Annotated in this window: 85 protein-coding genes and 16 pseudogenes; 49 read left to right on the forward strand and 52 right to left on the reverse strand. The window is 60.6% G+C overall.

Features of this window, described 5'->3' with window-relative positions:
* The 7 genes and pseudogenes from QOL82_RS23315 to QOL82_RS23345 all read left to right on the forward strand — a co-directional run.
* Positions 1-356, forward strand: a 356-nt coding sequence (locus QOL82_RS23315; RefSeq protein WP_283444719.1) for a CoA transferase, incomplete at its 5' end; no start/stop codon positions are given.
* Between the two features lie 10 nt (positions 357-366).
* Positions 367-1,149 (forward strand): enoyl-CoA hydratase/isomerase family protein, encoded by a 783-nt coding sequence (locus QOL82_RS23320; protein ID WP_283444720.1) that lies wholly within the window; start codon positions 367-369, stop codon positions 1,147-1,149.
* Between the two features lie 256 nt (positions 1,150-1,405).
* Complete coding sequence (locus QOL82_RS23325; protein ID WP_283444721.1) at positions 1,406-2,200, forward strand: enoyl-CoA hydratase/isomerase family protein; 795 nt, start codon at positions 1,406-1,408, stop codon at positions 2,198-2,200.
* A gap of 23 nt (positions 2,201-2,223) precedes the next feature.
* On the forward strand, positions 2,224-2,643 hold the full coding sequence (locus tag QOL82_RS23330; RefSeq protein ID WP_283444722.1) for a Zn-ribbon domain-containing OB-fold protein: 420 nt from the start codon (positions 2,224-2,226) through the stop codon (positions 2,641-2,643).
* A 1-nt stretch (position 2,644) separates the two neighbouring features.
* A complete protein-coding gene (locus QOL82_RS23335; RefSeq protein ID WP_283444723.1) occupies positions 2,645-3,826 on the forward strand; it encodes a thiolase C-terminal domain-containing protein in 1,182 nt (393 codons plus the stop codon).
* A 633-nt stretch (positions 3,827-4,459) separates the two neighbouring features.
* Positions 4,460-4,942 (forward strand): MaoC/PaaZ C-terminal domain-containing protein, encoded by a 483-nt coding sequence (locus tag QOL82_RS23340; protein WP_283444724.1) that lies wholly within the window; start codon positions 4,460-4,462, stop codon positions 4,940-4,942.
* Between the two features lie 325 nt (positions 4,943-5,267).
* Positions 5,268-6,107, forward strand: a pseudogene (locus QOL82_RS23345) (Bug family tripartite tricarboxylate transporter substrate binding protein).
* An 89-nt stretch (positions 6,108-6,196) separates the two neighbouring features.
* On the opposite strand, the gene QOL82_RS23350 reads toward QOL82_RS23345, so the two are convergent.
* From QOL82_RS23350 to QOL82_RS23395, 10 genes are read right to left on the reverse strand one after another with little or no spacing between them, the layout of a single operon-like run.
* Complete coding sequence (locus QOL82_RS23350) at positions 6,197-7,186, reverse strand: NADPH:quinone oxidoreductase family protein (RefSeq protein WP_283444725.1); 990 nt, start codon at positions 7,184-7,186, stop codon at positions 6,197-6,199.
* On the reverse strand, positions 7,183-8,301 hold the full coding sequence (locus QOL82_RS23355) for a CaiB/BaiF CoA transferase family protein (protein WP_283444726.1): 1,119 nt from the start codon (positions 8,299-8,301) through the stop codon (positions 7,183-7,185). Before QOL82_RS23355 ends, QOL82_RS23350 begins: the two co-directional genes overlap by 4 nt.
* The gene (locus QOL82_RS23360; protein ID WP_283444727.1) at positions 8,301-8,954 is read right to left on the reverse strand and encodes a 3-hydroxyacyl-CoA dehydrogenase family protein; all 654 of its coding nucleotides are present in this window, start codon (positions 8,952-8,954) and stop codon (positions 8,301-8,303) included. Before QOL82_RS23360 ends, QOL82_RS23355 begins: the two co-directional genes overlap by 1 nt.
* A gap of 1 nt (position 8,955) precedes the next feature.
* On the reverse strand, positions 8,956-9,831 hold the full coding sequence (locus QOL82_RS23365) for a 3-hydroxyacyl-CoA dehydrogenase family protein (protein WP_283444728.1): 876 nt from the start codon (positions 9,829-9,831) through the stop codon (positions 8,956-8,958).
* 9 nt (positions 9,832-9,840) lie between these two features.
* Complete coding sequence (locus QOL82_RS23370) at positions 9,841-11,007, reverse strand: acyl-CoA dehydrogenase family protein (protein ID WP_283444729.1); 1,167 nt, start codon at positions 11,005-11,007, stop codon at positions 9,841-9,843.
* 13 nt (positions 11,008-11,020) lie between these two features.
* On the reverse strand, positions 11,021-11,764 hold the full coding sequence (locus QOL82_RS23375) for an SDR family NAD(P)-dependent oxidoreductase (RefSeq protein WP_283444730.1): 744 nt from the start codon (positions 11,762-11,764) through the stop codon (positions 11,021-11,023).
* Between the two features lie 3 nt (positions 11,765-11,767).
* On the reverse strand, positions 11,768-12,538 hold the full coding sequence (locus QOL82_RS23380; protein ID WP_283444731.1) for an enoyl-CoA hydratase/isomerase family protein: 771 nt from the start codon (positions 12,536-12,538) through the stop codon (positions 11,768-11,770).
* Positions 12,535-14,226, reverse strand: a complete 1,692-nt coding sequence (locus QOL82_RS23385; RefSeq protein WP_283444732.1) for a class I adenylate-forming enzyme family protein — start codon at positions 14,224-14,226, stop codon at positions 12,535-12,537. The genes QOL82_RS23380 and QOL82_RS23385 overlap by 4 nt, the downstream gene beginning before the upstream one ends.
* Before the next feature lie 21 nt (positions 14,227-14,247).
* Positions 14,248-15,027, reverse strand: a complete 780-nt coding sequence (locus tag QOL82_RS23390) for an enoyl-CoA hydratase-related protein (protein WP_283444733.1) — start codon at positions 15,025-15,027, stop codon at positions 14,248-14,250.
* A gap of 15 nt (positions 15,028-15,042) precedes the next feature.
* The gene (locus tag QOL82_RS23395) at positions 15,043-16,272 is read right to left on the reverse strand and encodes a CaiB/BaiF CoA transferase family protein (protein ID WP_283444734.1); all 1,230 of its coding nucleotides are present in this window, start codon (positions 16,270-16,272) and stop codon (positions 15,043-15,045) included.
* A gap of 180 nt (positions 16,273-16,452) precedes the next feature.
* Between QOL82_RS23395 and QOL82_RS23400 the strand changes: the two genes are divergently transcribed.
* The 6 genes from QOL82_RS23400 (at position 16,453) to QOL82_RS23425 (ending at position 24,800) form a co-directional block, all read left to right on the forward strand.
* A complete protein-coding gene (locus QOL82_RS23400) occupies positions 16,453-18,132 on the forward strand; it encodes a sigma-54 interaction domain-containing protein (RefSeq protein WP_283444735.1) in 1,680 nt (559 codons plus the stop codon).
* Between the two features lie 273 nt (positions 18,133-18,405).
* A complete protein-coding gene (locus QOL82_RS23405) occupies positions 18,406-19,614 on the forward strand; it encodes an ABC transporter substrate-binding protein (RefSeq protein ID WP_283444736.1) in 1,209 nt (402 codons plus the stop codon).
* Positions 19,615-19,896: 282 nt separating this feature from the next.
* Entirely contained in the window at positions 19,897-20,343 is a 447-nt protein-coding gene (locus QOL82_RS23410) for a PaaI family thioesterase (protein ID WP_283444737.1), read from the forward strand.
* Between the two features lie 615 nt (positions 20,344-20,958).
* Entirely contained in the window at positions 20,959-22,113 is a 1,155-nt protein-coding gene (locus tag QOL82_RS23415) for an acyl-CoA dehydrogenase family protein (protein ID WP_283444738.1), read from the forward strand.
* Between the two features lie 92 nt (positions 22,114-22,205).
* Positions 22,206-23,183 carry a Bug family tripartite tricarboxylate transporter substrate binding protein gene (locus tag QOL82_RS23420; RefSeq protein ID WP_283444739.1) on the forward strand — a complete coding sequence of 326 codons (978 nt, stop codon included), beginning with the start codon at positions 22,206-22,208 and terminating at the stop codon, positions 23,181-23,183.
* Positions 23,184-23,483: 300 nt separating this feature from the next.
* Positions 23,484-24,800, forward strand: a complete 1,317-nt coding sequence (locus tag QOL82_RS23425; RefSeq protein ID WP_283444740.1) for a CaiB/BaiF CoA transferase family protein — start codon at positions 23,484-23,486, stop codon at positions 24,798-24,800.
* Between the two features lie 29 nt (positions 24,801-24,829).
* On the opposite strand, the gene QOL82_RS23430 is transcribed toward QOL82_RS23425, so the two are convergent.
* The 11 genes from QOL82_RS23430 to QOL82_RS23480 all read right to left on the reverse strand — a co-directional run bounded on the left by QOL82_RS23430 (position 24,830) and on the right by QOL82_RS23480 (position 34,977).
* Entirely contained in the window at positions 24,830-25,570 is a 741-nt protein-coding gene (locus QOL82_RS23430; protein WP_283444741.1) for an IS1595 family transposase, read from the reverse strand.
* Positions 25,571-25,708 carry a hypothetical protein gene (locus QOL82_RS29310; RefSeq protein WP_430438531.1) on the reverse strand — a complete coding sequence of 46 codons (138 nt, stop codon included), beginning with the start codon at positions 25,706-25,708 and terminating at the stop codon, positions 25,571-25,573.
* A gap of 415 nt (positions 25,709-26,123) precedes the next feature.
* Positions 26,124-27,236, reverse strand: a complete 1,113-nt coding sequence (locus tag QOL82_RS23435) for a C4-dicarboxylate TRAP transporter substrate-binding protein (protein WP_283444742.1) — start codon at positions 27,234-27,236, stop codon at positions 26,124-26,126.
* Positions 27,237-27,294: 58 nt separating this feature from the next.
* On the reverse strand, positions 27,295-28,614 hold the full coding sequence (locus tag QOL82_RS23440) for a TRAP transporter large permease (protein WP_283444743.1): 1,320 nt from the start codon (positions 28,612-28,614) through the stop codon (positions 27,295-27,297).
* A complete protein-coding gene (locus tag QOL82_RS23445) occupies positions 28,607-29,113 on the reverse strand; it encodes a TRAP transporter small permease (RefSeq protein ID WP_283444744.1) in 507 nt (168 codons plus the stop codon). Before QOL82_RS23445 ends, QOL82_RS23440 begins: the two co-directional genes overlap by 8 nt.
* Positions 29,110-31,365 carry a nitronate monooxygenase gene (locus tag QOL82_RS23450; RefSeq protein WP_283444745.1) on the reverse strand — a complete coding sequence of 752 codons (2,256 nt, stop codon included), beginning with the start codon at positions 31,363-31,365 and terminating at the stop codon, positions 29,110-29,112. The genes QOL82_RS23445 and QOL82_RS23450 overlap by 4 nt, the downstream gene beginning before the upstream one ends.
* On the reverse strand, positions 31,359-31,823 hold the full coding sequence (locus QOL82_RS23455) for a hypothetical protein (RefSeq protein WP_283444746.1): 465 nt from the start codon (positions 31,821-31,823) through the stop codon (positions 31,359-31,361). The genes QOL82_RS23450 and QOL82_RS23455 overlap by 7 nt, the downstream gene beginning before the upstream one ends.
* Entirely contained in the window at positions 31,781-32,242 is a 462-nt protein-coding gene (locus QOL82_RS23460; protein WP_283444747.1) for a CoA-binding protein, read from the reverse strand. Before QOL82_RS23460 ends, QOL82_RS23455 begins: the two co-directional genes overlap by 43 nt.
* Positions 32,239-33,381: an acyl-CoA dehydrogenase family protein gene (locus QOL82_RS23465; protein WP_283444748.1), complete on the reverse strand. Its 1,143-nt coding sequence runs from the start codon at positions 33,379-33,381 to the stop codon at positions 32,239-32,241. The genes QOL82_RS23460 and QOL82_RS23465 overlap by 4 nt, the downstream gene beginning before the upstream one ends.
* A 4-nt stretch (positions 33,382-33,385) precedes the next feature.
* Entirely contained in the window at positions 33,386-34,195 is an 810-nt protein-coding gene (locus QOL82_RS23475; protein ID WP_430438532.1) for an SDR family NAD(P)-dependent oxidoreductase, read from the reverse strand.
* The gene (locus tag QOL82_RS23480) at positions 34,195-34,977 is read right to left on the reverse strand and encodes an enoyl-CoA hydratase/isomerase family protein (RefSeq protein ID WP_283444749.1); all 783 of its coding nucleotides are present in this window, start codon (positions 34,975-34,977) and stop codon (positions 34,195-34,197) included. The genes QOL82_RS23475 and QOL82_RS23480 overlap by 1 nt, the downstream gene beginning before the upstream one ends.
* Before the next feature lie 525 nt (positions 34,978-35,502).
* On the opposite strand from QOL82_RS23480, the pseudogene QOL82_RS23485 reads away from it, so the two are divergent.
* Both QOL82_RS23485 and QOL82_RS23490 read left to right on the forward strand, forming a co-directional pair.
* A pseudogene (locus tag QOL82_RS23485) lies at positions 35,503-35,850 on the forward strand (ISL3 family transposase); the annotation flags it as partial.
* 37 nt (positions 35,851-35,887) lie between these two features.
* Positions 35,888-36,373 (forward strand): transposase, encoded by a 486-nt coding sequence (locus tag QOL82_RS23490; protein WP_283444750.1) that lies wholly within the window; start codon positions 35,888-35,890, stop codon positions 36,371-36,373.
* Between the two features lie 387 nt (positions 36,374-36,760).
* On the opposite strand, the pseudogene QOL82_RS23495 reads toward QOL82_RS23490, so the two are convergent.
* Positions 36,761-37,741 (reverse strand): annotated as a pseudogene (locus tag QOL82_RS23495) (IS110 family RNA-guided transposase); the annotation flags it as partial.
* Between the two features lie 55 nt (positions 37,742-37,796).
* Here QOL82_RS23495 and QOL82_RS23500 point away from each other — a divergent pair.
* The 4 genes from QOL82_RS23500 to QOL82_RS23515 all read left to right on the forward strand — a co-directional run bounded on the left by QOL82_RS23500 (position 37,797) and on the right by QOL82_RS23515 (position 42,487).
* Positions 37,797-38,873 (forward strand): branched-chain amino acid ABC transporter permease, encoded by a 1,077-nt coding sequence (locus QOL82_RS23500; RefSeq protein WP_283444751.1) that lies wholly within the window; start codon positions 37,797-37,799, stop codon positions 38,871-38,873.
* 60 nt (positions 38,874-38,933) lie between these two features.
* Positions 38,934-40,265, forward strand: a complete 1,332-nt coding sequence (locus tag QOL82_RS23505; protein WP_283444752.1) for an ABC transporter substrate-binding protein — start codon at positions 38,934-38,936, stop codon at positions 40,263-40,265.
* A gap of 78 nt (positions 40,266-40,343) precedes the next feature.
* On the forward strand, positions 40,344-41,153 hold the full coding sequence (locus QOL82_RS23510; RefSeq protein ID WP_283444753.1) for an ABC transporter ATP-binding protein: 810 nt from the start codon (positions 40,344-40,346) through the stop codon (positions 41,151-41,153).
* Positions 41,154-41,215: 62 nt separating this feature from the next.
* Positions 41,216-42,487: a phenylacetate--CoA ligase family protein gene (locus QOL82_RS23515; RefSeq protein WP_430438533.1), complete on the forward strand. Its 1,272-nt coding sequence runs from the start codon at positions 41,216-41,218 to the stop codon at positions 42,485-42,487.
* Between the two features lie 77 nt (positions 42,488-42,564).
* On the opposite strand, the pseudogene QOL82_RS23520 reads toward QOL82_RS23515, so the two are convergent.
* The 3 genes and pseudogenes from QOL82_RS23520 to QOL82_RS23530 all read right to left on the reverse strand — a co-directional run.
* Positions 42,565-43,443 (reverse strand): annotated as a pseudogene (locus QOL82_RS23520) (ISL3 family transposase); the annotation flags it as partial.
* The gene (locus QOL82_RS23525; RefSeq protein ID WP_430438534.1) at positions 43,362-43,976 is read right to left on the reverse strand and encodes a hypothetical protein; all 615 of its coding nucleotides are present in this window, start codon (positions 43,974-43,976) and stop codon (positions 43,362-43,364) included. The gene QOL82_RS23525 and the pseudogene QOL82_RS23520, both read right to left, overlap by 82 nt.
* 123 nt (positions 43,977-44,099) lie before the next feature.
* On the reverse strand, positions 44,100-44,438 hold the full coding sequence (locus tag QOL82_RS23530) for a hypothetical protein (protein ID WP_283444754.1): 339 nt from the start codon (positions 44,436-44,438) through the stop codon (positions 44,100-44,102).
* A 29-nt stretch (positions 44,439-44,467) separates the two neighbouring features.
* Here QOL82_RS23530 and QOL82_RS23535 point away from each other — a divergent pair.
* A pseudogene (locus tag QOL82_RS23535) lies at positions 44,468-44,860 on the forward strand (SDR family NAD(P)-dependent oxidoreductase); the annotation flags it as partial.
* Between the two features lie 154 nt (positions 44,861-45,014).
* On the opposite strand, the gene QOL82_RS23540 reads toward QOL82_RS23535, so the two are convergent.
* From QOL82_RS23540 to QOL82_RS23550, 3 genes and pseudogenes are all read right to left on the reverse strand, one after another.
* Positions 45,015-45,470, reverse strand: a complete 456-nt coding sequence (locus QOL82_RS23540; protein ID WP_283444755.1) for a hypothetical protein — start codon at positions 45,468-45,470, stop codon at positions 45,015-45,017.
* Positions 45,467-47,863, reverse strand: a complete 2,397-nt coding sequence (locus QOL82_RS23545; protein WP_283444756.1) for a heavy metal translocating P-type ATPase — start codon at positions 47,861-47,863, stop codon at positions 45,467-45,469. The genes QOL82_RS23540 and QOL82_RS23545 overlap by 4 nt, the downstream gene beginning before the upstream one ends.
* 497 nt (positions 47,864-48,360) lie before the next feature.
* Positions 48,361-49,089, reverse strand: a pseudogene (locus QOL82_RS23550) (YoaK family protein); the annotation flags it as partial.
* 300 nt (positions 49,090-49,389) lie between these two features.
* On the opposite strand from QOL82_RS23550, the gene QOL82_RS23555 reads away from it, so the two are divergent.
* The 3 genes from QOL82_RS23555 to QOL82_RS23565 all read left to right on the forward strand — a co-directional run bounded on the left by QOL82_RS23555 (position 49,390) and on the right by QOL82_RS23565 (position 52,213).
* Positions 49,390-49,815, forward strand: coding sequence for a universal stress protein (locus QOL82_RS23555; RefSeq protein ID WP_283444757.1), 426 nt, complete (start codon positions 49,390-49,392; stop codon positions 49,813-49,815).
* 225 nt (positions 49,816-50,040) lie between these two features.
* Positions 50,041-50,580, forward strand: a complete 540-nt coding sequence (locus tag QOL82_RS23560; protein ID WP_283444758.1) for a cation-transporting P-type ATPase — start codon at positions 50,041-50,043, stop codon at positions 50,578-50,580.
* A gap of 10 nt (positions 50,581-50,590) precedes the next feature.
* On the forward strand, positions 50,591-52,213 hold the full coding sequence (locus QOL82_RS23565) for a cation-translocating P-type ATPase (protein WP_283444759.1): 1,623 nt from the start codon (positions 50,591-50,593) through the stop codon (positions 52,211-52,213).
* Here the strand turns inward: QOL82_RS23565 and QOL82_RS23570 are convergent.
* Positions 52,189-52,701, reverse strand: a pseudogene (locus QOL82_RS23570) (IS4/Tn5 family transposase DNA-binding protein); the annotation flags it as partial. The gene QOL82_RS23565 and the pseudogene QOL82_RS23570 overlap by 25 nt on opposite strands.
* A 123-nt stretch (positions 52,702-52,824) precedes the next feature.
* On the opposite strand from QOL82_RS23570, the pseudogene QOL82_RS23575 reads away from it, so the two are divergent.
* Positions 52,825-53,511 (forward strand): annotated as a pseudogene (locus QOL82_RS23575) (IS3 family transposase); the annotation flags it as partial.
* 365 nt (positions 53,512-53,876) lie between these two features.
* Here the strand turns inward: QOL82_RS23575 and QOL82_RS23580 are convergent.
* Positions 53,877-54,014 (reverse strand): annotated as a pseudogene (locus QOL82_RS23580) (IS6 family transposase); the annotation flags it as partial.
* Positions 54,015-54,109: 95 nt separating this feature from the next.
* Positions 54,110-56,077: an AMP-binding protein gene (locus QOL82_RS23585; RefSeq protein ID WP_283444760.1), complete on the reverse strand. Its 1,968-nt coding sequence runs from the start codon at positions 56,075-56,077 to the stop codon at positions 54,110-54,112.
* On the opposite strand from QOL82_RS23585, the gene QOL82_RS23590 reads away from it, so the two are divergent.
* The 8 genes from QOL82_RS23590 (at position 56,076) to QOL82_RS23620 (ending at position 64,094) form a co-directional block, all read left to right on the forward strand.
* Positions 56,076-56,855, forward strand: a complete 780-nt coding sequence (locus QOL82_RS23590) for a nitroreductase (RefSeq protein ID WP_283444761.1) — start codon at positions 56,076-56,078, stop codon at positions 56,853-56,855. The genes QOL82_RS23585 and QOL82_RS23590 overlap by 2 nt on opposite strands.
* Before the next feature lie 76 nt (positions 56,856-56,931).
* Entirely contained in the window at positions 56,932-58,554 is a 1,623-nt protein-coding gene (locus QOL82_RS23595; RefSeq protein WP_283444762.1) for a class I adenylate-forming enzyme family protein, read from the forward strand.
* Between the two features lie 26 nt (positions 58,555-58,580).
* Positions 58,581-59,783 (forward strand): thiolase C-terminal domain-containing protein, encoded by a 1,203-nt coding sequence (locus QOL82_RS23600; RefSeq protein ID WP_283444763.1) that lies wholly within the window; start codon positions 58,581-58,583, stop codon positions 59,781-59,783.
* Positions 59,780-60,211: a Zn-ribbon domain-containing OB-fold protein gene (locus QOL82_RS23605; protein WP_283444764.1), complete on the forward strand. Its 432-nt coding sequence runs from the start codon at positions 59,780-59,782 to the stop codon at positions 60,209-60,211. Before QOL82_RS23600 ends, QOL82_RS23605 begins: the two co-directional genes overlap by 4 nt.
* Positions 60,212-61,003: 792 nt before the next feature.
* Positions 61,004-62,212 (forward strand): ABC transporter substrate-binding protein, encoded by a 1,209-nt coding sequence (locus QOL82_RS23610; protein WP_283444765.1) that lies wholly within the window; start codon positions 61,004-61,006, stop codon positions 62,210-62,212.
* Between the two features lie 107 nt (positions 62,213-62,319).
* On the forward strand, positions 62,320-62,529 hold the full coding sequence (locus QOL82_RS29315) for a transposase (protein WP_430438535.1): 210 nt from the start codon (positions 62,320-62,322) through the stop codon (positions 62,527-62,529).
* 43 nt (positions 62,530-62,572) lie between these two features.
* Entirely contained in the window at positions 62,573-63,769 is a 1,197-nt protein-coding gene (locus tag QOL82_RS23615; RefSeq protein ID WP_430438536.1) for an IS701 family transposase, read from the forward strand.
* Between the two features lie 34 nt (positions 63,770-63,803).
* Positions 63,804-64,094, forward strand: a complete 291-nt coding sequence (locus QOL82_RS23620; protein ID WP_283444766.1) for a hypothetical protein — start codon at positions 63,804-63,806, stop codon at positions 64,092-64,094.
* Positions 64,095-64,641: 547 nt separating this feature from the next.
* Here QOL82_RS23620 and QOL82_RS23625 read toward each other — a convergent pair.
* Positions 64,642-64,926 (reverse strand): MaoC family dehydratase, encoded by a 285-nt coding sequence (locus QOL82_RS23625; protein ID WP_283444767.1) that lies wholly within the window; start codon positions 64,924-64,926, stop codon positions 64,642-64,644.
* Positions 64,927-65,097: 171 nt separating this feature from the next.
* On the opposite strand from QOL82_RS23625, the gene QOL82_RS23630 reads away from it, so the two are divergent.
* Positions 65,098-66,363, forward strand: a complete 1,266-nt coding sequence (locus QOL82_RS23630; RefSeq protein ID WP_283444768.1) for an IS256 family transposase — start codon at positions 65,098-65,100, stop codon at positions 66,361-66,363.
* Positions 66,364-66,510: 147 nt separating this feature from the next.
* Here the strand turns inward: QOL82_RS23630 and QOL82_RS23635 are convergent, their stop codons facing one another.
* From QOL82_RS23635 to QOL82_RS29320, 10 genes and pseudogenes are all read right to left on the reverse strand, one after another.
* A complete protein-coding gene (locus QOL82_RS23635) occupies positions 66,511-67,173 on the reverse strand; it encodes a TetR/AcrR family transcriptional regulator (protein WP_283444769.1) in 663 nt (220 codons plus the stop codon).
* A gap of 82 nt (positions 67,174-67,255) precedes the next feature.
* Complete coding sequence (locus QOL82_RS23640) at positions 67,256-68,047, reverse strand: enoyl-CoA hydratase-related protein (protein ID WP_283444770.1); 792 nt, start codon at positions 68,045-68,047, stop codon at positions 67,256-67,258.
* 56 nt (positions 68,048-68,103) lie between these two features.
* Positions 68,104-68,901: an SDR family NAD(P)-dependent oxidoreductase gene (locus tag QOL82_RS23645; protein ID WP_283444771.1), complete on the reverse strand. Its 798-nt coding sequence runs from the start codon at positions 68,899-68,901 to the stop codon at positions 68,104-68,106.
* Between the two features lie 246 nt (positions 68,902-69,147).
* Positions 69,148-70,398 (reverse strand): ABC transporter substrate-binding protein, encoded by a 1,251-nt coding sequence (locus QOL82_RS23650; RefSeq protein ID WP_283444772.1) that lies wholly within the window; start codon positions 70,396-70,398, stop codon positions 69,148-69,150.
* A gap of 115 nt (positions 70,399-70,513) precedes the next feature.
* Complete coding sequence (locus tag QOL82_RS23655; protein WP_283444800.1) at positions 70,514-71,329, reverse strand: ABC transporter ATP-binding protein; 816 nt, start codon at positions 71,327-71,329, stop codon at positions 70,514-70,516.
* Positions 71,330-71,378: 49 nt separating this feature from the next.
* Positions 71,379-72,452 carry a branched-chain amino acid ABC transporter permease gene (locus tag QOL82_RS23660; protein WP_283444773.1) on the reverse strand — a complete coding sequence of 358 codons (1,074 nt, stop codon included), beginning with the start codon at positions 72,450-72,452 and terminating at the stop codon, positions 71,379-71,381.
* A gap of 5 nt (positions 72,453-72,457) precedes the next feature.
* Entirely contained in the window at positions 72,458-73,345 is an 888-nt protein-coding gene (locus QOL82_RS23665) for a branched-chain amino acid ABC transporter permease (RefSeq protein WP_283444774.1), read from the reverse strand.
* A 3-nt stretch (positions 73,346-73,348) separates the two neighbouring features.
* Positions 73,349-75,301, reverse strand: coding sequence for an AMP-dependent synthetase/ligase (locus QOL82_RS23670; protein ID WP_283444775.1), 1,953 nt, complete (start codon positions 75,299-75,301; stop codon positions 73,349-73,351).
* The gene (locus QOL82_RS23675) at positions 75,288-76,085 is read right to left on the reverse strand and encodes an ABC transporter ATP-binding protein (protein WP_283444776.1); all 798 of its coding nucleotides are present in this window, start codon (positions 76,083-76,085) and stop codon (positions 75,288-75,290) included. The genes QOL82_RS23670 and QOL82_RS23675 overlap by 14 nt, the downstream gene beginning before the upstream one ends.
* A gap of 152 nt (positions 76,086-76,237) precedes the next feature.
* Positions 76,238-76,845, reverse strand: a pseudogene (locus QOL82_RS29320) (CoA transferase).
* Between QOL82_RS29320 and QOL82_RS23690 the strand changes: the two are divergent.
* Positions 76,828-77,118, forward strand: a pseudogene (locus QOL82_RS23690) (IS481 family transposase); the annotation flags it as partial. The pseudogenes QOL82_RS29320 and QOL82_RS23690 overlap by 18 nt on opposite strands.
* Positions 77,119-77,175: 57 nt before the next feature.
* Here QOL82_RS23690 and QOL82_RS23695 read toward each other — a convergent pair.
* The 9 genes and pseudogenes from QOL82_RS23695 to QOL82_RS23735 all read right to left on the reverse strand — a co-directional run bounded on the left by QOL82_RS23695 (position 77,176) and on the right by QOL82_RS23735 (position 86,332).
* The gene (locus tag QOL82_RS23695; protein ID WP_283444779.1) at positions 77,176-78,342 is read right to left on the reverse strand and encodes an acyl-CoA dehydrogenase family protein; all 1,167 of its coding nucleotides are present in this window, start codon (positions 78,340-78,342) and stop codon (positions 77,176-77,178) included.
* Between the two features lie 20 nt (positions 78,343-78,362).
* Entirely contained in the window at positions 78,363-79,160 is a 798-nt protein-coding gene (locus QOL82_RS23700; RefSeq protein ID WP_283444780.1) for an enoyl-CoA hydratase/isomerase family protein, read from the reverse strand.
* 72 nt (positions 79,161-79,232) lie between these two features.
* Positions 79,233-80,088, reverse strand: a pseudogene (locus QOL82_RS23705) (MaoC/PaaZ C-terminal domain-containing protein).
* Positions 80,089-80,114: 26 nt separating this feature from the next.
* Positions 80,115-80,522: pseudogene (locus QOL82_RS23710) on the reverse strand (SDR family oxidoreductase); the annotation flags it as partial.
* A 28-nt stretch (positions 80,523-80,550) separates the two neighbouring features.
* Positions 80,551-80,703, reverse strand: a pseudogene (locus tag QOL82_RS23715) (zinc ribbon domain-containing protein); the annotation flags it as partial.
* Entirely contained in the window at positions 80,700-81,872 is a 1,173-nt protein-coding gene (locus QOL82_RS23720) for an acyl-CoA dehydrogenase family protein (protein WP_283444781.1), read from the reverse strand. The pseudogene QOL82_RS23715 and the gene QOL82_RS23720, both read right to left, overlap by 4 nt.
* Positions 81,869-83,035, reverse strand: a complete 1,167-nt coding sequence (locus tag QOL82_RS23725; protein WP_346772311.1) for an acyl-CoA dehydrogenase family protein — start codon at positions 83,033-83,035, stop codon at positions 81,869-81,871. The genes QOL82_RS23720 and QOL82_RS23725 overlap by 4 nt, the downstream gene beginning before the upstream one ends.
* 96 nt (positions 83,036-83,131) lie before the next feature.
* Positions 83,132-84,265, reverse strand: a pseudogene (locus QOL82_RS23730) (acyl-CoA dehydrogenase family protein); the annotation flags it as partial.
* Positions 84,266-84,283: 18 nt separating this feature from the next.
* On the reverse strand, positions 84,284-86,332 hold the full coding sequence (locus QOL82_RS23735; RefSeq protein ID WP_283444782.1) for an NADPH-dependent 2,4-dienoyl-CoA reductase: 2,049 nt from the start codon (positions 86,330-86,332) through the stop codon (positions 84,284-84,286).
* 159 nt (positions 86,333-86,491) lie between these two features.
* On the opposite strand from QOL82_RS23735, the gene QOL82_RS23740 reads away from it, so the two are divergent.
* From QOL82_RS23740 to QOL82_RS23810, 15 genes are all read left to right on the forward strand, one after another.
* Positions 86,492-87,658, forward strand: coding sequence for an acyl-CoA dehydrogenase family protein (locus tag QOL82_RS23740; protein ID WP_283444802.1), 1,167 nt, complete (start codon positions 86,492-86,494; stop codon positions 87,656-87,658).
* Positions 87,655-88,443, forward strand: a complete 789-nt coding sequence (locus QOL82_RS23745) for an enoyl-CoA hydratase/isomerase family protein (protein WP_283444783.1) — start codon at positions 87,655-87,657, stop codon at positions 88,441-88,443. The genes QOL82_RS23740 and QOL82_RS23745 overlap by 4 nt, the downstream gene beginning before the upstream one ends.
* A gap of 34 nt (positions 88,444-88,477) precedes the next feature.
* Positions 88,478-90,085: a carboxyl transferase domain-containing protein gene (locus QOL82_RS23750; protein WP_283444784.1), complete on the forward strand. Its 1,608-nt coding sequence runs from the start codon at positions 88,478-88,480 to the stop codon at positions 90,083-90,085.
* A gap of 66 nt (positions 90,086-90,151) precedes the next feature.
* On the forward strand, positions 90,152-92,149 hold the full coding sequence (locus QOL82_RS23755; RefSeq protein ID WP_283444785.1) for an acetyl/propionyl/methylcrotonyl-CoA carboxylase subunit alpha: 1,998 nt from the start codon (positions 90,152-90,154) through the stop codon (positions 92,147-92,149).
* Between the two features lie 217 nt (positions 92,150-92,366).
* Positions 92,367-93,962, forward strand: a complete 1,596-nt coding sequence (locus QOL82_RS23760) for an acyl-CoA carboxylase subunit beta (protein WP_283444786.1) — start codon at positions 92,367-92,369, stop codon at positions 93,960-93,962.
* Positions 93,963-93,981: 19 nt separating this feature from the next.
* Complete coding sequence (locus tag QOL82_RS23765) at positions 93,982-94,791, forward strand: crotonase/enoyl-CoA hydratase family protein (protein WP_283444787.1); 810 nt, start codon at positions 93,982-93,984, stop codon at positions 94,789-94,791.
* Positions 94,792-94,804: 13 nt separating this feature from the next.
* Positions 94,805-96,817, forward strand: coding sequence for an acetyl/propionyl/methylcrotonyl-CoA carboxylase subunit alpha (locus QOL82_RS23770; protein ID WP_283444788.1), 2,013 nt, complete (start codon positions 94,805-94,807; stop codon positions 96,815-96,817).
* Positions 96,814-97,959, forward strand: a complete 1,146-nt coding sequence (locus QOL82_RS23775) for an acyl-CoA dehydrogenase family protein (protein ID WP_283444789.1) — start codon at positions 96,814-96,816, stop codon at positions 97,957-97,959. Before QOL82_RS23770 ends, QOL82_RS23775 begins: the two co-directional genes overlap by 4 nt.
* Before the next feature lie 193 nt (positions 97,960-98,152).
* A complete protein-coding gene (locus QOL82_RS23780) occupies positions 98,153-98,614 on the forward strand; it encodes a PaaI family thioesterase (protein WP_283444790.1) in 462 nt (153 codons plus the stop codon).
* Positions 98,611-99,045: a PaaI family thioesterase gene (locus QOL82_RS23785; protein WP_283444791.1), complete on the forward strand. Its 435-nt coding sequence runs from the start codon at positions 98,611-98,613 to the stop codon at positions 99,043-99,045. Before QOL82_RS23780 ends, QOL82_RS23785 begins: the two co-directional genes overlap by 4 nt.
* A 24-nt stretch (positions 99,046-99,069) precedes the next feature.
* Entirely contained in the window at positions 99,070-99,951 is an 882-nt protein-coding gene (locus tag QOL82_RS23790) for an SDR family oxidoreductase (protein ID WP_283444803.1), read from the forward strand.
* Position 99,952: 1 nt separating this feature from the next.
* On the forward strand, positions 99,953-100,654 hold the full coding sequence (locus QOL82_RS23795) for a transglutaminase-like domain-containing protein (protein WP_283444792.1): 702 nt from the start codon (positions 99,953-99,955) through the stop codon (positions 100,652-100,654).
* Positions 100,654-103,032, forward strand: coding sequence for an alpha/beta fold hydrolase (locus QOL82_RS23800; protein ID WP_283444793.1), 2,379 nt, complete (start codon positions 100,654-100,656; stop codon positions 103,030-103,032). Before QOL82_RS23795 ends, QOL82_RS23800 begins: the two co-directional genes overlap by 1 nt.
* A 55-nt stretch (positions 103,033-103,087) precedes the next feature.
* Positions 103,088-103,393: a hotdog family protein gene (locus QOL82_RS23805; RefSeq protein ID WP_283444794.1), complete on the forward strand. Its 306-nt coding sequence runs from the start codon at positions 103,088-103,090 to the stop codon at positions 103,391-103,393.
* A gap of 263 nt (positions 103,394-103,656) precedes the next feature.
* A complete protein-coding gene (locus QOL82_RS23810; protein ID WP_283444795.1) occupies positions 103,657-104,019 on the forward strand; it encodes an AMP-binding protein in 363 nt (120 codons plus the stop codon).
* Between the two features lie 78 nt (positions 104,020-104,097).
* Here the strand turns inward: QOL82_RS23810 and QOL82_RS23815 are convergent.
* A pseudogene (locus QOL82_RS23815) lies at positions 104,098-104,907 on the reverse strand (transposase); the annotation flags it as partial.
* Positions 104,908-105,002: the final 95 nt, after the last annotated feature.

Here is a 105,002-nt window from a genome sequence, read left to right on the forward strand (position 1 = left end):
AAGTGTTCCTGTCCAAGTCCTACGAGGAGTGGGAGGCGATCCTGGTGCCTTGCGGCATTCCTGTCGGCGCCATCAACAACATGGAAGAACTGGTCAATCATCCGCAGGTCAAGGCGCGCGGCTCGCTGGTCGAAGTGGAGCATCCGAGAGCCGGCAAGATCCGCATGGTGGGCGTTCCAGTGCGTCTGTCTGCCACGCCGGGAACGATCCGCACCGCAGCCCCCCTGCTGGGCGAGCACAACCGGGAAGTGCTGCGCGACATGCTCGGCTTGTCCGACAGCGAGCAGGAAGCAGTGCGCGCGGCCGGAGCCTTTGGTGCCGCGGCCGACTCCGGTACATCTTCATCACATCAATAAGGTCATCGTCATGAAGCCATCAGTATTGCTTGAGCGCCACGGCGCTACGTTGGTAATTACCCTTAACAAACCTGAACGGCGCAATGCCTTCGACCTTGACATGCGCCGCGCAATCGCCGATGCGGTGGAGACCGCCCGCGATGCGGACGATGTGAAGGCGGTAGTGTTGACCGGTGTGGGGGATACCTTCTGCGCCGGCGGCGATCTCAAGTCGCTGACTGAAAAGACGCTTCCGGCACTGGACTGCAGGGACCGCGTACGGCGTTTACATCCGTGGTTCCGCGAACTGGTGAACCTTGAAAAACCCGTCATTGCCGCAGTGGAAGGCGCGGCGTTCGGCGCAGGATTTAATCTGGCGCTGGCATCGGATTTCGTGGTCGTCGCCGCTGATGCCCGTTTCTGCGCAGCGTTTGCCCGCATCGGCCTGATTCCGGACCTCGGCGGCCTTTACCTTCTTCCGCGCATCGTCGGATTGCAGCGCGCGAAGGAAATCGTGTTCACGGCACGCGAAGTCGACGCCAAGGAAGCCCTGGCGCTGGGCATCGCGTTCTCGGTGCACGCGAAGGGCAACACGCTGAATGAAGCGCTGAGCCTGGCCGCGCGTTTTGCGGATGCGCCGACCCAGGCGCTGGGGATGGCCAAGAACATACTCAACCGGTCCTTTAATCTCGACCAGGATACGTTGGCGGAACTCGAATCCTATGCCCAAGCGCTGGCCATGCATACCGACTACCACCAGGACGCCGTCGGCCGCTTCCTCGACAAGAAGCCGCTGGCCTTCAGGTGGAAATAGCAGAACGCCAGATGCGCCGCCGGGCAGGCCTGTGCGCAGTGTATCTGCTGTGTATTTCTGATTGCGAGTCTTCCGGCTACTGTATCTGATGCAGACACTCCGGGCTGCACGGCAACCGCGTGGCGGCGTCATCGATATACATCACCTGCGCTGGGGAATGCGGCATGCCGGCATGCTGTACCGGCCGATTGGCACAACGCTTGCTATTGAAGGCATTACAAGGCGTATAGCCACATGTGGAAAAAGGAGAACGACAATGAGCAATAAGCTTGTGATTACGGAAAGAGAAGGTCCTGTCATGATCATCCGGCTTTCGAGTCCGGAGAATCGCAATTCGCTGACAATAGAACTGCGTGAGCAGCTCGGCGCGGCAGTGGAGGAAGCAGGCCGCGACCGCTTGGTGCGTTCGGTGCTGCTGGCCGCCGATGGCCCGTCATTCTGCTCGGGCGGCGATTTTCAAATGCTCAAGGCCGGAACCGATCCGTGGACGACGCATCGCCGCTTCCGCGACCTGAGCCGGTGGCTCGCGCCGCTGATCAACCTCGACAAGCCGGTGGTGGTCGCGGTCAATGGCCATGCCGTCGGCGGCGGGATGGGGCTCGCGCTTACCGGCGACGTCGTGATCGCGGGTGAAAGCGCGAAGTTCATGTCGGGGTTTTTCCGGATCGGCGCCGTGCCCGACATCGGCATCATGTATCACCTCCCGCGCCTGATAGGCATGGCGCAGACCAAGAACTTCCTGTTCGGCGGCGGGACGTTCACCGCACAGCGCGCGGCCGAACTCGGTCTGGTCGCCAGGGTGGTGCCGGATGCCGAACTCCAAGCCGCCGGCTTGGCCGAGGCGAGGCGCCTGGCAGAGGGCCCGGCCCCGGTAATGGGCCTTGCCAAGAACCTGCTGGCCCGTAGTTTCGAGACCACCCTGACCGACATGCTGGCATTCGAAGGCCTGGGCCAGGCGCTTGCCATGTCGGGCCGCGAATTTGCAGAGGGCCTGGATGCTGCGATTGCACGACGGCCTGCGGATTTCATTGGCGCTACCAGGCCGGATTAATACTTTTTCAAGCGAGAGATAGAATGAGCCAACTACCCATACCGATTGTAAACCCGGACTCCCAGGCCTACTGGGACGGCGCGCGCGAAGAGCGCCTGATGATCCGGCAATGCAAGTCCTGCGGCGTGAAACATTTTCTGCCGCGCTACCTTTGCCCGGCCTGCTGGTCGACCGATCTGGAGTGGATCGCGGCCAGCGGACGCGGCACGGTGCACAGCTACACCGTGATCCGGCGTGCGCCATTGCCCGAATTCAATGACCTGGTGCCCTACGTGGTTGCCCTGGTCGACCTGGAAGAAGGGCCGCGGATGATGGCCAACATCCTTGGCGAGGGGGCGCTCGATACCCGGATCGGCGATGCGGTCGACGTCTGCTACCAGGCCCGCGGCGAAACCGCCAAGGTGCCTCAATTCACGCGCCGCGGCGCCCAAGGAAACAACTGACATGACGACACAGGCAGATACATTGCGAAACAAGGTGGCTATCGTGGGTGTCGGGGAATCCGACATCGGCAAGGTGCCGGGCATGAGCGGCCTGGGGCTCAATGCCCAGGCGGCGCGGCGCGCGCTGGATGATGCGGGCCTCAAGGTATCCGACATCGATGGCGTATTGACCGCCTACTCGTTCACCGAGCCCTACTTCATGCTGGGCACGGTACTGTGCGAATACCTGGGCCTCAAGCCGCGCTACAACGCATCGCTGGTGGTCGGCGGCGCCACGCCCGCGGTCATGCTCAAGCATGCGGCCGAAGCGATCGCATCCGGGCAGTGCCACACGGTGCTGGTGTGTGCCGGCGAGAACCGCGCCAGCGGACAAAGCCGCGACCAGGCGGTGGCGGCCCTGATGGCGGTCGGGCATCCGTATTTCGAACGCCCGTACGGGCCATCGATCCCGGGCTTTTACGCCATGATCGCACGCCGCCACATGGAAGAGTTCGGCACGACCGAGGAGCAGATGGCGATGGTCGCAGTCACGAGCCGGGACCACGCCCTGCTCCACCCGAACGCCCATATGAAAAAGCCCTTGACCCTGGACCAGGTGATGAGCTCCAAGCCGATCGCCGATCCACTAAAAATGCTGGACTGCTGCCTGCTCTCCGATGCCGGCGGCGCCTTCATCGTGACCTCGGCCGAGCGCGCCAGGGACCTGCGCAGCCGTCCGGCCTACCTGGCCGGTATAGGCGAATTCCACACGCATGAGCACATCATGTGCGCGCCCAGCCTGACGCATTTCGGCGCGCGCGAGTCGGGTGAGGCGGCGTACCGGATGGCCGGCGTCGGCCCGTCGGATATCGATGTGGCCCAACTGTACGACTGCTTTTCTATCGTGCCCATCATCGAGCTCGAAGAACTCGGGTTTTGCGGGCGCGGCGAAGGCGGCGCCTATTACCAGGAAGGCCATGCGCGCATCGGCGGGAAGATGCCGGTCAACACCCATGGCGGCATGCTCTCGCATGCGCATGCCGGCGCGGCGGGCGGCTTGTTCGGTATCGTCGAAGCGGTGCGGCAGCTGCGCGGCGGCCTGGGGTCGCGCCAGGTGGAAGGGGCGGAAGTGGCGCTGGTGCATAACGAAGGCGGCATCCTGTCGTCGCACTGCACCCTGATCCTGACCAAGGACACGATTTAAGCCGGTCGCCCCTGCGCGGCAATGGGTCCTAAGCAGGTACGCAAAAGTCTTTTGAAACAAACCACGCCCCTTGGCTAACTAATTTGACTAAAAAATTTTGTTAAATGAAATATTAACCCCGGATGTCAAGAGCCAGCGTGCTGAGGAAGACATCCTGCCCATCATATATTCAGCATGTTTTTCTAACGTGGTTTGGACTAACGAGTTATACCAAATCGCTATTAGGGACGAATGAACGCAAGGGAAACTTTTATGGACATCAACATACCTACACTATTACCTGGCGAAAAAGAAGCCTTACTAGAAGCGCTGCGCAGGGATTTGCGGTCTCAGAGGTGCTTAGCCATGCACGACACTGGCCGGGCAATTTGGCATCAACGTAACGTGCAATTGAACGTGCGTCTTCTCGAAGCGTTTAATCCTAAGCGTAGAGAGTTCACTAAACCAGTCTGCGAGGATTACCTGACAAGGTGCGCGGTATCTAAACGTAGGCAGATAGGACCCCCAACGTCTGAGAAGCTTCTATGCGTAGAGTCTAATTCAAAAGACTTTTGCTCACCTGCTTAGGGATCGCGGCGCCTCAGCGACGCAAGCAACATCATTCAGAGAACCGAGATAATGGAAGAAACGAACATGACCAAGCCATCTGCACGCGGAAAATATTTTGAAGACTTCGAGATCGGCGCCGAGTTCATCAGCCCGGCCCGGACCATTACGCAAACCGACATCATCAACTTTGCCTGCCTGTCCGGCGACTTCAATGAAGTCCACACCAACTTCGAGTATTGCAAGACCACCGACTTTGGCGAGCCTATTGCCCACGGTCCGCTGGTGTATGCGGTCGCGGCTGGCCTGCAATACGCGAGCGGCATCAACGACGGGACGCTGCTGGCGCTGCTCCAGAACGATGCCTGGCGCATGCTCTCGGCTGTGAAGCATGGCGACACGATCAGGATGTTTTCCAAGGTCCTGTCGAAGAAGGAAACGAGCAAGCCCGACCGCGGCGTCGTCACCTTCCAGCGCCGGGTCATCAAGCAGGACGGCACGGCCGCGCAGGAGATGACGACGACCTTCCTCTATCGACGCCGCCCGGCGGACGCAGCGAACACGAAATAACAACGCTGCACGCCCAGGCCCGGTGCGGCGACAGCGGACACGCCGCCAGAGCACGGGGTCCCGCCTTTATATACGCTGCCGCACGCCCGGGGCTGCGGCGGCGCGGCGCTTCTGGAGCGGGACAGATGGGCCTATAGTGGCGGGTGGATGAGGATTTGAACCAGGACAGAGTCGCAGGAGACAGGAAATGAATAGAACAGTTTTAAAGGCGCTGGGTGCCGGCGCGCTAACGTTTGTCGTTCGTATGTCCGCTGCCTGAGCCAGCCACTATCCGTCACGGCCCATACGCCTCGTTGTCCCTTTTGCGGCCGGCGGGGTTACGGACATCCTTGCGCGTTCCTACGCAAAGGCGCTGTCCGAGATTTTCAAGCAGGCGGCCGTGGTTGATAACAGGCCGGGAGCCGACGGCAACCTGGGCGTGAACATCGTGGCAAAGTCCCCGGCCGACGGCTACACGCTGGGTTTTGCAACGAATGGCCCGCTGGCGGTCAATGTAACGCTGTTCTCCAAGATGCCCTATGATCCGGCAACAGACCTCACGCCGATTTCTCACCTCGCCTTTGGACCGAACATACTCGCCGTGAATCCCAGCCTCGGGGTCAAGGATCTGGACGGGCTGATCCGCCTGTTCAAGGCCAACCCCGGTAAATACGTTATCTCCTCCGGCGGCAACGGAACCACCCAGCATCTTGCCGTGGAGATGTTGAAGAAGGCGGCGCATGTCGAGATCACGCACGTGCCCTACGAGGGCGGGGGCCCCGCGCTGATCGATATTGTAGGCAACCAGGTGCCCATCACGTTTTGCAGCGTGCCGGCCTGCATGCCGCATATTTGTGCCGCCAGCCTTATACCGCTCGCAGTGACATCCCCGCAGCGCAGTCCGGCGCTGCGGGACGTACCCACGATTGCAGAGAAGGGATTTCCCGGATAGGAGGTAACGGCATGGTATGGCGTTTTCGCGCCGCCGGGCATGGCGCCCGATCTGCTTCACAAGGTCAGCGAGGCGAACATGAAAGCCATGAACTCGCCGGAACTCAGGGAAAGGATCAAGGAAAACGGTGGAACCCTTGCCACAACCACGCCCCAGGAGTTTGGAAATTTTATCCGCTCGGAAATTGCCCGCTGGGCGCCGATCATCAAAGCCTCGGGAGCGCGGGTCGATTGACAGCGCTGGCGAACGAGCCTGCAGCGATGCCGCTTGCTTGCATGTCAGCCGGGGCGGATCGCTGCCGGCGGCCTGCCCGGTGGCAGCGATCAGTCCGGCAGCAGCACCTGCTTGCCAACCGACTTGCCCTGTTGCAGCACGGCCAGCGCATCGGCGAACTGCGCCAGCGGACGTTCCTGCGCAACATGGGGTTTGAGCGCGCCCATCGAGTAGAGGCGAAACAGTTCCTGCTGCACCTGCCCGACGCGTTCCGGCGTGCGCTCGCGGTAGTCGCTCCATTGCAGGCCACTCACCGCGATGTTCTTGACCAGCAGGTAGTTGGCCTTGATCTCGGAAATGCGGCCAGCCGCAAATCCGATGACCACTGCGCGGCCGCACCAGGCCAGAGCGCGCAGCGATGCGTCGAACACATCGCCTCCCAGCGGGTCGAGCACGATGTCGACGCCCTTGCCGCCGTTCATCCGGTACACTTGGTCGCGCAGGCTGTCGCGCAGGTTGGCTGCCTCGAGGTCGACGACATGGTCGGCGCCGTAACGCTGCGCCAGTTGCGCATGTGCCGGGTCGTTGACGCCGGCAAATACGGTGGCGCCCAAGCCCCTGGCCACCTGCACCGCGGCCAGTCCGATGCCGCCCGCCGCGGCATTGACGAGGACCGATTCGCCGGGCCTGAAGCCGCCTCGGTCGACCAGCGCGAAATAGGCAGTCTGGTACGCCAGGCCCATGGCCGCCGCATCGGTAAAGGACATGGCGTCCGGCAGCACGTGGAAGGACTGCTGCGCCGCGCACGCCCGGCTGGCATAGCCGCCGTATTCAAGCTGCGCCATCACGCGATCGCTCGGCCTGATCCGGCTGACCCTGGCGCCGACGGCGCGCACGACGCCCGCGACATCCTTGCCCGGACTGAAGGGCCGCGGCGGCAGGATCTGGTATTTGCCCTCTATGACCAACAGGTCGGGGAAGTTCACGCCGGCGGCCTTGACGTCGATGAGCACGTCGTCCTCCCCGCAGACCGGGTCGGGCACCTCTTCCACCTGCAGGCTGGCCGGCTCGCCGAATTCACGGATCAGTACGGCCTTCATGATTTTTCTCCGTTTGCAAGCATGTTATTGGCTGCCCCCAGCGCCGGCGCCGCCGCCGGCGCGGACTGGCGGAATGCCGCGCAGACAGGCACAGGCAGCGCCGGTATGCTGCGTCCGTCGCCATCCCTGAGTATTTCTCTGAACAGGCCGCGCTCGATGAAGTGCGGATGCCCGACGGCTTCTTCCAGGTCCGCGACCAGCACGGTGCAGACGTCGCGGTCCTTGAAGCGCGCCGTCCAGTAGCTGGCCGGCTGCTGCGCAATCACCGCGGCAACCTGGCGTATCGTCTCCGCATCGTCCTGCGACAGCGCGTCCTGGCGCAGGCCTATCAGTTCCAGGAAGGTGTTCCAGAACTTGTCTTCCAGCGGTGCGGCGGCAAGGTAGCGGTGGTCGCTGGTCCGGTAGATCTGGTAGCGCGGCGTGCCGCCGGTGACCAGTTCAGCGCCGGGCGACGGCCACTGCCCGGCGCTCCAGCCATTGCCCAGCCCCCAGTACATGAACGGAAACAGGTTGTCCGCCATCGAGATGTCGAGATGGCAGCCCTGGCCGGTTTGCGCGCGGTTCTGCAACGCAAGCAGTATGTTCATCACCGCCGGATAGGCGCCGCCGCCGATGTCGGCAATCAGCGCCGGCGGCAGCACCGGCGCGCCGTCCGCGCCCCGGCTCAGTCCCAGCATGCCGCTCTCGGCCAGGTAATTCAGGTCGTGCGCGGCCACCTGCGCCAGCGGGCCGGTCTGGCCATAGCCGGTGATGGAGCAGTAGATCAGGCGCGGATTCATGCGTGACAGGGTTGCATAGTCCAGCCCCAGCCGCTGCATGACGCCGGGGCGGAACTGCTCGACCAGCACGTCCGCCTCGCGCAGCAGCGCGTCCAGGCGCGCGCGCTGCGGCGCCGACTTCAGGTCGATCGCAATCGATTGCTTGCCGCGGTTGAGCAGTGAAAAATTCACGCTGTCGGCGCCGAACTTCGGCGTGTAGCCGCGCATGTCGTCGCCGCCGCCAGGCCGTTCTATCTTGAGGACTTCGGCGCCGGCCTCGGCCAGCAGCAGCGTCGCCATCGGCCCGGGCAGCAGGGTGCTCAAGTCCAGCACCCTGATTCCCTTCAAGGGCTGCATCAGGCGTCCTTTCCGGGCTTGCGCGCATGGGCGACCTGGGCGGCGCGCGCCGGCGCGTACGGTTCCTGGCCCAGGGCCTGGTACAGCGCGTTGCTGACCTCGTAATGGTGCGCCAGGCCGGTGCGGCGCAACAGCGCGATCGGACCTTCCGGATAGCCCAGGCCGAGGCGCAGCGTCATGTCCATGTCGTCGGCGGTGGCCAGCCCTTCGTCCAGCCTTCGCAGCGCGGCATTGTAGTAGGGGCGCACCAGGCGGTTGACGATGCGGCCCGGGGAGTCATTGCAGACCGCCACCACCAGGCCGGCGGCTTCGAACGCCGCCCTGGCTGCGGCCAGCGCCTGTTCGGAGGTTGAGGATTGCCTGACCAGTTCGACCAGCGCGCTGGGTTCGGCGTCGCCGAGCCGGAAGCGCGCAAAGCCGACCACATTGGTCGCTGCGCCGTCCTGCGCTTCTCCGGCATGCACGCCCAGGCATTCGTTGCCTAGCTCGATGGCGACAAAGGGCGCACCGGGCGCGGCCTCGAAGACGGCGCCGCTGCCTGCGCCCAGGTAGACCACGGCTGCCGCCTGCGCGTCGGCCTGGCTGAGAAAGGGATGATCGGCCGGAAAGGAAGGGCTGTCGCCGTTCTGGATGATGCGGTAGGAAGTGTTCATGTCAGGCTCCAAACATCTTTGCATTGGCATAGGCATGGAAGCCCTTGCCGGTTTTCTTGCCGAGGTGGCCGGCGGCAATCATGCGCCGAACCAGCGGCGGGCAGGCGGCGCGCGGCTCATTGGTCAGCCCGTGCATGGCTTCGCACAGCAGCCGCTGGGTATCCAGTCCGACCAGGTCCAGCAGCTCCAGCGGTCCCATCGGGTAGCCCAGGGCGGTCTTGATCGCCTTGTCGATTTCGGCCGCTTCCGCGACCCCCTGTTCGACCAGGCGGATGGCGTCGTTATTGAATGGAATCAGGAAGTAGTTGAGGATGAAGCCGGGCGTGTCCTGCGTCTTCACCGGCTTTTGCCCGAGCGCGGCGCAGAATTCCCAGGCCTGCCTGAAGCTGTCCTGGCTGGTGTTCATGCCGGGCGACATTTCCACCAGCTTCATCAGTTGCGCCGGCAGGCAGAAGTGCATGCCGACAAAGCGGTCGTCGCGTCCGCTGCCGCCCGCAATCTCGGTGATGGAAATGGTCGAGGTGTTCGATGCGAACAGGGTGTGCGGCGGACATACCTCATTGAGCTTGGCAAATAGTTCATGCTTGACCGCCAGGTCCTCGAACACGGCTTCGATGACGATATCGCATTCGGCCATGTCCGCCAGGTTCGTCGTGCCTGACCAGTTCGCCATGATCTGTTCCAGCTGTTCCTGCTCGAGCTTCTTGCGCTGCACCGATTTTTCCAGGAAGGCCCGGGTCTGTTCCCTGGCCTTATCCAGCGCCGCCTGGCGGGTGTCGTACACCAGGGTGCGAAAGCCTGCGCGCGCCGCCACGATGGCAATGCCCGCGCCCATGGTGCCGCTGCCGGCAACGCCTACGGTCTTGATGTTGGTCATGTTGAATTCCTATTTTGAAAGAAAGCTGCGGCCTATCAGTTGCCGGTGGACCTGGTTGGTGCCTTCCCAGATCTGCGTGATCTTGGCGTCCCGCATCAGGCGCTCGACCCGGTAATCCTTGCAGTAGCCATAGCCGCCGAACAGTTGTACCGCGTCGGTGCTGATGCGCATGGCCGCGTCGCTGGCCCGCATTTTCAGGATCGACGCTTCAGTGCCGAAGTCGGATTCTCCCCCTTCCACCATGCCTGCCACCTGCCACAGGTAGGACTCGCACAGCGCCAGTTCGGCCGCCAGGTCGGCGAGCATGAATTGCACGCCCTGGAACTCCAGGATCTTTTTGCCCGATTGCTTGCGCTCGTTGATATAGGCCACCGCGTCCTCGAAGGCAGCGCGGGCGATACCCAGCGCATGCGCGGCCACGCTGGGACGCGAGCGGTTAAGCGAGCCGAACAGGATGTTGAGGCCATCGCCCGGCTGCTTGAGCAGGTTCGCGCGCGGCACGCGGCAGTTGTCGAAGGCCAGCGTCGCGGTGCTGGACGCCCGGGTGCCCATCTTGTCCTCGGTGCCGAGCACCTTCAGCCCAGGCGTGCCTTTCTCCAGCACCAGGGTGGAGATCGCCGCCTTCGGATTGTCGATCTCGCTCCATTTGCCAAACAGCAGGTACTGGTCGGCGACATCGCCGTTGGTGATGAAGGTCTTGCCGCCATTGATGACGATATGGTCACCGTCCGGGCGAAACGAGGTTTTCATTCCGGTCGCATCCGAGCCGGCCGAAGGTTCGGTGATGGCGAGCGCGGCCAGCCCCCCTTCGGCTATTTTCGGCAGCAGGCGCGCCTTCTGCTCTTCGTTGCCGTACTCGATGACTGGCTTGATCGCGTGATAATTGGTCGCCCAGATAATGCCGGTGGACGCGCAGGCCTTGGATATCTCCCTGACGCAGGCCAGGTAACAGGTAAAGGACAATGGCGCGCCGCCGTATTGCTCAGGGATGAACATTGCGTTGAGGCCGAGCCGGTTAATCGCGTTTATGTTCTCCCGAGGGAATTCACCTGTTTCGTCCGCTTGCTTCGCATGCGGGGCGATTTGTTCACGCGCCAGTATTTGCACACTGTCGAGCAGCATGCGTTCTTCCTGTGTCAGGGGCAGGCGGCTGTCCAATCGTTCCAGAAGCTTCATGGTCGTCCTTTCATCAGTGCGCAATGCCTTGCGCACCATCGATATAAATGGTTTCTCCGGAGAGGAAGTGGCAAGGCATCGCAAACAGCTGTGTCACTAGCGTGCCGACCTCTTCGGCCGTGCCTGGCTCGCCGCGCGGGATGCGCTTTTCGAGGAAGGCGCGCAAAGGACCACTGGCCATGGAGTCGCGGTTAAGGTCGGTGGCAATGTAGCCCGGCGCCACATCGATTACGCGTATGCCGGCCGACGCCCATTCCACCGCCAGGCAGCGAGTGATCGCGCCGACCGCTGCCTTGGACGCGCAATAGGCCAAGTTACGCTTGACGCCCATCTTGTCAAAAAACGAGCCGATGTTGACGATCAGGCCGCCCTGCTCGCGCAGCAGTGGAAATACGCTCTGGCTGCCGATGAGCACCGAGGTTGCGTTGGTGCGCATGACCTGTTCGTACTGATCGAGCGGAAAGGTGTCCGACTTGCCTTCGAGGTGTATGCCGGCGTTGTTGACCAGCCCGGCGACGGGCACGCCGCAGCGTGCGTCAATGTCTTGCATGGCTGCGCGCACGGCTTCGGCGTCGGTGACGTCGCAGGCGGCGGCAAGCCATCGCTGCCGCACTTCTTCGCTGGCGTCCGGCCGATGCGGCAGGTCGCCCGAGCGGGACAGGCAGCCGACCATGAAGCCGGCCTGGGCCAGGCTTTCGGCAATAGCCGCGCCGATGCCGCGGCTAGCGCCGGTGACGATAATGCAGGACTGTTTCATCGCTCAGTGATCCTTGAAAATAGGCGGGCGCTTTTCGACGAAGGCCTGCATGCCTTCGCGTGCGTCCGCCGTCTGGTAGGCCAGGGTGGAAAGGTCGGACTCGATGCGCAGGCCGTCGGCAAGCGGCACCGCCAGCGCCCGCTGCACCGCCTCGCGCGCAAACAGCGACGCGCACAGGCTGTATCCGGTGAACTGCCGCGCGTAGTCTCGGCCGATGGCGGCCGGGTCGGCGCCGTCGACGATGCGGTTGACCAGGCCTATCCGTTCCGCTTCAGCGGCGTCGACGGTGCGGCCGGACAGGATGATGTCCAGCGCGCGCGCCTCGCCGACCAGCCGCGGCAGCCGCTGGGTGCCCCCGTAGCCCGGTATCAGGCCCAGCTTGATTTCCGGCAGGCCCATCTTCGCCCTGGGCGTTGCCAGCCTGAAGGTGCAGGCCAGCGCCAGTTCCAGGCCGCCGCCGAACGCATAGCCATGGATCACCGCGATTGACGGGATCGGCAGCCGGTCCAGGCTGGCCATGACCGCCTGGCCGAGTTCGGCGCCGCGTTTCTGCTCGAGCAGGCTGCGGTCCTGCAATTCCGTGATGTCGGCGCCGGCGCAGAAGGCCTTGTCGCCGCTGCCCACCACGACCAGCGCGCGCGCCGCCGAATTGCCTACCTCGGCGATGGCCTCGCCTATCTTCTCCAGCAGCGCGAAGCTCAGCGCATTCAGCGCCTGCGGCCGGTCTATCTGCAGCACGGCGATCTGGCCTTCATATCTCAGATTGATGCTCATGCGGTTTTTCCTTCCTTTACCAATGGGCCTGCTTCGCGCACCGGGCGCGGCACGATCTTGCCGGCCCGGGTCATTTCAACCAGGTCGCGTTTGAGTATCTTGCCGCTTGCGGTCATCGGAAACGCATCCATGCGGATGTAGTGTTCCGGCATATCGTACTTTGACAGGCCGGCGTCGCGCAGGTGCTGGAGCATGTCGCCGGCCTCGAGCCGGGCGCCGGCGCGGGCAATGACGGCCAGGCAGACTTGTTCCCCCAGGCGCTCATGCGGCACCGGGTAGGCCGCGACCTTCAGCACGGCGGGATGGCGCAGCGCGAGGTCTTCTATCCTGGCGGGGTAGATGTTGTGGCCGCCACGTATGATCAGGTCTTTCTTGCGGCCGACGATGCGCAGCGCGCCCTGGCTGTCGAACTGGCCCAGGTCGCCGCTCATGAACCAGCCATCGGCATTGAAGGAATTCTCGGTGGCTTCCTGGTTATCGAAATAGCCCAGCATCAGCAGGCCGCCGCGCCCGCCGATCTCGCCGATCTCGCCTGGCTGCACTTCGATGTCGGGGTTCTCCTGATTGAACAGGCGCACCTCGTAGCCGCGGCAAGCGCGCCCGCAGGTGGACACGATGGTGTCGACGTCGTCGGTCGGCAGCGGGTACTGGTGCGAACCGTTTTCCGTCATGCCGTAGATGTTCTGCGGCGTCACGCCCAGCTTCATGAACTGCTCGGCGATTTCACGCGGGATGAGCGTGCCGGCCATGTAGAAGGTTTTTACCTGGCCCAGCGATGGAAGCCCGCGCTGGCGCAGCGCCGCAAGCAGGTCGATCGCATGGGTAGGCACGCCCAGCACATAGCTGGCATTGGTTTCCAGCACCCAGTCTAGCGCGGACTTGCCTGCCGCGGGATTGTGCAGCACCAGCTCGCAGCCGATCACCAGCATCTGTTCGAACGCCACCGTGCCGATATGGTGGCTCATCGGGCTGAGCGACAGGATGACCGCGTCGCTGCAATGGTGCCAGTCGCTGGCCAGCGCGCGCCCGTTGGCCAGCAGGGTGTTATCGCTATGCATCACGCCCTTGGGCATGCCGGTGGTGCCGGAAGTGAAGGCAAGGTAGGTGATCTTGTCCGGGTTCAGGTCAGGCGGGGACAGAACGGACGGGGCGGCGCGTCCTGGAAACGGGCTGCTGCCGGCAGGCGCCGCCGGCGCGCCGGCGCCCGGCGGCGCGACGGCGAACAACTTCCTGACGGACGCAATGGTCGCGGCGGTCTCGAAGATGGAATGACGGTCGGCATCCGCGCCATAGCCCGGCATGGCAAACAGCGCCTTGCACTGCACCCGCCGCAGCAGCACCGTGATTTCCTCGGTAGTGTGATTCTGGTGCAGCGAAGGCGTGCATATATAGCCATTGCGGGAGCAGGCCAGGAACACGACCAGCGCTTCGACGCAACTGGGTAGCCAGGTCGCCACCCGGTCGCCGCTGCGCAGCCCGGCGTCAGACAAGACCTGGGACACGCTGTCGGCCCAGTCGACCAGCTCGCGCCAGGTTAGGCGGGCATGGACATCTCGCAACGCGCAGGCTGTCGGCCGCTGCCGCGCGTGCACGCGGGCCAGCGAGTACAGCGTGTCCTGCTGCCACACGCCGGAAAGATAATGGTCGCGGGCCAATTGCGGATTGTGCAGGGTAAGAAGGTTCTGCATGGTGTCGATGTCCGTCGCGGTCTACTTGCCGAATTTCGACGTGTCCGGGCTACGGCGCTGGGCAAAGGCTTCCGCCAGCTCCGTATGCTCGTCGGTTTCAAGATAGCCGCGCAGCAGCAGGTCATGAGCCATGCGCGAGAGCCCGCCAACGCCGCCGTGGCGCGCATTGAACGCCGACTTGATCGAGGCCAGCGCGAACGCGCCGCGGTCCGCGATTTCAAGCGCCATCTTGCGGGTCTCCTTTTTCAGGTCCGCATCCGGCACAACCTTGTTGACCAAGCCGATCGACATGGCTTCCTGCGCTGTCATTTTCGGGTTGCGGTACCAGATTTCCTTGGCGCGCTTCTTGCCGACCAGGTCTTCCAGATACCAGGTGCCATAGCCAGCGTCAAAGCTGCCCATCATCGGACCCACCTGGCGGAAAATGGCGCTTTCCTTGGCAATGGTTATGTCGCAGACCACCTGCAGCACATTGCCGCCCCCTACCGCGAAACCATTGACCGAGGCGATCACGGGCTTTTGCAGCCGGTCTATGCTCTCGTACATGTCCAGCGTCGGCAGCACGCCGGCATACAGCTGGGTATCCTCCATGCCTTCCTTGCGCCCGCCGATGCAGAAGAACTTGTCGCCGGCGCCGGTGATCACGATGACGCGAGTGCGGGTTTCGCGTCGGATCGCATTGATGCAGTCGCGGATATCATGGCACATCTGCGGCGTAAACATATTGCCGTCGTCGGGCCGGTTAAGGGTGATGGTGCCGATCGGGCCGTCTTCTTCGTAAATGATTTCCTGGAATTCCATGTCGTTCTCCTTGAGTCAGATAATGCCGTCGTTGCGCAATGCCCTTACTGCTTCAGCGGACATGCCTAGACGGCCCTGTAATACCGTTGCCGTATGTTCCCCAAGCGCGGGCGGCGGGCTGCGGTGCACCTGGGTCTTGCCATCGAATCCTATACCCAGGCCAAGCTGGGGCACCATGCCGCCGGCGGTCCGGGCCGCGTAAAAAAGTCCTTCTTCCAGCAGCTCCGGATCCTGCACGACTTCATCGACCCGGTTGATGGGGCCCGCCGGTATGCGCTGCGCCCCGAGCAGTTCCAGCCACTCCCTGCGGCTTCTGCGCGCAATGATCGCGGCTATCCTTTCCACGATTTCGGCCCGGTGCTCGCGCCGCTGCTGATTGCTGGCGAAGCGCGGATCATTGCCATAGTCCGGCTCGCCCACTGCGCTCCAGAAGCGCCGCCAGATCACGTCGTTGCCCAGTCCCAGTGTCAGCGGCAGGTCTGCCGCCTGAAATACCTGGTAAATCGCGATGACCGAGTCGCGCCCGCCCGAACGGGTGACCGCCTCGCCGGCGCCGAGATAAGGCACGATGCGCGGCGCCATGAAGCGCGTCATGCTGCGCACCATCGAGATATCGATCCGCTTGCCGCGCCCGGTGCGCTGGCGCTCGATCAGCGCGGCCAGCACGGCCATCGCAGCGTCCTGTCCGGCCAGCAGGTCGGCGGCCGGCGTGCCTATCTTCTGCGGCGCATTCTCGGGCTCGCCGGTCAGGTCCATGACGCCGGAATAGCCTTCGGCGATCAGGTCGTAGCAGGGCAGGTCGCGGCGCGCGCCGAGCAGGCCGAAGCCGGTCAGCGACGCATGGATCAGCGCCGGGTTCAGGGCCGCAAGGCGGGCGTAGCCGATGCCCAGCCTCTCCTGCGCACTGGCGCCCAGGTTGACCACCAGCACGTCGGCGCCGGCGATCAACTGGTCGAGCACCGCGCGCCCGCGTTCGCAGCTTATGTCCAGCGTGACGCTTTGCTTGTTGCGATTGACGCTCAGGAACCACAGCGATTCGCCATGCAGGAAGGGCGGTCCCCAGGCACGCGCATCGTCGCCGCCATGCTGTTTCTCCACCTTGATCACGGTTGCGCCCAGGTCTGCCAGCAGTTGCGTGGCATAGGGGCCGGCGATGGAGGTAGTGAGGTCGATGACGGTTATGCCTTCGAGCATGCGCATGCCGTCGCTTGAGTCGGAGATGGGAAGGAAGTCGAATGGGGTCATGGAATGGTCTCGGTCGAATATCCGTACCATTGCAAATCCTGTGCCCACGTGAACAGCAGGGCGTGGCAGACAAATTCGGCGCGTTTGTGCATTGCTAACCGACAGATTTTGAATTCAGTGTATTTTTAAACTACAGTGTTTATATTGGGAGACAGCAGTACATACGTAGAGAGAGAACGCATGATGCAGCGTGAAACGATGGGCATACTCGTCATAGACGACAGCAACACAGTGGTGGTCAGTTCCGGCCTGGCCCGCAACAGCCTGGTATCAAGACCCCTCGTGGCGCAGTGGGCAAAGCGCATCAGCGTTCCGATTCCACGTCTGTTCATGCTGGACGGCGCCACGCGCGCGCTGACCTGTTTTCTTGCGGAGACGCCGGGGGTCGGCTGTTTTCTGATCTTCAATGACGAGCCGGATGCGGCGCTGCTCGAATTCTTTGGCAGCATCGATTTCGCCACGGACATCATGCGCCACCTGATCACGAACCCGTTCGAGGCAATGACGGTGGTCGACGCCAAGGGCCTGGTCCGCTATCTCAGCCCGGTCCACGAAAAGTTCTTCAACATCAGGCATATGGAAGCCATAGGCAAGCATGTGACCGCCGTCATCGAAAATACCAACCTGCATGGGGTCGCGGCAAGCGGCAAGCCGGAAATCGGCCAGCTTCAGGAAATGCACGGCACCAGCCGCGTGGTCAGGCGCACGCCGATTTTCGACCGCCAGGGACGCTGCGTCGGCGCGATCGGCCAGGTCATGTTCAAGGGGCCGGACGCGATCCACGCATTAAGCGAAGAGATCGGCCGCCTGCGCAAGCAGGTCAGCTTTTATGAACGCGAGCTGTCCGGGATACGCAACCGCAGCTATGGTCTGGACCAGATTGTCGGCTCCAGTGAAGCGGTCAGGAAGCTCAAGGCAGATATCCTGAAGGTCGCGCCGCTTGATGTCCCGATACTGCTGGTCGGTGAAAGCGGAACCGGCAAGGAACTGGTTGCCCATGCACTTCATCTGCTGAGCCCGCGCAGCGGGAACACGCTGGTGCCGGTCAATGCCGCTGCAATGCCGGCCAACCTGGTCGAGAGTGAACTGTTCGGCTACGAGGCCGGCGCGTTCACCGGCGCGGACCGCAAGGGCCGCCAGGGCAAGTTCGAGGCGGCTGACCGTGGCACGCTGTTTCTGGACGAGATCGGCGATATGCCGCCCGACATCCAGGTCAAGCTGCTGCGGGTACTGCAGGACGGCAGCTTCGAGCGTGTCGGCGGCGACCGGCCCAAACGGTCGGATTTCCGCTTAATTTCGGCCAGCAACCGCGACTTCAGGGCCATGATCGCCAACGGCGGCTTCCGGCTTGACCTGTTCTATCGCATCAGCGCCATTACATTGCGCCTGCCGCCGCTGCGCGACCGGCTGGAAGATATCCCGGAGCTTGCCGAAACCTTCCTCGCCCATTTCGCCGAGCGCCATGGAAGCCGGCCCAGGGAGCTGGACCCGGACGCGGTGGCCCTGCTGCAAAGCCTGCCCTGGCCGGGCAACATCCGGCAGTTGCAGCACGCGGTCGAGCGTGCCGCGGTGTTTTGCGACACCGACGTGATCGGACCCAGGGATTTCGAGAGCATCCATGACGACACCGGCGCCATGTCCGGCCATGCGCTGCACGCCGAGCTTGCCGAACCTGCCGGGAAACAGCCGCAGGCGAGCAGCATGCAGCATGCCATGGACAAGGTGGAGGCGGAAATCATCCGAAGCGCGATGCAGAAGTTTGACGGTAACAAGAAGAAGGTCGCAGAGAACCTGAATATTTCCCGATCCTACCTGTACAAGAAACTGGCCAAAATGAATTCGGCGGCGACGGACGTCTGATCCGGGCTCGCGCCGCATGCGCACGTGAACGAATGTAGTTTTCGAAGACACATGTTCTTCAGTAAAGCATAAACGACGACACTTTCCCGCCGGTTCGCATCCCCCGATTTCTCCACAGCACGCGTGCGCCCCCTTGCCGGCGAGCATGGCACATCGTTTGCTGTATCCCGTTTCGGGAGCAGTCATGCGACGGAATCCGCCTGACATGAACTTGTCCATTTCGGACTTTGCTTTCTTCAGCCTGGTTGCTGATTCCAATAAACAGGAGACATGATGCGTGCAAGTAAACTAGCTGTCGGTGCGATCGCCATGGGGTTGGTCGCGGGCGCTGCCCAGGCCCAGGTATCGGCCGATGTCGTCAAGATCGGCGTCATGGTCGACAAGAGCGGCGTGTACTCCGCAAATGGCGGTTCCGGCGGCGTGGTGGCGGTGCAGATGGCCGTCAAGGATTTCGGCGGCAAGGTGCTGGGCAAGCCGGTCGAGGTTATCTCGGCCGACTACCAGAACAAGGTGGACATCGCCCTGACCCGGGCGCGCGAGTGGATAGACCGCGATAATGTCGACATGATCATCGAATCAACCGATTCGGCCGCGGCAATCGCCTTGCAGAAGTTGGGCGTGCAGAAGAAGAAGGTCATGATCTTCGCCGGTTCAGCCACCACCGCGCTGACCAATAGCGAATGCTCGCCGTATGGCATCCATTACGTGTATGACACTTATGCGCTGGCCACCGGCACCGGCCGGGCCGTGATGGACTCCGGCGGTGGCTCATGGTTCTTCATTACCGCGGACTATGCGTTCGGCTCTTCGCTTGAACGCGACACCACCAAGGTCATCGAGGAAAAAGGCGGCAAGGTGCTGGGCACCGTCAAGCACCCGCTTAACGCCAGTGACTTCTCTTCCTTCCTGCTGCAGGCCCAGGCCTCGAAAGCGAAAGTGGTCGGCTTCGCCAATGCCGGCAAAGATACGCAGAACGCGATCCGCCAGGCCGCCGAGTTCGGCCTGGCCAAGTCCGGGCAAAAGCTTGCGACGCTTTTGATCTTCGACACCGACCTCAAGGGCATGGGCTTGCCGGTCGCGCAGGGACTGCTGTTTACCACCGGCTATTACTGGGACATGAATGACGAGACGCGCGCCTGGTCCAAGCGCTTCTATGACATACACAAGGCCATGCCAACGATGATCCAGGCTGGCATGTACTCGGCGACCATGCATTACCTCAAAGCCGTGCAAGCTGCCAGCACTGACGACGCGGACAAGGTCATGCCGAAAATGAAAGCGGCGGACATCAACGACTTTTTCGCCAAGGGCGGCAAGATACGCGCCGATGGCCGCATGGTGCATGACATGTACCTGGCCGAAGCGAAGAAGCCCGCCGAGTCCAAAAGTGAATGGGATCTGCTGAAAATCGTCAAGACCATACCCGGCGACCAGGCCTATATGCCGCTCGCCAGCAGCGCCTGCCCGCTGCTGAAGAAGTAAGGCGCCATCGTCAGCCTGCCGTTCAGGCAGGCCAGGCGCCGTCCCCAGCGGTCGGCACGGCGGCCGCTCTGCGCGAGGCGGCTGTTTATCTATTCTCCAGCACTGCCGGCGTTCCTGTCCGGCCGCGGCCGGACTGGTTGTTTCTGCCGCAGGCAGCCGTCGAGCCCTCCGTCTCAAGAGCGCGTCTCGGCAAGGTGCCTGGGGCGGGGCAAAGCGCGCAAATCCAGGCTGCGTGCCCGGCCTCCGGTCGCGCAGCGCATTATTCACTTACCGGGAGATCGCATGACACAGAAGGAACCGCACTATCAGGGCAGCGTGGATGCTGGCGCAGTGAGGCCGCATTTTGGCGCGGTGCTCGGTTTCGAGCACATTGAGTCGGAAGAAAACAGCGCCGTCATCGTACTCAATCTAAGGCAGGAGCATTGCAATCTGCATGGCACGGTGCACGGCGGCGTGATCATGTCGCTGGTCGATGCGGCGGGCCTTTGGTCGGGTGCGCCGAGGGACGGCTCGGTCCCGGCGGCCTCCACGGCGTCGCTCAACTGCAACTTCCTGCGGGCTGCTAGGTTCGGGCCGGTTACGTCGCTGCGCGCCGAAGGCCAGATCACCAAGCGCGGCAGATCCATGTACTTTTCGTCCATCCGGTTGTACGCCTGTCCGAGCGGCGACCTGATCGCTTCAGGGCAGGGGGTCTTCAGCGTAGCGCCGCATCGCTCAAGTGCCGCATAAGACTTGCGCGGGTCCCTGACGGCCGATGACGCTGCCACCCGCATGCAATCAACGCGCCGGCCGTCCCGTTAATGGGTCGCGCCGGCATTAATACTTCTTCGTTAAGGTGGCGGTCGCCACAATTGGCGATGACTGCACCGATTTCTCTCCCGTCACCCGTCGGCCAGGATGTGCATGCGGCCAGTGCATTTCTCCTTCCCATGTGATCGAAAGTGTATTTTTCGTAGATGGGCAAGCGCGAGCGGGACCCTCATGCGCGCTGAAGACATGTGGCTCCGCGCGCTGCGCTAAACCGCGCTGCCTTGCTGGAACGCGGAATACCCGCCAGATCAAGGAATTGGGCAGCCGGCTGTCAGCCTTGCATAGTGTGGCCGGCGCGTTCGCCGCGCATTGGCACATCGCTTGCTAATACATTCCCAGCAAGCGCAGTTTCACACCGGCCGTTACGCACTCGCATGCTGGGCGAGCGGCTTCGATGAGGCGCAGGCCAATGTCAAATAACGTAGCGAGCAGCCGGTCCGGCGCACCCTTTGTGCCAGGTGCAGTGGCCCATGTGGCAGCAGCGGGCATGGACAAATTTCGTAATAACAAATTTCTTGATGGAGTGATTAATTAATGAAACGATCTACCGCCGACTTCGGGCTGACCGAGGAACAGAAAATGATCCGCGAAAGCGTGCTTTGCCTTTTGGAAAAAGTAATGCCGCACGAAAAAATCCAGGAACTGGATGAAGCGCGCCAGTTCCCGTTTGAAGCATATGACGGGCTCGCCAAAGCGGGATGGCTGGGCCTTCCGCATGAGCAGGTGTACGGCGGGTCGGATGGGTCATACAAGGACCTGGCGATCTTCGTCGAAACGGCCGCGTACCACAATGCGCAGCTTGCGTCGGCTTACCTGACGACGGTGATCTATGGGGGCATGCAGATAAAGTATGGCGCCAGCGCACAGCTGAAGTCGGAAATCATGCCTGGATTGATTGCCGGCGACATCCGTCTCGCACTGTGCATCACCGAACCGGAAACTGGTTCCGATGTGGCATCCATCCGCACCAAGGCGGTCCGCGACGGAGACGAGTACCTGATTAGCGGGCAGAAGGTGTACATCACCTGTGCTCACGTCGCGCACCATTTAGTGGTTGCAACCAAGACCGAGCGCGATGCCGCCCACAAGGGCATCACGCTGTTCCTTGTCGATGTCCGTACTCCGGGGATCACGATACGTCCGCTCAAGGGTCTGGGACGGCGCATGATCCATACCAATGAAGTCTATTTCGACGAGGTACGCGTACCGGCTAGCCGCATGCTGGGAGAACTGAACGGCGGCTGGAAGGCGCTAATGCGCGGCCTGAACCTTGAGCGGCTGTGTTTATCCGCGGCGGCGTGCGGCAACATGATGAAAATCATCGACTATTCACGTGACTTTGCAATAGAGCGCAAGCAATTCGGCAATCGTATTTCGAGTTACCAGGCTATTGCCCACAAGTTCGCCGACATGCAGATCATGTCGGAAAGCGCCAAGGTCATGACGCACCGGGTCGCCGACATGCTGGACGCCGGCGAGTCGCCCACCATGGAAACCGCGATGGCCAAGGTGCTCGCCACCGAAAACAATTCGCGTTGCGCCGACATGGGCATTCAGATCATGGGTGGTGCCGGCTACATGATGGAGCACGAAATGCAAATGTATTTCCGCGATGCGCGAGTTGGCTCGATCGGCGGCGGCACAAGCGAGATCATGCGTTCGATCATCGCGAAGCAGATGAAATTGTAAGAAATCTTATTTCGAATATCTATGATAAACGCGTGTAATCCATGCGCGGCGCTGAGTCTGTGACGTTCTACCACCACATCAAGGAGACAAAGATGAACATTAATCTAACGAAAAAACTGCTGGTCGCATGCGTCGCGGCACTGGGCGTCGCAACGTCCGCCGTGGCGGACGAGTATCCATCCAGGCTAATCCGCCTGGTCGTGCCGTTTGCTGCAGGAGGGCCGACCGATATCCTGTCGCGCGCTTATGCCAAGGGCTTGTCCGACGTTTTGAAGCAGCCGGTGGTGGTCGATAACAGGCCAGGGGCAGGGGGAAATATCGGAATCGACGTCGTGGCCAAAGCAGCGCCGGACGGGTACACAATCGGCTTCGGAACCAATGGACCACTTGCAGTAAATGTCAGCCTGTTCAGCAAGATGCCATATGATCCAGCGAAGGATCTTGCGCCAATCACATTTTTTGCATTTGTTCCGAATGTGATAGCAGTGCATCCTAGCCTCGGCGTGAAGGATCTGAAGGGACTGATCCGCCTGATCAAGGCCAATCCAAACAAATACAGTTTTGCTTCCGGCGGCAATGGCACGACCCAGCATCTCGGTGGAGAACTGCTTAAAACCATGGCCGATATCAAGCTGCTTCATATCCCTTACAAGGGAGAAGGCCCGGCCATGATTGATGCACTCGGCGGCCAAGTGCCGATTATTTTCTCCAGCATTGCCGCGGGTGTGCCTTATGTGAAATCAGGTAAGCTGATCCCGCTGGCCGTCACCTCGGCGAAAAGAAATCCTGCCTTACCGGATGTGCCGACGGTGGCTGAAGCCGGATTGCCCGGATATGAGGCAACTGCCTGGTATGGCGTTGTCGCTCCGGCTGGCACTCCCAAGGAAATCATTCAGAAACTGAACGCGGCAAGCCTCAAGGCCATCAATTCGCACGAAGTCTCGGAGCGCCTCGCTGCCAGTGGTGCTTCTGCAGCGCCGGGCACTCCCGAGGAGTTCATGGCGTTTATCCGGTCCGAGATACCACGCTGGGAACAAGTGGTCAAGCAGGCCGGCGCCAAAGTTGACTAATCTTTATTGGCACCCAAAAGACGACCGAAGGTATTGGTTCTATCGCATTCAGTGAGTCCCAGCCGGCATCGAACGCATGGACATGATTCGCAAGCGCCCGTTGCAGATGGACAGTGTCAACGGACAGTGTCAACGAGATGGCGTTTGCCGACCAGCTCTAGGAACTGGCAGCACAGCCCGTTCAGCTTGAGCCCGGCTTGCATTATGCTTGGTTTCGCACTTTAAAATTTAACGCGACAGAACCCTTGCGCGAATCCGGGGCCACCATCTCCCCTAATTTTTCCCTTTCGGATATGAATTATGACCATCAAGAATATTGCGAATGCATCCCGTCAGAATACCGTGTTTACTCAACTTGAAGCAGACTTTCCCGCGCATCGACCGCGCCGCAAAGATGCCGATCTTGCGCTGCAGGGAGTCAAGATTGTTGATTTCACGCACTTTATTGCGGGGCCTTTCGCCACCACAATCCTGGCCGACATGGGCGCCGAGGTCATCAAGATTGAGGCACCCGGCAAGGGCGATGATTTCCGCCAGTACCCGCCGATGGAGCCCGCATTTGATGGCGGGGCACCGTTCGTATGGACCAACCGCAACAAGCGCAGCATTGCATTGGACCTGAAGTCGCCAGAGGGCTTGGCGGTGGTGCGCGAACTGATCACCAAGGCTGATGTCGTCGTGGAGAATTTTTCGACCGGCGTGATGGAACGCCTGGGTCTCGGTTACGACTCCCTCCGCGAGAAGCACCCGAAACTGATCTTCTGCTCGGTCTCGGCATACGGGCGCAAGGGAGCGTTTGCAGACCGTGGGGGCTTCGACCCCATCGCCCAAGCGGAAAGCGGATTTATCTCGATGAACGGATATCCCGACCGGGAGGGAGTGCGGGCTTTGTCACCAGTGATGGATATCAGCACGGCCCTAATGACCAGCAACGCCATCCTAGGCGCTTTGATGGCACGCGTGCGAACCGGAAGGGGCCAGTCGGTCGAAGTCGCCCTGTTCGACAATGCCGTCATGATGACGGGGTATGCTCCGCTACAGGAGATCTTCTCGGGGAAACCACTCCGGCGGCCAGCCAACACTAGTCCGGATTCCTGCCCCTCGGGAGCATTCAGGGCGAAAGACCGGGCTTTCCTCATCAACAGTGGAAGCACTCCGATCTTTAAGCGGTTGATGAGCCAGGTAGTCGGCCTTCCGCACCTGGCGGAAGACCCAGCCTACGCGACCAACAAGGATCGCCTGGCACGGCGCGAGGAACTGTTCGCCGTGTTGCAGGATGTCTTTTCGCAGCAGCCCTGGGAATACTGGCAACCGCGCATGCGTGCGGCCGGGGTACCCTGCGGCGAGTTGCGCACTGTGGCCGAAGCCATCCGCTCGCCCGAAGCCCGTGAGCGCGAGATCGTCACACGCATTCCTCATCCAGAGTTGGGATGGGTGCCAAACGTGGCGTTACCCATCCGCTATTCCGACACGCCGCTGGCCGATCCCCGATATGCCCCGAAAGTCGGAGAACACACGAAGGAAGTGCTGGCCGATTGGCTGGGTTTTGACGGCGAGCACATACAGAACTTGAAACGGGCGGGGGCCTTCGGTTCTTCGCCGCAGGAGAGCCGATAATTTTTCGCTCAGTTCGCAATAATAGTTGATTATGGCGATTCTGGGGCGCGATGAAATAGCCCTCTACCCTTTTGAGGCTTAAGAGCTGCTACGGGGAAGTTTCCGGACACGGCGCAAGAACTGACCAGCATTTGGTGAATCACCTCCGCGCGGTCAAGTTGACCGTGCTTGTCCATGAAACGGAACCATGACAGGTAGTTGTCCGCCCAGCGGGTCGCCATACCATGAAATTGCCGTATCCAAAGCTTCAGACGACTATGGTGGGCGTTGACATATTGGATATGGAATATCCCTCGCTTGACCCGCACGCCAGCCCTGGCACTGATTTCCTGGTGGTCGACGCCTGCTTCTTTAGCGAACTTGCGGTATTTCGCTTCTGCATCCGTGCAAAGGGTCGTCATGCCACTGGCGTAGCTGCCAAGGATTGCCCCAATTGCTGAGAAATCGATTCTTCCCATTCCACCCACCTGGAACAGTACATGTCCCTGGCGGTCCTGCGCAACAAGCACACAGACCTGCTCTTTGCTGATGCCGCGCTTCATCGCCTTTCCGCCGCTTCGGCGCGGCTTCCGGCCGAACACCGCCTCGATGTTCCGGTGGCCCTTGTGGGATTCGAGGATATAGGTCTCATCCGACTCCATAATACCCGCGAGGCTATCGAAGCCCTTCGCGCGAATCGCGCAGAGCACCTTGTGACGCCAGTAGAACGCCGTCGTCAAGTGGATGCCGAGCTTCTTGGCGTTGAACCGCAGCGGCTTGCCGCAGACCATTTACTGAAGGGACTGCAGCCACTTGTCGCTGTAGTGAGTCCCAGCCAAGGGGCTCAGCGTCGTGTCATTGAAGGTCTTGTCACACTCAGGTGCTTTGCAGCAATAGCGCTGGCGGTCACGGTACTTCCCGAAGCGCACGACCTGCTCCCCCTGGCATGAGGGCAGCAGAGGTTTGACGTGTTACGCGCCTCCCAGATGTCCTTTATTCCGCCATGGATGTCGGGCTTCTTGTCGGGGAAGAGGTGGTCTTTCAGCGCAAAGAACAACTGATGCTGCTCGGCTAATGCAAGGCGAATGATGGCCTTGGTGAGCTTGGCTGCTGGCGACGATTTCCGAGCGCTTGACATGTCGCCAATCTACATCCAGATGTGTTGGCGCCGACCTGATATTGACCCACTGGCCAATCGAAATGTGACCCAGGGCGAGGCGCTGCGTTTTTGGCTGAGGTCGAGAACTTTTAGCCCTTTATATAGCGATGCGTTTGTCTCTTCCATTGCTACTTCTCCGGATTGAGTTCCCGACGTGATCCGTCGGGATCGAAGTGATGCGATGGTCAGAATTTCACTTTGCTGTAGATCTCGTCGCGCAATGCCTGCTCGAATTTGACGGGGTCGTTTCCGGTGCGAGCAACGATTGCTTCCCATTTCGACAGGTTTTTCACGAAGGCGTTGACGGCAACCTCCGGATTGCGGACGCCACGTTTTTTGGCAGCCTCGATCGCATTGCGTATTTCATCCTGGCGATAGCTCGCCAGCAGGTTGGTCAGTGCCTGGTCGGGCTTTCTGATGGTTACGCCCTTGGCCTTGGCTTGCGCTTCGACGTCATGGTCGTCCTTGACATAGCCAACTGCCAGCCTGGCCATGGCGCCGGGCAGGTTCTTGACGAAAGTAGCACGATCGGATTCCTTTACGCTCTTCCAGCTCGACTCGTTGAAGGCAACCAACGCACCACCTAGGTAGGCACCCATTGGCAGGTCGATCACGTTGCGCGTCAGGTCCCACAGCGACAGGGTCTGCAGCCATGACAGTGCTCCGATCATGCAGTCGAGTTGACCGCGTTCGATTGCTTCATAAGCTTCGGCGTTGGTTATGTTGACCGGAACACCGCCCAGGCGTGAGGCCCAGCGCCCGTATACGGTGCCCGCAGCACGCATTTTCAGACCCTTGAGGTCTGCCAGCGTCTGCACAGGCTTCTTGCACATCATCAGGTAGGGCGTAGTTGCATAGGTGCCCATGTAGATCGTCTTGTACTTGCGATACTCCTGCAGGCACTCGGGGCAACCCAAAAGTACCGTCTCGTTTACAGCCCCCATCGCCACCAGTGGATTTTCTACCAGGAATGCGAGGTCGGAAAGCGCTGTGTTCAGCGGGATTTCGTTCTGATGATATAGCGATACGATGAAGCCACCGTCCACCAGGCCGTCTCGGATGGCGGAGATTGTTCCTTTGCCGCCAACCATGGCGCCACCTGGATACAGATTGATCTTCAGGCTGCCTTTGGTTTCCTGTTCCACCGTCTTGAATAGAGGCTCCAATGCGTACCGGTTGCTGGCGTGAGTGGGCGGAAGGTAGTTGGAGTAGCTCAATGGCTTGCTCTGCTGTGCCACGGTCGGGAGTGCAATTGCCGCGAGTGCGAGCAATGCAGCCATCCTAAAGTACTTTTTCATGATCGTCTCCTTGTCGACCTTCTCGGTCTTGTTGAACGCCGCGACTGCGGAAATTGGACTAGTTACTCATCAAATTCGGGAGGTACAGGCTGATCTGCGGGAACCCTATAAGTAGAGCCATGATCAATCCCTCTGCTGCCAGGAACCAGATAAGGCCGTGAAAGATGCGCGATAGTGGCACCGCGGACCCGACCACGCCGCTGACCACGTAGGCATTGAGTCCCACCGGCGGCGTCAGCAAGCCGATCTCCAGGTACTTGACCACCAGCACGCCGATCCAGATCAGGTCAAGGTTGAGGGCCCGGAACATCGGCATCAGTACCGGCAGCGTGATCAGCATCAGTCCGACCGGATCGAGGAACATGCCCAGGAACAGGTAGATCAGCGATGCGCCCAGCACCACCAGAATGGGATCAAGCGCCCAGGCACCCATCAGCGTGGCCAGGTAGTTCGGCACGCCGCTAAGGGCCAGGAAGCGTGTCAGCAGAATGGCGCCTATGGCGACGAAGAATATCGATGCCGTGCTGGCCAGTGATTCCTGCACGCTGTCGATAAAGGCACGCCAGGTCAGTCGGCCCTGCAGCGCTCCCACCACGAAGGCCATGAAGGCGCCGACGGCCGCTGCTTCAGTGGTCGTCGCCAGCCCGCTGTACAGACTGCCGGCCACCGCTAGGATCAGGGCCGGTACCGGCCACACCTTGCGCAGTTCGGCCAAGCGTTCGGTCATGGTGACCTTCTCGTCGAGAGCCGGCGCCAGATTCGGATTGAGGTGACATCGTCCGATGATCATGGCGGCGTAGACAAACGCGGTTAACAGGCCCGGAAGAATGCCCGCGATCAGCAGCTTGCCGATGGGCTGGTCGGTGAAGATGCCGTACAGCACGAAAAGGATGCTAGGCGGAATCAGCGAGCCCAGTGTCCCGCTGGCCGCAACGACTGCGGTAGCCAGGCCGGGATCGTAGCGGGCTTTGAGCATTTCCGGAATCGCGATGCGTCCCATGGCGGCAGCAGTGGCCAGGCTGGAACCGGAGACGGCCGCGAAGCCTGCGCTTGCGAAGTTGGTCGCTACTGCCAGGCCGCCAGGCAGAAAACTGAGCCAATTCCGGGCTGCCGAGAACAGGCTGCGGGTGAGTCCAGTGTGGAAGGCGATCGCGCCCATCAGCAGGAACATCGGCACTGCCGAGAGGGACCAGCTTGCGGCAAACTCGAATGGCAGCCCGGCCAGTGCGGCCATCGCAGCGGACGGGCCGCGCAGGACAAACATGCCGCTCAGCGATACCGTACCCAGTGCGATTCCGATCGGGAAGCGCAGTGCCATCAGGACGACCAGAAGACCAAGTCCGATGAAGCCGACTGCAACGGGGGAAAATTCAGTCATCAGTCTTCTCCGTGAATGAAAGCAGGGTCTGCATCAGCATCCAGCAGCCCATCAGGAAGGTCGATACCGGAACGCACCAACGTGCCGGCCAGATCAGAATGTCGAAATGGATCGCGCTGGTGGATTCGCCAACGGTGCTCATATGGATCGCTTCAACGCCGGACGCCCAGGCGAACAGAAACAGATAGGCGGCGCTAACCATGTGTACCACCGCCAGCAGGATGCGAAGCGACTTGGGACGCATGCGCTCGGTGGCGAGCGTCATTACGATGTGGTGGTTGGTCTTCTGTACGTAGGCGAACGGCAGGAATGCGCAGGTTGCCATGGCGTAGAAGGACACCATCTCTAGCGTGCCGGGGACCGGCGCGTTGAACAGATATTTGAGTGATACGTCCAGTATTACCAGCACCATCATCAGCAGCAAGCCGACTCCGGCGATGCAAAGCGTCACGAGCGTGGCCAACTCGAGAAAACCCCGAACCATGTTCAGCTTCATCATATTCCCCTCCCCCTTTGTGCTGGCCAGTTGACCAGGTCTGGCGATTTCTCGCGATTTTTTATCGTTCCACTACTTGCATCTGATGGGCCAAGCGAGCGGCTGCGGTTGCCGCCTCGGCCACCGTCCGTTGCACGACTTCGGCTGCGCCCGGGATGTCGTCGACCAGAGCAGCCGACTGACCCAGCCAAGCGACGCTTCCACGCATGTCGCCATCGATGATCGCGCGCTCGTTGACGTCGGCGCGAACCATGCCGAGTATGGTCTCGCGAGCCGCCCGCTTTCTCTACGTCGAGAATCTTGCTGGCCCATTCGTTGGCCAAGGCCCGCCCGGGGGTGCCCACCGATCGCTTGATGACTACCGTGTCATCGGCGCCAGCCCGGATCACGGCATCCTTGTAGTTCTGGTGCGCGGAGGCTTCGCGTACTGCGATGAAGCGGGTGCCGACCTCCACGCCGGCGGCGCCTAGCGCCAGTGCTGCCGCCATTCCAAAGCCGTCGGCGATGCCACCGCCTGCCAGCACGGGAATGTTTACGGCGCGCTTGACCAGCGGTATCGCCACCATATTGGTCACGTCTGTGCGGCCGATATGCCCGCCGCCCTCGTAGCCGACGGTCGCCAGCACATGTGCGCCAGCCTGTTCTGCCTTCTTTGCCTGCTCGGGACCGGAGACAAGCACCAGGATGCTGATCCCGGTGTCGGCCAGACGATCGATATAGGGCTTGGGATTGCCGCCGGTGAAGGACACCGCCGCCACGCCTTCTTCTGCAACCAGATCGAGCAGGTGGTCGATCTTGATATGCCCGACAGGAAAATTGACGCCGAAGGGTGCGCTCGTAAGCTGCTTGGTCTTGCGTATTTCTGCGCGCAACAGGTCTGCCTCCGCCATCCCGGCGACCGCGATTTGTCCCATTCCGCCAGCGGCAGATACTGCTGCTGCTGCCAGCTCTGCGCGGGAGATACGCGCCAGGCCGCTTTGTACAATTGGATAGCGGATTCCCAGCGCTTTGCTGGCCGGGGTGTCGATGCTCATCGGGTGCGCTGTGGAAGGTGCATTCATGGCTGGTCTTCCCCGGTTGCCGATGACCAGTGCCTCCACGGGAACGCCACCCTTCCTGCCAAGGATTAACGGATTGACGTCGATTTCGCTGACAGCGTCGCGCAGGTCGGCTGCCAGCGCCGATACCCGGCATACGGCTTCGGCAAGGGCATCGACATCCAGTGCCGGCACGTTCCGGAAACCGTTCAGCAGCGGCGCCTTGCGCAGCGACAGGATCATGTCCCGCGCCTGGGAATGGTTGACCGGGGCCAGGGCGACGGCGACGTCGCGGGTAAGTTCGACGTCGACGCCGCCAAACCCGCATACAACCAGCGGCCCGAATTGCGCGTCGCGGCGGGCACCGATCATCATCTCGACACCCCGTTCGGCCATCTGTTGCACCAGTATGCCATTGAGGATGGGGGTGTCCGGTAGCGCTGCGGCCGTATTCCGCAGCTCGCTTGCGGCGCGCTCGACCGCGGCCTTGACCGCGCTTGCCGGATTGGCCACCAGTATTTCGCGCGTCACCCGAACCCCGTATGCGGCAAGTACTCGCTTGGACTGGCTCTCGCTCAGAGCCGGGCCGTGGCCACTAGCGGCTGCGCCGGCGAATACCTCGCGTGCGGTTTTGGCGTCGCCCTCGGCCGCCAGCGCAGGCTCCTGCAACAGCCGGTCCCGGTTGTGGTAATGGTCTGTCGACAACTTAAGCGCTTTGATGCAGCGAGTCATGGAGTGGAACATGGAGATTCGCGGTGAAGCGTCATACACTTCGCTGCCTGGACCGTTGATCCATTCATTGATCCACACCAAGCAGACCGGCTTGTCCAGTTCGTCAGCCAAGCCGGACAGGAATTGTGCCAGTTCGATCGTGGTCGGACGGTATGCCGACATCATGGGCACAACCACTGCGGCAAAACCTGGATCCTCTGCGAATGCGCGTATGCAGTCGCCATACATCTGCATGCTCTTGAGCGATTCGGCAGTCAGGTCGCAGGGGTTGGCGGTGGAGCCGAAGTCCGGTACCACGTTTGCCAGCCTGGCCGAGGTGGCGGCGGCGGGAGGCGGTAGCGCCAGCCCGATTTCCTCGGCTTTGTCGGCCGCCATCACGGCTGCGCCGCCGGAACTCGCCATCACGCCCTCGACTTTGGGCGGGCCTGACTTGGAGAACAGGACTGCCGTTTCCACGATTGCCTCCCAGTTGTCGATGATTACCATCCAGTGGCGCGGAATGCGGCCTCATATGCAGCTGTGGACCCTGCCATGGTGCCGGTGTGCGACATGGCAGTTCGCTGACTGATGACACTGTTTGCCAGTTTGTAGATCAGGAGGGGTTTGTCGGCAGCCAATGCCATGCGTGCCGCTTCCAGCAGGCGCTCCCCGTCGCGAACGCCTTCGAACATGCAGCAGATCACCTTGGCGGCATTGTCCTCGACCAGATAGTTGATCATGTCGCAGACGTCGACGTCGCAGGAGTTTCCCGGCGAGAGGTAGTGCGTGAAGCCGATGCCGCGCTCCATCGATTGCATCATGCAGTATCCCAGCGCAACGCTTTGGGAAATTATCCCGATGTCGCCCTTGACCATGCGCATCTCGTTAAACTTCGGCATGAAGTTCAGGCCCACCATGCTGTTCAGGTTGGCAATACCGACGCAGTTCGGTCCCAGCAGGCGCATGCCGGACTCCTGGGCGATATACGCCTGCGGTACTGTGTCTGAATGGACTCGGGTTTGCCGACTTCGGCGAAACCGGCCGAATACAGGATCATGCCGCCCACCCCCACTGCGGATGCGCGCTGCACCAGACCTTCAACTTGCGCCATCGGTACGATTACGATCACGCGATCAGGTACTTCGGGCAGGTCCTCCAGCCTTGAGTGGCACTTCAGTCCGGAGACCAATTCATAGCGAGGATTGATAGGGTAAATATTGCCGGCGTATCCTATACGAATGTTGTCCAGCGTTCGTGCTCCGAACGAGCCCAGTGTGTCAGAGGCGCCGATGACGGCAATGCTGGCCGGATCAATAAGCCGCCGCATCTCTTTGCGCCCGAAAAGTCGCGTGCGGTTCGGTACATAACCCGTTGTCGTTCTCATAGTCCCAATTCCCTTGAAATCAGTTGTCGTTGTATCTGCGAGGTGCCGCCGCCCACGGTAGCGTTGCGGGCATCGCGCCAGTGGCGCTGCATGTTGTAATCGGTGGTGTAGGCATGGCCACCGAGGATTTGCATGCCGGCCGCGGTAACGCGCTGCAACATTTCTGAAACGAAGAGCTTGGCCATGCTCGCCTCCTTGCGGCAAGGTAGGCCCTGGTCATAGCGCCATGCGGCCATTGCAGTGAGCCAGCGCCCCGCCTCCAGTTCTGTTGCCATGTCAGCCAGACTGTGAGCGATTACCTGGAACTGCCCGATCGGACGGCCGAATTGCTGCCTTTCCCGAGCGTAGGCCGTGGCTTCCTCCAGGGCACTGCGGGCGGTACCGATGTAATTGGCCGCCAAGGTAATTCGTTCGCGTTCCAGGTGGCGCCCGATGTAGGTCCAGCCCTCGCCGGCTTCGCCGATGAGGTACCTTGATGGCAGACGGACGTCGTCGAAGAATATTTCCGTCAGTCCCAGTATTCGGCGCCCGATAACGTCCAGGCGATTGATCGTCAAACCTGGCAGGTTATTGGGGACCAGGAACAGCGAGATACCTTCCTGACGGGTGGCGCCTTTTGCCGTGCGTGCGGCGACGATCATCATGTTGTCCGGCGCATCGGCGCCGCTGGAAAATACCTTTTGTCCTCGCAGCAGCCAGTCGTCGCCATCACGACGGGCGGCAGTGGTCAGAGATGCCGCGTCCGAACCGGACTGCGGTTCTGTCAGGCTGAAGGAAAGCTTGACGTGCCCGGTCGCTACTTTCGGCAGGATTTCCTGTCGCAGATCTTCCGAAGCAAAGTCCGCGAGGATCATTGACCCCCAGGCCTGCAGGGCGATGCGGGTTGCGAAGTCAACACTGGGCCGGGCAACTTCCTCGTACAAAATGGTGCAATCTGCCATCGAGCTGCCGAGGCCACCGTAGGCAACCGGGACCACCATAGCGACGAAACCAGCCTGCACCATGGCTTGATAGACCGGCTCGGGGAAAATGCCATCGTGGTCCCAAATCCGTACTTTCTCGTGCGAGCACTCGGTTCGCACCAAGCGTTCGATCGCGGCACGAAGAAGATTCTGCTCTTCAGTTGGTTCGAAATTCAAGGGACTACCTCGTCAAGAAGTGGATGGTTGGCTTCAGGAGGCCACGTACTTGAGCCAGCGGCCACCGTCGACAAGCATGTTTTCGCCGGTCATGTAAGAGCCAAGGTCGGACGCCAGATAGGTCGCGGCTTTGGCGATATCGATCTTGGCGCCGAAGCGGCCTAGCTCGGTCTTTCTTGCGTTCCAGTTCACCGCGACCAGTGTCGAGGTACATGCGTGTGAAGCCTTCGGTATCCCCGATCGGCCCGGGCGAGATGGTGTTGACGCGAATCCCGTCCGGTCCCCACTCGACGGCCAACGTGCGCGAGAGTGAAAGTATGCCGGCTTTTGCTGCTGCCGCGTGCGCCGCGCCCGGCCAGCCTGTTACGCCAAGCATGGTGATGATGCTGATGATCGAGCCGGCGAACTGTGACCGCTTCAGGTGTTCATAAGAAGTCAGGCAGCAGTAGAAGGTGCCGTTCAGGTTGATGTCGATCACCGTGCGCCAGCCTTTGGGCGTAAGACCTGCGGTCGGGCACTGGAAGTTGCCGGCGGCGTTGTTGACGAGGACATCAAGCGAGCCGAAGCGCTCGACCGCATTGTCGATCGTACGCTTCACTTCATCAAAGTCGCGCACATCGGTACGGAATGCGGCAGCTGTGATCCCCTCGGCCGCGAGTTGCCCGCAGTCCCTGTCCAGGCGCTCCTGGTTGCGGCTGGCTAGCACCACCGTCGCGCCCAGCCGTCCATAGGTGGCGGCGATTTCCAGGCCAATGTCGCCGGCACCGCCTGTGATTAGTGCGACCCGTCGCTTCAATGTATCGGCAGTGAACACTATGATTTTCCCTTTTGGTTGAGTTTCAAGAGCATCGCGGCAATCGCGGACTGGTGCCCTGCGGTAGATGAGGCCAGTGCGAACGCCTCGGCCTCGTGGGCGAGCACGGGCTCAAGTCCCGCTGCCCAGTGTTGCGCACACAATGCCTTGGTTAGCATCAGCGCTTCCCATGGGAGATTTAAAAGATCTGAAGCGAGAGCCCGGCTGGCGGCATCGAGTTGCTCGGCCGGGACGACCCGCCGCGTGAGACCGAGGTGCTGAGCATCGACTGCGGTAATTGAGCCGCCCGTGAGCAGCAAGTCGAGTGCGGTAGCGGCATTCGTCTTGGCCTGCAGCAGGGCCGAGGCGCCGCCGTCAGGAACGAGCCCCAGGCGCACGAAGGGGAAGGACAGTTTCGCGTCGTCGGCCATTACCAGTATGTCGGCCGCTAATGCAAGCGATGCGCCCCCCCCGGTCGCTGCGCCCTGTACCGCTGCGATCACCGGCTTGTTCATGCGGACGATCGCGATGTGATGGGCTTGCGCCATTCGGATTCGCTCTCGCCAGGCAAGCGGCGATTGCGGCGCGTCGACGATATCCGCACCTGCACAAAATGCCGGACCATCACCGCGCAACAGGAGCACTTTGACCGCTTCGTCCTTCCCGACATCGGCCAAGCATTCGCCCAGGCTAGCCCGCATCGTCGGCGAGAGTGCGTTGCGCTTGTTCGGTCGGGACAAGGTAATCACCGCGAGCCCGTTTGCCTTGTCCAGTAAAACCTCTCCGGATTCTTTCATGGTCATTGATCGTCTTTGTGATTGGTGAGTGTCAATTAGCAATGTATGTGCCACGCAGCCAAAAGCGATGGCAATTCGTCGATGTGACAGAATTATTGGCGCAAGCCATTGTTCCGTATAGAGTTTTTAAATTGTAGTCAGTGGATAACCGGCGCGTCGGAGTTGTCGTCGGCGCGCTGCCCGCAAAGTCGGGCAGGCTAGTCGGTGTATTTGGCACAGGCAAAAGGCTGCTCATGGCGAAGACAGGCAATTTGTCATGTCTGCGCTTTTGGGCCTTTCAGCTTGGTCCACCATCGGCGATCTGCTTGGTCAATTCGCTCCGGACGAGTGCGTGCAATATATCCGCCATGCCGGCTATAGCATGTCAGACTAAAAATGCCTCTATTGAAATTTGAGTGGGTTCAATTCCCGGGTCAAGGGCGGGCGTAGCCCGGCGCAGCACACCCTTGATGCGGCAATTGAACCCGTTATGCTTGGGCTGGCTAAGTCCGGCAGAATGACGGACTCAGCCATGCCAACCCAATAGCAATCATGACCAATCAACTGTTTGAAGCCGCCTTGGGGATCAAGGCTCCCTGGTTCGTCCAGAGCGTGAATTTTGATGAAGCCAGCCGCCAATTGACGATTGGCGTGGATTTTGTGGCGGGCAGCCGCTTCGCGCACGCGGATGCGCCCGGCGAACATCCGGTGCACGATACCCAGATCAAGCGGCTGCGCCACCTCAATTTCTTTCAGCATGAATACTACCTGGAAGTGCGGTTGCCGCGCGTGCGCCTTGCCAACGGCAAGGTACGCCAGGTCGAGCCGGAATGGGTCGGCCGGCTCGACGGGTTCACGCTGTTGTTCGAGGCGCTGGTTCTGGCGATGTGCCAGCAAATGCTTTTACGGATTGCATGGCCGGGGCTGCCATTTCATCGTGCGTGAACACGCCTCAACACCGCACCCGCAGGCGCTGGAGCAAACGCGGCATCGGGGAAGGATAGAAACAGGCACGGTGTATGAACAGACAGTTGAAATCGAGGATGACGCGGGGCAACGATTGCGCCTGCGGCGCGTGGAATTGCAACTCGATCACGCCACCGAAGAAGGCGACACCACAATCTGGATTCTGACCAATCTGTCCGCATCGCAGTTCACGCTGCGCAGGATTGCCCGCGTGTACCGCCAGCGCTGGCAAATTGAATCGCTATTCCAGCGCCTCAAATCGGTCCTGCACAGCGAGGTCACTTCGCTGGGGCATCCGCGTGTGGCGCTATTGGCTTTCGGCATGGCCGTGCTCTCGTATAACATCCTGTCCTTGCTGCGGTCTGCCGTGTGGAGCGCGCATGAACTGCACACCAGTGACATCGAGCTATCTTCGTATTTCTTCGCCTGCGAATCCGCACGAACTATGCCGGCATGATGGCCGTAGCGCCTGCTGCCTGGGAACGATATGACAGACTCAAGCCTGCTCAGTTGGCACAGACGCTATTGCGCATGGCGGCCCATGCCAACCCAAGAGCATTGCGAAAGCATCTTGGAAGCACCATAAAAAAATGTATGGTCCGTCCCTGATTTGCAAGGCGCATTTTCTTTGACGTGAACAGTTTGCCTTAATGTATCCGGCCTCTCGCAAGTGAACTACTGTTGTAGTCAGGCCGTGATGAAATACGCGCACCCGGTTTCTAAAAAACCTGTCGGGCTTTTGCACCCATTTTTTTTTAAAGATTTACCGTGTGCCGATTGGCTGTTTCGTCATCAAATCTGTGTCTCGCAAACTCGGAAGTAACTAGCTAAGAAACATTCACTACTACACTACGGCTTCATCTCGGTCGCCTCGATATAAGCTTCCCGGCCGCGTCAACACCACCCATGCAACCCTGGCCAACTTGTTGGCCAGGGCAACTGCGACTTTATTGGTATGCATGCGTGTCGCTAGCTTTGTAATCCAACTTCCTAGCCTATCCCTCTGACGGTTCAGGTGCAGTACGCAAGAGCGCGCCCCATGGAGTAAAAGTCGTCGGACATAGGAATTGCCTCTCTTGCTCATGCCAAGAAGCGTAGTCTTGCCTCCGGTGGAATACTGACGCGGGACCAGCCCGAGCCATGCCGCCATATCCCTTGCCTTGGCGAACTGCTTGCCGTCACCCACTGCGGCGATCAGTGCTGTGGCACTAAGCGGTCCAATGCCGGGAATGCTCATGAGACGATGGGCGACTTCGGAACGTGCCGCCAGCACTTCAATTTCTTTGTTGAGTTCAGCGAGCCTGGTCTCCAGTGCCCCGAATTCCGTCCACAGTCCTTCAAGCAGGATACGCATGCGTGGTGTGAGGTCATTGGAATCGTCAGCTAGTGCTGCTGGAAAGTCAGTCTTGAACATACCTACGCCTTGCCGGATTGCAATGCCAAATTCTAGGCAAAATGCCCGGATCTGATTGATTAGCTGGGTCTTGCTGCCGACAATACGATCGCGGATGCGGGGCAGCGCTTGGATCTCAAGCTGCTCAGTCGACTTCGGTGTCACAAAGCGCATGCTGGGCCGCGTCACGGCCTCGGCAATCGCCGCAGCGTCTACCAGTTCGTTTTTGTTGGATTTGACATAGGGCTTCACAAACTGAGCGGGAATGATTCTGACTGTATGCCCCATCGTTGCCAGCTTCCTTGCTACCCATTGAGACCCGGGGCAAGCTTCCATGCCAATCAAAGCGACGCTGGCGTTGGAAAAAAAGTGAAAAAGGGTTTGACGCGTCAGCGTCACGCGTTGAACAACGCGCCCGCTGGAGTCGGTGCCGACGACGTGAAATAGATTTTAAAAAATCATCGACCGCGTTTAAGGAGGCAACAGGATGTTTTATCAAGAAAATGGTCAACTCAAGACCTCGTACCGGACCGACCAGCAGATTTTTCCCATCCTTCAAAACCGCTGGGCGATGATTGCTATTCTCGGCTTTGCATTTCTCGGGATTCCTCTACTGGCCGACGAATATCTGTTTCGCGCAATTCTCATTCCTTTTCTGATTCTGGCGCTGGCCGCGCTTGGCGTGAATATCCTGGTCGGCTATTGTGGGCAGATCTCGATGGGCTCGGGCGCCTTCATGGCGGTGGGTGCCTACATGGCCTACAACACCTACATTCGCATTGACGGCATACCACTGATTGTGGCGTTGCTCGCGGGGGGCTTCTTCGCAACACTAGTCGGTATATTCTTCGGTATTCCAAGCTTACGTGTCAAGGGTTTGTATCTTGCAGTCGCTACGCTGGCAGCGCAGTTTTTTTGCGACTGGGCATTTCTGCGTATTGGCTGGTTCACCAACAACAGTTCCTCGGGCTCGGTGTCGGTCTCGAAGCTGGAAGTATTTGGCTGGGCGGTCGAATCACCACTGGCAAAATATCTCTTCTGCCTGATTTTCTTGGTAGCGTTTGCTCTGCTGGCGAAGAACCTCGTGCGCTCAGCCATTGGACGTGAGTGGATGGCCATCCGCGATATGGACGTCGCGGCGGCCGTCATCGGCATCCGCCCCATGTACGCTAAGCTCAGCGCCTTCGCTGTAAGTTCCTTCATCATCGGCGTGGCCGGTGCCTTGTGGGGCTTCGTGCATCTAGGGGCGTGGGAACCGGCGGCATTCTCCATCGACCGCTCCTTCCAGCTTCTGTTTATGGTCATCATAGGCGGCATGGGCTCCGTCATGGGCGCCTTCTTTGGTGCGGCCTTTATCGTCGTGCTGCCCATTTTTCTTAGCCAGTTCCTGCCTTTAGTAGGCGCGTTCGTCGGCATACCGATCTCCACGGCTGCGATCTCCCACGTGGAAGCCATGGTCTTTGGCGCCCTTATTGTCTGGTTCCTCATCGTCGAGCCGCATGGTTTAGCGAAACTGTGGAGCACAGGCAAACAGAAGTTGCGGTTGTGGCCGTTCCCGCACTAAGAGCAATGAAGCAGTTTAGTTCCCGTAGCTTTTCTTCACCTTCCAACGAGGAGACATAAAATGAAAATTCGATCATTTATCCGCTCAGCCGCTCTTGCTACAGTGATGTCCACTGTACTGACCACCCCTTCGGCATTCGCACAGGCGAAGGAACAATTTTTCCCATTACTGACGTTCCGGACCGGCGCATATAGCCCGAGCGGCACACCATGGGCCAACGGGTTCGTAGATTACTTCAAGCTCGTCAATGAAAAAGGTGGCATTAACGGCGTCAAAGTGATTTGGGAAGAATGCGAGACCGGTTATGCCACGGACCGCGGCGTTGAATGCTATGAGCGCCTCAAGGGCAAACACGGCGGCGCGACCGTCTTTCAAACCATGTCAACCGGTATCACCTTCGCACTGACCGATAAGGGGCCGTTGGATGGCATCCCTATTCTTACCCCCGGCTACGGGCTGAGTGAAAGCGCCGATGGCACAGTATTCAAATGGAGCTTCCCGATCGCAGGTTCCCACTGGGCATCAGCGGATACGCAATTGCAGTATGTCGCAAAGAGAGCAGGCGGCCTTGACAAGCTAAAAGGCAAAAAAATTACCCTGCTTTATCACGACAGCCCGTATGGCAAGGAAGCGATTGCAGTTCTGGCCAAGCGCGCTGAGATGCACGGCTTCGAGTTGACAATGATTCCAATACCTCATCCGGGCGTTGAACAAAAGTCGGCGTGGCTGCGTATTCGTCAAACACGCCCTGACTTTGTACTGCTGTGGGGCTGGGGCATTATGAACAGCACCGCCCTCAAGGAAGCACAGGCGACGGGATATCCGGCTACCAAGATGATCGGCGTATGGCCCTCTGGCTCTGAGTCGGATGTCAAAGGCATTGATGGCGCAACGGGCTACAGCGCAGTACTGATTCAACCGGGTCCCGGTGCCAACTCCAAAATCGCGAAGGAAGTGTTGAGCACATTGCATGCGAATGGAAAGGGCAGCGGGCCTAAGGAGGAAGTGGGTGAAGCACTTTACATGCGTGGACTGATGAACGCCATGTTTGCTGTAGAGGGAGTGCGCAAGGCGCAGGAACGTTTCGGCACGGGAAAAGTCATGACCGCCGCACAGGCTCGTTGGGGTTACGAAAATCTGGATTTCGACCAAAAGAAAATCGAGGCAGCCGGACTTAAGGACGTCATGAGGCCGTTCGCGACTACCTGCACCGACCACATGGGGCCGTCATTTGCACGGGCTTACAAGTGGGACGGCAAGGAATGGAAACTCGACTCCGACTGGCTTGAAGCAGACAGGTCGATTCTCCAGCCCATGGTCATGGCTGCGGCCAGCAAGTACGCTGCAGATAAGAAAGTCGAAATCCGCGGCGCTGACGACTGCAAGTCCTGATTGTGCCAGGCTGCCGTGCAAAAACATCATCGCACTGCAGTCTGGACTCGCACAAAGATAGAAAACGAGGCACTTCATATGAGCACTCCCAGTACAGTTTTATCCGTCAATGGCATCGAAGTCATCTACAACCACGTCATCTTGGTGCTCAAGGGCGTTTCGCTCACCGTACCGGAAGGCAAAATCGCCGCCATTTTAGGTGGGAATGGCGCAGGCAAGACTACAACCCTGCGCGCGATTTCTAATCTACTGAAGGGGGAACGCGGAGAGGTCACTAAAGGTAGTATCGAACTGCGCGGCGAGCGCATTGAGAACCTGTCTCCGGCAGACCTGGTGCAGCGCGGCGTGGTGCAAGTCATGGAAGGACGTCACTGCTTTGCCCATCTTACGATAGAAGAAAATCTGCTGACCGGTTCCTACACGCGCCGCAATAAGGCTGAAATTGCGCGCAACCTAGAGAAGGTCTATAACTACTTTCCGCGTCTGAAAACCCGACGTACCTCGCAGGCCGCTTACACCTCCGGTGGTGAGCAGCAGATGTGCGCGATTGGCCGCGCGCTTATGACAAACCCGAGCGTGGTGCTGCTGGACGAACCCTCCATGGGCTTGGCACCACAGATTGTCGAAGAAGTATTCGAGATCGTCAAGGACCTTAACACGCGCGAAAAGGTGACCTTCCTGCTGGCCGAGCAAAACACCAACATGGCACTCAAATACGCCGACTACGGCTACATCATGGAATCCGGTCGTGTTGTCATGGACGGCCCTGCGTTTGGGTTACGCAACAACGAAGATGTCAAGGAGTTTTATCTTGGCGTCGGCGGCGGGGAGCGTAAGTCTTTCAAGGACATCAAGAGCTACAAACGTCGCAAGCGCTGGCTCGCCTGAGCCCGTAGCTTGCTCACCCTGCACGCTATCCCTTAACCGATCTCACCGAACCCGCACCCGCCATGAATGCATCGATCCTTGCCAGTTACGACAGCCTCGAAACACGCGATCCTGCGCATCGCGAGGCCGAGCAGAATACTGCGCTGCCAGCACTGATCACGCACGCCCAGCGCCACAGTGTAGCGTTTGCCAAAATACTGGAGGGCGTCGATGCGACGGCCATTACCAGTCGTGAAGCACTGGCACGCCTACCTGTGACACGCAAGTATGAACTGCTCGAACGTCAGCAGGCGGGGCGTGCTAAAGACCCCTTTGGTGGCTTTTCCACCGTCTGTTTCGGAAGCAGGATGCCGCGCGTATTCGCCAGCCCCGGCACGCTCTACGAACCCGAAGGTACGGGGCCTGACTATTGGCGCATGGCGCGTGCCATGTTCGCTGCGGGATTCCGCCCGGGCGAACTGATCCATAACTGTTTTTCATATCACTTCGTTCCCGCCGGGGCCATGATGGAAGCCGGCGCACATGCGCTGGGCTGTACTGTATTCCCCGGTGGTACAGGCAATACCGCACAGCAGGTAATCGCCATGGCCGATCTGAAGCAGTCTGCTTATATTGGCACCCCAAGTTTCCTGAAACTCATCTTAGTCAAGGCGTCCGAAATGGGGATTACTCTGCCGAGCATCACAAAGGCGGTGTTTGGCGGGGAAGCTTATCCGCCCAGTCTGCACCGGTGGTACATCGAGCGCGGCATCATCGGCTACCAATTCTACGGCACGGCGGACCTGGGCTTGGTCGCCTATGAAACCGACGCGCGCGAGGGCATGGTGCTCGACGAAGGTGTAATCGTCGAAATTGTGCGGCCCGGAACGGGCGATCCAGTCCCAGCGGGCGAAGTCGGCGAACCGGTAGTGACCCCCCTGAATCTGACCTATCCGCTGATACGCTTTGGCACCGGCGATCTGTCCGCCTTTGTCCCTGGCACCTGCCCGACCGGACGCACCGGCCAACGGATCAAGGGCTGGATGGGTCGTGCCGACCAGAGCGCCAAGGTGCGCGGTATGTTCGTACACCCTTCGCAGGTGTCCGACATCATGCGGCGTTTCCCTCAGGCTCAAAAAGCCCGGTTGGTGGTCAGCGGCGAAATGGCCAACGACCAGATTTGCCTGAAAGTCGAAGCAGACGACGCTCACGGCAATCTGCGTGTGCTGATGCAGACGGCGCTGCGCGATGTCACCAAACTACGTGGCGAAGTCGAGGTCGTGCCACTGAACAGTCTTCCTAACGACGGCAAAGTGATCGACGATACCCGCATGTTGGCGCCGACCGAAAACTGACTCACAGGGGATGCGGACGTTTTCTTGGACTGGTTTATGTCGTTAATCCCAGACCGCTCTATTGAGTTTCGAGTGGGTTATGCGGCATGTGGGTTGATTTTTGTGAAGTCGAGTTTTCCGGCGATCAAGAAGAGCACGGTGCGCATGGTTGTAAATCGCACGAAGCCGCGGGCCTTGCGTTTGGCCGCCTGGAACAGGCCATTGATGGCTTCGATAAAGCCATTGGTTTGGCGCGTTTGCGTCCATACGACGATGCCGTCAAAGTGATTGCGAATCATTTTTGCCACGTCCTTCATCGGCTCGACTTTGGAGCGCATCACATTGGTACACCATTGGGCCAGCATGGCAGAGACGACATGAATCTGCTTGCGGTCGAGGATGTCGCGCAACTGCTCGCGATACAGCCAGGCGCGCGCAGTACGCTTGCTGGTGAACCGGGCCACCAGCGCATCCAGATCGCGTCGCTGCTCGACGTGCAGCTGGTTGCAGTCCTTGAGCAGCGCCCAGCGCAATCCCTTCAGATCAGGATCGGTCTTTTGTTCAAGACGGCGCATCTTGTCGAGGGCGGCCGAGGCATGCGCAATCACATGAAACTTGTCGAACGTCACGCGGGCTGCGGGCAAGTGGGTGGCCACACCCTTGATGAAGGCGGGCGACATGTCGATGCTGACCGAGGCGATCTGCTCCGGATCGGCCCCGTGCTCGCGCAAGTGCTGCGCAAACTCGGCGACGGTTTTGCTATTGCGCTCCGGAGTAACAAAAATCACGCGCCGCGCAGCCATGTCGGCCACCAGCGTCAGATAGTTGTGGCCACGCCGGGACGAGGTTTCATCAATGGCGACCGCTGATACCTGCGACAGGTCGGCTGCATCGGTCACCAGTTCCACGTAGCGCGCGCAAATCGCATGGACCCGATGCCAGGACAGCCCAACCAGGCGCGCCACCGCGGCAAAGGGCGCCGCGTGCTGAAATTGCGGTCAGCAGTCCACAGATCCCCGGGCTGTGCCTGGCTTTGCGCCGCTTCCATTAACGAGCGTTCCTGTGCATGAGCATCCTCGCACGGCACCAGATCGACCCCCATGTCCGGGTCGAGGTCATACACCACCAGCGAATGACCTGGCAAAGCCGCTCCCCGAAAGCCGCGCAGGGGCTTCAGACGTTTTTCGCTGGCCGGCAAATGGTTGCCATCGACAATCCTCAAGCGGTAGCCGGGTACGATTGGTGCCGTGTCTTTCAACATGGGCGTCAATACGCCGCCCAGGCGCACCGCGCTTTGCTGCACCAATGCGCGTACCAGATGGGGCGAGGTGCGCCTGATCTTGTCATACAGCGCCTGCACCGATACCGGCAAGTCCGTGCATGCCTTGGCGGCCGCATGAACAGACGGACGCAACCCGACTGCCACCACAGACATCAGTTCCACGGTCGTGGAGAACAGCAGTTCACGCGTGTACTGCGCGCCACATTCCCGTTCGAATAGCTCATCCACCTACGCCGGCTCCAGTGCCCGCTGTAGCGCCAGTCTGGCCATCACCGTCACCGGGCTTTGTTTGACACAACGTTCCACCACTGCATCCATGATCATCGCAAACCTCCTCGGCTCGTCGGCTCATTAAATGCTTTTGCCCCTGCCAAGTGCCGAAATGTTGCAGACACGCTGCAAAAAAGTACCTTTAAAGCGGTGCCTCTCAAGGCCCAGAACTAGCAGGAGTTGGCCACGCTGCCCGCGCAGGCCTTCTGGCGTCAGTTTCAGCACCAGATGGGCGGCGCGCAGGCACTGACGCAAGTCCCCATCAAGAACCAGACAACCTTCACCCAAGGCCTGCAGCAAGTCATTCAGGATTGGCAAAAATCGGTCAAGCAGGCCGTAGGCCAGGCAGATGCGGTATTGCCGTTCCAGGATATTTTCAAACAGTGGGGGGGGGGCGGTCTGGGCCTCAGCACAGGACAAGGACGCACCAGCCAAGAAAGGTGTTCGCAATGCCAGCTGAGCAACGCACGGCACTGGTCACAGGCGGCAGCGGCGGCCTGGGCGAAGCCATCGCCCAGGCCTTGCACGATGCTGGCCATACCGTGCTGGTCATCCATTCGCCGGGCAACGCCAGCATTGGCGCGTGGCTGGAAACCCAGGCCAGCGAAGGTTACGATTTCGTCGCCTACGGCGCGGATGTGGCCGACCATGCCCGCTGCCAGGAACTGGCTGACCGCATCCACGCAGACGGGCACCTTATCGACATCCTGGTCAACAACGCGGGCATCACGCGAGATGCCACGCTCCGCAAGCTGAGCTACGCCGATTGGGATGCCGTCCTGCGCGTCAATCTCGTTTCCATATTCAACATGACCCGGCCATTTATCGACGGCATGCTCGAATATAGCGTTCAGACGTGAAATGTCGGGAGGCCCTGTCCACCGTTGCGCTGTTCATCGTAGGTCTTCCGCCGGCAGCTATGCCTTGGCTACATTCCAAATAAATTGGTAGATACAGGGTGCTATTGCCCGCGAGCCCGTTGGTGTTTTTCTGTGTTCAGACACTCTTTGCCAGCCACCACGCAGCAATGCGAAATATGAGCGGCGGCAGCAAAAGCATTTGAACAACTGGGACAAGGCCGACATCTAATCCCGGCAGAAGCGGCATGTCCACGGTATACGCCCAACGACCCAGCATATTAACGGCCATCCACTCAATGCCGATGCCGATGGAAAGTCCTGCTGCAAGCATCACAGCAAGGGCTTGGCCGTTTGGTTGCACATACCAATCAAAGCGTCTGAACGTAAGCCAGCCAACTACGAAAATCAGCCAGACCAGGATGCCATCGCCTAATGCTGCGACGAAGCAATGCCGCCATACTGAATTCCAGTCTTCAAGACCCGCATACAGTGGCGCCTGTGCGACCTCCCAAAGGTAGTTCAGTGCGACCGCAATGATAAATAGGAGCAGAACCTGTTTTATGTAGACGCTTTGGTTGCCGAACCCTGTCACTTGGACGTGCCTCGCAAACGCAGGGCATTAGTAATTACCGACACCGAACTCAGGCTCATCGCCAACGCCGCAATCATGGGCGAGAGCAGTTGACCAGTGAACGGGTACAGCACGCCAGCCGCCAGCGGAATGCCCAATGCGTTGTAGATGAACGCGAAGGCAAGGTTCTGCCGCATGTTTCGCACCGTTTCAGTGGACAAGACTCTAGCTCTTGCAATTGCCCGCAAGTCGCCCTTTACCAAGGTGATATGAGCGCTGTTGATAGCGACGTCGGTCCCTGTCCCCATTGCTATTCCTACATCAGCTCTCGCTAGCGCCGGCGAATCGTTGATTCCGTCTCCCACCATTGCTACTTTTTTACCTTGGCCTTGGAGCTTTTCAACCAAAAGCAGCTTGTCTTGAGGTTTTACCTCGCCATAGACCTCGCTGATGCCAAGCTTGCGGCCTACCGACTGCGCGGTCGTCAAGCCGTCACCGGTCGCCATGATGATGTTCAAGCCGTCCTTCCTCAACGTCTCAAGTGCCTCTGGCGTGCTCGCTTTTATCGGGTCGGATACCGCAAGGAGCCCAGCCAGGCGGCCGTCCGATGCCAGGTACATGACGCTGGCGCCTTGTCCCCGCAGTGCTTCAGCCTGGTCTGCAAGACTGTGCCAGTCCACTTTTTCCGTGTCCATCAGCGCGGTGTTGCCTATGGCGATACGCCGGCCGGCCACGATGCCGCGCACGCCGATGCCGCTGGACGACTCGAATGCCTCCGGCTTATCCAGGGTCAGTCCGCGCTTGTGCGCTTCCGCAACGATGGCATGGGCGAGAGGATGCTCGCTTCCCTGGTCGATGCTGGCTGCAACCTGCAGCACGTCGTGCTCCGTAAAGCCCGGCGCCGCTACCACGCTGTCGAAAGCCGGCTTGCCTTCGGTCAGGGTTCCCGTCTTGTCGACGATCAGGGTGTCGATTTTCCTCATGTCTTCGATTGCGGCTGCATTCCTGAACAGAATGCCTTGCGTGGCTGCGCGGCCGGTGGCAGCCATGATGGACATCGGGGTAGCGAGACCCAGAGCGCAAGGGCAGGCAATGATGAGGACGGCGACCGCATTCACGAAGCCGTACACCCAGCTTGGTTCTGGGCCGAACAAACCCCATCCGATCAACGTCAGCAACGCAATGCTCACCACGGCGGCCACGAAATAGCCGGCGACAACGTCTGCCAGTCGCTGCATCGGCGCGCGCGAGCGCTGGGCGCCGGCGACCATCTGGACGATTTGGGAAAGCATGGTTTGCGAGCCGACCTTGTCTGCCCGCATTATCAGGCTGCCGCTGGTATTGATCGTCGCCCCAATAAGCTTGTCGCCCGGGCGTTTGGTCACTGGTATCGGCTCCCCGGTGAGCATGGATTCGTCCAGAGCGCTTTCGCCTTCCAGTACGGCACCATCCACCGGGACTTTTTCGCCAGGGCGAACGCGCAGGGCGTCTCCGATATGGACATGGGTAAGCGGTATGTCTTCCTCGATGCCATCCTGCCTGATTCTGCGGGCCGTCTTCGGCGCCAGGCCCAGCAGCGCCTTGATGGCAGAGGAAGTCTGCGAGCGGGCCCGCAGCTCCATTATTTGCCCCAGCAGCGTGAGGGAAACGATGACCGCGGCCGCCTCGTAATAGACGCCTACACGGCCGCCATGGCTGGCAAAGGCCGCCGGAAACAAGCCGGGCGCGACAGTGGCAACGAGGCTGTAACCGTAGGCCGCAGCCACGCCGGACCCGATGAGTGTCCACATATTGGGACTGCGGTTGGCGATTGACCGGGCCCATCGCACGAAGAAAGGCCAGCCGGCCCATAAGACGACAGGGCTGCTCAAAGCGAGCTCGACCCAGTTCTGGTACGGAAGTCCATTCGGGAGCAGCAAATGGCCAAACATCGCCAGCGAAAAGACGGCAAGGGACAGGGGAAGCGTCCACCAGAAGCGGCGCCGGAAGTCGACCAGTTCGGGATTGTCTTCGTCGTCGAGCGACGGCATCAGCGGCTCCAGTGCCATGCCGCAGAGAGGGCAATTGCCAGGCTTCGATTCCTGAATCTCGGGATGCATCGGACAGGTGTAGATCGTGCCTTCCGGCGCAGCGGGCGCTGATGTGCGCTCGGCATGCACCGGCGCCAGGTAGTTCTGAGGATGTGCCTGAAATTTGGTCATGCAGCCGGCACTGCAGAAATGATAATCGGTACCGTTGTATTCGATCGTCCGCCCAGGCTTCGCAGCAACCTGCATTCCGCATACCGGGTCGGTGAATCGTTGCTCGGGACTCGGCGCGACGGCTGTATGGCCATTCCCGGCTCCGCCATCAGCGTCATGATGCGCCGCATGTTCGTGCCCTGCGTGATGCGAGTGCTCGGTCTTGCTGTCCATGCCTTGCTCCTGATAAGGAAATTTTCCGGATAAGTCTGCTTGAAAACCTGCTGTGCCGAATCAGGCGGACGGATACTGCGCCCTGTTCACGCCGCAGCATTCGCCTTCACTGGTAGCTGGTCTCAGCGACATCTGCCCGAACAGCTTCAGGGCGCGCCGGCGTTGTCATCCGGACCGTCCTGCTCGGCAGGTCGCCCTCCACAGCGCCGTCAATTCGCCGTACCCACCTTTCTGCGATATCGCCGCATCCGGCGCAGGACATTCCAGTTACCTGCGAGTCGTGCATGGCAAAGGCCTTCTCGTTTATCCAAGATTTCACTGTAGACCTTCCAGTTGCAGGAAGGTCAAGGCAGACGATGCGCTGTCGATTTGGCCAGGCTCCGGATAATTCCACGCCAGCCGGCGGCGCATGGTTCCGGACATGGCCATGCAGACGCCATGCGAATCCGGGCCCTTTGGACAAACACTATTTCTCTCAACTTTCTGTATAGGACCATCAGGTCATCCGCAGCCGGAACGGTCGCCATGCCGATCAGAATCAGTGCAAGTGGAACGGTAGACAGGTAGCCGATACTTTTGAAACCGAGGGCGCCGGATATTCCACCAGCGAAAAAGAATGTCACGAGCAGGCAAAGCGTTTTCAGGCGGCTTCGGTTTGCAAGCACTATGGGCTTTTCATCCGAGCGGTCGAAGTTCCAATAGAACAGTTTGCCCAGCTCTATCCCGATATCCGTCACGGTTCCGGTGAGATGGGTGGTGCGGATTTCCGCTTTGGATAACTTGGTAATGACGGCGTTCTGAAGCCCCATGATGAGGCATAACAGCATAACCGTCATCGGAACAAATAGTCCCGTAATGTCGGAGAGTCGCGCTCCCAGCGTGCCGAAGCAAAGCAACAATGCCGCCTCCACCAGCAAGGGCAGCGCATATTCGCTATATAAACCGTGTCTTCGCGCGTAATTCACCATCACTGCGGTGCAGGCGGCACCGATCAGAAAAGACAGCAACGCACCGGTGCCGGCCATGGCCAAAGCAAAGCTGCCAAGCTCCAGGTTATCCGCCATGGCTGAAACGATGCCGGTCATATGGGACGTATATTGTTGGACTGCAAGGAAACCGCCCGCATTCGTGGCACCCGCTACAAATGCCAGGGCAAAGCTCAAATGCCGGTTGGCGCCGCTGGTGCGGTGACGACCTGTCAGCCTTCTGCCATAGTGAATCGGCATGGAAATGGCTCGGCTTGGGCACGCGAGGGATTCTGCAATAGTCCATCTTACTGCAAGTATCGATCGTGTCGTTTCGCAAAAGCTTCACCAGGTTTCCCGGCTTGAAGGCGGCCGCGATTCGTCCGGCAAGCTGTACCGGAACCCAGGCTGTTCTCGATGGGTCGGACAGCCAGTCACTCTTTTCCCTCTGGCTGGGCGACTTTGCTGTACCCTAGCATTGACCTCTGCATCGCCATGCACCGATGACGCTGCGCATGCCAGCCATGCGCATATCAACATCACCACCTCAAAGAGGCTCGAATGAACATACTACTCGCAGCAGATGGCTCGGAATTTACAAGCAAGGCAGCCGAATATGTGGCCGCGCATCCGGAGTGGCATCAAAACGGCGCACAACTGCATATTTTCCACGTCGAGCCGGGGGTGACGTCCAACCGCGCCAGGGCTGTACTCAGCTCCGATGCCGTCGACAATTACTACAAAGAGGAATCCCGGGCAGCACTGGCACCGGCGGAAAATATCCTGCGTGAAAAAAACATTCCTTTCCAATCCTCGTACGTGGTCGGCGATATAGCCGAACGGATCCGGGACTATGTGGAAAAAAACGGCATCGACATGATCGTCATGGGGTCCCATGGAAGCGGCGCGATTCGTAATCTGGTCATGGGATCGATCGCTACCAAAGTACTTGCCGTCACCACGGTGCCGGTCCTGATCGTGCGTTAGGCGATTGTCCTTCTGCTGCCCCGACGAAGTACCTGGCTCGACACATGCCCGGGGCAAACGGTCGCTGACCATATCGAATGCGTGACGGCGCACCCGGCGCTGCCTGTAAAGGCATAAAAGCCGGCCGGCTACCCGTCATCTAAGCCGCGCAGTCACAATCGTCATCCATTCGACTGCAATTCATGACCTGCACGCTTCATATGCAGCATCACCCGGGAGCAAGACATGGCGAAGTTCGACCAGATCCGGGATCCCTCTACCCTCGACTCCGATGCGATCGTCGAAGCGCTCGGCACTGATCTGCAGAACGGGCTCACGTCGGAAGTGGCGTCGCGCCGGATCATCGAGGACGGGCCGAACGAACTGCGTGCGAGCCAGCCCCAGCCGACCTGGCGTCGTCTGTTGTCGCACTTCAGGGATCCCCTTATTTACCTGCTGCTGGTCGCGATCTCGATTGCGCTGGTTGCGTGGTTCATCGAAGGCCGTGCCGGCTGGCCCACGGATGCGATTGTCATTACATTGGTCGTGGTCCTCAACGGTATCCTGGGTTATCTGCAGGAAGCAAAGGCTGCGAATGCCGTCGCGGTGCTGGCCAAAATGACTGCCGTCACTTCGGCGGTGGTACGTGACGGACATATGATGCGGATACCAAGCGATCAGCTTGTGCGCGGCGATCTGCTCATTCTTGCCGAGGGAGACGCCGTAGGCGCGGACGCACGCCTGGTCCAGGCGTCTTCGCTGACCGTTAGCCTCGCTGACCGGTGAAAGCGGTTCGGTGCAGAAGGACGCCGCGACGCTGCCGGGACCGGCGGCGCTTGGTGACCGGCTGGACATGGTATTCAAGGGAACCGCGATCGCGCAGGGAAACGGCCGTGCGATAGTGACTGCGACAGGGATGGATACACAGATGGGTTCGATCGCCAGGATGCTCGACGCCACCAGAGAAGAACCGACGCCCTTGCAGAACGAGATCGGCCGGATCGGCCGCATGCTGGGCATCGTGGTGATCGTGATCGTGTTCGTCGTGGTAGGCGTCATCATGCTCACGTCCGACATTCGTACCGCCGAAGACTTCACCACGGTCTTGCTGCTCGGCGTATCGCTGGCGGTCGCAGCCGTGCCGGAGGGGCTGCCGGCAATCCTGTCGGTGGTGCTTGCCATCGGCGTGCAGCGCATGGCGGCGCGCAATGCGATCGTCAAGAAACTGTCATCGGTAGAAACGCTGGGGTCGGCCACGGTGATTGCGTCGGACAAGACCGGCACGCTTACCCGCGCCGAGATGACGATCGAGCGGGTGATGACAGCGTCGGGCAGCACCTATGTCACCGGAGCGGGATACGCGCCCGACGGGCGGCTCGAACATGAAGGCGCTGAACTCGGCGCCGGCGCGCTGCTGGCCGAGAACATCGTCGTCCTCAGCGGCGGAAGCCTGGCCGGGAATGCCGACCTGCGCGAAATCGAAGGCGGCCAATGGGAGATACAGGGCGATCCGACCGAAGCGGCATTCCTGGTCGCTGAAAACAAGCTGGGCATCGCCGCGCGGCGCAAAGCGCGTTTCGAGCGCATCGCCGAGATGCCGTTTACTTCCGAACGCAAGATGATGTCCACGCTCGAGGTGGACCATGAACAAGGGGACGCGGTCGTGGTCATCGCCAAGGGCGCGCCCGACGTTCTTCTTCAACGATGCAGCCGGGTGCGCGTGGGAGCAGATGTCGCCGTGCTCGATGAAATTACCCGCAAGCGGATTCTCGCCGACGTCGATACGCTTTCGGACGCGGCGCTACGCACGCTGGCGGTGGCTTACCGGCCTCTCGCGCCCGGTGAAGACCGGCAGGTAGCGGCAGCGCTGGAGCAGGACCTCATCTTCGTCGGCACCGTGGGCATCATCGATCCTCCGCGCGAAGAGGCCGGGCAGGCGATCCGGGAAGCGCGCAGGGCCGGGATCCGGGTGATCATGATCACCGGCGACCATCCTCGTACAGCGGCGCGCATCGCAGCGGACCTGGGAATCATCGAAGCCGGCGCGCCCACCCTCACGGGGCTCGAACTCGATGAACTGGACAATGCGGCCTTTGCCGATGCCGTTCTCAAGACCTCCGTTTATGCGCGGGTGGCGCCCGAGCACAAGCTGCGTATCGTCGACGCCTTGCAGGCAGCCGGCAACGTGGTCGCCATGACGGGCGATGGCGTCAACGACGCGCCCGCGCTGAAGTCGGCCGACATCGGCATCGCGATGGGACTGACCGGAACCGAAGTAACGAAGGAAGCGGCAAGGATGATTCTTGCGGACGATAACTTTGCCACGATCGTCGCAGCGGTGCGCGAAGGTCGAGGCATCTTCGACAACATCAGGAAATCCCTGCGGAACGTTGCTGCCTGTTCGGCCACGCGTTCATAGCTCTCGATCCACCGGGTGCTTTCCTTGATGCCGCCGCGTTGTCCGTTCTCATCCAGCGGTTCGCGCGCCCACATCCAGGCGTCCAATATCCCCAACGGTTCCCGGTCCGGTGTGACGGCGTAGGTCGGGTGCAGATACATGCCGCGCTGTGCCTCAAAGCTCAACGGTCCCAGGCCTTCCATCTCCTGGCCGTTGAAGTCGAGCTCGGTCGTGTCCGCGATACACAGCACCACGGCATGCTGCTGCATGCGCGTAGCCGTGCGTTCCCAATGCGGCTGCATGATGTCGACCCACTCGACTTCCTCATTGCCAAGGAAGCGATAAGCCGCCATGGTCTCTGACCAGCCATCGCAGGCGCCAGGAATACTCCCGCTCGGCTTGGCCGCCAGGCGCTTCAGCAGTTCCTTCGCACGCCGGTCTCGCCTTGGATCACCCAGATCCAGCGCCTCAAATTCCTCGTCCACCCATACTCCTGCTTGATTGTTCATCGGCTTGGCAAAAGCATAGAGTAAACGCCAATTCGCCGAGGTTTACAACCCGCTATACCAAAACGCATCAATTTCTGCTGTGTTGCCCGAAGTCCGCAGGTCGGAGTTGTGTATAACGAGATGGGTTATAGGCGGATGCGTGCCGCACTCCACAGGCGACAGGTGTGCATTTCGGAGAAAGTCGTACAACGCCTGATGAAGCAGGAATGCTTGGTAGATGCAGCCAACAGAAAGCGCCGGTATGGATCCTACCTCGGTGAAATCAGCCCTGCGGCAGAGAACGTCATCAACCGGGATTTCCGAGCTGGGACACCGAATGAGAAATGGCTTACCGACATCACGGAGTTTCAAATCCCTGCTGGAAAGGTGTATCTGTCGCCTATGATCGACTGCTTCGATGGTCTGGTTGTCAGCTGGACCATCGGCACGAGTCCGGACGCTGACCTTGTGAACACGATGTTGGATGCTGCTATTGAGACGGTGCCCGGCTGCAATAACCGGCCTATCATCCACTCTGATCGCCGGGCTCACTATCGCTGGCCTGGGTGGCTCTCACGGATGCATAATGCGAAGTTGACCCGCTCGATGTCGCGCAAAGGATGCTCGCCCGACAATGCTGCCTGTGAGGGGTTCTTCGGGCGACTGAAAACGGAACTGTTTTACCCTCGAAACTGGCAGGGTACAACCATAGAGCAATTCATTGAAGTAATAGACTCATACATCCGCTGGTATAACGAAAAACGCATCAAGATATCTCTTGGCTCATTCAGTCCCCTCGAATATCGAGAGAACCTCGGATTTACAGCATAAACCAGTCCAAGAATTACGCCGCAGCCCCCAGTGGGGAGTATTGATCCGGCAGTGACACCGATTACGCTGCTGCGTAATCGGTGTGGCTCAGGCAAGCAAGGCAAGCAGGAACGGCAACACCAGGTAGTTGATTTCACCGATTGTGCAGGCAATCATGATGTGATGGCAAACAGGTTAGACCGAGGTTGGCAAAGCCCTCTTAGCTCGAGGCACACAAAGTGCGTAAAGTCGATTGAGGGGCCAACCAGCACATTCCATTAGGGATGGCGGCCACTGGCCGCATACGAAGTCCGAATGTACGGGTGCAATCTTTACCTTCAAACCATCATGAATTGAGGGCTTGGCAAACCGGGGGCGTTCATGTACGAGGAATGGTCAACCACCACTCCGCGTTCCTGCATGATTTCTTCGAGATGCCGGTAACTCAAGGGATAGGCAGCGTACCAGCGGATGCAGACCAGAATCACGTCGACTGGAAATCGCATTCCTTTGGTATTCAGCATGGCCGCCTGTTCATTTTTCAAAGGCAGCAGTCTACCGGACGGAGGGAGCCATCTCGCTTAATGCGACAGAACCAGTGCCTCCGCCAGCCCAACCATTACCCTGCCAGCTTGCCCTGCAACTCAGTCACCGTCTCGGGGTTGACCAGAGAGGACAGGTCGCCCGGGCTGTCGCCCTTGTAGACCGCCCGCACCACGCGGCGCATGATCTTCATGTTGCGCGTCTTGGGCAGGTCGCTGACCAGCAGCACCTGCCGTGGGCGGTAGGACGTGCCCATGCCATAAACGATCGCCTGTGACAGTTCGGCCTGTAATGCCTCGTCCGCCGCCACGCCGGGCATCGGCACGCAGACGCAGACGATGGCCGATCCCTTGATCTCGTCGGGCACTCCAATCACGGCCGCCTCCGACACCTTGCCGGTGCCGGTGAGCAGGGTTTCGATCTCCGACGGGCCGGTGCGCTTGCCCGAGACTTTGATCGTGTCGTCACTGCGCCCGAGGATGTAGAAAAGGCCGTCCTCGTCGCGCATCGCGAAGTCGCCATGCACCCATACGTCGGGAATGGTGCGCCAGTAGCTGTCGAGGTAGCGTTCGTCGTCGCGCCACAGGCTTTTGGTGAAGCCGATGTTGGGGTTGCGCAGCACCAGCTCGCCGACATGGCCCGCGCCGACCGACTGGCCGCTATCATCGACAATGTCGACCCCGACACCGAGCGCGCGCGCGCCGAACGAGCCTGGCCGCAAAGGATGGTGCAGGGTGCCGGTGAAATTGCAGCCGCCCACCTCCGTGCCGCCGACAATGTTGAGGAAGGGCAGACGTTCCTTGCAGACGTGCTTGAAGAACCAGCGCCAGGGCGCCTCGGTCCAGGCCTCGCCGCCGGAGCAGGTGATGCGCAGCGAGGACAGGTCGTAGCGCTCGATTTCTTCGTCGCCGTAGCGCATCAGGCTGCGGATCAGCGTGGGCGCGACACCCAGATAGGTGACTTTGTGGTCTTGCACCAAGCGCCAGAAGCGGCCCGTGTCGGGGTAGTCGGGCGTGCCCTCAGCCACCAGCAGGCTACCGCCGAAATAGCTGGGAATGCAGGCGCACATGGCGCCCACCATCCAGCCCATGTCGCTCATGAAGAAGAAACGGTCGCTGGGCTTGAAATCGGCGCAGATGTGCATGTCGCGCGTGACCATTGAGCCGAGGAAGCCGACGTGCGTCCAGACACAGCCCTTGGGCTTGCCGGTGGTGCCCGAGGTGTAGAGCAGCACAGCGGGGGCGTCGCCGGCCATCTCGGCGGTGGGCATGTCGTGGGTTTGGCCGGCAACCAGGCTGGCCCAGTCGTGGTCGCGTCCCGGTGTCATCGGGCAGGGGAACGCTTTACCCAGATGGCGCAGCACCACCACATGCTGCACGCTGGGCACTTCAGCCAGTGCTTCGTCCAGCACCGACTTCATGATGCCGGGCGTGCCGCGCCGCCAGGTGCCGTCCACTGTCAGCACCGCCTTGGCTTCGCCGTCGTTCAGGCGGGCGGCGATGGGTTGCGGCCCGAAGCCTGAAAACAAGGGCATCAAGACGGCGCCGATCTTCAGCACGGCAAAAAACGCGACAAAGGTTTCCGGCAGGTTGGGTAGGTACAGGCCGACCCGGTCGCCCGGACCGATGCCCAGCGACTGCAACGCCGCCGCCAGGCGGCAGACCTCCGCATCGAACTCGCCGTAGCTCAGGGTCTTGCGGTTTTTCGAGTCTTCGCCCTCCCACACCAGGAAGGTCTGGTCCCACACTGTCGTTCCACGGTGCCGGTCCAGGCAGTTGAGCACGATGTTGGTGGTGCCGCCGACACACCATTGTGCCCACTCGATGCCACGCGAGGTGTCGAGCATCTGCGTGTAAGGCTGGTAAAAGCGGAAGTCGCAGAACTCGAAGACTTCCTGCATCAGCCAGGCCGGGTCGGCATCGGCACGGACACTTATGTCTTCGAAATCGGACTCACCCACTTTGCGAAGGAAGGCGGTCAGGTTGGACTGCGCCATCAGTTCAGGAGTGGGTACCCAATCAAACAGTTGTTTGGTAGAATTCATGGCTGAATCGTATCCGAACGTCGTGTTGGAGTCCAGCGGTCCATTCTCCGCGCATCGTTTCTTCTCCGTAACGCTACGCAGTCAGAAAGCACAGAAAGGCGGTCTATCCGTGCATGTCGATGAAGCGATCCGCAGCCGGAAATCGGTCAGGCGGTTTCTATCCACGTCCGTGCCCATTTCGGTCGTACACCATATCCTGCGCGTGGCGGCGCGGGCCCCGAGTGGCAACAATGTGCGGCCGTGGAAGGTGTATGTGGTGGCGGGCGAAGCCCGGCAGCGGCTGTGCGAGGCATTAATCGATGCGGCCACGCACGAGCCCGACCGCCACCGGCCCGAGTACGCGTATTACCCCACGACCTGGGTCGAGCCCTGTCTGGAGCGCCGGCGCCGCTGCGGCTTCGGCCTGTATGCCAGCCTGGGCATCGCGCGCGACGATGCGGCGCGGGAGCATCAGATGTTGCGCAACTACACCTTCTTCAAGGCGCCGGTCGGGCTGCTCGTCACGCTGGACCGGCGCCTGAACACCGGCAGCTTCATAAATCTGGGCATATTCATCCAGAACATCCTGGTGGCGGCGTGCGCGCAGGGCCTGCACACCTGCGCACAGGAGGCGTTTGCCTGGTACCACAAGGTGGCGCGTGCTCAAATGCCTATCAGCGACCATAAAATTCTCGCCTGCAGCATCGCCCTCGGGCACGAGGATCTGTCAGCCCCGGAGAACGCTCTCATCACCGAGCGTGCCGAGGTGGAGGCCTTCGCTAGCTTTCACGGTTTCTGATTCCGATTGCTGGGATTGCGCGCCAGTAGATGCGTCTTCCCTTTGCCCGGCAATACATTAAAAGAGCAGGCTGATCATGATTCTGCACAGCACAGAGGCTTTGAAGCGCTACACCGAAAGCGGCCACTGGGGCCGGCGCACGCTGCGCAAGATGGCGGCCAAGGCGCCGGAGCGACCCGCCGTGGTCAACCCGGCGGATCGGCCGGATCTTACCGGCACAGCGGCACAGAGCCTGAGTTATCGGGAGTTGTCGGCAGCGGTCGATGCCATCGCGACCGGGCTGCTGGACATGGGTTTGCGCAAGGACGAGAGCGTCATCGTGCAATTGCTCAACGTCTGGGAGCTGGTCGCCATGTTTCTGGTGGTCAGCCACGCCGGCGGCGTGCTCGCGCCGATGCCGATTCAATGGCGCGCCAATAAGTTTCAGAACGTCAAGAAGTTTGCCGATGCGCGTTTCTTCTTCGGAATGCGTGATTTTAAGGGTGCCAATCGACTGGCCATCGCCGAGAAGAGCGGCTTTGTGGCGCTGCCGATCGAGCGCATCGCCGAAATAGCGCGCGGTGCGGTCGACGCGGCCCGGCTGGATGCCAGCGTCGTCGATGGCAATGACATTTTCACCCTGTGCTGGTCGTCCGGCACCGAAGCTCTTTCCAAGGGGGGCCCGATGTCGCACAACAATTGGCTCTTTCAGATGAACCTAATCTCGCAGACAGCCGGACTACGCGAAGGGGACCGGGTGCTGGCGACTGCGCCGGTGGTCGACACGACCGGCGTGGCGACGTGGCTGGCCTCGCTGGCCATCGGTGGCACGACGCTTCTGCATCACTCGCTGAACATGCCGCTGCTAGTCAAGCAGTTGATGCAAGACCAGGTGCACTTTCTCCTGCTGGTGCCGGCCGTGCTGAACATAATCCTCAAGTTGCCCAATGTCGACCAGCTCGACTTTTCCGGGGTGCGTTGCATCGCGTCGGGTTCGGCGCAGTGCTCGCGCTGGAGCATGGGGGAGTTCAAGCGGCGCTGGAACATCGAAATCCTGCATACCTGGGGGCAGACTGAAGGCACAGCGGTGTTTGCCGGCGCGCGGGATGTGCCCGACTTCGCCAAGCGGGCCGATCACTTTCCGTGGTGGGGTCGTCCGAGCGTTGCGTGGCCCTCGGGCATACGCGGTGTCGAGATGACGCTGTTCGACGAGGCCGACGCCGAATGCACGCAGCCTGGCCAAGGGGCCGAGCTGGTCTACTGCGGGCCCACCGTGTTTGCCGGCTACTACCGGCAGCCGGACTTGGCGAAAAGCACGTTCACGCCTGACGGTTTTTGCCGCACCGGTGACTTCTTCATCTTGCGCGATGCGCACCACATCGGGGTTTTTGACCGGAAAAAGGACATTGTTATTCGCGGCTTCAACCTCAGTGTTGCCAAGGTCGAGAACCTGGTGCTAACCCATCCCGGCGTGCAGGAGGCGGCGGCGGTGGCGGTGCCCGACGAGATCATGCGCGAAAAGACCTGTATCTACGTCGTGCCTAAGGACAAGGCCCAGCTGCCGACGCTGGAGGCTGTCATCGGCCACTTGAAACAAATCGGCGTGGCGGCCTACAAGTTGCCCGAGCACATCGAGTACTTTGATACCATTCAGCGCAATCCGGTGGGAAAAATCTTGAAGGCACAGTTGCGACAACGTGTGCGCTCAGCGGCCGCCTGAATCAACCCCAACCCCTGGACCCTGTTATGGCAAACATCAAATCCGCTTCTTCAACACATACGCTTCGGGGTAAAACCGCGATCATCGGCGCCGGCATTTCCGCGGTTGGCCGCGTGCCGGGCAAGAGCGCGCTCGCGCTGGCCGCCGACGCGGCAGGCAAGGCGCTAGCCGACGCCGGCATCGGCAAGCACCAGCTCGATGGCGTGCTCTCAAGCTCCGCCTTTGCCTCTCCGTTCCACCGTTTCAGCGTGGCCTTCAGCGAGTACCTGGGCATACAGCCCACGTTTTCCAACACGCTGCAGGTCTCCGGCGCCACGGCGGCGACGATGTTCAACATAGCCGCCGCCGCCATTGCCGGCGGCCTGGCAGAGACCGTACTGGTGGTGGGCGGCGACAGCCTGCTAACCGGCCTGTCGCCCGATCTGGCCCTGCGCTCCATGACCGAAAGCCGGGACCAGCAATACGAAATGCCCTTCGGCATTCCCGTGGCCAACACCTTCGCCATGACCGCACACCGCCACATGAAAGAATTCGGCACTACTTCCGAGCAGTTCGCCAAGGTCGCAGTGATCCACCGCGACCATGCACGGCGCACGCCAGGCGCGCAGATGACCGATCAGTTGGATGTTGATGACGTGCTGAATTCCGGCTGGGTGACAACGCCTTACCACAAGCTCGACTGCTCGCTCATCTCCGATGGTGGCGCGGCTTTCATCGTCACCTCGGCCGAGCGCGCCAGGGCGCTGGGAATTGCCAAGCCTATTTACATCCTCGGCGGCGGCGAATGCTACACGCACGAGCACATCTTCCTGATGCCCTCGCTGACCACCACGGGCGCCGTGCAGTCGAGTGCCAGGGCCTACGACATGGCGGGCTGCGGGCCGAAGGACATCGACGTGGCCGGGGTCTATGATTGCTTCACGGGCACGGTGATCATGATGCTGGAGGACCTCGGCTTCTGCCCCAAGGGGGAGGGTGGGCGCTTCGTCGAGGACGGGCAGATCACCTACGGCGGCGCCATTCCCTGCAACACCCATGGCGGCCTGCTGTCGTTCGCGCACTCGGGCATGCCGGGCTCGCTGTTTCATTTCTACGAGGTCGTCAACCAGCTGCGCGGAAGCTGCGGTGAACGCCAGGTCGCGGGTGCTGAACTCGGCCTGGTGCATAGCCTGGGCGCGGGCTTTGCGACCAACGCCACCACCGTCCTGGGAACGGAGGCCACATTGTGATCAACCCGAAGGATGCCCACCTCAAGCCGCGGCCGACACCGGATGCGGATTCGCAAACCTATTGGCGTGGCATTCAGGAGGGCAAGCTGCTGCTGCAGCACTGCCCTGCGTGCGGTCATGTGCAGCTCTACCAGCAGGCGATCTGCCGTGAGTGTGGTAGCACGCGCCTTGAGCACCGTGCCGCCAGCGGCCGCGCCAAGGTGTATTCGTTCAGCGTGGTCCACCGGGCGCCCGGGCCGGCCTTCAAACAGGACACGCCCTATGCCGTGCTGTTGGTCGAACTTGAAGAAGGTCCGCGAATGATCAGCGCCTTTGTCGGTCCAGACCCTTCCGCGGTCACCTTCGACATGGCGGTCGAGCTGGTTTGCGAGCCTGTCGATGGCGGTGTGTCGCTGCCGCGATTCCGGGCGGCCGGACTTCAAACGTGAAACAGCGTCTTCGTGCGCCTTCCGAGTGTGTGAAGGGATGACCAACCCAAAGCGAGATTTCGCTGGCCCCATTTCGCTGCGTCGTCCTCCCAAGCGGTAGTCGAGGGGCGCGCCTGCCCTGACGACGGCCGCGATTGCGCAGCGGGCGATTGCGCGTTGTCCATGCGTGATCGGATCGTGGCCATCGTTGCGTCGGCCCGCTATGGAAAGACGACATTAATGGGAGGATGATTTCGTGCTTGCAAAGACGCCGACCCTGTGTAGGTGGGGCTCGACGCTTCCTGGCGTGACCAGGTGTTCTTTGTGCGCTCTTTGTTGAATACAGTCGGACCACACAATTTTCTTGAACGCCAGAAAATTCGACTTTACAAAAATCAAGCCGGATGCAGCATAACCCACTTGAAATTCAATAGATCTATAAATGGCAAAATAACATCGCGGTCTACCTAACGGTTGACTGGGAAGCAAGCGCGAGGGTAAGCTTCTCGTCACTATTTGAAGTAAACAGCACCATCGTTGCATCTACAGCGGATATGCCGTAGTTTTTTGTAGCCGCCTGCCTATCTGTTCATTGAGGCCCTGCCATCGTCAAGGCGGTATTGGAACACCTGACTTTCAATGGTTGGCGCGGGTTCTTCCATCTGCGCTTCCTCGACATTGGCTAAACGTTGGCTGCTAGGACATTTGTGTGAAAAGAAGTCCCGCATTCAGTGCCGATCTGCCCATGCCGGTTTGATGCGAGCAGTACGAATACAATGTTTCAGTCCCGACCATTTCTTAAAGGAAAAGACCATGAAATTAAAAGCGCTTGCTGCGGCAGTTTTTACATTGGCTGCATCGGCCTCATCGCCGCCTTCCTTTGCGCATATTTCAGGGGATGTCATCAAGATCGGCTTGGTGATCGACCTGTCAAGCTTGTACGCCGACGTAACCGGGCAAGGCGTCGTTGAAGCGGTAAAGTTGGCAATAGCTGATGCGGGGAACTCGATCAATGGCAAGAAAATCGAACTGCTCTTCGCCGATTATCAGAACAAGGCTGATGTCGCCGCTGGGAAGGCGCGAGAGTGGGTGGACCTGGATGGCGTCGATGTATTGATGGCCGGGACTAATTCGAGCGCGGCGCTAGCGATATCCAAGATTGCGAATGAAAAGAACAAACCCTTGCTAGTAGTGAGCACCGGCACGGCGCGCCTGACCAATGAAGAATGCAATGGATACACCATCCATTACGGCTACGACACGGTAGCGCTGGCCAAGGGTACCGGCTCGGCAGTGGTTAAGCAAGGCGGCAAGTCCTGGTATTTTCTGACCGCAGACTATTCCTTCGGCGCCTCCCTCGAGAAAGACACGTCTGACATCGTCAAAGCGAATGGCGGCATGGTAATCGGCAGCGTAAAACATCCGATCAATGCTTCCGACTTTTCCTCATTCCTAGTGCAGGCGCAGTCGTCGAAGGCCCAGATACTTGGGCTGGCCAATGCGGGCGGCGATACTATTAATGCGATTAAGGCAGCCAATGAATTCGGAATCACCAAGACCATGAAGCTGGCCGGCCTGATCATGTTTGTCAATGATGTGCATGCGCTGGGTCTAAGTCAGACGCAAGGCATGTATCTGACTGATAATTGGTATTGGGACCAAAATGAAGAGTCACGCGCTTGGTCCAGGCGCTATTTCGATAAGATGAAAAAGATGCCTAATAGCATCCAGGCTTCGAGCTATTCAGCCGCATTGCATTACCTCAAGTCTGTGAAGGCTACCGGCACTGATAACGCGGAAAAGGTGCTGTCTAACATGAAGGCAACGCCGATCAACGACATGCTGACCAAGAACGGAACGATTCGAGTAGACGGAAGGATGGTGAGCGATCTGTATCTCAGGCAGGTCAAGGCTCCAAGCGAATCTAAATATCCATGGGATTATTACAAAGGCGGCGAGCGCATTCCAGGCGATCAGGCTTTCACGAGTAGGGCGGAATCCAAATGCGCACTGTGGAAGTAAATTATAGAAGGTCGGCTGGAAAGGGCTTTCCGAAAGCACAGGCACGCTGAGGTAGCGTGAGTTCTGTGGACACTCCTGTTTGATAAATTGAATCAATGGGAGAAAGCATGACGAGAACAGATTTGAGGACCTATACGCCGGAGTTTCGTGCCGAAGCGTTCGAGGTGATTCTGGAACTGGGGGTATCCCTCGAAGCGACGGCGCTGGGGCTGTCACTCCCCAAGGGAACGTTGGCGAACTGGGTCAAAGCTGCCAGGCACGGATCGATGACTCCGACGTCACCTCCTAGTACTACAGTTGTAATTACAAATTTTTAGTCTATGCTGAAAGCCAGGGTTGCGACTTCTCGGAGTGGTGATCATGGATCAGGTTATTCGGAAATATCAGGACGCAAGCCGGACGTGGCAGCAGACATTGGATACGCTGCTGGATCGAATTGGCATGCACTTTGGCCGTAAGGAAATGCAGGAGCGGGCCAGGGATTATCTGCAAGGCTTGCTGCGACCCGTCGAACGCAAGAATGGCTGGCAATTGGCGGAAGCGACCGGGCATGCCGTGCCCTATAGCATCCAGCATTTGCTGGACCGGGCACGTTGGAATGTTGACGCGGTACGCGATGAAGCGCGCGACTACGCGCTGGCGTACTTGGCAGATCCGGATGCGGTACTGGTAGCGGATGAAACCGGCTTCTTGAAGAAGGGCACCCATTCGGTCGGCGTATCACGGCAGTACAGCGGCACCGCAGGCCGCATTGAGAACTGCCAGATCGGCGTGTTTCTGGCTTATGTCAGCGACAAGGGAAGGCTCCTCATTGACCGGGAACTCTATCTACCCAAGGAATGGGCGGATAACCAGGAAAGCCGCCGGGCAGCGAAGGTCCCCGACAGTGTCTGCTTTGCTACCAAGCCTGAATTGGCGCGTCAAATGATTGAGCGTGCAGTGCAAGCCGGTGTTGCTTTTAGGTGGTTTACGGCAGATGAGGTGTATGGCAATAACCGTCGTCTGCGGGTTTGGCTGGAGCAACAGCACATCTGGCACGTCATGGCACTGGCTTCTCACCAATACGTCTGGCTGCCCTCGATGCGGCAGGCGACCGTACAGCAGTTGGCTGCGACTGCCAATGCCGACGACTGGGTGCGGCTGGCTGCTGGCAATGGGGCCAAGGGGCCGCGCCTGTATGACTGGGCCAGGTTACCCCTGCTGAGCTGGCAGATACCAGGCGAACGCTGGCTGCTACTGCGTCGTAGCGTCGCCAATCCAAAAGACATCGCTTACTACGTGGCCTATGTGCCCCAAGGCTGCCCCCTGCAGGACATGGTTCGGGTGGCCGGATCCCGCTGGGCGATTGAAGAATGCTTCGAAGCCGCCAAGGGCGAGGTCGGGCTGGACCAGTATGAGGTACGCAGCTGGCACGGCTGGTATCGGCATATCACGCTGGCAATGACAGCGCACGCGTACCTGACCGTCTTGTATGCTATTGCTGACCAACGCCCGATGTTTAAAAAAAAGACTTCCTGCGGCGCGATGCAGGATTGGAAGCAGCGACGATTACATTAGTGCGGCTCAGCGTCCGGGAATTGCGGAAGCTGTTATGGCAAATGCTCTGGCGCGTGCGCCCCTGTCTGGCATTCATCATTCACTGGTCACACTGGCGGCGCCATCACCAGGCCGTTGCCATGATGTGCCACTGGCAGCGGCGCACGAACACACCATGAACTACAACTGTAGTACTAGCAGCCGCAGTGTGGCCGAACTGGAAGACGAGATTGCCAAATCGCGTCGTGAGCTGGCAGTCGAGCGCATGGAGAAGGAAGTCTTAAAAAACCGCCCCACGCGCCTCGTTGCGGCCCTTATGAGTAGAAACACCAGGCGAGTACACTGAACGTGCGTGTGGACCGTGGCCGAAAGCCTCTTGGAGGTAGCAACCCGTCAAAAAACCAGGCCCAGGGGAATCTGCGGACTCATCTGCGGTGGCGCCTTTCGGCGACCCCGTTTAGGAAATTGATTTAGGCTCAATATGGGTTTCGGGGTCTTGAACCATAGAAAGGCCGATACATCAAAAGAGGCCGACGGTAGACGATTAGTGCGGACATGGAATTGCGTATCCAAAACTTCATAGACGACGATCGCTGCTATGACGCGGTAAGGCAGCTGAGATAGGGATCGGAGATTAAATGTGCTTACTGCCAAGGCAAGCACATCGTGAGGAGGGGCGCGACGACAAGGAGCACAGTCGGCAAGGAATGCGGCAAGCGCTTCGATGATTTGACGCATACGGTATTTGCCGGCCACCATCAACCGCTGAAGGTGTAGATGCTGTTTCTGTACTTTCTCGGCCTGAATTTATCGACCCGGCAAATTGCACAAGAGCTCAACCTGAACAGGGATGATGCACAGCATATGGCTGAAGTGCTGCGCTCGGGCGTAAGTCATTTGATTCTCCATGTGCACACCTTACAGGATAGGGTGTCAACATCGCTCACCGTCTGGCCCGTCACGAGAGCCAGTGTGAGGCAGGAGCTGACAAGAGGGCGGCCGAACTCCGTCTGCGCGGCGTAGTGGGCGTCGAAGTGCAGCGGAGCCGTATTTTGTGTCAACAGCATGAACCAGATGTTGTCGCTCTGGGTCAGGGTGCGGTCGAGGGCGTGCCGATACTCGTCGCCGACCTCGAAGTCTTCATAGAACCGGCCCCGCCAGCCTTCCTTGACAGTCATGGGTTGCTCCTGCGACGGGTTGTGCAATTTAAGAGTTCCCAGACGCAGCCGGGAGCTAAAGTAAGAAGTGGTGTACGGGCTGATGCCTGAAGGCGGGAGGAAGGTGGTGGAAGTTTTTGTTGGAGAATTTGATTGTCTAGGCCAAATCAACCAACAGAGGAAACTCCCACCATGCGCAAGGATAAGCAGGACGTAGCAATTGGTCTACCGGAAATTGGCATATCGCTGGACGAACTGGTGCGTCGCGGCGCCCGGCAAGTCATCCAGCAAGTGATTGAACTGGAGCTGGCAGCACTGCTGGAACAGTACGCCAACGTGAGAACCCTGTCAGACAAGAAGGCAGTCGTGCGCAACGGCTATTTGCACGAGCGCGACGTGCTCACGGCAGCCGGGCCCGTGGCGGTCAAGGTACCGAAGGTACGTGACCGCTCGGGGACCGGCGTGAAGTTTAATTCCACAATGGTTCCTCCCTATGTCAGGAAGTCGCTGCGCGTATCGGCAGCCTTGCCCTGGTTGTACCTCAAGGGCGTCTCCACCGGCGACATGGGCGAAGCGCTGTCGGTACTTCTGGGCGACGAAGCGAGGGGGCTATCAGCCAATGTGGTCAGCCGCTTGAAGGCACACTGGGCAGAGGAATGGCAGCAATGGAACCGGCGCGACCTGAGCACTGCCCGCTATGTGTACTGGTGGGCCGACGGCATCCATACCGGCGTGCGAAGCGAAGGCGCCGATGGGCAATGCCTGCTGGTGATTGTGGGCGTGACGCCAGAGGGTAAGAAGGAACGCGTGGCCATTGCCGACGGCTTCCGGGAATCGACGGCATCGTGGCGCGAGGTGCTGCTGGACTTGAAGGCGCGTGGTCTGCAAGCTGGGCCACGGTTGGCGGTCGGCGATGGCGCCATGGGTTTCTGGGCCGCGCTGGAGGAGGTGTTTCCTGCCACGCGGGCTCAGCGCTGCTGGTTCCATAAGTTGGGCAATGTGTTGAATCCGCTGCCGGTATCGCAGCAAGCCAGAGCCAAAGCGGCGATACAGGATATCTTTATGGCTGCCACCCGGGCGGATGCCCACGTCGCTTTCGAGAAGTTCGTGAGTACCTATGGCGCCAAGTATCCGAAGGCCGTGGCAAAGCTCACGCAGGATTGGGACAGTCTGCTGGCGTTCTATGACTTCCCGGCCGAGCACTGGCAACACATCAGGACCACCAATCCGATTGAATCAACGTTTGCCACGGTGCGTCACCGGACTACACGGGCCAGGAATTGCCTGTCGCGGGCCACGTTTCTGGGACTCGCGTTCAAGCTGATGAAAGAGGCAGAAAAGTCATGGCGCCGGATTCGCGGAGCCGACCGAATTCAGCCATTACTGGTCGGCGTGCCATTCAAGGATGGCATCCTGGCGCAGGACAATCCGCCGGGACAACAGAAACTCGCAGCCTGATGCCCTGCGCTTCAGGCCAGCCATACACCACAATTGACAATAGCTCCGCAGCCGGTCAGCGTGCCACTGACCTACATGGGCGACGTGAGAACTATTGTTGTCAATCCCTTGGCCCGGCCTGTCGAAGTTGCCGGCAATGCATCGCGGTTATGCTTTGTCATGCGCAAGGATTCCATCGAACACGATCGCTGTGATTTGGCGTGAGAAGTCCTGAAAAGAGCCGCGTTGGGGGTTGTACCATTCGACGGTCCAGTTCAATGCGCCAATCACGAAAAGCCGAATCATGGCCGTGCTGGTGTCCGGTCGCAATTCGCCGCTGGCGAGCGCTGATTCGAACAGCTGATCCCAATAGTCTGCGTAAGCCCGCCGCACGACCCGGTGGCGATTTTTTGCGCTCGTCGGGATTTGGCCATAGATGCGGATGTTGGCCGACGTGAAGTCGCCATAATGCAGCATTCCCCAGAGATGACCTTCAATGCCAGCGGCGATTCGGTCTCGCCAGAGTGCACTTTCGGGAAGAGCCTCAATACGGGTGCGGACGGCATTTGCGACGATGGTGATGCCTTTGTCCAGTACTTGGCCCAGGATCTGCTCTTTAGATTCGAAATGATAGTAGATGCTGCCAGCTTTGACGCCGGCAGCATCCGCTACCGCGCGCAAAGTAGTTGCGGCATAGCCATGATGCCTGAATAGCCGTGCAGCTTCGAGCAACACGCGTTCGCGTGTGGCGGGGCCATCTAGTTCATTTTTGCTGGGCTTTGCGTCTTTATTTGACTTCATATTGACCGTTAGATAGATTTGAAAATACACATCCTATCAAACCTAGCTTTTGTCGAAGGCGCAGCCTCGTGCATGGGCGCGTCGCATGGAGTTATCCAGTGCTTGCATGTGCTCACTTGCCGCCATTGGCCCACTGCCTGAAATCAGGCCTACGTTTTTCCAGGAAAGCGCTCACGCCTTCTTTTGATTCTGCCGTGTCATAGTACAGGCTCAGCGCTTGAAGTCCCAAGCTGCCGATGCCGCGAATGTGCTCGGTGGATGCGTTGAACGAGCGTTTCGCGATCGACAGCGCGGTCGGGCTCTTTTCGACAATTTCCTTACACCAGCGTGCGACTTCGGCGTCGAGTTGGTCGTGGGGCACGACGGTGTTGCACAGGCCCATGGCCAAGGCCTCCTGCGCACTGTAGCGGCGGCACATGTACCACATCTCGCGTGCTTTCTTTTCGCCAACCACATGGCTCAGGTATGCCGTGCCCCAGCCAGGATCGACCGAACCGACTTTGGGTCCGACCTGGCCAAACACCGCTTTTTCCGATGCAATGGTCATGTCGCACAAGGTGGCCAAGACATTGCCGCCGCCAATGGCATAGCCCTGCACGCGGGCGATCACAGGCTTGGGTACGTCACGAATGGCGCTGTGAAACTCTTCCACCGGGATGCCGATGGTGCCCCGGCCGTCGTACTGGCCGGCATGAGCCGACTGATCGCCACCGGTGCAGAAAGCACGGTCACCTGTCCCCGTGAGCACAATGGCGGCGATACGCTTGTCCCAGCCTGCTTTCATGAATGCCTGCAGCAGTTCCTCAACTGTCTGGCCGCGAAACGCATTCATCACGTTGGGGCGGTTGATCGCGATGTATGCCACCGAGTCGCGTTCTTTGTAGATGATGTCCTTGAATTCCATGAATTTTCCCTGTCTGATATTTCAACGTCGCATGCCTGCCGACCGTGCCCAGGCGTTTACCCAATCATGCTGTATCCACCGGACACTGAAAGAACCTGTCCGGTGACATGACCCGCAGCCTTCGCTGAAGACAGGAATACCACCGCATTGGCAATATCCTGCGGGCGTCCCACCTTGCGCAGTGGCAACGCCTTTGCGACTTTTTCCAGTTGCTCCGGCGTAAACATGCTGCTGGCATCGATCCACATGCTGCTTCCGCCCACTTCGTCAGTGGTGCTCGGGATCGTGACGCCGGGGCATACCACGTTGCAGCGGATGCCGTAACGCCCGTTCTCCTTGGCGATCGTTTTCATGAAGCTGTTGATGGCGGCCTTGACGCCGCCATACACTGCTTCACGTGGCTCACCTTGTCGGCTGGCGTCGGAACTGATGGAGACGATGGAGCCAGCATTGCGAGGAACCATGACTTCAAGCGCGGTCTTGGTGCAGTTGAGAACGCCGAGGTAGTTGATGTTAATGATCTTTTGCCACAGGTCGGGGGTCGTCTGCGTGAAGAACATCAACTGGTCCCAGCCGACGTTGTTGACAAGGATATCGACACCACCGAACTTGTCCGTGGCCGCCTTGAACATGGCTTGCACCTGGTCGAGTTCGGTGACATCGGTCTTGATAACCCGCGCTGACGCCGCGCCGCTCGCCAACGCTAGTTCTGCCGTCTTTTGCGCTTGCTTGTCGTCGATGTCCCCGATGGTGATGTTAGCGCCTTCCGCGGCGAAGCCGAGCACGATGCCGCGACCAATGTTCGAGCCGCCACCAGTTACGATGACAGATTTACCTTTTAGATCGAGATCCATATTTGTTACTCCTTACGTTTTTAGCGCCACATTTGGGTGGCTGACACTATAACTGTCAAACGGTAGTTAGCTAAAGTGGCCGGATTCTCCTGGGCTTGGTTGTGGGCGTGGTACCACCTTGGCAACTCGCTGTGCAAAAGTTGCAACCGATCAATTCAAGAGATAGATGAAAATTCGAAAAACAGGCTGGAAAGGGCGTGATCGGTGCGCAACACGCCTGACCGTGCCCTTCCCAACGGATGGTAATTACTGTTTGTTCTTGGCGAACTCGCTGGATTCTTTCTTCACGATTTCCTGGATCACGTCGTCATACGCCGAGAACCAGTCAGTCTGGGGCACCCACTTGGTGCCATCCCACATGTCGATGCGCGTCTTGCCTCCGCCGCCATGATCCTTGGCGGTCACCGTTACGGGGGCGATCAGGCCTTCAGCATCAAAGTTTTTCAGGCTCTCCATACCGCGCTTCATTTTATCAGGCGTGATGGGCCAGCCATTTTGCTTGATAGCCAGGCGAGCGCCCTCAAAAACGCTGGCATACATGGCCAGACCGGTGTTGTAGTATATATCGCTGAGATGCTTGCGGTCCCCGCTACCCTTGCCTTTTTCATACAGATCCTTGATGATTTGCTGGATCAGCGGGTGGCTCTGTCCACCTATCACGTTGGTGCCGCGCTTGAGGCCCTTTGCACTTTCCGCGCCAATGTTAGCGATATCAACTTCGTTGAGCCAGTTCACCGCTATATATTTGTCGATCGGAATGCCGTTGCGTTTCATCTCGCGCGCGGCGACAACATGCATGCTGGCCAGATTCCAACTGACCACCCAATCGGGGTTGATACGGCGGATCTGAGTCCAGGCTGCGGATTGGTCATTGCCCGGCATCGGGTTGGGAATGAGTTGCAAATCAAAACCTTCCTTGGCCGCGAGCGTTTTTAGCACGCCAATCGGCTCCTGCCCGAACGGATAGTCGGGGTAGAGGAATGCGATTTTCACGCCCTTGAGATTGCCGTTGGCCTTGGTTTTGATGTAGTGAATATCGTTGGCCATTTGGCCCCAATAGGTCGGCCCAACAGGAAAAATCCACTTGAAAACATCCCCATCGATCGCATCGCCACGGCCTACAAAAGATTGCACCATCACATTGCTATCCGCCATGGCGCGAGGCAGAACGGCGCGGGAAACCGGCGTGGACAGAAAATCGAAGGTGATGGCGCCTTCACGTTTCATCTTTTCATAGCACTCTATGCCACGCTGTGGCTCGTTGCCCTGGTCTTGAACCAGGATCTCGATGGGGTGGCCTTCGATGCCGCCTTTCTGATTCAATATCTTGGCATAGTCATTCACCGCCTGGGCAATCTGCGGTGTGACAAAGCCGTAAGACTTGCTCAGGTCATAACAAAGCGCGAATTTGATCGGCTGGGCTTGCGCCTGTGCAGACTGCAGACCGGCAAGCGCCAATCCCAGACCTGCCACGATAGAAAGTAATTTGGATCTCATGTCTGTCCTCCCAAGAATCATACAGGTTAAAATAAGTTCGATAGGCACACCGTACAGTGTGCCCAAAGAGTGAACGCGAAACCGGATGTCGACGTAGACAGGGTTTCACCCTCGGTCAGGTCAGCCAGCGCTTGCGCCGGCGATAGTGCTTGATGTCATGGAAATTGTGGCCTTCAGCGCCTCCGAGGTAAAACTCTTGGATGTCTGGGTTTTTCTTCATGGCTTCTGCGTTGTCATGCATCACCACGCGTCCGTTCTCGATTAGGTAGCCATGCGAGACCACGTCCAGCGCGGCAATGGCGTTTTGCTCCACCAGCAGAACAGACAGACCTTCTTCCTTGTTGATGCGCCGGACAATATCAAAAATTTCGGTCACGAGAAAGGGCGCCAGTCCGAGGCTGGGCTCATCAAGCATCAACAGCTTGGGCTGCGTCATCAGGGCGCGACCGATGGCCAGCATCTGCTGCTCGCCGCCTGACAGGTAGCCGGACTGCGCGGTGCGCCGCTGGTGCAAGCGCGGGAAGTAGGTGTAAACCATGTCTTTGTTTCGCAGCATGTCCTCGCGGCCACCGCGAACGGCGGAGGCCGCGATCAGGTTCTCGTCAGGCGTCATGTGTTCAAACACGCGCCGCCCTTCCAGGACATGAACGATACCGAGTTTGACGCGCTCGTGAGGCGCCAGCGCATCGATGTTATGTCCTATGAAACGTACCTCACCGCGGGTTACCAGGCCCCGCTCCGGGCGTAGCAAACCGCTGATCGACTTCAGCGTTGTGCTTTTGCCGGCGCCGTTGGCCCCCAGCAGCGCCACCATACCGCCTTGGGGCACTTCAATCGACACGCCCTTGATGGCGAGCGACACGTGGTCGTAGATGACCTCGACGTTGTTCAGCGACAGCACCGGTGCAAGGTTCGCTGCGGGGTTGTGCATCACCGTCGGGGTGGAAGTCAAATTGTCAGTTGAGTGCATGATGTTATCTTTACTTTCGGGCGTAGCCGAAGGGCCAGACCAGCAGATAGTTGCGCAGGTTCGTGTACATCTTGCCCAGACCCATCGGCTCAACCAGCAGGAACACAATGATCAAGGCACCATAAACCGCATGCGGGATGTGGGCCAGCGTTTCAACGCCGAGCGAGGCACCTGCGAGCTGCGCCAGCCAGCCGATCAGGCTGTTCATCAGGCCCGGCATCAGCAGAATGAAGGCGGCCCCAAAATAGCTGCCGATGATGCTGCCCAATCCGCCGACGATCACCATGGCCAGCAACTCGATCGACACGTTGACAGCGAACTGCTCCGGTGTGGCGGCCCGGTAAAAGGTGAAAATCAGAATGGCGCCGCTGATGCCGCCAATGAAAGAAGAGGTGGCGAAAGCCAACAGCTTGTAGTAAAGGCTGTGCACGCCGATGATTGCCGCAGCAAAGTCTTTTTCACGCACGGCGACGAGCGCGCGGCCAAGTGCAGTGCGGCGCAGATTGAGCATAAAGACTGTTACAAGCAGGCACCAGCCCAGCGCTACGTAATAGAGGCCGGAGTCCGAAGTGACGGCCTGGCCGAGTAAGCGCATCGCGGGTGCTTGCAGCGTGGCCTGGGAGCCACCGCTGATGGCCGGCACGTGGGCGATCACCCAGTCCATCACATATTGCAGGGCTAGCGTGCTGAGCGCCAGGTACAGGCCCTTCACGCGCAGCGCCGCAAAAGCGAAAACGCTGCCGATGATCGCGGCCATCACGCCGCCGAGCACCACCGCAATCTCCCACGGAATGCCATTGCGCGCGCCATGCACCGCTGTGTACGCACCGATACCCATGATGGCGGCATAGCCGAAGTGGAACTGACCGGCCCAGCCCAGGATGAGGTTCAGTCCAAGCGCAGCCGCAGTCCACACCAGCCATGGCAACAGGTGTGTACTGAGGGCGAGAGAACTCATGGTGAATGGCGCGGTTAATGCAAAGGCCAGCAGCAAGCCGATCATCCAGCGATCAGCAGGCAACGGGAAAAGTGCCCGCGCGTCCGCGTAACTAGTGTGAAAAATTCCTGACTGACGAAAAAGCATGGCCTTCAGATCCTTTCAATGTCGTGTCGCCCGAACAGACCGTGGGGCCGAATCAGGATGGTCAGAATCAGCGTCGCGGCTACCACTAGGTCGCGGCTGCCACCGCCAACCAATGGGTCGAGATAGCCTGACGCAACACCTTCAAGAAGCCCCAGTAGCAAGCCGGCCAGAATAGCCCCGCCGATGCTGTCAAGACCGCCCAGAACGGCGACGGTCAAGCCCTTGAGTAAAAGCAGCGCCAGCCCTTGATTGACTCCTTGAACCGATCCCCATAACACACCCGCTGTGGTTGCTATAACCGAAGACATGGCCCATGAAAAAGCCACGCCGCGTTCAACTGAAATGCCAATCGACCACGATGCGATGTAGTCGTCGGAGATGGCACGCAGGACAATGCCGCGGCGCGTATGAAAGAAGAACATTAAGACCAGAAACAGGGCACCAGCAACCAGGGCGCCGACCACGTAGGCGCGATTCAGCAGCACCGGTCCCAGAAACAGCGGGTCGTCGCTGATGCCAATGGACATTGGACGACCTGTGCCGCCCCAGATGGCCATCGTTGTCGCGCGTATAAAGATATCCAGCCCTAATGTCATCATCAGGATCATGATGATGGGACGCCCCGCCAGTCGGCGCAACGCCACCCGCTCAATGCCCATGCCGACGAAAAACATCGTCGCCATCGCCAGTGGGATGGCGGCCCACATCGACAGACCCAATCCATTGGCAATCGCCAGCACTACATAGGCGCCCAGCATTGTCATTGCACCTTGCGCCAAGTTGGGCACCGACGACGATTTGTAGATGAGCACGATTCCCAGCGCCACCAATGAGTACATCAACCCCGACAGTGCGCCATTGATGGCTAATTCGGCAAACAGTGAAAAGTCCATGATTTAAATCTCCTGCACCGAGAGTTGGCGCTCTATGGTGCCGACCTCCCCGGATTCGTATGTGATCTGCGCCTTCATCGTGACCGTTTTCTGGCCGCCGTAGATCGCGTCAATGATAGGTGCATAACGCTCTTCCACCACGTTGCGGCGCAACTTGCGTGTTCGCGTGACCTCCCCATCATCGGGGTCGAACTCCTTGTGTAGCGACACGAAGTGATGCAGTTTCAGTCCGTCCGGCAGGATGCTGTTGACGCGTTTGACCGCTGCCGTGACCAATTCGATCACCTCGGGGTTTTGCGACAGGTCGGCATAGGACATGTAGGAAATGCCCCGTATCTCGGCCCAATGTCCAACCGGTTCCTTGTCGATGCAGATGATGGCCGCCAGCGTCTCTCGACTGCTCCCGAGCACCGCCACATCCTTGATGTACGGACTGAACTTGAGGCGGTTCTCGATGTAGTTCGGGATGTAGCGTTCGCCTTTGGCGGTGTGGACCACCTCCGACAAACGCCCAAGCACCACCACTTGCCCGTCAGGCTCGACATAACCGGCATCGCCCGTGCGCAACCAGCCATCCTTCAGTGCTTCCCGGGTGGCATTTTCAAGTTTGTAGTAACCGGAAAACACACTCCCGGATCGAACCATGATTTCGCCATTGTCGCCGATTTTGACCTCAACCCCCGGCAATGGCCTGCCGACCGTGTGCAGGCGTACTTCTTCGGCGTCCTGCAACGCATTGAAAGCGCTGCTTTCGGTTTGACCATAGAACTGTCGCAATTTCACGCCCAGTGCACGGTAAAAAACAAAAGTATCCTCGCCAATGGCCTCGCCGCCAGTGAAGGCATTTCGCAGACGGGTCAGGCCCAGCTGGTCCTTGATCGGGCCGAAGATTAGCCACTCCCCCAGTTGCCGCATCACACGCTCTTTCAGGCTTGATTTTTTTCCCTCGAGTTTGCGTCGTTCGGCTGCCAGCGCGGAGTTCATGGAAACATCGTAGAGCCATTTCTTGAGCGGCGTCGAATCCTCCATGCGAACCTGGATGGTGGTCAGCATGTTGTCCCAGCTTCGGGGTGCCGCCAAATAGAAAGTGGGCGCGACCTGGCGAAGGTCGTGCAGCACCGTTTCCTGGCGCTCGGGAATGTTGATGGTGAAGTGCAGCGCAATACCGGCGCCTACCGTGATCGCAAAGTCGCCCACCCAGGCCATAGGCAGATAGGCGAGGATGTCCTCGCCGAATGTGAAAGCACCCCCGCGATGGGCGTTGCCAACCCCGGCGAGCAAATTCCTGTGGCTCAGCACCACGCCCTTTGGCTTGCCCGTGGTTCCCGACGAGTGGACGAACACGGCAGGCCCTTCGGGCCGGGCCCGTTCGATTAAGGTATTTCGCAGTTTCGGTTCGGCACGTAAGCGATCTGCCCCAATGGCCTGCAACTTTTCCCACGACACCAGTCCGGAATTCGGATAGCTGGTCAAACCGCGTGGCTCGTCGTAAATGATGTTGCTGATCGCTGCGCCCTGATCGCCCAGATCGAGCACCTTGTCGACCTGTTCCTGATCTTCGGCAAGGACGAAGCGGACATTCGCCTCATGCATGAAGTGATGGATTTCATCGTGCGTGGCGTCGGGGTAGACCGGCATGGCGTACCCGCCCAGCATCCCGGCTGCCAGCATGCCCATGTAAAGCCGGGGCCGGTTGTCGCCCAGCACAAGCAAGGCATCATCGGTGCCAAAACCGAGACTTTCCATTCCGGCTGCGCAAGCGAGCGTGGCATCCAGCATTTGCGACCAGGTGGTTTCCTGCCATATCCCCAATTTCTTTTCTCGCATGGCCACGCGCTTGCCAAGCAATTCGGCGTTGCGAGCTAGAATGCGGATGAGAGTGGTCTCGACACCCAGGTCCCAGGTTGCGGTGTTACCGCCCTTGACGGTGTCAATGTCCGCGTCAGTGCGTTGCATGCGCACCCCCCAGATAGGCCTTGATCACGCGTTCATCCTTCATCACCGCGGAGGGAATCCCGGTTCCGATGGTCTCGCCATAGCTGAGCACCATCATACGATCGCAGATGCCGGTGATCACATCCATGTGGTGCTCGATCAGCAGCACGGTGACGTGGCGCTCGTCACGCGCGTCGAGAATAAAGCGCGCCATGTATTCCTTTTCCTCCTGGTTCATGCCGGCCATGGGTTCGTCAAGAATGAGAAAGCTGGGTTCCGCCACTAGCGCACGTGCGAGTTCGACGCGTTTTTTCAGCCCGATCGGAATGCTGTCCACCAGTTCATCACGCACGCTCTGTAGCTGCAGGAAATCGATGATTTCCTCGACCTTAAGACGGTGCAACATTTCGTCCTTGCGACTCAGCCACCAATATAGGGCGGTTTTTGCTACGCCGGCCTTCATGTGGATGTGGCGCCCAAGCAGGATGTTGTCAAGCACACTCATGCCGTTGAAGAGCGCCAGGTTCTGGAAGGTGCGCGCCACGCCCAAGGTCGCAACCTTGTGCGGGGCCATGCCGGTAATATCGCGGCCATTAAGCGAAATACTGCCGACCTGCGGGGGGAAGAAGCCGGTAATCGCATTGGTCATAGTCGTCTTACCGCTGCCGTTGGGGCCGACAAGACCAAAAATCTCGGCGCGCTCAATGCGCAGATTGACCCCGGTTAGTGCGACCAGACCGCCAAACCGTCGCTCCAGCCCTCGACATTCGAGGACCGGTACCCCTGTTTGCTTGTCACCATGCATGAGAGTCGATCCTTGTTCTTTTAAGATTGGTGGTCTTGATCATTTAAATGCCTTTGACATTGCACTGCCGGTAATCTGCGTGACTGATGACGGCCAAAGTGTGTAGCAAAAAAATTAGTTTTGATCCTAACATTAGTTAGGCAGTTTTTGGTTTACTTGGTTGAATTTAAGCGCGTCCTGAGTGCCATTCTGTACAGGAACAGTTTATTCAATGCAAGGGCTGCTTCGGTGGGGTTATTCTTGAACGTACTGAATAACTGTACCTTGCGCGATTTTGCGTCAACAGTGGCGGAGTCGTAGCCGTGCTCAATTAGCAGTTCGCGGGTGTGCTGGCCAAAGCGCGGAGGTGCGATGTGCACTCGCCCCGGCGTGCGCGACAATTTCACGGGTATGCCAACGGTTTGAACTCCCTCCACCTGCAATACCATGTCTCGATGCAGCGGGTGGGGGTCGGTCAACACCTGCGGAATGGCCCTGACAGCGCCCGCCGGAATGCCGGCGGCCAGCAGTTGGCGGCAAGCCACTCCCCATCCACTAGCAGCAAATGTTTCTCCAACAGGGCGTGCAGCGCGTCGCGCTCCCGAAAACGGTCGGCGTTGGTGGCAAAGCGCGGCTCGTTGGCCATTTCGGGACGGCCGAGGAACTCACACAATTTTTTCCACTGTCCGTCGTTGCCGATTCCTAGGTGTATGGTCCCGGAGAGTCGTGACATTATTCTATCCACCAAGGAGGAAAAATCGTTATGGCAAACATGCTTCATGGCAGCGCCCGCACAACGCCGCGAATTCGAGCCGAGCGCCAAAGGTCGCAAGAAAAGACCGGTGCCCTGGCCCGGCGTTATGGGCTGAGCCGTACGACTGTCATAAAGTGGCGATCCCGCACCACGACCGCAGATGCGCCCATGGGCCCGACGAAGCCCAAAAGCAAAGTGCTTTCACCTGCCGAGGTGGCTGTGATCGTGGAACTCCGAAGAAGAACACTGCTGCCGCTGGATGACATGCTGGGCTGTCTTCGTCAAAGCATTTCAAACCTTCAGGCCGGCCAGAGCGCCAAAGGTGGGTAGGGGAGAAGTCGTGTCCATGGATATTTTTCAGTACGAGCGAGGCAGACCCATTACGTGCTCGGCAATGTGGTTGAGCACCATTTCACGGTTCAGCGGCGCGGTGCGCAGCAGCCGCACCAGACCGTACAGATCGTACATGCCGTATTCCTTGGTGAACCCGTTACCGCCGAAGCACTGTATCGCGCTGTCAACGGCGTGAATGCCGGCCTCGGCCGCAGCGTACTTGGCCATATTGGCAAATTCGCCGGCTGGCAGGCCCTGGTCGAAGGCCCAGGCGGCTTTGACCGCCATCAGCGAGGCCATCTCGACCTCGCTGCGGGCCATCGCCAGCGGGTGCTGCACGCCCTGGTAGGCGCCAATCGGCGTGTTGTTGAACACCTTGCGGTCGTTTGCATAGGCCACGGCCTTCTTCAGTGCAAAGCGGCCAATGCCGGTGCACAGGCCCGACAGGATGATGCGCTCAGGGTTCAGCGTGTCGAACAGGATGTTGAAACCCTTGCCGACCTCACCCAGCACGTCGGCTTCGGTTAGCGCCACGTCGTCGAAGAACACCTGCCACTGCGTCTCGGGCACCGGGAAGGCGACCGGAATCAAGGTCTTGCTGATGCCCTCCTTCTTCATGTCGACCATGAAAATGGTGAAGCCGTCAGTCTTTTTTCTTACGTCGGCGCGCGGCGTGGTGCGCGTCACGACCATGGCGTAGTCGGCACAGTTGGCATCGGTGATGAAGACCTTCTGGCCGTTGAGCCGGAAGCCGCCGTTGCCGTCGGGTTTGGCGATGCTGGTGATCTCGATCGAGTTGGAACCGGCGTTCGGTTCGGTGATGGCGAAGCAGAACTTGATCTCGCCAGTGCAGCCGCCCGGCAGAAAGCGGCGCTTCATGTCCTCGCTGGCGTGCTTGGCCAGCAGGCCCATGGTCATGGTCGGGCCGACCACCAGGTTCAGCAGCGGAATACCATTGTTGGCTAGTCCTTCCATGAACAGCAGCATCTCGGTCATGCCCTGGCCGGCACCGCCATAGGCCTCGGGCACCATGATGCCGAGAAAGCCATCGTTGGTGATCTGCTTGTACAGCTCGGCCGGTGGTTCGCCCTTCTCGGCGTAGCCTCTCCAGTAGTTATGGTCGAACTGCTTCGAGATACGGTCGCCGTACTCGTAGATCATCCGTTGTTCCTGGGTCAGGTTGAAATCCATGAGGTTTCCTTTCTTTATAGTTAGGCAGAAGGGAACTTGGGCGCGCGTTTCTCACGTACCGAGGCCACGCCTTCCTTGGCATCTTCGCCGAGGAAGCACAGCATTTCCATCGCCAGCGAACTCTCGAAAATCGGGCGCGCCATGTTCATCCAGCCGTTAAGCGAGCGCTTGGTGAAGCGGATCGCCTGCTGGCTGCCATTCGCCAGCTTGTTGGCCACGGCCATTGCCTTGTCCATCAGCTCGGCGCGCGGCACGCACAGGCTGACCAGACCGATGCGTTCGGCTTCTTTGCCATTCACGAAATCGGCCGTCAGCAGGTAGTACTTGGCCTTGGCCATGCCGCACAAAAGCGGCCACAGAATCGCGGCGTGGTCGCCGGCGGCGACACCGATTTTGACGTGGCCGTCGGTGACCTTGGCCTCCTCGGCCATGATGCTGATGTCGGCCAAAAAGGCCACCGCCAGACCGGCACCCACGGCCACGCCATTGATGGCCGAGATGATGGGCTTGTCGCAGGCCATCATGTTGTAGACCACGTCAGCAGCCTCTGTCATGGTGTTGGCAATTTCTTTGGGGTTGCCGACCATGTTGCCTACCCAATCCAGGTCGCCACCAGCCGAGAATGCCTGGTCGCCAGCGCCGGTGATGATTGCCACCTTGGTTTTGGGATCGTCGTTGACGACGCCCCAGATCTTGGTCAGCTCCCAATGCAGGCGGCCGTTGGTGGCGTTCATCACTTCGGGACGGTTGATCGTGATGAGCAGCACGCCATTGGGTTTGTGGTCGAATTTGAGGAATTGGAAGTCAGCGTAGTTCATTGAGAGGCTCCTTGAAGAAAATGGGAAGTCGGTTAAAAAAGGGGAAAAAGGGGATAACAAAGATCAGTAATGTCAGCGCAGCTTGGCGCGCCCATTGTTCAGCACGACGACGTTGAGCTCCATAGCCAGGGCCCGGAACGAAGCGACCTTGCCATCCACCCAGACTTCGGTGCGTATCGTTTTGCCGGGATAGACCGGTCACGAAAAGCGCACATCCAGCGACTGCAGGGCGTTTGGGTCGCCAACGCAGACGCTTTGGGTGAGGGCCCAACCGGCAATGCCATAGGTGGCCAGGCCATTCAGGATGGGCCGCTCGAAGCCGGCGGCGCTGGCCACCGCGGGTTCGGCATGCAGCGGGTTGTAGTCCGCCGAGAGCCGGTAGATCAGCGCGGCGCGGCTGGGTTGCGAAATCGACGCTGTGGTTGGCTGCGCGCGTGGGCAACTCATTCACGGTTTTGGCCGGGCCGGTGGGGCCACCAAAACCGCCATCGGCGCGGCAGAAAGTGGTGGAGGTGAGCATCGCCAGAAACTCGCCGCTGGTCGCGTCATGCACCGTGCGCTCGGTATAAACCAACGCGCCCTTGCCCGTGCCTTTGTCGACGATGCCAGCAACCCTGGTGCGCGCGATCACCTCGCCCTCGGGGGCTGGCAAGCGGCGGATGACCAAACCTTGCTCCCCATGCACCAGGCGAACGGCGTCGATGCCCGTGGTCGGGTCTTTCATCCACATTCCAGTGTAGCCCAGGACCACCGGCAGTGTCGGCAGTGCCAGCAGGTTTTTTTCATGGACGAAGCGCAGCTCGGTTTCGTTCAGAGGGTCAGTGCCCAGGCCGACGCCCAGTGCGTACAGCATGGTGTCGCGCTGTGTGTAGCGATGGCGCACGTCCTCGAACGGCCACGCCATCAGCTTGGCGTAGTTGATCGCCATGGTGTGGCTCCGCTTTAGACCGGGTCTCAGGAGAACACGATATTCGAACTCTCCAGTGGATAGAGGTTCTGCTTCATCGCGGGCAGCACGCGCCCGGCGATGGTCTCGAGCGTCCAACCTGCGCTGGTGTGCATGCCGCGGATTGGGCGCGACTGGCCCATGAGGAAAATTTCGTTGCCGTGCACGGCGAAGATCTGGGCCGTGACGTCGGCCGCGGCATCGCTGGCCAGCGGCGCAATCTGTTTGGTGCCGAGTTTTTTTAGCTTTTCCACGCGCGCCTGCTGCTCGGGGGTGTCGGTGGGGATGGCGCCGACCATGCGGCTCCAGGCGAACGGCGAGATGCAGTTGGGGCGCACGTTGTAGCGCTGCATGTCGCCAGCGATGTGGCGTGACATGGCCACGATGCCCAGCTTTGCAGCAGCATAATTGGCCTGCGCTGGGTGCTACCCATTCGAGTTGCGCCGAGCCGCAACGGGTACACAACGCGTGCGGGTAGAGCACATGCCGGTCGCAGGCGCGGCAATGCTGGATCTGAAACCGGCCCTGCACTAGCGCCAGCGCGATCTGCGCGTTCGGGCCGGGGCCTTCAAAAACGGAATTGCGTACGTCGCTCATGACGGCAACTTCAGCACGCTGGCAGCCAGGATGTTGCGCTGCACTTCGTTGCTTCCGCCGTAGATAGTGGCCGGACGCGCATTGTAGAAGGTGGTCAACGCATCGGTTTTGCCACCGGGCAGCGCGATAGGGCCGGGTAGGGCGCCACTGGCGCCGACGACGTCAACCAGCAGGTCGGCCAGGCGCGAATAGGTTTCGGTGGCGAACAGCTTGAGCATCGAGACATCCGGCCCCAGGGTTTCGCCACGCTTGACCTGCTCGATAAAGCGGCCATAGAGCGCGCCCAGGTCGGCCACGTCCAGAGCCAGCTTGGTGTAGCGGTCTACGAAGCCGGTGTCTTCGAACAGGCCGAGGCGCTGCGCGGCTTCCTGCACGCGGGCTAGCGCGTACTGGCTTTGCTTGGGGCTGCCCAGGAAGATGCGCTCAAAGCCGAGCAACGCCTTGGCGATGGTCCAGCCCTTGTTCAACACGCCCACGATGCTGGTGCGCGGCACGCGCACGTTTTCCAGGAAGACCTCGCAGAAGTCCTCGCTGCCCGCGATGTTGCGGATGGGATGCACCGTGATGCCCGGGGTTTTCATGTCGGCCAGCAGGAAGCTGATGCCTTCCTGCTTCTTGGCTGATTTGTCGGTACGCACCAGCAGGAAGATGTGGGTGGCGTCCTGCGCCAGCGTGGTCCAGGTCTTTTGTCCGTTGACGATGAAGTCGTCGCCGTCGACTACCGCTTCGGTGCGCAGGCTGGCCAGGTCGGAGCCGGAATTGGGTTCCGAATAACCTTGGCACCAGATGTGCTCGCCGGCAATGATCTTGGGCAGGTAGTAGGCGCGCTGCGCCTCATTGCCGTGGTTGATTAGCAGCGGGCCGACCATGGTGATGCCCATGTCGGGTGCGCGCGCCACGCCCCAGCGCTCTTGCTCTTCAATGAAGATGATGACTTTCTCAGGCGAGAGTCCCATGCCGCCGTATTGGCTGGGCCAGCTTGGAGCAACCCAGCCTTGTTTGGATAGCGCCAGGTACCACGGTCCGATTTCGGACCAGCGCAGGCGTCGCTGCGGGTAGCGCCATTCGCCGGGAAAGCGGGTTTCAAAAAATTCGCGGACGGTAGCGCGGAAGCTGGCGTTGTCGAGCGCATTCCAGTCGGTGAAGGTAGATGTGGATGAGGTGTTCATGCGTGTTCCTGCGCGGGGGCGTTGCGGGTGAGGTCGGCGTAGCGGCGGCGTTGCTGGGTGCCATTGCCCAGCCAGGCGGCCAACACTAGGGCACGCTGCAGGTACAGACCCAGGTCGTATTCGTCGGTGACGCCAATGGCGCCGTGCAGTTGCACTGCTTCGCGTGCCACCTGCAGTCCGGCGTCCGACGCGCGGGACTTGACGCGGCAGGCCATGGCCGAGCGCGCTGTGGCATCGCCGTCCTGAGCATCGAGCAGGGCCACCGCCTGCGTCACCACGCTGGCGGTCAGTTCCTGCTGGATCAACAGGTCGACGGCGCGGTGCTGCAGCGACTGGAAGCTGCCGATCGGCTTGCCGAACTGGATCCGCGTGCGCAGGTAGTCCAGTGTTATGGACAGCATGCTGCGCACCAGGGCCAGCAGTTCAACGCTCCCCAATACCAAGGTTTCATCGTAGGCGCGGGTCAGCGCGGCCACGGCGACCGCCCCTTCGGCCAGCAGGTGGCTGGCGGGCAGGCGCACGTTGTTGAAGTCAAGCTGGGCGACATAACTGCCATCGGCCAGCGGCTGGCTCGACAGGGTGAGGCCGGATGCATCGGCCGGCATCCACACCAAGGCCAGACCTTGCGGCCCGCTGGCGCTGACGACGTAGCCGTCGGCCCCAGCGCCGGGGCGCACATGGCGCTTGTCGCCGTGTACCAGCAGGGAGTCACCCTGGCGTTCCAGCCGGGTCGCAGCCTGGCCCGGCCGGTCTTTCGCGCCGGTGACATCTTCCTGCCAGGCCACGGCGGGCAGCGTGCGACCCTCGGCGAGTTCGGTTAGCAGACGCGTCGATAGCTTGGTGGCACCCGCATGGGCCAGCAGCCGGCCGGCGAAGACCAGCACCGGCACCACCGGTTCGGGCGCGACCTGAGAAGCCAGGGCGGCCGCCACCTCGGCCATCTCAGCGAAGCCCTGGGCGTATCCGCCCAGTTGTTCGGGCACCAGCAGCCCGGTCCAGCCCTGCTCGGCCAGGGCGTCCCAGAAGCGGCGGTCGTAGCCCGGCGCTTGCTGGCGCAGGGCGCGGGCACGATTGAGTGGCGATTCTTTGGTTGCGAAACTGAGCGCGCTTTCGCGCAGCATGGTCAATTGGTCGGCACGTTCGCTGTCGTGGGTGGTGGTCATGATGGGGTGGGTGCTGTCATGGGTTAAAAAGAAGGTATTGACGAGGAATTGTTGGCCTTGGCGGAAAGAAAATCGGTCGTGAGCTCGTAAATGTCGATAGGATTTGGGCAGGCCCAGCACCTTCTCGGCAATGAAGCACAGGATGAGTTGCGGGCTGATCGGCGCGATGCGCGGGATCATCATTTCGCGCAGGTAGCGTTCGACGTGGTATTCCTTGGCGTAGCTATAGCCGCCCGGCGTGGCTATGGCGCGCTGGCAGGCGTTGAAACCAGCCTCGGCGCCGCAGGGCAGGCCGTTGTCGTATTTCCAGGCCGCGCGCACCGCCATCATTTCAGCGGCCTCAAGCCCCATCCATGATTGCATCAGCGGATGCTGGATCGACTGCTTCCGCACGAAGGGTCGATCAAATATCATGCGTTCACCGGCGTACTTGACGGCCACCTGCAGCGCCGCGCGGCCCAGGCCGACGGCTTCGCCCGCGATCAGTACCCGCTCCGGGTTCATGCCATGCAGGATGTATTCGAAGCCGCGGCCCTCTTCGCCGATGCGGTCTTCCACTGGCACCCGCAGGCTGTCGATGAAAAGTTCGTTCGAGTCGACTGCCTTGCGCCCCATTTTTTCGATTTCGCGCACCTCGACAAAACGGCGGTCAAGGGCAGTGTAGAACAGGCTCAGGCCGAAGGTCGGCTTCTTGCAGTTCTCCGGCGGCGTGGTCCGCGCCAGGATCAGCATCTTCTCAGCCACCTGGCCGGTCGAGATCCAGACCTTCTGGCCGGACAATACATAGTGGTCGCCAACTTGTTCGGCGCGGGTTTTCAGACGGGTCGTGTTCCGCCCCGTGTTGGGCTCGGTGATGGCGAAGCAGGCTTTTTCCCTGTCTTGGAACAGCGGCGGCAGCATGCGGTGTTTCTGCTCCTCGTTGTCGAACACGGCCACCAGCTGCAGCCCGAAAATGTTCATGTGCACCGCTGATGCGCCCGACAACCCTGCGCCCGACTGGGAGATGGCCTGCATCATCACGGTGGCTTCACTGATGCCCAGCCCGCCGCCGTCATATTCCTGCGGCAGGCAAATGCCGAGCCAGCTGCCATCGGCCAGGACGCGGTGCAGCTCGTGCGGAAAGCCGCCAACCTTGTCACGTTCGAGCCAGTAGCCATCGTCGAAGCGGGCGCAGATTTTACCGATGGCCTCGCGGATGGATTCGTGCTCTGGGTTGGGTGTGAAATCCATGGGGATGCTCTAGTGGGTTCAGAGGGCCAGACCCAGGCGCGTGCCCTGGTCAATGGCGCGCAAGGCATCGAGTTCGGCGGCCAGCTCGGCGCCGCCGATCAGATCGGGCGTGAGGCCGAGCGCGCGCAGTTCGGCAAGCAATGCGTTCTCGCTGTCCTGACCGGCGCACAGGACGATGGTGTCCACCTCCAGCGTCTGTGGCACGCCGTTGACGCTCAGATGCAATCCAGCGTCGTCGATGCGTTCATAGCTGCAGCCCGACTGCGTGCGCAGGCCGCGCCGCGCCAGCTCGGCCTTGAGCGCCCAGCCAGTGGTCATGCCCAGGCTGCGCCCGGGTTTTTCAGGTTTACGCTGCAACAGGGTGACTTCGCGTGGCGCGCTGACGGGCTGCATCGGTTTGAGGCCGCCCGCGGCTGCGGGTGAGGTGTCGACACCCCATTCGGCCTGAAACTGCGCGACCGTCTGCGGCCGGGGGCCATCGGGTGGCGTTTTGTGCAGCAGGAACGTTGACACGTCGAAGCCGATGCCGCCGGCGCCGATCACGGCCACCTTGCGGCCGGCCAGTGCCCGGCCCGACAGCAGGTCGGCATAGCTCACCACCTTAGGGTGGGCTATGCCAGGTATCTGCGGCGTGCGCGGGCGCACGCCGGTGGCCACCACTATGCGGTCGTAGTGGCCGTTGACGAGAGAGGGGGCATCCGCCCGGGTATTGAGCTTGAGCGTCACGCCATGCCGCGCCACGCCTTGCTTGAAGTAGCGCAGCAGTTCATTGAATTCCTGCTTGCCCGGCACGGCACGCGCTAGGTTCAACTGGCCGCCGATCTCGTGACCGGCCTCAAACAGGGTGACCGCATGGCCGCGCTCGGCCGCGGTGACCGCGCACGCCAGCCCGGCCGCGCCGGCGCCGACCACCGCCACCTTGCGCGGCACGGCCTTTGGCGGCAACAACGAGAACTCCAACTCGCGCCCGGCACGCGGGTTGACCAGGCAGGTGGCCGGGCGCTCGGAGAAGATGTAGTCGAGACAGGCCTGGTTGCAGGCGATGCAGGTGTTGATCTCGTTGGCGCGGCCCTCGGCCGCCTTGCGCACGAAGTCGGCATCGGCCAGGAAAGGGCGCGCCATCGACACCATATCGGCGTCGCCACTGGCTAGGATTTCTTCGGCCAGATCGGGCGTGTTGATCCGGTTGGAGACGATGACGGGAATCGTCACCGCTTTTTTGATGCGGGCCGCTGCAAAGCGCCAGGCGGCGCGCGGCACCACGTAGGCAATGGTGGGGATGCGTGCTTCGTGCCAGCCGATGCCAGTGTTGATAATATCGGCGTCAGCAGCCTGCACCGCCTGCGCGAGCTGGATGATCTCAGCGGCCGGGGCGCCACCTTCGACCAGATCGAGCGCCGATACTCGATACATGAGCAAAAACTGCGGACCCACCCGTTCGCGAGTGCGACGAACGATCTCCACCGGCAGGTGATGGCGATTTTCCATGCTGCCGCCAAATTCGTCGCTGCGGTTGTTGGTGCGCGTGACGGTGAACTGGTTTAGCAGGTAGCCCTCCGAGCCCATGATCTCGACGCCATCGAAGCCAGCGCGCTGGGCGAGTTCGGCGCAGCGCACATAGTCCTCAATCGTTTGCCAGACTTCGGCTGTGCTCAAGGCACGCGGCGCGCGCGGGTTTATGGGAGAGGGAATCTCGGAGGCTCCGACGGGCCTAGCGACTTTTGCGTTGCGGCCTGTATGCAGAATTTGCAGAATGATCTTACCGCCCTCGGCATGCACCGCCTGTGGAATCGGTTTCAGCGCATCGGCTTGCTCCGTAGTGACGAGCAGGGGACCAGTTTCATCCAGCAGGCCATCCTGGCAGGGGGCATAGCCGCCCGTGACGATCAGGCCCGCACCACCGCGTGCGCGCTCGGCATAGAACAGGGACAGCCGGTCGATAGAGCGGTCCAGCGACTCCAGACGTGTGTGCATCGAACCCATTACCATCCGGTTGCCAAGGGTGTGCGCGCCGACCTTCAGGGCGGACAGTAGCGTCGGAAAGAAAACAGTGGCTTCGGTGGACATTGAGAAAGTCTCCTGAAAAATCTAACTAACACCTGTTCAATGATATATCATGCGGCGTAGATCAGCCATGCAATTGTCGTGCACCTCAAATTCTTCGTCCAGATTGACGGTGTGATGCAGGCGGCGATTTTGGCAACAGTCAGCCAGGAGGTATTACCCATGATGTTCGATGAAGATCAAATTGCGCTGCGTGACGTGGCGCGCCGCTTTGCGCGAGAGAAACTCAGGCCCGATTACCAGAAGCGCGAGTCGCAGCCGGGTATTGACCGGGCGCTATTCCAGGAAATGGGTTCACTCGGTCTGATCGGTGTCGATCTGCCCGAGGAATATGGCGGCTTGGGCTTGAGTGGCGTCACGGCCGGCATCATTACCGAGGAAATTGCCTATGGCGATTTCAACGTCAGCTATATGCAGTTGCTTAGTTCGCTGATGGGCGCCATTATTCATGCCAATGCGTCGCCCGAGTTGGCGCGCACCTGGAACAGCCGGATCGTGGCGGGCGAGGCCATCGTCGCTCTGGGTTTGACCGAACCGCGGGGCGGCTCGGATGCCGCTAATCTGCAACTCAAGGCGCGTCGCGTTGGCGACGAGTACGTGCTTTCCGGTGAGAAGACCTCAATTACCTTTGCCGATCAGGCCGATGCCATTGTGTTGTTCGCGCGCACCGGCAAGCCCGAGGAGGGCGCTCGCGGCATCACCGCGTTTCTAGTGGACCTGGACCAGAAAGGCGTGCAGCGCACGCGCTTCAACGATGTAGGCAGCAAAATCATCGGCCGTGGCTCGGTGTTTTTCGACGACGTGCAGGTGCCGGTCGAGAACCGACTGGGCGAAGAGGGCAAGGGGTTCACGCAGGTGATGCAGGGGTTCGACTTCAGCCGCATCCTGATCGCGCTGCAGTGCGTGGCCGCTGCGCAAGCCTCGATCGACGAAACCTGGGAGTACGTGAAGGAGCGTTACACCTTTGGTTCACCGCTGGCGCAGTACCAGGGTGTAAGTTTTCCGATTGTCGAGTTTGAGACCCTCATTGCCGCCTGCCGCCAGCTCTGCTACCACGGCCTGGCCTTGCGCGACGCAGGCCAACCGCACACCACGGAAGCGGCCATGGTTAAGTGGATGGGGCCCAAAACCGCTTTTGACGCGATCCATCAGTGCCTTCTGACGTTTGGTCACTATGGCTGGTCAATGGATCTGCCGCACCAGCAGCGCCTGCGCGACGTGATGGGCTTGGAAATCGGCGACGGCACGGCGCAAATCATGAAACTGATCGTTGCGCGCGAGCGCGTTGGGCGCGCGGCGGTGCAATATGCGAAGGAGAACAAATCATGAGCCAGACATATCCCTTGGTGGTCAGCCGTGAAGGCGCCGTTGGCATCATCGAACTGGCGCGACCCGAAAAATTCAACTGCCTGTCAATGTCCGTTCATGCGGGCATCGAGGCCGCCATCGACGGGTTCGAGAAACCCGACTCCGGTGTGCGCGCCATTCTGATCCGGGCGCAAGGCAGGCATTTCTGCACCGGGGCCGACCTGGATGAGGTGAAGTCGCTGCGCGCCGATCCAGCCAGGTTGAAGCATTTCATCAGCTATGGCCACAGCGTGCTCAAGCGCCTTGAGCGCAGCGATCTGCCAGTGGTTGGGGCCTGTCAGGGCCTGACTCTGGCCGGTGGCAGCGAACTGATGCTGGCCTGCGACATCATTTTTGCCGCAAAGGACGCGCGTTTTGGTGATCAGCATGCCCAGTTCGGCTTGATTCCTGGTTGGGGTGGTAGCCAGCGCATCCCGCGCGTCGCCGGCCTGCGACGTGGCCTGGATCTATTCTTCTCGGCGCGCTGGATTGATGCCGACACGGCCCTGCAGTGGGGGCTGGTGAACTATGTGGTTGAGCCTGAGACGCTGGGCGAGGCGGCGCTGGCGTACTGCACCAAGGTTGCCACGCGCAGCCGCATCGGCATTTCCAACATGAAGCGCCTCGCGCGGCAGGGCATGGAGGGTTCGTCGGAGGTCGGCCTCAAGCTCGAGGAAGACCTGGTCAGTGCCGCCCTGCTTGATGACGATATCAGTGAAGGACTGGCGGCTTTCGAAGCGCGCCGTACACCGGCGTTCAAGTCCTGAGTACTTTTCCTTACATATCGGTGCAAGAGCGTATATGACCATTCTTTCCTCACGTGTGTCGACTTCCGACGACGAATTTCGACTCAACTGCAAAGCCTACGAGGCCGTGATTGCGAATTTGCAGAGTCGTCGCCAACTGGCGCTGGCCGGTGGCCCCCTGAAGGCGCGGGAAAAGCATCTCGCGCGCAACAAAATCCTGCCGCGCCATCGGGTCGAAGTATTGCTCGATCCTGGCTCGCCTTTCCTGGAAGTTGGCATGCTGGCCGGAGAAGGCATGTACCACGGCGTGCCGCCGGGCGCCAGCATCATCACCGGCATCGGCCTGGTGCAGGGCCGTCCTTGCATGATCATTGCCAATGACGCGACCGTGAAGGGCGGCACCTACTATGGCATGACCTGCAAGAAGCATGTGCGGGCGCAGCAGATTGCCTGGGCACACCGCTTGCCCTGTATCACGCTGGTGGACAGTGGTGGCGCATTCTTGCCGGAGATGGCCAACATCTTTCCCGATGTAGGCCAGTTTGGCAGCATTTTCAACAACCAGGTTCGCATGTCGGCCGAAGGCATCCAGCAGATTGCCGTGGTGATGGGGCCCTGCACGGCCGGCGGTGCCTACATCCCGGCGCTGTGCGATGAGGCGGTGATTGTCAAGGAACAGGGTTATATGTACCTCGGTGGCCCCGAGCTGACCTTTGCAGCGACGGGCGAGACAGTGGATGCCGAATTGCTGGGCGGAGCCGAGATGCACTGCAGCGTCAGCGGCGTCACCGATCACATCGCCGAAGATGACCGCCACGCGCTGGCGATCACGCGTGAAATCGTACGGGACTTGGGTGAGCAGCCCAAGCCGCGCTGGACGCGCCAGCCCTCGATGCCGCCGCGGTTTGATCCGCGTGAGATTTACGGCATCATCAGCCGCGACACCAAGATTCCGACCGACACGCGCGAGATTCTGGCGCGCTTCGTCGACGACAGCCGGTTCCAAGAATTCAAGCCGATGTACGGCGACACCCTGCTAACCGGTTTTGCGCGCATCCACGGCCACGAGGTTGGCATCCTCGCCAACCAAGGCGTGCTGTTCCCGGACAGCGCGATGAAGGCGGCACACTTCATTGATTTGTGCTGCCAGCGTGACATCCCGCTGCTTTTCATGGCCGACGTGACCGGCTTCATGGTCGGTCGCGCCGCCGAGCAGGCCGGCATCGCCAAGGCCGGGGCAAAGATGATCACGGCGATGGCCTCGGCCAACGTGCCCAAGTACACCATCATCATGGGCGCCTCTTACGGCGCCGGCTACCTGGCCATGTGCGGTCGGCCGTTTAACCCAACCGCGATGTTCGCCTGGCCGACCGGCCGCGCGGCCATTATGGGTCCGGATCAGGCCGCCACTGTGATGGCGCTGGTTCGCAAACAGATCAATAAGACCGAGGGAAAAGAGTGGACGCCCGAGGAAGAAGAGGCGTTCAAGGCCCCAGTGCGCAAGATTTACGAAGACTTCCAGCCTGCTACAAACTTCTCATCGAATTTGTGGGTGGACGGCATCATCGATCCGGTGGAAACACGCGACGCCATGGGGCTGCTGCTCGACCTCGCATCCCGTACTGCCGCCAAACCGACGCCGTTCGGTGTCTTCCGTTTCTAACCAGGACGCCAGCCATGCAACGCATCCACACCGTCTTGATGACCCACTTCACTGCAGGAGTTGGGCATGCTTAAAAAAATCCTCATTGCCAACCGCGGCGAGATCGCCTGCCGCATTGCCCGCACCTGCCGCAAGCTCGGTCTGGAAGTGGCCACCGTGCATTCCAGTGCCGACCGGTTTGCCCGTCATGTGCGCGAGATCGGTGAATCGGTCGAGATCGGGGACGCTGCGCCCAGCGAGAGCTACCTTAACATTGAGGCCATCGTCGCGGCGGCCAAGCGCGTCGGCGCGGACGCCGTGCATCCAGGCTATGGTTTCGTCTCAGAAAACGCGGCATTTGTGCGCGCGCTCGACGTGGCTGGACTCACCTTCATTGGGCCCCGAGCCGAGACCATCGAGCGCGTTGGCGGTAAAGCCAGCGCCAAACTGGAAGCCGCCCGCCTGGGCGTGCCGGTCATTCCCGGCAGCGAAGGCGCCATGACCGACCCGGCCGAGGTGCTGCGCCTGGTGCGCGGTATGAAGCTGCCCGTGCTGCTCAAGGCGGTGGCTGGTGGCGGTGGCCGTGGCATGGCGGTGGTCGAGACGCTGGAGGGGCTGGAGTTGCGCATCGAGAGTGCCATGCGCGAGGCCGAAAAAGCCTTTGGTAACGGCGAACTGATCGTCGAGCGTTATCTGCCGCATGTGCGGCATCTGGAGGTACAGGTGGCCGGCGATGGCCGGGGTCACGCCATTCACCTGTTCGAGCGCGAGTGCACCTTGCAGCGCCGCCATCAAAAGGTGATCGAGGAAGCCCCGTCCGCCGGCCTCGATCCGCGCCTGCGCGAGGCCATCCTGGCCGATGCGGTGAAGCTAGTCGCAGGTGTCAACTACCGCGGCCTGGGCACGGTGGAGTTCGTCGTCGCCGGCGATGAACATTATTTTCTGGAGGTCAATCCGCGATTGCAGGTCGAGCACCCAGTCACCGAGGAAGTGACCGGCCTTGATCTGGTGGAGTTGCAACTGCGCATCGCCGCCACCGGCGTTCTACCTCTGACGCAGGCTGAAGTGCGTTGCACGGGCCATGCCTTCGAGGCCAGACTGTGCGCGGAAGATGCCGCCGCTGGCTTTCTGCCTGCCTCGGGCCGGTTGCAGGTGGTCGATTTTTCGCGGGTGGGCGTGCGTGTCGAATCCGGTGTGGACAGTGGCGACGAGATATCGCCGCACTACGATTCGATGATTGCCAAACTCATTGCGCATGGCCCCGATCGAGAGTCGGCGCGCCGGGCACTGGTGGCCGGACTGCGCGAAAGCACGGTGATCGGCCTGGTCACCAACCTGCGGTTTCTGCATGAACTGCTCGAATGGCCGGAGACCCGCGACGCCAGTTTCCACACCCGCCTGATCGACGAGCGCCATGCCGAGCGCGGCGTGGTGGCGCCCGCCGCGCCGCCGATCGAACACTTGGCGGCGGCTGCGCTGCACTGGCTGGCGCAACAGCGGGCTGGGTCGCCCGCGTTGGGCTGCTGGACGCTGTGGGATGGCTTCACCGGTTGGCGCCTGTCAAGCGGGCCGATTCAGGCCGCGCCCCAGCCGGCTCTGGTGTTGAAGGCAGACAGGGCCGAGTGGCCGGTGCGGTTTTCGGCTCGCGACGTCAACGGCGCCTGCACGCTGGTCATCGGCGAGGAAATGGTGAACGCCACGCTGCAGCCGATTGCGGATGGCCGTTATCTGTTGCAGTGCGGCGGGCGTGCGCTGGAACTGGCAATGCGGGGAGATGCGCAGCACGTTGAGTTCTCCAGTGCGCTGGGCAGCGGCGTGTTTACGGCGGAACCCTATCTGGGCGGCGCTGCCGGTGACGCAGCCGCCAGCGGGCAACTGGGCGCGCCGATGATGGGTAAAGTGGTCGCTGTCAAGGGCGCGGTCGGTGATGCGCTGGTCACGGGCCAGACCGTGATCGTGCTCGAATCCATGAAGATGGAGTTCCATGTAACGGCACCTTACAACGGTAGTTTGAGCAGTCTGCGTTGCCGGATTGGGGATATGGTCGAGCGCCATCAGGTGTTGGCCGAGGTCAGCCCGGCCTGATCCAGAGAGATATCAGCGACCAGCAACCCGGCGGCTTCGGTCGAGTTCCATGAAGAGGGCCGGCGCGAGGGCTTTTCAGATGGAGAAGCAGACTTATTCTTTGGCGGATCGCGCGGCGCGGTATTTTTTCACGCCGTGCGGGATTTACAGTACAGGAGTTGGTCATGGGCCGAGTACAGAACAAGATCATTCCGGCGACGACGGGGGATGGCACCGTATGTCCGTGATTGAAACGCTGATCGATGTGCGAGGTTCGGACTTCGGCAACAACCTGGCCCACCACGCGGGACAAATCGATATTCTGCGCGCTCGCCTGGCCGAAGCGGCCACAGGTGGGCGCGACGCGCACATTCGGCGCCACCGCGAGCGCGGCAAGCTGCTGGTGCGCGAGCGCATCGACTTCATCGTCGATGATGGCAGCGTCTTCCTGGAGCTCTCGCCGCTGGCGGCTTGGGAGCAGTACGGCAACCAGGTGCCGGGCGCGGGCATCGTCACCGGCGTCGGAATGGTGGCCGGACGGCCCTGCATGTTCATCGCCAATGATGCAACCGTCAAGGGCGGCTCGTTCTTCCATGAAACCGTGAAGAAACACATCCGGGCGCAGGAGATCGCGGAGCGCCTGCGTCTGCCTTGCCTGTATCTGGTTGACTGTGGCGGCGCTTTCCTGCCGGAGCAGGACCGCGTCTTTCCCGACAAGGATCATTTCGGCAACAGCTTTCACCGCCAGTGCCGCATGTCGCAGGCCGGCCTGCCGCAGCTCTCGGCCGTGTTCGGCGGCTGCACTGCCGGCGGAGCCTACATCCCCGCGTTGTCGGACGAAGTGGTGATGGTGCGCGGCAATGCCCGAATCCACCTGGGCGGCCCGTCGATTGTCAAGATCGCGATCAACGAGGTGGCCGATGGCGAAACCCTTGGCGGCGCCGAGATGCACAGCCGCGTCTCCGGTGTCTGCGATCATCTGGCCGAGAATGAGCGCCAGGCGCTGGCCATGTTGCGACAGATCGTCGCCAGTCTGCCGCCCGAAGCGCCCATGACGCCGCCGCTGCCACCCCGGCCGCCGCGCTACGACCCGCGAGAGCTTGACGGCATTGTGCCGGCCGATCCGAAACAGCCCTACGACGCGCGCGAGATCATTGCGCGGCTGCTCGACGGTAGCGATTTCCATGAATTCAAGCCGTTGTGGGGCGATACGCTGGTCACCGGTTTTGGCGCGATCCACGGCCAGCCGGTCGCGGTTCTCGCCAATAATGGCGCGTTGTTCTCCGAGTCGGCCTTGAAGGGCGCGCATTTCATCGAGCTGGCCAACCAGCGCGGCGTGCCACTGCTGTTCCTGCAAAACATTCCAGGCTTCATGGTGGGAACCGAGGCAGAGCGCGGCGGCATTGCCAAGCACAGCGCCAAGATGGTCTACGCGATGTCTTGCGCACGGGTGCCCAAGCTCACGCTGGTGGTGGGCGGCTCCTACGGCGCCGGCAACTACGGCATGTGCGGTCGCGGCTTCGAGCCCGAATTCCTGTTCGCCTGGCCGAGCGCAAGGGTGGCCACGATGAGCGCCGACATCGGCAGCAACGTGATGACCGAGCTGGCGCAATCCAACCTGCGCGGCCCGGCCGACGAGGGGCGGCTGGCCGAGATCGAGCGCCAGGTGCGCGATCAATACGCGCGCCAGAGCGACCCTTACTACGCCACCTCGCGCCTGTGGGACGACGGTCTCATCGTGCCGTCGGCCTCGCGCGATACGCTGGGCCTGGCGCTTGCCCTGGCGGCGCGCCATGAGCTAGCGCGCACTGCCACACCGGTCTATCGCATGTAATATGAAAGAGAACCGGACCATGAATCTTCCCGAATTTGAAACCCTGTTGCTCGAGATCGACGCCCGCGGCGTGGCCCGGCTGACGCTGAATCGGTCCGACACGCACAACGCACTCAATGCCACCTTGATCAGTGAGTTGTGCGTTGCGGTCGATTGGCTGGGCAATGCCCAAGGCGTGCATGCGGTCGTTTTAACCGGCGCCGGCAAGACCTTCTGCGCTGGCGGCGACCTCGGCTGGATGCAGGAAAACATGAAGAAGAGCCGCGCTGAGCGCGTCAGCGAGAGCGCCGATCTGGCCCGCATGCTGCGCGCCATGAACGATCTGCCGATGCCGTTGATCGGGCGCATCAACGGCTCCGCCTACGGCGGTGGCGTCGGCATGATCTCGGTGTGCGACATTTCGATTGCGGCCGACACAGGCGTGTACTCGCTGACCGAGGTGCGTCTGGGACTGTTGCCGGCCAACATCGCGCCTTATGTGGTCGCCCGCATGGGCGAGGCCAACGCGCGCCGCACCTTCCTGACGGCGCGTCGCATGAGCGCGCCCGAAGCGCAGCGGCTGGGCTTGGTGTCCGACGTAGTCGCGGCGGACCAGCTCGACGCCGCCATCGAGCGCGAACTCGCCGACCTGCTCCAGTGCGCGCCCGGCGCGGTGGCGGCAACCAAGAAACTGGTGGCGTACGTTCATGCGCATGACCTGGACACCAACATGATTTACGCCGCCGACAAGCTGGCCGATGCCTGGGAAACCGAGGAAGGCCGAGAAGGCATCGCTGCATTTTTCGGCAGACGGCTGCCCGCTTGGCGGCAGGCCTGCGCGGCGAAATGAAAGTTTGCCGCTGATGTTTGACACACTCCTCATTGCCAACCGAGGCGAGATCGCCTGCCGCATCGCGCGCACCGCGAGGCGCATGGGATTGCGCACGGTGGCAGTGTACTCCGACGTCGACCGCGATGCGCTGCACGTGGCATTGTGCGACACCGCCGTGCGCATCGGCCCGGCGGAGGCCGCGCGCAGCTATCTGGATGCCGAGGCGATCCTGGGCGCGGCGCGTTCTGCGGGCGCTCAAGCCATCCATCCAGGCTACGGATTCCTGTCCGAGAGTCTGGCCCTGATCGATGCCTGCGAGGCGGCCGGCATCGTTTTTGTCGGGCCCTCGCGAGACGCCATCCGGCGTATGGGTTCCAAGATCGAATCCAAACGCATCGCGCTGGAGTGCGGCGTGCCGGTGGTGCCCGGTTACCACGGCGATGAGCAGGACGACGCGACGCTGTCCGAAGCCGCCGCGCGGATTGGCTATCCGGTGCTGATCAAGGCTTCGGCGGGCGGCGGCGGCAAGGGCATGCGGGTGGTGCGCGCAGCCGCCGATTTCCCCACAGCGCTGGACACCGTGCGGCGCGAGGCCAAGGCCGCGTTCGGCGATGCCCGCGTGCTGCTCGAGCGCTACCTCGCCGAGCCGCGCCATCTGGAAGTGCAACTGCTGGGCGACAAGCACGGGCATCTGGTGCATCTTTTCGAGCGCGAGTGCTCGATACAGCGCAACCACCAGAAAGTGATTGAGGAAGCGCCGGCGCCGCATCTTGCACCCGCCGTGCGCGAAGCCTTGTTCGCCCATGCGCTGACGATCGGGCGTGCGATCGGCTACGACAGCGCCGGCACGATCGAGTTCATTCATGACAGCGGCAGCGGCAATACCTTCTTCCTAGAAATGAACACCCGGCTGCAGGTGGAGCACCCGGTGACCGAGATGACGGTCGGCCTCGATCTGGTCGAGTGGCAACTGCGGGCCGCCGCCGGTGAGCCGCTCGGCTTTGGGCAGTCGGAGCTGTCGCAGCATGGCTGCGCGATTGAGGCGCGGGTATGCGCGGAGAATCCGGCCGCCGCTTTCGCGCCCGAGATCGGTAAGCTGATCGGCTACCGCGAGCCATCCGGCGAAGGCGTTCGGATCGATAGCGGCGTGCGCGCCGGCAGCCGGGTCACGCTCTTTTACGACTCTCTGCTGGCCAAGGTGATTGCCCATGCCGAAGACCGGTCGACCGCCACGCGCCGGCTTGTCGCTGCGCTGGACGACACGGCCCTGCTCGGCGTACACGGCAACCTCGGTTTTCTATCCGACCTGCTGCGCCACCGCCACTTTGCGCAACAGCTCTCGACCCACTATATCGGGCGCGCTTTTCCGGACGGCTGGAAGGCTCGGGAGGACGACGGGCTGATGATCGCCGCCGCACTGCATGGCGTGCTGGCCGCACGGGCTGACGCGGGCCGATCTGCCTGGCATTCGCTGGGGGCCTGGCGCATGCTCGGTGGCGCGGTTGGCTCCGGCAGCACACAGGTGCTGCTCGAGGACGATGGCCTCCGCGTGAACGAGGCCACTGTGTGGCCGATGGACGAACGCTGGCGCGTTCGCATCGCCGGTGTGGAACAAGAGTTTTCGGCAACGCTGGCGGGCAACACCCTGGAGGTCGGGCGCGATGGCGTTACCGTTCGTTATACGGTGGCGGTGGAAAAACATGCGGTTGACGGCGAGCGCCTGTGGCTAACCGGCGCAGGCCGCACGCGCACCTGGCGCAGGCTGGACCGCTGGCAGCGCGCGCTCAAGGGCGGTGCTGCCGCTGAAGAGCGCGGCGGCAACCGTCTGCTTGCACCCATGCCCGGCATGGTGACGCAAGTGCATGTGGGTGTCGGCGCTGCGGTGCGTGCCGCCGACATCCTGGTGCAGATGGAAGCCATGAAAATGGTGCACACGCTGAGCGCGCCTGCAGCGGGCCGGGTCAGCGAACTGCGCTGCCGGGTGGGCGATGCGGTGCGTGGCGGCGATGTACTGGTGGTGATGGAATCAGAGGAAAAACAATGAACGAACCGATCTATTTTGACGAGCAACACCGTCAGTTCCGCGACAACCTGCGTCGCTTTGTCGAGCAGGAGGTGGTCCCGCAGGCCGCGCCGTGGGAAGAGGGGGGCATGGTGCCGCGCGCGGTGCTGCGAAAAATGGGAGAACTGGGTTATCTGGGCATCCGCTATCCCGAACAGCATGGCGGCTCCGGTCTTGACACCATCTACAGCGCCATCCTGGCCGAGGAGCTTGGCCGTTCGACTTTTGGCGGATTCGCGGTCACGGTGACGGTGCATACTGACATGGCCTCGCCGCACCTGGCCAACTACGGCAGCCCGGAACAGCTCGCGCGCTATCTGCCCGCCATCACGCGCGGCGAGATGATCTGCGCGGTGGCCGTCACCGAGCCCGACGCCGGCTCTGACGTGGCCGGCATCCGCACCCGCGCCGTGCGCGACGGCGAGCACTGGGTGCTCAACGGCAGCAAGATGTTCATTACCAACGGCGTGCATGGCGATGTGTATTTCGTCGGTGCCAAGACCGACACCGAGGCGAAGGGGTCGCGCGGCATCTCGATTTTCATCGTCGAGAAGGGCACGCCGGGATTCCGAGTCGGGCGCGCGCTGAAGAAAAGCGGCTGGCTCTGCAGCGACACGGCCGAGCTGGTGTTCGAGAATTGTCGCATCCCGGCCGGCAACCTGCTGGGCGGCGAGAACAAGGGCTTCTACCAGATCATGCGCAACTTCCAGAACGAGCGCATCGTGCTGGGCGCGCAAGCGGTGGGCGAGGCCAGCCGCGGGATCGAGCTGACGCTGGATTACGTGCGCCATCGCAAGGCGTTCAGCGCCACCTTGTGGGACAAGCAGACGATCCGCCAGCGGCTGACGATGCGAGCGTCGCAGGTGGCTGCGGCGCGCCAACTGGTTTACCACGCCGCCTGGCTGGATGCGCAGGGCCGCGAGTGTGTGAAGGAAGTGTCCATGGTCAAGTCCCTCTGCGGCGAATTAGTCAATAAGGTGCTCTACGACTGCCAGCAGTTTCATGGCGGCTTTGGCTACATGCGTGAAGCGGCAATCGAACGCATGGTGCGTGACGCGCGGGTCGAAGCCATCGGTGGCGGTGCTACCGAAGTGATGCTGGAAGAAGTGGCGAAACGGCTGTGAATACCGGCACCTTGCTTTTTGCGCAAACAGGGAGCATGGGCGCGACCCTGGCGCACCTGCTGCGGCTCAAGCGACATCGTCAGGTGCGATGCGACGAAATATCGGCAGTCGTCCTGCCGCACCCTGAGACGGCGGCCGAAAAATTATCCACCCTTACACGATTGGGAGCAAAGTCGAGATGGCCGAAACACAAATGATCAACGAAGAAGAAATTGCAAGACGATGGCAGCAATTCGCGCACGTGGCGCCGTACAACCGCGAACTCGGCCTCTTGCCGCACTCCGTGCGGAGCGAGCGGTGCGTGCTCAAAGTCGAGTACCAGGATGCGCTGGTGGGCGATCCGAAGACCAGGGTTTTGCATGGAGGAGTCATCACCGCGCTGCTCGACGCCGCGTTCGGATTCGCGATTTTCGTCAGGTTGCCGGAGATGAGGCCGATGGCCACGCTGGATTTGCGCATCGACTACCTCAAACCTGCCACTCCGGGGCGGGCGATTCTGGGAGGTGCCGTTTGCTACAAGCTGACCTCCGAGCTGGCATTCGTGCGCGGTGCCGCCTACCACGACACGCCGGACGATCCCATCGCCACTGCAGTCGGTATTTACATGTTTACTTCCGGGCGTCCGGTATTGCGCGACGAGGAGGTGCCACGATGAATTGGACCGAACAAATCAACCATGCACGTGCCAAGGGCGACTGGCGCGAAGTGATCCAGGCTGTGCCCTTTGCACGTTTTCTGGACTTGCGCATCGACGTGAAGGGCGAAGAGTTCACCTGCGTCTTGCCGTTCAAGGAAAAGCTGATAGGCAACCCCATCCTGCCGGCGTTGCATGGCGGCGCCACGGGCGGATTTCTGGAGTGCGCCGGCCTGTTCTACTTGCTGTGGCACATGGATAGCCGGGACTTGCCCAAGACCATCGATTTCAATATTGATTACCTGCGCTCGGGCCGGCCGCAGGACACTTACGCCAACGTCGTGATGGTCAAGCAGGGCCAGCGGGTTGCGAACCTGCGCATCCAGGCATGGCAATCTAGCCCCGATAAACCCATCGCCCATGGTCACGGCAATTTCATGCTGCGCGGCTGAAGGCAAAGAAAGGAAATGCCCAAAATGACTCAATCCACATACCGTTCCGTATTTCGCCCCGGACTGTTCGCAGGCCAGACCGTTATCGTCACCGGCGGCGGCAGCGGCATTGGTCGTTGCACCGCGCATGAACTGGCCAACCTGGGCGCCGATGTCGCGCTGGTCGGGCGCCGCGTCGAGAAACTTGAAGCCGTGCAGGCCGAGATCAGGCGGGCTGGAGGCCAGGCCAGCATCCATCCATGCGACATTCGCGACGAGCCGGGCGTCAAAGCCATGGTTGCCGACGTCATTGCCCTGCACGGCAAGATCGATGGGCTCGTCAACAACGCGGGCGGCCAGTACCCGCAGCCTGTCAAGGACATCAGCTTGAAGGGATGGGATGCCGTGGTGCGCAACAACCTGACCGGCGGTTTCCTGGTGGCGCGCGAGGTCTTTAACCAGTCCATGGAGTCCCATGGCGGTGCCATCGTCAACATCATCGCCGACATCTGGGGCGGCATGCCCACCATGGCGCACAGCGGCGCGGCGCGTGCCGGCATGTTGTCGTTCACCGAGACGGCGGCCTGCGAATGGGCATACGCCGGCGTGCGTGTCAATGCAGTCGCGCCGGGCTGGATCGCCAGCAGCGGCCTTGACACCTACAGCCCCGAGATGCAGGCCGAACTGCGCAGCCTGAAAGCCAAGGTGCCGCTGCAACGCTATGGCACCGAGGCCGAGGTTTCGGCATCCATTGTGTTCTTGCTGTGCGAGGCGGCGGCTTTCATCACAGGTTCTTGCATTCGCGTCGACGGCGGCGTGCCCAATGCCCGCCCGACCTGGAAATTGCAGCCACATGACCGGTCCAAGGCCTTCAACGGCTTTGCGTTGGCCGAACCGCCAAAGTGCCTGAGCGTCAAGGATCAATGACATGGACGCGACTATGCAAACCATAAATTCGAACGATCCGTCGAGTTATCTTGCGCCCGGCCGCTACGTGGATAGTGATCACCCGGCGGTGATCGCGTTCGCGCGCCGGGTGGCAAACGTCTCGATGGCGCCGCGCGAGATCGCGGTCAAGCTCTATTACGCCGTGCGCGATGAGTTTCTCTACGATCCCTACCACTTCGACACCACGGTTCAGGGCTTGAAGGGCAGTCATGTGATCGAGACAGGGAGGGGGTTTTGCGTGCCCAAGGCGGCGCTGCTGGCGGCGGCGGCCCGCGTTCTGGGCGTGCCGGCGCGGGTGGGCTATGCCGATGTTCGCAACCACCTGACCAGCAAGCGGCTCTACGATATGATGGGCACCGACCTGTTCGTCTTTCACGGCTACACCGAAATGTGGGTTGACGGACAGTGGCTCAAGGCGACGCCCTCCTTCAACCGCTCCCTGTGCGAGAAAGCAGGTATCCGGCCGCTCGAGTTCGACGGCAGCGTCGACTCAATCTTCCATGAATTCGATGTCAGTGGCCGCCGTCATATGGAGTATGTGCATGACCACGGGACCTACGCCGACTTGCCTCGGAAGGAAATGCTGGCCTCGTGGCGCGAGCACTACAAGACTTTCGCCGACTGGGGTCAGGTTGCGGACAATGGTGCCGACTTCGAACAAGAGGTGGGCCCGGCATCGTGATGGCGCGTCGAGAATTTTCCGGCTTCATTGGTGGCCCTCTGGTAGCCGATGTATATGGCCCGATAGGTGCGCCCACGGTGCTGCTGCTGCACGGAGGTGGCCAAACGCGCCATGCCTGGGGCCGCACCGCACAGACCCTGGCCGATGCAGGCTGGCGCACTGTTGCCCTGGATCTGCCGGGCCACGGCGACAGTGCCTGGGCCGCCGATGGCGACTACCGGATAGAGACGCTGGCTGTCACCATGTGCCGCATCTGGCGCGACCTGGGGACGCCGCTGGCGGTGGTCGGGGCTTCCCTCGGCGGCTTGATCAGCATGGCCGCCGTGGGCTGCGTTGATGCGCCGCCGATCAACGCGCTGGTGCTGGTGGACATTGCGCCGCGTATGGAAGAAGCTGGTGTAGAGCGCATCGTGCGCTTCATGCGGGCGCGGCCCGATGGCTTTGCGTCGCTTGAAGAAGCCGCGCAACACATCGCCGCCTACCGTGGGCGGCCGATGAAAGGGCCAGTTGACGGCCTGAAGAAAAACCTGCGCCTTAATGGGCAAGGCCGCTGGGTCTGGCATTGGGATCCGCGCTTGATGAGCGACGCCAACCACAACCACCGGCGCGACGCGGACGGCTACGAGCGCGCCTTGCGCGGCCTGCAGGCGCCCACCTTGCTGCTGCGCGGCCAGCGCAGCGACGTGATCAGCGAAGAAGATGCGCGCGCGCTGGTGCAAACCTTGCCGCAGGCGCGTTTTGTCGATCTGAAGGGCGCCGGCCACATGATTGCCGGCGATGCCAACGATGCCTTTGCTGCCAGCGTCGCGGCCTTTTTGCAAGAAGTGATGCCGCCCGCGCAGTCCGCGGCGAATTTGAACCAGGAGCATGGAATGAATTTGCGATCTTTTACCTTGCGCGATCTCATTGTGCGCAACGCCAGCCTGTACGGCTCGAAGACAGCCATGGTGTTCGGCCATCAGCGGGTGACGCATGCCCAGTACGCCGAACGCACGGCGCAGTTGGCGGCCGGTTTGGCGGCTGCGGGCGTTGAGCAGGGTGACCGGCTGGCGATACTGGCCTCTAACTGCCTGGAATATGTCGATCTGTTCGGCGCCGCAGCCCGGTTGGGCGCGATCGTGGTACCCATCAACTGGCGGCTGTCGGCCGAGGAAGTGGCCTATCTGATCGAGGACGTGTCGCCCACGATACTGATCGTGGGCGACGAATTCAAGGCTCTGCTGCCGCAACAGGGTCTGGAAGACACGCTGCGCTACACGCTGGGCGCCGCGCTGGCCCCGTGGCAACCGTTCAGCGAATTGTATCTCGATCGCGACGTGCCGTCCGTCGATCTGAGCGACGACGCTGGTTTTGTCGTCATACACACCGCCGCCGTGGGTGGGCGGCCGCGCGGCGCACTGCTCTCGCACCGCGGCCTGATCGCTGCCGGCATGCAGACGCAACTGGCCTGGCGTCTCACGCCGGCGGACCTTAATCTGGGGGTCTTGCCGCTGTTTCACGTGGCCGCCATCGGCTTCATGCTGGCCACGCAGCAGGCGGGCGGGGCGACGCTGCTGCTGACACGTTTCGATCCGGCGAGCCTGGTCAAACATATCGACGAGGGCGGCGGCAGCCTGATCGGCACTTTTCCACCTATGCTGGGCGCCCTGCTGGACGCTGCCGCGGCCCAGGGCTCGGCGCTGGACCATTTGCGCGTGGTGTCGGGAATCGACGTGCCCGAAACCATCGCGCGCCTGCGCACAAGCTGTCCCCAGGCGACTTTCTGGAGTGCCTACGGCCAGACCGAAACTTCGGGCTCGATCAGCCTGGCGCCGTTTGACGAGTGCCCCGGCAGCGCCGGGCGTCCCACCGCGATGAACACGGTCGCGGTGGTGGACGAGCTGGACCGCCCGCTGCCCACAGGCGCCACCGGCGAGATCGTGGTGCGCGGGCCGATGGTGTTCCAAGGCTACTGGCGCCGCGACGAAGACAACGCCTTCACGTTCCGCAACGGCTGGCACCACACCGGTGACATGGGGCGCATCGACGCCGATGGCTACCTTTGGTACAGCGGACGCTCACCGGCCAAGGAGTTGATCAAGCCGGGTGGCGAGAACGTCTATCCGGCCGAGGTTGAGCGGGCGATTCTGGAACACCCGGCGCTGGCGCAGGCGGTGGTGATCGGCGTGCCGGATGTGCAGTGGGGCGAGGCGGTCAAGGCCATCTGCGTGCTGAAGGCGGGGCACACGTTGAGCGCCGAAGAATTGATCGAGTTCGTGGGCGGGCGCATCGCGCGCTACAAAAAACCCAAGCACGTGGTGTTTGTGGCGACCCTGCCCCGCACCGCTGCCGGCCTGATGGACCGTGAGGTCGTCAAGGCCGCGCATGGTCGGGCCTGAAGCGACTCACAGCGGACAATTTTCAACCAGAACCGTCCATGAAGGAGACGACAACATGACCCAGGCATCCCACGGCGAACCAGTGCAGCGATTCAAGATGCACCGGCGCACCATCACCGAAACCGACGTCGTCAGCTTCCTCAATGCGGCCGGACTGCACGAGCCCTTCTTCATTGACATGGATTGCATCCAGACCAACATGACGGAGCCCCACCGCAGCCGCTTCGCGCCCGGGCCGATGATCATCTCGCTGGGCATGGGGTTGCTGGCGACCTACGTGGCCGGCATCATCGAACGCACGCTCGAAGGTCATGCGGTCGGCCCCTTCGGCGGCATGACCGGCCTACAGGCGCGCCTGTAGGCCGGCGACCCGATTCGCGTCGAGAGCGATGCACGGCTGCGCCCGCCGACCGCGCGTGGCTACACACTGATGGATATTCAGCACCTGGTGATCAATCAGCGCGGCGAAGCCATCGCCGACTTCACCGAGACACTGACCTTTCTCCCCAAGGAAGCCGGCGCCCCATGATCCCGGCGTTCAAGGTTCGCGAGCGTAACGGATGCGCCCGCCTATCCCGGCCCGGCCAGATTCAATCCACTTCAATACAGCGACAAGGTGACAACATGATCGAATCTCAACTAAGCCCCAAACTGGTTCAACAAGCCCAGGCCGGCGGCTACTGGCACAACAAGACCCAGCTCGATTTTCTGGACGAAGTCGCGCCCAGCCGCCTCGACAAAGTGGCCGTAACTGACCTCAACAGCATGACTGGGCAGGCGACCACCGTGTCGTACCAGTTGCCCAACTGGTGGCAGTTTGTGGCACTGCACTTGGCCTGTCTGCGCATCGGCGCGGTAACCAACCCGGTGATGCCGATCTTCCGCCACCGCGAGTTGACCTTCATGCTAGGAGTCTGCGCGGCAGACCGTACCGAACTGCTCAATGAAGTCGCACGGATGCCGAAATTGCCTTCGAGTTCGGGATGAAGTCGATCAGCAGTTGATTTGGTGAGTTGTCATGGCTTGAACGGGGTGTTTTTGGGGGGAATCCGGCCCTTGTTCGCGTCATGCAGACATCATATTGGCCATTCTTCGCAGGTTGAGCGCAGCGCAGACGAGCTTCCACTCGGCTTGCGCTTTAACCAGACCACGCATACTGAATTGTCGAAATCCAAGGACGTTTTTCACCCAGCCATTGGGCGGCTCGGATAACCACTTGCGTTTGCGATACGCTTCTTGCGTGACGACCGACTTGAATTTTTCGGCCATGGCCGCTGACAGGGGACGCTTGCTCCGATCAATCCTGACTTCCTGTTTCCCCTCGCGGCCGAGGGCGACGATCAGCTCAGCAGGATGTTCAAGAAGCGCTTCGAAGACGGCCTCTGATCGATACCCGGCATCAGCGACGACCTGTTGTGGATCGGCACCGGTATTTCGTTTTACCGCCCCCAGTACCTTGGGTAACTGCTGACTGTCCGCACCGCTATTGGTCAATTCGACGGCAACGATGATGTGCGCTGTGTCATCGACCGCGGTCTGGGCGTTGTAGCAATAATCAAAGCCGCCTTCCGCTCGCTTCATGATCCGGCTTTCCGGATCCGTAAAATTTTCCTGCGCCTTGGGCTTGGGCTCGCCGAATCGATACTTGTACCTCGATTTTTTCTTTGGCTTGCCGTCGCCTGCAGGTGGCCCGTCATCATCGTCGGCACTGCGCCCACGCTCGATGTCTGCCTGGCGCTGCCGTTCTTCCAGCCGCGCCCGAGCAGCAGATATGACCGCAAGGCGATCCTCGCGGCGAGCCAACTCGGCCGGAATATCCAGGTCAGGATCGTTCTTCTCGGCCTGGTCAGCCGCACCGGCCTTGGCAGGCAGAGCTGTCAATGCCGCTCGTGATTTCCTCAAATCTGCCGAAGTAAATTTCCCCACCCTTGGCGATGGGCAGTCAGCCCTGCAGTGACGTTATTTCCTCT

This window comes from Noviherbaspirillum suwonense, from assembly GCF_900182955.1.
In the GTDB taxonomy this organism is placed as follows: Bacteria; Pseudomonadota; Gammaproteobacteria; order Burkholderiales; family Burkholderiaceae_D; genus Noviherbaspirillum_A; species Noviherbaspirillum_A suwonense.

Excerpts from the sequence above, each read along its gene's own strand:
- QOL82_RS23320 (WP_283444720.1), top strand. The coding sequence starts at position 367 with ATGAAGCCATCAGTATTGCTTGAGCGCCACGGCGCTACGTTGGTAATT.
- QOL82_RS23325 (WP_283444721.1), top strand. The coding sequence starts at position 1,406 with ATGAGCAATAAGCTTGTGATTACGGAAAGAGAAGGTCCTGTCATGATC.
- QOL82_RS23330 (WP_283444722.1), top strand. The coding sequence starts at position 2,224 with ATGAGCCAACTACCCATACCGATTGTAAACCCGGACTCCCAGGCCTAC.
- QOL82_RS23335 (WP_283444723.1), top strand. The coding sequence starts at position 2,645 with ATGACGACACAGGCAGATACATTGCGAAACAAGGTGGCTATCGTGGGT.
- QOL82_RS23340 (WP_283444724.1), top strand. The coding sequence starts at position 4,460 with ATGACCAAGCCATCTGCACGCGGAAAATATTTTGAAGACTTCGAGATC.
- QOL82_RS23350 (WP_283444725.1), bottom strand. The coding sequence starts at position 7,186 with ATGAAGGCCGTACTGATCCGTGAATTCGGCGAGCCGGCCAGCCTGCAG.
- QOL82_RS23355 (WP_283444726.1), bottom strand. The coding sequence starts at position 8,301 with ATGCAGCCCTTGAAGGGAATCAGGGTGCTGGACTTGAGCACCCTGCTG.
- QOL82_RS23360 (WP_283444727.1), bottom strand. The coding sequence starts at position 8,954 with ATGAACACTTCCTACCGCATCATCCAGAACGGCGACAGCCCTTCCTTT.
- QOL82_RS23365 (WP_283444728.1), bottom strand. The coding sequence starts at position 9,831 with ATGACCAACATCAAGACCGTAGGCGTTGCCGGCAGCGGCACCATGGGC.
- QOL82_RS23370 (WP_283444729.1), bottom strand. The coding sequence starts at position 11,007 with ATGAAGCTTCTGGAACGATTGGACAGCCGCCTGCCCCTGACACAGGAA.
- QOL82_RS23375 (WP_283444730.1), bottom strand. The coding sequence starts at position 11,764 with ATGAAACAGTCCTGCATTATCGTCACCGGCGCTAGCCGCGGCATCGGC.
- QOL82_RS23380 (WP_283444731.1), bottom strand. The coding sequence starts at position 12,538 with ATGAGCATCAATCTGAGATATGAAGGCCAGATCGCCGTGCTGCAGATA.
- QOL82_RS23385 (WP_283444732.1), bottom strand. The coding sequence starts at position 14,226 with ATGCAGAACCTTCTTACCCTGCACAATCCGCAATTGGCCCGCGACCAT.
- QOL82_RS23390 (WP_283444733.1), bottom strand. The coding sequence starts at position 15,027 with ATGGAATTCCAGGAAATCATTTACGAAGAAGACGGCCCGATCGGCACC.
- QOL82_RS23395 (WP_283444734.1), bottom strand. The coding sequence starts at position 16,272 with ATGACCCCATTCGACTTCCTTCCCATCTCCGACTCAAGCGACGGCATG.
- QOL82_RS23400 (WP_283444735.1), top strand. The coding sequence starts at position 16,453 with ATGATGCAGCGTGAAACGATGGGCATACTCGTCATAGACGACAGCAAC.
- QOL82_RS23405 (WP_283444736.1), top strand. The coding sequence starts at position 18,406 with ATGCGTGCAAGTAAACTAGCTGTCGGTGCGATCGCCATGGGGTTGGTC.
- QOL82_RS23410 (WP_283444737.1), top strand. The coding sequence starts at position 19,897 with ATGACACAGAAGGAACCGCACTATCAGGGCAGCGTGGATGCTGGCGCA.
- QOL82_RS23415 (WP_283444738.1), top strand. The coding sequence starts at position 20,959 with ATGAAACGATCTACCGCCGACTTCGGGCTGACCGAGGAACAGAAAATG.
- QOL82_RS23420 (WP_283444739.1), top strand. The coding sequence starts at position 22,206 with ATGAACATTAATCTAACGAAAAAACTGCTGGTCGCATGCGTCGCGGCA.
- QOL82_RS23425 (WP_283444740.1), top strand. The coding sequence starts at position 23,484 with ATGACCATCAAGAATATTGCGAATGCATCCCGTCAGAATACCGTGTTT.
- QOL82_RS23430 (WP_283444741.1), bottom strand. The coding sequence starts at position 25,570 with ATGGTCTGCGGCAAGCCGCTGCGGTTCAACGCCAAGAAGCTCGGCATC.
- QOL82_RS23435 (WP_283444742.1), bottom strand. The coding sequence starts at position 27,236 with ATGAAAAAGTACTTTAGGATGGCTGCATTGCTCGCACTCGCGGCAATT.
- QOL82_RS23440 (WP_283444743.1), bottom strand. The coding sequence starts at position 28,614 with ATGACTGAATTTTCCCCCGTTGCAGTCGGCTTCATCGGACTTGGTCTT.
- QOL82_RS23445 (WP_283444744.1), bottom strand. The coding sequence starts at position 29,113 with ATGATGAAGCTGAACATGGTTCGGGGTTTTCTCGAGTTGGCCACGCTC.
- QOL82_RS23450 (WP_283444745.1), bottom strand. The coding sequence starts at position 31,365 with ATGGTAATCATCGACAACTGGGAGGCAATCGTGGAAACGGCAGTCCTG.
- QOL82_RS23455 (WP_283444746.1), bottom strand. The coding sequence starts at position 31,823 with ATGCGCCTGCTGGGACCGAACTGCGTCGGTATTGCCAACCTGAACAGC.
- QOL82_RS23460 (WP_283444747.1), bottom strand. The coding sequence starts at position 32,242 with ATGAGAACGACAACGGGTTATGTACCGAACCGCACGCGACTTTTCGGG.
- QOL82_RS23480 (WP_283444749.1), bottom strand. The coding sequence starts at position 34,977 with ATGACCATGAAAGAATCCGGAGAGGTTTTACTGGACAAGGCAAACGGG.
- QOL82_RS23500 (WP_283444751.1), top strand. The coding sequence starts at position 37,797 with ATGTTTTATCAAGAAAATGGTCAACTCAAGACCTCGTACCGGACCGAC.
- QOL82_RS23505 (WP_283444752.1), top strand. The coding sequence starts at position 38,934 with ATGAAAATTCGATCATTTATCCGCTCAGCCGCTCTTGCTACAGTGATG.
- QOL82_RS23510 (WP_283444753.1), top strand. The coding sequence starts at position 40,344 with ATGAGCACTCCCAGTACAGTTTTATCCGTCAATGGCATCGAAGTCATC.
- QOL82_RS23515 (WP_430438533.1), top strand. The coding sequence starts at position 41,216 with ATGAATGCATCGATCCTTGCCAGTTACGACAGCCTCGAAACACGCGAT.
- QOL82_RS23545 (WP_283444756.1), bottom strand. The coding sequence starts at position 47,863 with ATGGACAGCAAGACCGAGCACTCGCATCACGCAGGGCACGAACATGCG.
- QOL82_RS23555 (WP_283444757.1), top strand. The coding sequence starts at position 49,390 with ATGAACATACTACTCGCAGCAGATGGCTCGGAATTTACAAGCAAGGCA.
- QOL82_RS23560 (WP_283444758.1), top strand. The coding sequence starts at position 50,041 with ATGGCGAAGTTCGACCAGATCCGGGATCCCTCTACCCTCGACTCCGAT.
- QOL82_RS23590 (WP_283444761.1), top strand. The coding sequence starts at position 56,076 with ATGGCTGAATCGTATCCGAACGTCGTGTTGGAGTCCAGCGGTCCATTC.
- QOL82_RS23585 (WP_283444760.1), bottom strand. The coding sequence starts at position 56,077 with ATGAATTCTACCAAACAACTGTTTGATTGGGTACCCACTCCTGAACTG.
- QOL82_RS23595 (WP_283444762.1), top strand. The coding sequence starts at position 56,932 with ATGATTCTGCACAGCACAGAGGCTTTGAAGCGCTACACCGAAAGCGGC.
- QOL82_RS23600 (WP_283444763.1), top strand. The coding sequence starts at position 58,581 with ATGGCAAACATCAAATCCGCTTCTTCAACACATACGCTTCGGGGTAAA.
- QOL82_RS23610 (WP_283444765.1), top strand. The coding sequence starts at position 61,004 with ATGAAATTAAAAGCGCTTGCTGCGGCAGTTTTTACATTGGCTGCATCG.
- QOL82_RS29315 (WP_430438535.1), top strand. The coding sequence starts at position 62,320 with ATGACGAGAACAGATTTGAGGACCTATACGCCGGAGTTTCGTGCCGAA.
- QOL82_RS23615 (WP_430438536.1), top strand. The coding sequence starts at position 62,573 with ATGGATCAGGTTATTCGGAAATATCAGGACGCAAGCCGGACGTGGCAG.
- QOL82_RS23620 (WP_283444766.1), top strand. The coding sequence starts at position 63,804 with ATGGCAAATGCTCTGGCGCGTGCGCCCCTGTCTGGCATTCATCATTCA.
- QOL82_RS23625 (WP_283444767.1), bottom strand. The coding sequence starts at position 64,926 with ATGACTGTCAAGGAAGGCTGGCGGGGCCGGTTCTATGAAGACTTCGAG.
- QOL82_RS23630 (WP_283444768.1), top strand. The coding sequence starts at position 65,098 with ATGCGCAAGGATAAGCAGGACGTAGCAATTGGTCTACCGGAAATTGGC.
- QOL82_RS23640 (WP_283444770.1), bottom strand. The coding sequence starts at position 68,047 with ATGGAATTCAAGGACATCATCTACAAAGAACGCGACTCGGTGGCATAC.
- QOL82_RS23645 (WP_283444771.1), bottom strand. The coding sequence starts at position 68,901 with ATGGATCTCGATCTAAAAGGTAAATCTGTCATCGTAACTGGTGGCGGC.
- QOL82_RS23650 (WP_283444772.1), bottom strand. The coding sequence starts at position 70,398 with ATGAGATCCAAATTACTTTCTATCGTGGCAGGTCTGGGATTGGCGCTT.
- QOL82_RS23655 (WP_283444800.1), bottom strand. The coding sequence starts at position 71,329 with ATGCACAACCCCGCAGCGAACCTTGCACCGGTGCTGTCGCTGAACAAC.
- QOL82_RS23660 (WP_283444773.1), bottom strand. The coding sequence starts at position 72,452 with ATGCTTTTTCGTCAGTCAGGAATTTTTCACACTAGTTACGCGGACGCG.
- QOL82_RS23665 (WP_283444774.1), bottom strand. The coding sequence starts at position 73,345 with ATGGACTTTTCACTGTTTGCCGAATTAGCCATCAATGGCGCACTGTCG.
- QOL82_RS23670 (WP_283444775.1), bottom strand. The coding sequence starts at position 75,301 with ATGCAACGCACTGACGCGGACATTGACACCGTCAAGGGCGGTAACACC.
- QOL82_RS23675 (WP_283444776.1), bottom strand. The coding sequence starts at position 76,085 with ATGCATGGTGACAAGCAAACAGGGGTACCGGTCCTCGAATGTCGAGGG.
- QOL82_RS23695 (WP_283444779.1), bottom strand. The coding sequence starts at position 78,342 with ATGGATTTCAACCTGACCCAGGAACAACGGATGATCTACGAGTACGGC.
- QOL82_RS23700 (WP_283444780.1), bottom strand. The coding sequence starts at position 79,160 with ATGAACTACGCTGACTTCCAATTCCTCAAATTCGACCACAAACCCAAT.
- QOL82_RS23720 (WP_283444781.1), bottom strand. The coding sequence starts at position 81,872 with ATGAACACCTCATCCACATCTACCTTCACCGACTGGAATGCGCTCGAC.
- QOL82_RS23725 (WP_346772311.1), bottom strand. The coding sequence starts at position 83,035 with ATGACCACCACCCACGACAGCGAACGTGCCGACCAATTGACCATGCTG.
- QOL82_RS23735 (WP_283444782.1), bottom strand. The coding sequence starts at position 86,332 with ATGTCCACCGAAGCCACTGTTTTCTTTCCGACGCTACTGTCCGCCCTG.
- QOL82_RS23740 (WP_283444802.1), top strand. The coding sequence starts at position 86,492 with ATGATGTTCGATGAAGATCAAATTGCGCTGCGTGACGTGGCGCGCCGC.
- QOL82_RS23745 (WP_283444783.1), top strand. The coding sequence starts at position 87,655 with ATGAGCCAGACATATCCCTTGGTGGTCAGCCGTGAAGGCGCCGTTGGC.
- QOL82_RS23750 (WP_283444784.1), top strand. The coding sequence starts at position 88,478 with ATGACCATTCTTTCCTCACGTGTGTCGACTTCCGACGACGAATTTCGA.
- QOL82_RS23755 (WP_283444785.1), top strand. The coding sequence starts at position 90,152 with ATGCTTAAAAAAATCCTCATTGCCAACCGCGGCGAGATCGCCTGCCGC.
- QOL82_RS23760 (WP_283444786.1), top strand. The coding sequence starts at position 92,367 with ATGTCCGTGATTGAAACGCTGATCGATGTGCGAGGTTCGGACTTCGGC.
- QOL82_RS23765 (WP_283444787.1), top strand. The coding sequence starts at position 93,982 with ATGAATCTTCCCGAATTTGAAACCCTGTTGCTCGAGATCGACGCCCGC.
- QOL82_RS23770 (WP_283444788.1), top strand. The coding sequence starts at position 94,805 with ATGTTTGACACACTCCTCATTGCCAACCGAGGCGAGATCGCCTGCCGC.
- QOL82_RS23775 (WP_283444789.1), top strand. The coding sequence starts at position 96,814 with ATGAACGAACCGATCTATTTTGACGAGCAACACCGTCAGTTCCGCGAC.
- QOL82_RS23780 (WP_283444790.1), top strand. The coding sequence starts at position 98,153 with ATGATCAACGAAGAAGAAATTGCAAGACGATGGCAGCAATTCGCGCAC.
- QOL82_RS23785 (WP_283444791.1), top strand. The coding sequence starts at position 98,611 with ATGAATTGGACCGAACAAATCAACCATGCACGTGCCAAGGGCGACTGG.
- QOL82_RS23790 (WP_283444803.1), top strand. The coding sequence starts at position 99,070 with ATGACTCAATCCACATACCGTTCCGTATTTCGCCCCGGACTGTTCGCA.
- QOL82_RS23795 (WP_283444792.1), top strand. The coding sequence starts at position 99,953 with ATGGACGCGACTATGCAAACCATAAATTCGAACGATCCGTCGAGTTAT.
- QOL82_RS23800 (WP_283444793.1), top strand. The coding sequence starts at position 100,654 with ATGGCGCGTCGAGAATTTTCCGGCTTCATTGGTGGCCCTCTGGTAGCC.
- QOL82_RS23805 (WP_283444794.1), top strand. The coding sequence starts at position 103,088 with ATGACCCAGGCATCCCACGGCGAACCAGTGCAGCGATTCAAGATGCAC.
- QOL82_RS23810 (WP_283444795.1), top strand. The coding sequence starts at position 103,657 with ATGATCGAATCTCAACTAAGCCCCAAACTGGTTCAACAAGCCCAGGCC.